The organism is Catellatospora coxensis, assembly GCF_016862635.1.
Classification (GTDB): Bacteria; Actinomycetota; Actinomycetes; order Mycobacteriales; family Micromonosporaceae; genus Catellatospora; species Catellatospora coxensis.
Genome location: NZ_BONI01000025.1, coordinates 1 through 107,797, shown reverse-complemented (window position 1 = coordinate 107,797; position 107,797 = coordinate 1). Strand labels below are relative to the sequence as shown.

81 protein-coding genes and 5 tRNA genes are annotated in these 107,797 nt (G+C 71.1%); 36 read left to right on the top strand and 50 right to left on the bottom strand.

What is annotated here, in order from left to right:
* On the bottom strand, positions 1–1,405 hold a 1,405-nt coding region (locus Cco03nite_RS16710; RefSeq protein WP_203693021.1), incomplete at its 3' end, for a galactose-binding domain-containing protein.
* A 462-nt stretch (positions 1,406–1,867) separates the two neighbouring features.
* The gene (locus Cco03nite_RS16705) at positions 1,868–2,695 is read right to left on the bottom strand and encodes an alpha/beta fold hydrolase (RefSeq protein ID WP_239167428.1); all 828 of its coding nucleotides are present in this window, start codon (positions 2,693–2,695) and stop codon (positions 1,868–1,870) included.
* Positions 2,696–2,767: 72 nt separating this feature from the next.
* Between Cco03nite_RS16705 and Cco03nite_RS16700 the strand changes: the two genes are divergently transcribed.
* Positions 2,768–3,802 (top strand): sigma-70 family RNA polymerase sigma factor, encoded by a 1,035-nt coding sequence (locus tag Cco03nite_RS16700; protein ID WP_239167427.1) that lies wholly within the window; start codon positions 2,768–2,770, stop codon positions 3,800–3,802.
* Between the two features lie 15 nt (positions 3,803–3,817).
* Here Cco03nite_RS16700 and Cco03nite_RS16695 read toward each other — a convergent pair whose 3' ends face one another.
* Positions 3,818–5,065 (bottom strand): MFS transporter, encoded by a 1,248-nt coding sequence (locus Cco03nite_RS16695; RefSeq protein WP_203693020.1) that lies wholly within the window; start codon positions 5,063–5,065, stop codon positions 3,818–3,820.
* A 46-nt stretch (positions 5,066–5,111) separates the two neighbouring features.
* Positions 5,112–5,504, bottom strand: coding sequence for a hypothetical protein (locus Cco03nite_RS16690; protein ID WP_203693019.1), 393 nt, complete (start codon positions 5,502–5,504; stop codon positions 5,112–5,114).
* A gap of 314 nt (positions 5,505–5,818) precedes the next feature.
* Between Cco03nite_RS16690 and Cco03nite_RS16685 the strand changes: the two genes are divergently transcribed.
* Positions 5,819–8,635 carry an AfsR/SARP family transcriptional regulator gene (locus tag Cco03nite_RS16685; RefSeq protein ID WP_203693018.1) on the top strand — a complete coding sequence of 939 codons (2,817 nt, stop codon included), beginning with the start codon at positions 5,819–5,821 and terminating at the stop codon, positions 8,633–8,635.
* Between the two features lie 55 nt (positions 8,636–8,690).
* Here the strand turns inward: Cco03nite_RS16685 and Cco03nite_RS16680 are convergent, their stop codons facing one another.
* Together Cco03nite_RS16680 and Cco03nite_RS16675 are read right to left on the bottom strand one after the other, a co-directional pair.
* Positions 8,691–9,140, bottom strand: a complete 450-nt coding sequence (locus Cco03nite_RS16680; protein ID WP_203693017.1) for a hypothetical protein — start codon at positions 9,138–9,140, stop codon at positions 8,691–8,693.
* A 220-nt stretch (positions 9,141–9,360) separates the two neighbouring features.
* Entirely contained in the window at positions 9,361–9,909 is a 549-nt protein-coding gene (locus Cco03nite_RS16675; RefSeq protein ID WP_203693016.1) for a TetR/AcrR family transcriptional regulator, read from the bottom strand.
* Between the two features lie 101 nt (positions 9,910–10,010).
* Between Cco03nite_RS16675 and Cco03nite_RS16670 the strand changes: the two genes are divergently transcribed.
* Positions 10,011–11,261 carry an MFS transporter gene (locus Cco03nite_RS16670; protein ID WP_203693015.1) on the top strand — a complete coding sequence of 417 codons (1,251 nt, stop codon included), beginning with the start codon at positions 10,011–10,013 and terminating at the stop codon, positions 11,259–11,261.
* 174 nt (positions 11,262–11,435) lie between these two features.
* Positions 11,436–12,293, top strand: coding sequence for an SAM-dependent methyltransferase (locus Cco03nite_RS16665; protein ID WP_203693014.1), 858 nt, complete (start codon positions 11,436–11,438; stop codon positions 12,291–12,293).
* A gap of 44 nt (positions 12,294–12,337) precedes the next feature.
* Here Cco03nite_RS16665 and Cco03nite_RS16660 read toward each other — a convergent pair whose 3' ends face one another.
* From Cco03nite_RS16660 to Cco03nite_RS16640, 5 genes are all read right to left on the bottom strand, one after another.
* Complete coding sequence (locus Cco03nite_RS16660; RefSeq protein WP_203693013.1) at positions 12,338–12,952, bottom strand: dihydrofolate reductase family protein; 615 nt, start codon at positions 12,950–12,952, stop codon at positions 12,338–12,340.
* 51 nt (positions 12,953–13,003) lie between these two features.
* The gene (locus Cco03nite_RS16655) at positions 13,004–13,291 is read right to left on the bottom strand and encodes a DUF1905 domain-containing protein (RefSeq protein ID WP_203693012.1); all 288 of its coding nucleotides are present in this window, start codon (positions 13,289–13,291) and stop codon (positions 13,004–13,006) included.
* A 34-nt stretch (positions 13,292–13,325) separates the two neighbouring features.
* A complete protein-coding gene (locus tag Cco03nite_RS16650; RefSeq protein ID WP_203693011.1) occupies positions 13,326–14,933 on the bottom strand; it encodes an alpha/beta hydrolase family protein in 1,608 nt (535 codons plus the stop codon).
* A 115-nt stretch (positions 14,934–15,048) separates the two neighbouring features.
* Positions 15,049–15,501 (bottom strand): DUF3291 domain-containing protein, encoded by a 453-nt coding sequence (locus Cco03nite_RS16645; protein ID WP_203693010.1) that lies wholly within the window; start codon positions 15,499–15,501, stop codon positions 15,049–15,051.
* Between the two features lie 31 nt (positions 15,502–15,532).
* Positions 15,533–16,159 carry a helix-turn-helix transcriptional regulator gene (locus Cco03nite_RS16640; protein ID WP_203693009.1) on the bottom strand — a complete coding sequence of 209 codons (627 nt, stop codon included), beginning with the start codon at positions 16,157–16,159 and terminating at the stop codon, positions 15,533–15,535.
* Between the two features lie 145 nt (positions 16,160–16,304).
* On the opposite strand from Cco03nite_RS16640, the gene Cco03nite_RS16635 reads away from it, so the two are divergent.
* The gene (locus tag Cco03nite_RS16635) at positions 16,305–16,988 is read left to right on the top strand and encodes a hypothetical protein (protein WP_203693008.1); all 684 of its coding nucleotides are present in this window, start codon (positions 16,305–16,307) and stop codon (positions 16,986–16,988) included.
* Positions 16,989–17,049: 61 nt separating this feature from the next.
* Here the strand turns inward: Cco03nite_RS16635 and katG are convergent, their stop codons facing one another.
* From katG to Cco03nite_RS42875, 3 genes are all read right to left on the bottom strand, one after another.
* Positions 17,050–19,281: a catalase/peroxidase HPI gene (gene katG, locus Cco03nite_RS16630; protein ID WP_203693007.1), complete on the bottom strand. Its 2,232-nt coding sequence runs from the start codon at positions 19,279–19,281 to the stop codon at positions 17,050–17,052.
* Positions 19,282–19,317: 36 nt separating this feature from the next.
* Positions 19,318–19,734 (bottom strand): Fur family transcriptional regulator, encoded by a 417-nt coding sequence (locus tag Cco03nite_RS16625; protein WP_425546905.1) that lies wholly within the window; start codon positions 19,732–19,734, stop codon positions 19,318–19,320.
* A gap of 271 nt (positions 19,735–20,005) precedes the next feature.
* On the bottom strand, positions 20,006–20,137 hold the full coding sequence (locus tag Cco03nite_RS42875) for a hypothetical protein (RefSeq protein ID WP_275412046.1): 132 nt from the start codon (positions 20,135–20,137) through the stop codon (positions 20,006–20,008).
* Between the two features lie 200 nt (positions 20,138–20,337).
* Here Cco03nite_RS42875 and Cco03nite_RS16620 point away from each other — a divergent pair, with 200 nt between their 5' ends.
* A complete protein-coding gene (locus Cco03nite_RS16620) occupies positions 20,338–21,021 on the top strand; it encodes a hypothetical protein (protein WP_203693005.1) in 684 nt (227 codons plus the stop codon).
* A gap of 87 nt (positions 21,022–21,108) precedes the next feature.
* Positions 21,109–21,591 carry a hypothetical protein gene (locus Cco03nite_RS16615; RefSeq protein WP_203693004.1) on the top strand — a complete coding sequence of 161 codons (483 nt, stop codon included), beginning with the start codon at positions 21,109–21,111 and terminating at the stop codon, positions 21,589–21,591.
* Between the two features lie 40 nt (positions 21,592–21,631).
* Here Cco03nite_RS16615 and Cco03nite_RS16610 read toward each other — a convergent pair whose 3' ends face one another.
* Positions 21,632–22,498, bottom strand: a complete 867-nt coding sequence (locus Cco03nite_RS16610) for an alpha/beta fold hydrolase (protein WP_203693003.1) — start codon at positions 22,496–22,498, stop codon at positions 21,632–21,634.
* Between the two features lie 184 nt (positions 22,499–22,682).
* On the opposite strand from Cco03nite_RS16610, the gene Cco03nite_RS16605 reads away from it, so the two are divergent.
* Entirely contained in the window at positions 22,683–24,185 is a 1,503-nt protein-coding gene (locus tag Cco03nite_RS16605; protein WP_203693002.1) for a class I SAM-dependent methyltransferase, read from the top strand.
* Between the two features lie 22 nt (positions 24,186–24,207).
* Here the strand turns inward: Cco03nite_RS16605 and Cco03nite_RS16600 are convergent, their stop codons facing one another.
* Positions 24,208–24,993, bottom strand: coding sequence for a hypothetical protein (locus Cco03nite_RS16600; RefSeq protein ID WP_203693001.1), 786 nt, complete (start codon positions 24,991–24,993; stop codon positions 24,208–24,210).
* Between the two features lie 90 nt (positions 24,994–25,083).
* Between Cco03nite_RS16600 and Cco03nite_RS16595 the strand changes: the two genes are divergently transcribed.
* From Cco03nite_RS16595 to Cco03nite_RS16585, 3 genes are all read left to right on the top strand, one after another.
* On the top strand, positions 25,084–25,740 hold the full coding sequence (locus tag Cco03nite_RS16595) for a DUF998 domain-containing protein (RefSeq protein ID WP_203693000.1): 657 nt from the start codon (positions 25,084–25,086) through the stop codon (positions 25,738–25,740).
* Between the two features lie 67 nt (positions 25,741–25,807).
* The gene (locus Cco03nite_RS16590; RefSeq protein WP_203692999.1) at positions 25,808–26,512 is read left to right on the top strand and encodes a GNAT family N-acetyltransferase; all 705 of its coding nucleotides are present in this window, start codon (positions 25,808–25,810) and stop codon (positions 26,510–26,512) included.
* Between the two features lie 79 nt (positions 26,513–26,591).
* A complete protein-coding gene (locus tag Cco03nite_RS16585) occupies positions 26,592–27,191 on the top strand; it encodes a hypothetical protein (RefSeq protein ID WP_203692998.1) in 600 nt (199 codons plus the stop codon).
* 194 nt (positions 27,192–27,385) lie between these two features.
* Here the strand turns inward: Cco03nite_RS16585 and Cco03nite_RS16580 are convergent, their stop codons facing one another.
* On the bottom strand, positions 27,386–27,889 hold the full coding sequence (locus Cco03nite_RS16580) for a helix-turn-helix domain-containing protein (protein WP_203692997.1): 504 nt from the start codon (positions 27,887–27,889) through the stop codon (positions 27,386–27,388).
* Positions 27,890–28,104: 215 nt separating this feature from the next.
* On the opposite strand from Cco03nite_RS16580, the gene Cco03nite_RS16575 reads away from it, so the two are divergent.
* From Cco03nite_RS16575 to Cco03nite_RS16545, 7 genes are all read left to right on the top strand, one after another.
* A complete protein-coding gene (locus tag Cco03nite_RS16575) occupies positions 28,105–29,511 on the top strand; it encodes an MFS transporter (protein ID WP_203692996.1) in 1,407 nt (468 codons plus the stop codon).
* A gap of 83 nt (positions 29,512–29,594) precedes the next feature.
* On the top strand, positions 29,595–30,128 hold the full coding sequence (locus Cco03nite_RS16570) for a hypothetical protein (RefSeq protein ID WP_203692995.1): 534 nt from the start codon (positions 29,595–29,597) through the stop codon (positions 30,126–30,128).
* 8 nt (positions 30,129–30,136) lie between these two features.
* The gene (locus tag Cco03nite_RS16565; protein ID WP_203692994.1) at positions 30,137–31,150 is read left to right on the top strand and encodes a hypothetical protein; all 1,014 of its coding nucleotides are present in this window, start codon (positions 30,137–30,139) and stop codon (positions 31,148–31,150) included.
* A gap of 18 nt (positions 31,151–31,168) precedes the next feature.
* On the top strand, positions 31,169–32,479 hold the full coding sequence (locus tag Cco03nite_RS16560; protein WP_203692993.1) for a Dyp-type peroxidase: 1,311 nt from the start codon (positions 31,169–31,171) through the stop codon (positions 32,477–32,479).
* 20 nt (positions 32,480–32,499) lie between these two features.
* The gene (locus Cco03nite_RS16555) at positions 32,500–33,369 is read left to right on the top strand and encodes a bile acid:sodium symporter family protein (protein WP_203692992.1); all 870 of its coding nucleotides are present in this window, start codon (positions 32,500–32,502) and stop codon (positions 33,367–33,369) included.
* 8 nt (positions 33,370–33,377) lie between these two features.
* Positions 33,378–34,136 (top strand): MBL fold metallo-hydrolase, encoded by a 759-nt coding sequence (locus Cco03nite_RS16550; RefSeq protein WP_203692991.1) that lies wholly within the window; start codon positions 33,378–33,380, stop codon positions 34,134–34,136.
* Complete coding sequence (locus Cco03nite_RS16545) at positions 34,124–36,148, top strand: phage holin family protein (RefSeq protein ID WP_203692990.1); 2,025 nt, start codon at positions 34,124–34,126, stop codon at positions 36,146–36,148. The genes Cco03nite_RS16550 and Cco03nite_RS16545 overlap by 13 nt, the downstream gene beginning before the upstream one ends.
* Here Cco03nite_RS16545 and Cco03nite_RS16540 read toward each other — a convergent pair.
* The 4 genes from Cco03nite_RS16540 to Cco03nite_RS16525 form a co-directional block, all read right to left on the bottom strand.
* Positions 36,145–37,191, bottom strand: coding sequence for a questin oxidase family protein (locus tag Cco03nite_RS16540; RefSeq protein ID WP_203692989.1), 1,047 nt, complete (start codon positions 37,189–37,191; stop codon positions 36,145–36,147). The genes Cco03nite_RS16545 and Cco03nite_RS16540 overlap by 4 nt on opposite strands.
* A 229-nt stretch (positions 37,192–37,420) precedes the next feature.
* The gene (locus Cco03nite_RS16535) at positions 37,421–38,056 is read right to left on the bottom strand and encodes a hypothetical protein (RefSeq protein WP_203692988.1); all 636 of its coding nucleotides are present in this window, start codon (positions 38,054–38,056) and stop codon (positions 37,421–37,423) included.
* 40 nt (positions 38,057–38,096) lie between these two features.
* The gene (locus Cco03nite_RS16530; protein WP_203692987.1) at positions 38,097–38,492 is read right to left on the bottom strand and encodes a TetR family transcriptional regulator C-terminal domain-containing protein; all 396 of its coding nucleotides are present in this window, start codon (positions 38,490–38,492) and stop codon (positions 38,097–38,099) included.
* A 100-nt stretch (positions 38,493–38,592) separates the two neighbouring features.
* The gene (locus tag Cco03nite_RS16525) at positions 38,593–39,654 is read right to left on the bottom strand and encodes a saccharopine dehydrogenase NADP-binding domain-containing protein (RefSeq protein WP_203692986.1); all 1,062 of its coding nucleotides are present in this window, start codon (positions 39,652–39,654) and stop codon (positions 38,593–38,595) included.
* Between the two features lie 103 nt (positions 39,655–39,757).
* On the opposite strand from Cco03nite_RS16525, the gene Cco03nite_RS16520 reads away from it, so the two are divergent.
* On the top strand, positions 39,758–40,720 hold the full coding sequence (locus tag Cco03nite_RS16520; protein WP_203692985.1) for a helix-turn-helix domain-containing protein: 963 nt from the start codon (positions 39,758–39,760) through the stop codon (positions 40,718–40,720).
* A 30-nt stretch (positions 40,721–40,750) separates the two neighbouring features.
* Positions 40,751–41,329, top strand: coding sequence for a hypothetical protein (locus Cco03nite_RS16515; protein WP_203692984.1), 579 nt, complete (start codon positions 40,751–40,753; stop codon positions 41,327–41,329).
* A gap of 129 nt (positions 41,330–41,458) precedes the next feature.
* On the opposite strand, the gene Cco03nite_RS16510 is transcribed toward Cco03nite_RS16515, so the two are convergent.
* The gene (locus tag Cco03nite_RS16510) at positions 41,459–42,850 is read right to left on the bottom strand and encodes an MDR family MFS transporter (RefSeq protein ID WP_203692983.1); all 1,392 of its coding nucleotides are present in this window, start codon (positions 42,848–42,850) and stop codon (positions 41,459–41,461) included.
* Positions 42,851–43,247: 397 nt separating this feature from the next.
* On the opposite strand from Cco03nite_RS16510, the gene Cco03nite_RS16505 reads away from it, so the two are divergent.
* Positions 43,248–44,147 (top strand): hypothetical protein, encoded by a 900-nt coding sequence (locus Cco03nite_RS16505; RefSeq protein ID WP_203692982.1) that lies wholly within the window; start codon positions 43,248–43,250, stop codon positions 44,145–44,147.
* A gap of 100 nt (positions 44,148–44,247) precedes the next feature.
* Here the strand turns inward: Cco03nite_RS16505 and Cco03nite_RS16500 are convergent, their stop codons facing one another.
* From Cco03nite_RS16500 to Cco03nite_RS16480, 5 genes are all read right to left on the bottom strand, one after another.
* A complete protein-coding gene (locus Cco03nite_RS16500) occupies positions 44,248–45,231 on the bottom strand; it encodes a hypothetical protein (protein ID WP_203692981.1) in 984 nt (327 codons plus the stop codon).
* Between the two features lie 98 nt (positions 45,232–45,329).
* The gene (locus tag Cco03nite_RS16495) at positions 45,330–45,617 is read right to left on the bottom strand and encodes a hypothetical protein (RefSeq protein ID WP_203692980.1); all 288 of its coding nucleotides are present in this window, start codon (positions 45,615–45,617) and stop codon (positions 45,330–45,332) included.
* 184 nt (positions 45,618–45,801) lie between these two features.
* Positions 45,802–51,996, bottom strand: coding sequence for a S8 family serine peptidase (locus Cco03nite_RS16490; RefSeq protein WP_239167426.1), 6,195 nt, complete (start codon positions 51,994–51,996; stop codon positions 45,802–45,804).
* Positions 51,997–52,237: 241 nt separating this feature from the next.
* Complete coding sequence (locus tag Cco03nite_RS16485) at positions 52,238–55,192, bottom strand: ATP-binding protein (RefSeq protein ID WP_203692978.1); 2,955 nt, start codon at positions 55,190–55,192, stop codon at positions 52,238–52,240.
* A gap of 117 nt (positions 55,193–55,309) precedes the next feature.
* Positions 55,310–55,978 (bottom strand): zinc metalloprotease, encoded by a 669-nt coding sequence (locus Cco03nite_RS16480; protein ID WP_203692977.1) that lies wholly within the window; start codon positions 55,976–55,978, stop codon positions 55,310–55,312.
* 207 nt (positions 55,979–56,185) lie between these two features.
* On the opposite strand from Cco03nite_RS16480, the gene Cco03nite_RS16475 reads away from it, so the two are divergent.
* Positions 56,186–58,915 carry an AfsR/SARP family transcriptional regulator gene (locus Cco03nite_RS16475; RefSeq protein ID WP_203692976.1) on the top strand — a complete coding sequence of 910 codons (2,730 nt, stop codon included), beginning with the start codon at positions 56,186–56,188 and terminating at the stop codon, positions 58,913–58,915.
* A 79-nt stretch (positions 58,916–58,994) separates the two neighbouring features.
* Here the strand turns inward: Cco03nite_RS16475 and Cco03nite_RS16470 are convergent.
* Positions 58,995–59,067 (bottom strand) — tRNA-OTHER (locus Cco03nite_RS16470).
* An 18-nt stretch (positions 59,068–59,085) separates the two neighbouring features.
* On the opposite strand from Cco03nite_RS16470, the gene Cco03nite_RS16465 reads away from it, so the two are divergent.
* Positions 59,086–59,613 (top strand): DUF4259 domain-containing protein, encoded by a 528-nt coding sequence (locus Cco03nite_RS16465; RefSeq protein WP_203692975.1) that lies wholly within the window; start codon positions 59,086–59,088, stop codon positions 59,611–59,613.
* A 298-nt stretch (positions 59,614–59,911) separates the two neighbouring features.
* Here Cco03nite_RS16465 and Cco03nite_RS16460 read toward each other — a convergent pair whose 3' ends face one another.
* From Cco03nite_RS16460 to Cco03nite_RS16405, 12 genes are all read right to left on the bottom strand, one after another.
* Positions 59,912–60,391, bottom strand: coding sequence for a hypothetical protein (locus Cco03nite_RS16460; protein WP_203692974.1), 480 nt, complete (start codon positions 60,389–60,391; stop codon positions 59,912–59,914).
* Positions 60,385–66,648 carry an RHS repeat-associated core domain-containing protein gene (locus Cco03nite_RS16455; RefSeq protein WP_203692973.1) on the bottom strand — a complete coding sequence of 2,088 codons (6,264 nt, stop codon included), beginning with the start codon at positions 66,646–66,648 and terminating at the stop codon, positions 60,385–60,387. Before Cco03nite_RS16455 ends, Cco03nite_RS16460 begins: the two co-directional genes overlap by 7 nt.
* 386 nt (positions 66,649–67,034) lie before the next feature.
* A complete protein-coding gene (locus tag Cco03nite_RS16450) occupies positions 67,035–67,604 on the bottom strand; it encodes a hypothetical protein (RefSeq protein ID WP_203692972.1) in 570 nt (189 codons plus the stop codon).
* 8 nt (positions 67,605–67,612) lie between these two features.
* The gene (locus Cco03nite_RS16445) at positions 67,613–74,269 is read right to left on the bottom strand and encodes a polymorphic toxin-type HINT domain-containing protein (RefSeq protein WP_203692971.1); all 6,657 of its coding nucleotides are present in this window, start codon (positions 74,267–74,269) and stop codon (positions 67,613–67,615) included.
* A 332-nt stretch (positions 74,270–74,601) separates the two neighbouring features.
* Positions 74,602–78,153 (bottom strand): LamG domain-containing protein, encoded by a 3,552-nt coding sequence (locus Cco03nite_RS16440; RefSeq protein ID WP_203692970.1) that lies wholly within the window; start codon positions 78,151–78,153, stop codon positions 74,602–74,604.
* Positions 78,154–78,272: 119 nt separating this feature from the next.
* Positions 78,273–81,446 (bottom strand): DNRLRE domain-containing protein, encoded by a 3,174-nt coding sequence (locus Cco03nite_RS16435; protein ID WP_203692969.1) that lies wholly within the window; start codon positions 81,444–81,446, stop codon positions 78,273–78,275.
* A 598-nt stretch (positions 81,447–82,044) separates the two neighbouring features.
* Positions 82,045–82,953: a ribonuclease HI gene (locus tag Cco03nite_RS16430; RefSeq protein ID WP_203692968.1), complete on the bottom strand. Its 909-nt coding sequence runs from the start codon at positions 82,951–82,953 to the stop codon at positions 82,045–82,047.
* 18 nt (positions 82,954–82,971) lie between these two features.
* Positions 82,972–84,108 carry a DUF697 domain-containing protein gene (locus Cco03nite_RS16425; RefSeq protein ID WP_203692967.1) on the bottom strand — a complete coding sequence of 379 codons (1,137 nt, stop codon included), beginning with the start codon at positions 84,106–84,108 and terminating at the stop codon, positions 82,972–82,974.
* Positions 84,109–85,005: 897 nt separating this feature from the next.
* Positions 85,006–86,352, bottom strand: a complete 1,347-nt coding sequence (locus Cco03nite_RS16420) for a WD40 repeat domain-containing protein (protein WP_203692966.1) — start codon at positions 86,350–86,352, stop codon at positions 85,006–85,008.
* Positions 86,349–86,861, bottom strand: a complete 513-nt coding sequence (locus Cco03nite_RS16415) for a SigE family RNA polymerase sigma factor (RefSeq protein ID WP_203692965.1) — start codon at positions 86,859–86,861, stop codon at positions 86,349–86,351. The genes Cco03nite_RS16420 and Cco03nite_RS16415 overlap by 4 nt, the downstream gene beginning before the upstream one ends.
* 303 nt (positions 86,862–87,164) lie before the next feature.
* Positions 87,165–87,236: transfer RNA gene (locus Cco03nite_RS16410), tRNA-Val, on the bottom strand.
* Between the two features lie 207 nt (positions 87,237–87,443).
* The gene (locus Cco03nite_RS16405) at positions 87,444–87,875 is read right to left on the bottom strand and encodes an SsgA family sporulation/cell division regulator (RefSeq protein WP_120318938.1); all 432 of its coding nucleotides are present in this window, start codon (positions 87,873–87,875) and stop codon (positions 87,444–87,446) included.
* 292 nt (positions 87,876–88,167) lie between these two features.
* On the opposite strand from Cco03nite_RS16405, the gene Cco03nite_RS16400 reads away from it, so the two are divergent.
* Complete coding sequence (locus Cco03nite_RS16400) at positions 88,168–88,596, top strand: TIGR02611 family protein (RefSeq protein ID WP_239167424.1); 429 nt, start codon at positions 88,168–88,170, stop codon at positions 88,594–88,596.
* 188 nt (positions 88,597–88,784) lie between these two features.
* On the opposite strand, the gene Cco03nite_RS16395 is transcribed toward Cco03nite_RS16400, so the two are convergent.
* The 5 genes from Cco03nite_RS16395 to Cco03nite_RS16375 all read right to left on the bottom strand — a co-directional run bounded on the left by Cco03nite_RS16395 (position 88,785) and on the right by Cco03nite_RS16375 (position 96,228).
* Positions 88,785–89,936: a VWA domain-containing protein gene (locus Cco03nite_RS16395; protein ID WP_203692963.1), complete on the bottom strand. Its 1,152-nt coding sequence runs from the start codon at positions 89,934–89,936 to the stop codon at positions 88,785–88,787.
* Positions 89,933–92,227, bottom strand: a complete 2,295-nt coding sequence (locus Cco03nite_RS16390; RefSeq protein ID WP_239167423.1) for a DUF5682 family protein — start codon at positions 92,225–92,227, stop codon at positions 89,933–89,935. The genes Cco03nite_RS16395 and Cco03nite_RS16390 overlap by 4 nt, the downstream gene beginning before the upstream one ends.
* Positions 92,224–93,312, bottom strand: a complete 1,089-nt coding sequence (locus Cco03nite_RS16385) for an ATP-binding protein (protein WP_203692962.1) — start codon at positions 93,310–93,312, stop codon at positions 92,224–92,226. Before Cco03nite_RS16385 ends, Cco03nite_RS16390 begins: the two co-directional genes overlap by 4 nt.
* The gene (locus Cco03nite_RS16380; RefSeq protein WP_203692961.1) at positions 93,309–94,796 is read right to left on the bottom strand and encodes a DUF5691 domain-containing protein; all 1,488 of its coding nucleotides are present in this window, start codon (positions 94,794–94,796) and stop codon (positions 93,309–93,311) included. The genes Cco03nite_RS16385 and Cco03nite_RS16380 overlap by 4 nt, the downstream gene beginning before the upstream one ends.
* A 106-nt stretch (positions 94,797–94,902) precedes the next feature.
* Positions 94,903–96,228, bottom strand: coding sequence for an SWIM zinc finger family protein (locus Cco03nite_RS16375; RefSeq protein WP_203692960.1), 1,326 nt, complete (start codon positions 96,226–96,228; stop codon positions 94,903–94,905).
* Between the two features lie 132 nt (positions 96,229–96,360).
* On the opposite strand from Cco03nite_RS16375, the gene Cco03nite_RS16370 reads away from it, so the two are divergent.
* Positions 96,361–96,855, top strand: a complete 495-nt coding sequence (locus Cco03nite_RS16370) for a SigE family RNA polymerase sigma factor (protein WP_203692959.1) — start codon at positions 96,361–96,363, stop codon at positions 96,853–96,855.
* Entirely contained in the window at positions 96,852–97,433 is a 582-nt protein-coding gene (locus tag Cco03nite_RS16365; RefSeq protein WP_203692958.1) for a hypothetical protein, read from the top strand. The genes Cco03nite_RS16370 and Cco03nite_RS16365 overlap by 4 nt, the downstream gene beginning before the upstream one ends.
* 201 nt (positions 97,434–97,634) lie before the next feature.
* On the opposite strand, the gene Cco03nite_RS16360 is transcribed toward Cco03nite_RS16365, so the two are convergent.
* Positions 97,635–98,459, bottom strand: coding sequence for a hypothetical protein (locus Cco03nite_RS16360; protein ID WP_203692957.1), 825 nt, complete (start codon positions 98,457–98,459; stop codon positions 97,635–97,637).
* 322 nt (positions 98,460–98,781) lie between these two features.
* Between Cco03nite_RS16360 and Cco03nite_RS16355 the strand changes: the two genes are divergently transcribed.
* Genes Cco03nite_RS16355 through Cco03nite_RS16340 form a run of 4 tightly spaced genes read left to right on the top strand, consistent with a single transcriptional unit; the run spans position 98,782 to position 102,387 of the window.
* Positions 98,782–101,028 (top strand): sensor histidine kinase, encoded by a 2,247-nt coding sequence (locus tag Cco03nite_RS16355; RefSeq protein ID WP_203692956.1) that lies wholly within the window; start codon positions 98,782–98,784, stop codon positions 101,026–101,028.
* Between the two features lies 1 nt (position 101,029).
* Positions 101,030–101,440 (top strand): roadblock/LC7 domain-containing protein, encoded by a 411-nt coding sequence (locus Cco03nite_RS16350; RefSeq protein WP_239167429.1) that lies wholly within the window; start codon positions 101,030–101,032, stop codon positions 101,438–101,440.
* Positions 101,430–101,819, top strand: coding sequence for a DUF742 domain-containing protein (locus Cco03nite_RS16345; protein ID WP_203692954.1), 390 nt, complete (start codon positions 101,430–101,432; stop codon positions 101,817–101,819). Before Cco03nite_RS16350 ends, Cco03nite_RS16345 begins: the two co-directional genes overlap by 11 nt.
* The gene (locus Cco03nite_RS16340; RefSeq protein ID WP_203692953.1) at positions 101,800–102,387 is read left to right on the top strand and encodes a GTP-binding protein; all 588 of its coding nucleotides are present in this window, start codon (positions 101,800–101,802) and stop codon (positions 102,385–102,387) included. The genes Cco03nite_RS16345 and Cco03nite_RS16340 overlap by 20 nt, the downstream gene beginning before the upstream one ends.
* A gap of 57 nt (positions 102,388–102,444) precedes the next feature.
* Here Cco03nite_RS16340 and Cco03nite_RS16335 read toward each other — a convergent pair whose 3' ends face one another.
* Positions 102,445–102,669, bottom strand: a complete 225-nt coding sequence (locus Cco03nite_RS16335; protein WP_203692952.1) for a hypothetical protein — start codon at positions 102,667–102,669, stop codon at positions 102,445–102,447.
* Between the two features lie 70 nt (positions 102,670–102,739).
* On the opposite strand from Cco03nite_RS16335, the gene Cco03nite_RS16330 reads away from it, so the two are divergent.
* Positions 102,740–103,192 (top strand): GNAT family N-acetyltransferase, encoded by a 453-nt coding sequence (locus Cco03nite_RS16330; RefSeq protein ID WP_203692951.1) that lies wholly within the window; start codon positions 102,740–102,742, stop codon positions 103,190–103,192.
* On the top strand, positions 103,189–103,581 hold the full coding sequence (locus Cco03nite_RS16325; RefSeq protein WP_203692950.1) for a hypothetical protein: 393 nt from the start codon (positions 103,189–103,191) through the stop codon (positions 103,579–103,581). The genes Cco03nite_RS16330 and Cco03nite_RS16325 overlap by 4 nt, the downstream gene beginning before the upstream one ends.
* Here Cco03nite_RS16325 and Cco03nite_RS16320 read toward each other — a convergent pair.
* The gene (locus tag Cco03nite_RS16320) at positions 103,516–104,874 is read right to left on the bottom strand and encodes a TolB-like translocation protein (RefSeq protein ID WP_203692949.1); all 1,359 of its coding nucleotides are present in this window, start codon (positions 104,872–104,874) and stop codon (positions 103,516–103,518) included. The genes Cco03nite_RS16325 and Cco03nite_RS16320 overlap by 66 nt on opposite strands.
* Entirely contained in the window at positions 104,871–105,380 is a 510-nt protein-coding gene (locus Cco03nite_RS16315; protein ID WP_203692948.1) for a SigE family RNA polymerase sigma factor, read from the bottom strand. The genes Cco03nite_RS16320 and Cco03nite_RS16315 overlap by 4 nt, the downstream gene beginning before the upstream one ends.
* A 106-nt stretch (positions 105,381–105,486) precedes the next feature.
* Between Cco03nite_RS16315 and Cco03nite_RS16310 the strand changes: the two genes are divergently transcribed.
* On the top strand, positions 105,487–106,032 hold the full coding sequence (locus Cco03nite_RS16310) for an RNA 2'-phosphotransferase (RefSeq protein WP_203693022.1): 546 nt from the start codon (positions 105,487–105,489) through the stop codon (positions 106,030–106,032).
* Positions 106,033–106,183: 151 nt separating this feature from the next.
* On the opposite strand, the gene Cco03nite_RS16305 is transcribed toward Cco03nite_RS16310, so the two are convergent.
* Positions 106,184–106,256: transfer RNA gene (locus Cco03nite_RS16305), tRNA-Gly, on the bottom strand.
* A gap of 152 nt (positions 106,257–106,408) precedes the next feature.
* Here Cco03nite_RS16305 and Cco03nite_RS16300 point away from each other — a divergent pair.
* From Cco03nite_RS16300 to Cco03nite_RS16290, 3 genes are all read left to right on the top strand, one after another.
* Positions 106,409–107,488 carry a CapA family protein gene (locus tag Cco03nite_RS16300; protein WP_239167422.1) on the top strand — a complete coding sequence of 360 codons (1,080 nt, stop codon included), beginning with the start codon at positions 106,409–106,411 and terminating at the stop codon, positions 107,486–107,488.
* 95 nt (positions 107,489–107,583) lie between these two features.
* Positions 107,584–107,656, top strand: a tRNA-Gly gene (locus Cco03nite_RS16295).
* 27 nt (positions 107,657–107,683) lie between these two features.
* Positions 107,684–107,754 (top strand) — tRNA-Cys (locus Cco03nite_RS16290).
* Positions 107,755–107,797 lie beyond the last annotated feature (43 nt).

Genomic DNA, 107,797 nt, shown 5'->3' with positions numbered 1-107,797 from the left:
CGTTCCACGTGGTCACGGTGCCGACCTGCGCGGCCAGCGCGCCGTTGCGGAACACGTCGTAGCCGGCCAGGCCGCTGCCGCCCGCGTTGTCGGTCGACGCGCCCCAGTTCAGGGTGATCGTCGTGCCGGACGTGGTGTGGCTGAGCGTGCCGGGCACGCTCGGCGGGGTGGTGTCGGGCGTGGTGCCGTTACGGGTCACGGTGTTGCTGTTCGCGGAGACGTTGCCCGCGTTGTCCCGCGCCCGCACGTAGTAGGACACGGTGGCCGTGGTCGGCTGGGTGTCCTGCCAGGTGGTGACCGCGCCGACCTGGGCGGCCAGCGTGCCGTTGCGGTAGACGTCGTAGCCCGCGAGGCCGCTGCCGCCGGCGTTGTCCGTCGACGCGCCCCAGTTCAGGGTGATCGTGGTGCCGGACGCGCCGAGGGTCAGGTTCGACGGCACGCTCGGGGCGGTGGTGTCGGGGGTGCCGGTGCCGGGCCCGTACACCTCGATCTCGGAGAGCTGGCCCGCCGGCCACGCGGTGTTGGCGGTGATGTTGATCCGCACGTACCGGGTGGTGGTCTGGGTGAAGTTGATCGTCACCGAGTTGCCGGCCACGGCCGGGTTGAAGGTGTACGACGCCGAGCCGACGATGTCGGTGAACGTCGAGCCGTTGGTGCTGCCCTGGACCGACAGCGTCTGCGAGCGGGTGCCCCAGCCGGAGGTCGGCAGCTTCAGCACGACGCGGTTGACCGCGACGGACGAGCCGAGGTCGACGGTCGCCCACTCCGGGAAGGAGTTGTTGACGCTCTCCCAGTAGGTGCCCTGGTTGCCGTCGACGGTGCGGGACACGTCGTAGACGTCGGCGTGGCCGCTCTCGGTGGTCGGGCGGCCCTGGGCGAGGTTGGTCGACGCGCCGGCGATGCCGTAGATCTCCAGCTCGGACAGCTGCGCGGCGGCCCAGCCGGTGTTGGCGCTGATGTTGACGCGCACGTACCGGGTCGAGGTCGCCGGGAAGTTGACGGTCACCGAGTTGTTGGCGACCGACGGGTTGAAGCTGTAGCCCTGCGACGCGACGATGTCGCTGAACGTGGAGCCGTTGGTGCTGCCCTGCACGGACAGGGTCTGGGTGCGGGTGCCCCAGCCGGCGGGCAGCTTCAGCACGACCTGGTCGATGGCGGTGGCGGCGCCGAGGTCGATCTGGGCCCACTGCGGCAGGGAGCCGGAGCTCTCCCAGTAGCTGCCCTGGTTGCCGTCGTTGAGGTTGCCGGTCCCGTAGGGGCCGTTGACCGAGCTGGCGGAGGCCGTTTTGCCTGACGACAGGTTGGGGCCGCCGGCCGCTTGCGCGACCGCCGCCCACGCGGCGGTGGCGATCATGGCGGTGGCGACCGCGGTCGCCACCGCTCTGATCGGAGTCCTGGTTCTCATCACTGTCCTTTGTCACGGAGGGACGGTTCCGCGGATGGACGGGAGTCCACGCGCGTTGCGGTGAAACGGGTGACCGATCAGCCGCGACGGTGAGCGGGGCCGCGCGGTTGATGTTTTGCAGGCGTGGTGTAACCGGTGACGTGGCGGGGCGTGAACTCAGCCCGGGCCGCGTGGAGGTGATCGACCAGTGCGTACGAATGCCGACGTCATACCGGGCCTCTCCCGAACGGATGGAGAACACCGGCAGGTGAGCGGCCTGCAGGGAACTTGCACAAGCTAACGACAAAACTAAACATTCGTTTGTCGAAATCTTGCACTGCGTCGGGGGCAACGTTACCGACACGTCACCAACACGTCAACACTTCGACGGTCGTGAGCCGACGAACGGATGAGAAGCGCGCGCAAAGACATGGCCATCCGGACGAAATCCGGATGGCCGTGTGTCCACTCTCGACGGTGCGGTCAGCGCGCGGCCAGCACCTCCCGCAGGCGGGCGGCGAACGCCACCGGGTCGCCGGTGAATCCGATGTGGTCGCCGGGGAACATCGTCGGCTCGATGTCCAGCTGTGCCGCCAGCGCCCGCGAGGTGCGGTCGCAGAGCTGCCCGGTCGACTCCTCGCCGATGCCGACCACGAGCCGCGTGCCGCCCTTGCGCAGCGCCGCCGCGTCGGGCACGAAGCTGACCGTCGGCAGCAGCATGTGCGCGTACTGGAAGTGCTCGTCGGCGACCGCCTGCTCGTCACGCTCGCCGCCGACGATGGCCTCGAACACGAACGGGGGCAGCTCGATGTTCGCGATCTTCAGGAACTTCGCGAACGCGCCCCGGTGGTCGCCGCCGAGGTACGTCGCGATCATGTCGTCGGTCGCCACCCGCAGTTCCGCACGGTCCTCGACCAGCTCGTCCAGCGGCGGCTCGTGCGCGATGAGCGTGCTTACCAGGTCGGGGCGGGCCTCGGTGAGCGCCAGCGCGCTGACCGCCCCGCCGCTGGAGCCGAGCACCACGGCCGGGCCCGCGTCGAGGTGGGTGATCAGCCGGGCCAGGTCGTCGCCGCGCTGCTCCGGCGTCGAGTCCTGGTCGCGGTCGTCGACCGAGCTGCGGAAGATGCCCCGCGGGTCGGTGGTGAGCACCGTGTGGTCGCTCGCCAGCAGCTCGGCCAGCGGCGTGAACGCCCGCGCGTCCATCGGCGCGCCGACCAGCACGACCAGCGGCCCGGTGCCCCGGACCTCGTAGTGCAGGCGCGCGCCGGGCACCTCCAGGATGGCGGCCGGCACGGTCGAAACGTCGTTCATCAGGTCTCCCTAGCAGGTGAGATGGCACTCGTACCTGAATGAGACCGCCCCCGTGCGGCAGAATCGTCGCTTGTGAGCGAACTTTCCTCCGCGCCGCCCGGGGACGACCCCGATCTGGCCGCCGCGCGGGCCGGGGACGACGCCGCGTTCACCCGGCTCGTCGAGCCCCTGCGCGCCGAGCTGCACGCGCACTGCTACCGGATGCTGGGCTCGGCCCACGACGCCGACGACGCGCTGCAGGACGCGCTGCTGCGGGCCTGGCGCGGGCTGGCGGGCTTCGCCGGGCGCGGCTCGCTGCGGGCCTGGCTCTACACCGTGGCCACCCGCACCTGCCTGGACCTCGTCGAGGCGCGCGGGCGGCGGGCCATGCCGATGGACCTGGGCCCGTCCAGCGCCCACGCGGTGCTCGGCGAGACCCCGCTGACCGACGTCGCCTGGCTCGGGCCGTACGCCGGCGCGGGTCTGGGGTCCGGTCCGGCCGGGCCGGGCGCGCGCTACGAGCAGCGCGAGGCGGTCGAGCTGGCGTTCGTGGCCGCGCTGCAGCACCTGCCGGGCAACCAGCGGGCGGCGCTGCTGCTGTTCGAGGTGCTGGGCTTCTCCGTCGCCGAGATCGCCGCGATCATGGACACGTCGACCACCTCGGTGAACTCCGCGCTGGCCCGCGCCCGCCGGATCGTGGCGGAGAAGTCGCCCTCCCCCAGCCAGCAGCAGACCCTACGCAAGATCGGCGACGCGCGGGTGCGGGAGGTGGTGAGCCGGTTCGCCCAGGCACTGGAGCGCGGCGACGCCGACGCCCTGATCACGCTGCTGGTCGAGGACGTCACCTGGTCCATGCCGCCGCTGCCGCACTGGTATCACGGCCGGGCCGCGGTCATGGACTTCGTGGTACGGGTGCCGCTGACCTCGTGCGGCTCGTGGCGGCACCTGCCGGTCGACGCCAACGGCCAGCCCGCGGTGGCCGCCTACCTGCGCCCCGAGCCCACCGGCGAGCACCTGCCCTGGTCGGTCAACGTGCTGACGCTGCGCGACGACCGCATCGCCGAGGTCACCGCGTTCGTCGGCGCGGCGCACTTCCCCCTGTTCGGCCTGCCCGCGTCACTGCCCTGAGCCCGCCGTGGCGGGTCAGGCGGGTGCCGGGACGGGCTGCTCGTCCGCGTGGGCGATGCGGGTCAGCTCGCGCCACAGCAGCACGACGAAGGCCGCCGAGCCGGCGAAGGCGAACCAGAACGGCGCGGTGACGCCGTAGTGGGTGGCCAGCACGCCGCCGATCACCGAGCCGACGACCAGCCCGCCGAACACGCAGATGGTGTTGAGGCTGTTCACCCGGCCTTGCAACTGCTCGGGCACCGCCCGCTGGCGCACCGTGACCGAGGTGGTGCCCCAGACGAACGCGTGCGCGCCGAACACGAAGAAGATCGCCGAGGCGACCACCGGTGAGTTCGTGACCGCCAGGCCCAGATGGGTGAGCGTCTCGATGATCAGCCCGATGCGCATCACGTTGCCCAGGCTCACCCGGCGGGTGATCGCGCCGTACAGCGCGGTGCCGAGCAGGCCGCCGACCGCCGAGACCGTGGTGAGCAGACCGAAGCCGATCGCGCCGAGGCCGAGTCGCTCCTGGGCGTAGAGGACGAGCACCGACCAGGCGGCCCCGAACGTCACGTTGAAGATCAGAATCGTGAGCACGAGGGTACGCACGGCCGCGTGGTTCACCGTCCAGCGGAACCCCTCGGCGACGTCACGCCGCAGGCTGCGCTTGTCCTGCGCGGGCCGCTCCCGGACCGGCAGGCGCACCCGCGACACCAGCACCACGGCGGCGGCGACCAGCACGACCTCGGTCGCGAACGGCCAGGCCGTGCCGACGGCGAACAGCGCCGCCCCGATCGGCGGCCCGATCAGCTGGTTGAGCGTGATGAAGCCGGTCTGCAATCGCGCGTTGGCCACGGTCAGGTCGTCGCGGTGCACCAGCATCGGCGTCAGCGTGCCCGCCGTGTTGTCGGCGAACACCTCGGCGACGGTCAGCAGGCCCAGCGCCGCCAGCGCGCCGATCGCCGTCAGCCTCCCGGTGAGCATCGTCGCCACGAGCCCGGCCAGCACCAGCACCCGGGCCAGGTTCGCCACGATCATGATGCGGCGCCGGTCCAGCCGATCCGACAGCACACCCGCGTACAGGCCGAACACCAGTGGTGGGGCCCAGCGCAGCAGCGCGGCCAGCGAGATCAGGAACGGGTCCTCGGTCAGCGACATGACCAGCAGCGGCCCGGCGGCCATCGCCACCCCGTCGCCGAGGTTGCTCGACCAGGACGAGGCCAGCAGCCAGCGGTAGCTCGCGCCGAGCCGGGCGGGCACGACGGAGTCGACTAGCTTGCGCACAAGGTCGAGACCTTACGTGGGCGCGCAGCCGGGCCGCAACGCGTATTCATCGGCCGGCGAAGCCGATCACGGCGAGCACCGCCGAGGCGAGCGCCAGGACGCCCGAGACGACCTCGCCGCGGGCGGAGAAGCGGCCGGCGCCCCAGCGTTGCGGGAAGAGGACGTCGTCGGCTCGGCGGGCTTTGACGATGACATACGCGGCGTAGATGTTGAGCAGGGTCGCGCCGACCGCCACCGCGGGCAGCGTCCAGGAGTCCCCGATCGCGAGCGCGATGCTCAGCACCAGGCCGAACGCGCCGGACAGGGCGGCGGGCAGGCCGGCCTGCTGCCAGCTGCGCGCCTCGGTGAGCGCCGAACGGGTCCGCGCCCGGCCACCGGGCTGCATCCGTGCGGCAGCGGCGGCTCGGCGGGCCCGGACTTCTCGGCGTGACTTCGGCATGGGAGGCAGTGTGCCCGACGCCGTCCAGCGCGGGTGTCCCCGGCGGTCCCGGTGTGACGGTCACGGAATCGACTGGAGGCGTGGTCTCAGGGCGGCCGAGGTCCCCCGAATCTCGGCCCGCCCCGAGAACATCGGCACGTCGGCGTGCCAGCCGACGAACACGCACGGTTTGCCACAGGGCGTTTCGACCCGTGCCGTACGCTCGCCGATACCGCGCATCGTGTCCGATCGCGGTACAGGCGATGTACAACGCGGAACGTGATCGCCTGAGCACGTTTCGTTGTCGGGATCGTGGTCGGAAAGGCGAGACGGCAGTGGAGTTCCAGACGCTGGGACCCCTCCAGGCGGTACACGACGGACAGCCGGCCTACCTGCCGACGGGCCACAAGCCGCGGTTGGCGCTGGCCGTCCTGCTGGCCCGCCTGGGCCGGCCCGTGCCCATGGACGTCCTCGTCGAGGCGCTGTGGGCCGACCAGCCCCCGGCCTCGGCCCGGCGCAACGTCCACCAGTACATCAGCCAGCTGCGCGGAGCGTTGGGCACCGAGCGGATCCAGAACGCTCCCGACGGCTACACGGTGCCCGCGGGCGAGTCGCTCGACGCGGCCCGGTTCGGCGAGCTGAGCGCCGCGGCGGCAGCGGCCCTGGACGGTGGTGACGTCGAGGCCGCCGCCCGGGACTGGCGGACCGCCCTGGACCTGTGGCGCGGCCCGGCGTACGCGGAGTTCACCGCGTGCCCGCCGCTGGCCGACGAGGCGCTGCGCCTGGACCAGCAACGGCTCGCCGCGTACGAGGGCTGGGCCGAGGCCGAGCTGGCCCTGGGCCGGCACCGGCAGGTGGCCGGGACGCTGGAGACGCTGGTGGCCGAGCAGCCGTTCCGCGAGTTCTTCCGCGGCTGCCTGATGCTGGCCCGCTACCGCAGCGGGCGGCGGGCCGAGGCGCTGGACCTGTTCCGCGACACCCGCACGCTGCTGCGCGACGAGCTCGGCCTGGAACCCGGCCCGCAGCTGCGGGCGCTGCACGAGGCGATCCTGCGCGACGACGCGCGGCTCACCCGCCCCGGCCGGTACGACTTCACGCCTGAGGCGCCCGCGGCCGCCGCCGCGCCGGTGACCGCGCCCCGGCAGCTGCCCGCCGACGTGGCCGGCTTCACCGGGCGCGACGAGGCGCTGCGGGAGCTGGACCGGATGCGCGACCGGGAGGCCGGCCCGGCCCGGGTCGCCGTCATCACCGGCAGCGCCGGGATCGGCAAGACCTCGCTCGTGGTGCACTGGGCGCACCGCTCCGCGGACCGGTTCCCCGACGGGCAGCTGCACGTCAACCTGCGCGGTTTCGACGCGGGCGGCCCGCCGGCCAACCCGTCGCAGGCGGTCCGCGGCTTCCTGGACGCGCTGGGCGTGCCGTCCGCGCGGGTGCCCGCCGACCTCGCCGAGCAGGCCGCCCTCTACCGCACCCTGCTGGCCGGGCGGCGCATGCTGCTGGTGCTGGACAACGCCCGCGACGCCGACCAGGTGCGCCCGCTGCTGCCCGGCACGGCCGGGTGCATGGTGCTGGTCACCAGCCGCAACCAGCTGTCCGGCCTGGTCGCGGCCGAGGGCGCCCGGCCGCTGTCGCTGGCCGTGTTCACCGCCGCCGAGGCGCGGCAGCTGATCACCCACCGGCTCGGCGGCAGCGCGGTCGAGCGGGAGCCCCGCGCCGTCCGCGACGTCATCGCCCGCTGCGGCGGGCTGCCGCTGGCCCTGGCGATCGTCGCGGCCCGCGCCGCGTCCGGCCCGGCGCTGCCGCTGGCCGCGCTGGCGGCGGAACTGGCCGACGGGCGCGACAACCTGGACGCGTTCAGCGGTGACGACGCGGCCACCGACCTGCGCGCGGTGTTCTCCTGGTCGTACCGCCAGCTCAGCGACGGCGGCGCGCGGATGTTCCGGCTGCTGGGGCTGCACCCCGGGCCGGACGTCTCGCTCGCGGCGGCGGCGAGCACGGCCGGGCTGACCGTGCGGCAGGCGCGCCCGCTGCTGGCCGAGCTGACCCGCGCGCACCTGGCCGTCGAGCACGCCCCGGGGCGCTTCCTGCTGCACGACCTGATGCGGGCGTACGCCGCGGAACTGGTCGCCGAGGCCGACCCCGAGCCGGACCGGTTCACCGCGCTGCGCCGGGCGTACGACCACTACCTGCACACCGCCAACAGCGCGACCCTGATGGTGTACCCGCACCGGCACCGCATCACGATCCTGCCCTGCGACGAGCAGGTGACGCCGGAGGTGCACGCCGACCGGGACCAGGCGTACGCCTGGTTCGCCGCCGAGCACGCGGTGCTGCTGGCCGTCATCCGGCAGGCGTACGAGCTCGGCTGCGACGGGCACACCTGGCAGCTGGCCTGGACGCTGATCACCTACTTCGACCGGCAGGGCCACTGGCTCGACCAGGCCCACACCCAGCGCGTCGCGCTCGACGCGGCGCTGCGCTCGGGTGACGTGACCGGGCAGGCCCACGTCTACCACGGGCTGGGCGTCTCCAGCACCTGGCTGGAACGCTACGACGAGGCCCAGCAGCACTACGACAGCGCGATGGCCCTGTTCGCCCAGTCCGGCGACGCGGCCAGCCAGGCCAACACCCTGCTCGCGCTCACCTGGCTCGGCGAGCGCACCACCCGCTACGCCGACGCCTACACCTACGCCGAGCGGGCATACCAGCTGCACCGGGCCACCGGGGACCGGTCGGGGCAGGCCAAGGCGCTGAACACGATGGGCTGGTTCCAGACGCTGCGCGGCGACCACGCGGCGGCGATCACGGCATGCGCGGAGGCGCTCACCCTGCACCAGGAGGTCGGCGACCTGGCCGGGCAGTGGGAGACCTGGGACAGCCTCGGCCACGCCCACCTCCACCTCGGCAACCACGAGCAGGCCGTGCTCGGCTTCGGCAACGCGCTGGACCTGGTCCGCCAGACCCGCGACCGGTACTGGGAGGCGTTCATCGTCGACCACCTCGCCGACGCGCAGCTGGCGCTCGGCGAGGCGGGCACCGCCGACGGGCTGTGGCGGGACGCGCTGCGCATCATGGAGGAGCTGGCCCACCCCGACGCCGAACGCATCCGGGCCAAGCTCCGGCCGCTCGACACCGACGCGGCCCAGTCCTGAACGCCGCCGGGGCCGCCACCCGGATCGGTGTCGCGGCCCCGGCGGTTCGGCGCGGTTACCGGGTGGACAGCCGCTCGTCCGCCTCGGCTTCGGCGCCGTCGCGGGCGAGCTTGGCGTCGCGGGCCGCCCGAGCGGCCTCGACCTCCCGCTCGGCGTCGGCCGCGCCCGCCTCGGCGGCCCGCTGCGCGGCCAGTTCCGTGGCGATGGTGTCGTGCTTGCGCTTCAGGGCGAGGTTCTCGGCCCGCTGCGCGGCCAGTTCCCGGCGGGCCGCCATCCTTCGGCGGGCGCGCCGGCCGGCCCCGCTGAAGAGCATGAACAGCCCGACGAGGAACAGCGCACCGGCGGCCGTGCCGATGAGGAAGACCTCGCCGACCGTGGGAGAGAAGGTGTAGCCGAACAGCTCGACCGCGCCCGCCGACGTGGTGAACAGGCCGTCATTGTCCATGAAGGCCACGAGCGCCAGTCCGGCCAGGCCGAGGACCAGCAGCAATCCGAGCAGCATCATCGTTGTCCTCCTGCGTGCCGACAGCGGTGTCAATTCGTGGTGACGGGCCGCAGATACCCGCGGGGCACGGCCGTAAACCGCTGCGGAGACGAAGGATCCCCGCCGACCACGGGGGAAGTCGGCGGGGACGTCTATGACGATACTCCTCCGGACCTCAGCCGGATAGACCGCGGTACGAAGCAATTCGTTCCGATCTCCACTGTCGTGATCGGATGGCCGGTCAGCGACCGGCGAACAGGCGCCCCACCAGGGCCGGAGCGAGTTCGTCGTCGAGGGTCCAGGGCCGGAACAGCACCCGGTAGACGATCGGCGCGATGACATGGTCGATGACCTCCTCGACGGGCACCTCGCCGCCGTCCCGCTCGATCAGCAGGGTGGCCTCGGCCCGCCGGTTGCGCAGGCAGTCCGAGTCGCCTGCCCCGGCCGCGGCCGCCCCGCCGCGCAGCAGCGCCGCGGCGGCCGGCTGCCGGAAGTGCTCGATGATCTCCTGCGCCCAGCGGGTCAGGTCCTCGCGCAGGTCACCGGTGTCGGGCAGGGGCCGATCCGGCGAGATCCGGTACGTCGCGAGATCGTTGATCATCGACGGGGCGTCGCCCCAGCGGCGGTAGATGCTGGTCGGGTTGACCCCGGCGCGCTCGGCGACCATCGGGATGGTCACCTGGCCGCTGCCGCGCTCCTGCACCAGTTCCTCGACGGCGGAGCGCACCGCGGCCAGCACGGCGGCGCTGCGGCCGCCGGTGCGCCGGGCGGGGCTGGGTGTGGCAGACATGACTCCCACTCTAACGCAGAAATATTTGCTTTAACTTCCGCGCTGAGACTACGGTCGCCTGGACGTAAACGCAATGATCTTTGCTTTAGGGAGCGCACGTCATGACCATCGCCGAGCGGGCCACGCCCTACCTGCCCCGCCACTCCGCCCGGACCGCCCGGCGGCCGCTGTCGCCGACCGTCGCCTTCACCGGCGCCGCGCTCGCGTTCGGGTCGCTCTACCTGGCCGCGGGCGCACCCACCCCGCTGCTCGTCCTGTTTCAGCGGCAATGGGGCTTTGCGCCGTCCATGCTCACGGTCGCCTTCGCCGCGTACGCGTTCGCGCTGCTCGCCGCCCTGCTGGTGGCCGGCTCGCTGTCCGACCACGTCGGCCGGCGACCGGTGCTGATCGGCGCGCTGCTGGTCGAGCTGGTCTCCATGGTCATGTTCGTGTTCGCGCCGAACCTCGGCTGGGTCATCGCCGCCCGCGTCGTGCAGGGCCTGGCCACCGGCGCGGCCAGCAGCGCGTTCACCGCCTCGCTGCTGGAGCTGGCCCCGCCGCGGCACCGCCGCTGGGGCTCGCTGATCGGCAGCGTCGCCCCGGCCGGCGGCCTCGGCCTGGGCGCGCTGCTCACCGGCGTCGCGGTCCAGTTCACCCACTCCGCCAACGTGATCGTGTTCAGCACGCTGACCGTGATCATGGCGATCGGCGCGGTCGTGCTCTACCTGTCCGCCGAGACGTCCGCACGCCGGCCCGGCGCGCTGGGCTCGCTCGTGCCGCGGGTCACCGTGCCGCACCCGGCCCGGCGCGAGTTCGCCGCCGCGGTGCCCGTACACCTGTCGGCCTGGATGATGGCCGGCCTGTTCATGGGCCTCGGGCCGACCATCGTGCGCGGCGTCTTCCACCTCGACAGCGGCCTGCTCAACGGCGCGACCGCGTTCCTGGCCCCGGGCGCGGCCGCGGTCGCGGGCATCGTGACCGGCCGCTTCCACGGCCGCCGCGCCACGGTGCTCGGCAGCGCCGGGGTGCTCACCGGCACGCTGGTCGTCGCGGCCGGCATCGCCGCGGGCCTGCTGCCCGTGGTCTGGCTCGGCGCGATCGTCAGCGGCCTCGGCTTCGGCGCGTCGTTCGGCGGCGCGCTGCGCCTGGTCGGCCCGCACGCCCAGCCGCACCAGCGCGGCGGCCTGTTCGCCGCGGTGTTCCTGGTCGCCTACCTGTCCTTCGGCCTGCCCCTGATCATCGCCGGGCAGAGCGTAGTCTCCGTCGGCCTGCTGCCCACCGTCCTCGCCTACAGCGCCATCGCCGTCCTCATCGCCGCCACCGGCCTGCTCACCCAACTCCGCCTGCGCCGCACCGACGCCGTGCTCGCCTGACGGTTTCCGGGGAACTGCACGTATCGACCCGCTCATTCGTGCAGTTCCCCGGAGAACGCAGCGCAACCGCCGGCAGACGAACGGCGCGGCATCGACGGAATCGCCTGCGGTGCAAGCGAAGCGGAGCCTTCGCCGTCGCGCGGGAACAGGCGCGAGCGTTTACAGTAAGCGGCCATGACCTCCCAGGCGGATACGGCGGCGGGCACTGAGCGGGTGCGCCGTTACTACGACAACAACGCCGCCGCTTTCGAGCGGCTCGGGCAGGGCGGCGCGTCCATCCACCGCGCCGTCTGGGGTCCCGGTGTGGCGACCCGGGCGCAGGCCTTCCACCACGTCGACGAGCTGCTGCTCGACACGCTGCCGCCGGACCTGGCCCGACCGTCCGTAGTGGACCTGGGCTGCGGGCTCGGCGCGAGCCTGCTGTACCTGGCGGGGCAGACCGACCTGACCGGCGAGGGCATCACCATCAGCCCGGCGCAGGCGGCGCGGGCCACCGAGCTGATCGCCGAGGCCGGCCTGGCCGAGCGGGTGCGCTGCCGGGAGGGCGACTTCCTGGCCGTGCCCGAGGACCTGGCCGGGACCGCCGACCTGGCCTTCTCCATCGAGGCGTTCATCCACAGCCCCGACGCCGACGGCTACTTCCGCGAGGCGGCCCGCACCCTGCGCCCCGGCGGCAGGCTGGTGGTATGCGACGACTTCCTCACCTCCGCGGCCACGCCCGACTCGCCGAAGGCGGCCCGGCGGATGGCGGAGTTCCGCACCGGCTGGCACGTGGGCTCGCTGCTGACGGTCGGCCAGGTGCGCACCGCGGCCGCCGCGCACGGCCTGGAACTGGTCCGCGACCTCGACCTCACCCCGTACCTCGAACTGCGCCGCCCGCGCGACCGCTGGATCAGCGCGCTGCTGGCGGCGGGCCGCGTGTTCCGCCCGACCGGCCTGTACTGGCAGTCACTGGTCGGCGGCGACGCGCTGCAGTGGGCGCTCATCCACGACCTGCTCAGCTACCGCTTCCTCGAACTGCGCCGCCGCTGACCGGGGCGGCCCGCCCGCACAGCGGGCCTGCCCCGGCCTGCGCGTCACTCGACCGTCATCGAGCCGTACGCCGGCACCCCGGCAAGTTCCAGGGTCTGCACCGTCACGCCGGTCGGCGTCGACCTGAGATCGGCCAGCCGGAAGCTCGACGGCGTACGCCCCTCGGCGAACAGCCGTAGCCCCGAGCCGAGCACGACCGGGAACACGATGAGCCGGATCATGTCGATCAGGCCCGCGTCGAACAGGGTCTGCGCGAGCGCGCCGCTGCCATGGATCTGCAGCTCGCGGCCGGGCTGCTCCTTGAGCTTGGCGACCTCGGCCACCACGTCCCCACCGAGGACCGTGCTGTTGTGCCAGTCCGGGCTGGTCAGCGTGCGTGACGCGACGTACTTCGGCAGCGTGTTGAGGGCCTTCGCGATCGGGTCGGCCGGGTCGGTGGACTTCGGCCAGGCCTCGGCGAAGATGTCGTAGGTGCGCCGGCCGAGCAGGAACGCGTCGACCTCGCCGAAGACACCGGTGATGAACTCGCCCAGGGTGTCCTCGAAGAACGGCACCACCCAGCCGCCGTGCCGGAAGCCGTCGGCGGTGTCCTCCTCCGGGCCGCCCGGACCCTGGTAGACGCCGTCGAGGGTCACGAACTCCGTGAGTGTCAATCTCATACCCGTGATGACGAGCCGGAGGCCCGGAAGTCATCGGTCCGGGCCGGAATCTCAAGCGTCGACGTTGAGCCGGACCGTCACCGTGTCACCGGCGTCGAGCTGCTCGGCCCGGCGCACCACCGCCTTGACGGGCACGATGTAGCGCCCGTCCTTGGGGAACAGCGAGGTGGTCCAGCCGGTCGTGCCGATCCGGGCGGTCACCGGGATCATGCCCCAGCCGTAGCTGACCTGCGACGACGCGTCTTCGAGCGCCGGGCAGTGCTCGTCGGGCACGGTCACGAAGTACCAGGGGGCGGGGCCTCGCCAGAACCAGATCTCACCGCTGAACTCCAGGTCCATCGCGCCAGGATAGCCAGCCCCGCCGACATCACGGTCAGGACGAGGGTCCACGGGGGACCTTGCCTCGGTTCCGCGACCCGGCGGCGGCGGGTTCACGGTGGATCGACGGCTGTGCGTGGTCGCCCCCGGCAGGAACCTGGCCGCCCTTCTTGCGGGACCCCCGACCGCGGCCGTTCGCCTTCGCGGGCGGAGCGACCGGGGCCGGCGGCGCAGCGGACAGCGCGGGCGGAGCGGCCGGGGCGGGCGGAGCGGCCGACGGTACCGGCGGTGGCTCCGCGGACCGCGTCGCCGGCGGCGTTTCGACGGGCCGCTCCGATGCCGGCGGTTCCACCGGCTCGGCTGCCGGCAGCGGCCCCCGGTTGATCCGGCCGTCGCCGTCGATCAGCCACTGCTCGGACGGGAAGGCGTCGCCGCGCACCCGGGCCGCGAGCCAGTCCGCGACCAGGCCGGACGGGGACGGTCCCAGCCGGGCCGACGGCACGCCGCCGATGTGGTGCGGCGAGTCCTGATAGACCACCAGCTGCCGGGGGCCCTGCACCGCGTCGAGCAGGGCGCGGGTCCACTCGACCGGGCTGAGCTCGTCGTCCTCCCCGACGACCGCGAGGTACGGCATGCGGATCTGCTCCGCGCGCCCCTGCCAGGTCAGCGTGCGGGTGAACCGGTCGAACTCCGCCTCGTCGGTGTGCCCGGTCATGTACATGAAGCGCATCTTGTAGGCCGGGGACGCCTGCTCGAACACGGTCGTCCAGCCCGGTTCGTGGTGGACCTCCATGACCGCGCAGGCGCGGAGCCGGGGCTCGTGGGCGGCCACGACGGTCGCCGCGAACGAGCCGAAGCCGCTGCCGGCGATCACGACCCGTGCCGGGTCGAGTTCGGCGCGCCCGGCCAGCCAGTCCAGGCAGGCCGGGCCGACCTGCGCCCAGGCGGGCATGCTGAAGTGGGTGCCGAGCATCGCGCACTCGTACTGGCCGGGTCCCTCGATCGCGAGCACGGCGAAGCCGCGGCTGAGGAAGCGGTCGCCGTGCAGGGCGACCGTCGCCTCCTTGGCGCTGTCGAGGTCCGGCACCACGACGGCCACGGGCAGGCGGCCGCCGGTATGGCCGGGCGGCAGGTGCAACCAGGCCGGCAGCGAACCGCGGTGGGTGCCGGGGAACGGGATCGACACCGCTTCGACGTGGTGGTCGGCCAGCGCTGCGTAGCGGGCGTAGCAGGCGCGTTTGCGCTCGTGGTGGCCCCGGCCGGCGTCGTCGTCGGCGTGGCCCGGCCACTGGGCCGCGCTCCAGTGCACGGCCGCCATGAAGTAGTTCTCGCGCGCGGTGACCAGGTCGCCCATGGCCTCGGCGGTGCGGGCCCGGTCCTCGCGGTGGCGGGCGGTCGCGGCGAACGCGGGCGCGATGGCGTCGTAGGTCCGCGCGCTGCGGCGTACGGCGGCGAAGTCGGCGGCGGCGTCGATGCCGCAGGCAGCGTTCCAGTGCACCGATCGGGGGTGGTCCCAGTCGACGCCGTGCTCGGCGATCGCGGCCGCCCAGCGCTCACGTTCGGTGACCCAGCGCCGGACCGGCGGCGTCGTGCCTCCGGCGGGTGCGAGCTGATCCACGGTACTGCCGGCCGCCCTGGTCTGGTCGGCGAGAATCCTGTCCATCCCGGCTCCTCTCCCTGCCGACCACCCTGCCCTGACTCGGCCGTCGAAGTGACCGATTCAGGCACATCTGGCGTAAATCGGCACACGGAGCCGGCGCTCGCCGGTCCGGCCCCGATCAGGCGGGCGCGTCGACCGGGTCGCGGAAGTCCTTGAAGGTGAACGCGTCCGGCCCGGGACCGCGCTCACCGAGCAGCGCCAGGCGTGCCATGCCCTCCGCGGCGGTCGGCAGGCACCCGTCGGGGACCCACCACATCACGCTGTGGACCTCCACCGACCGCTGGAACCACTCCCGGCGCCGCTGCAGCACGGCCAGGTGACGGGTTCGGTACACGTAGTCCCACAGGTCCTGCCGGGTACGCCAGACCGACATGTTGATCAGCAGGTCGTCGCCGAAGTCGTGCCGGTAGGTCACCGCCGAGTCGGTCTCGGACTCCTTGAGCCGCCACACGAACCCGGGCGCGGCGTCGGCCAGCGCGTTGATCGGTTCCAGGAGCGCGACGAACTCGGCCACTTCCGGGGCGTCGATCGGCGCGACCAGGCGCCCGACGTTGAGCTGCGCGAGATGCATGGATCGAGCAGACCATCCCGCCGCTTCTATGTCAACGAGTATTGTTTTTAGAGAAGGACACGCAGCACTCCCCCGGCCGCGGGTCCAGCTCCGCGCTCGCGTCGCCACCCGCGATCCCCCTGCACAGCGCCAGGTTCATCGCACACACGAGCAGCGGCTCCGCCTCGGCGACCTGCCGGAAAGGACAGTTGCGCAGGCGCACCCGGTCGCCGTCGGCATAGGGCTCGTAGCCGCGTTCGCGCAGCGTCGCCAGCCACCCGCCGGGCTCGTGCAACCGCTCGCCCGCGGCGGCCGCCACCGCCACCGCCCGGTCGTCCGCGTCCAGGCCGTGCACCACCTCGGCGAGCAGCGCCGCCAGCTGCTCGTAGTCACGATGCGGCAGCGTGACCTTGCGCACGGCCCGCGCCCGGCGGTAGACCTTGGCCGGACGCCCGCCGCCCGGACCGGGCCTGGCCTCGGTCAACCGCATGAAGTCGACCTCCAGCAGGCCGGCCTCGGCGAGCCTGTCCAGGTGGAAGGCCGCGAGGGTACGCGAAACCCCGGCCTCCTGCGCCGCCTCGTTGCGCCCGACGGCCCGGCCCTGGGCGACGACATAGTCGTAGAGCGCCCGGCGCACCGGGTCGTGCAGCGCGGCCACCGCGTCGAGATCGTCGGTCACACCTCGAAGTGTGCCTCACCAGGCAGCGCGCCGATCGCTGGTGCTCCCGGGCTCAGCGAACCGCCGGGAGGGGCCGGCTGTGACCCTGATCTGATGTGGACCCGCTGCGTGGTGTGCCGTTGCGCGCCCGTGTGAGACTCCTGGGGTGACGCTGCCTCCACCGCAGAATCCCCCCGGTTACCCCGGCGCCGCCCCCTGGCAACCAGGCGTGGGCCCGCCGCCACCACCGAAGAAGAGCAACACTCCCCTGATCATCGGCCTGATCGTCGGCGTGGTGCTGCTGTGCGTGATCGGGCTCTGCGGGGGCGGCGTGGTGTACAACCTCGTCAACGACGACAGCCCGGCGGCCTCGCCGTCGCCGTCGCAGGCCGGCCGCCCGTCCCCGTCCGACCGGTACTCGCCGCCCGCGGAGGTCCCGACCACGGAAGCCGTGCTGCCCGCGCCCGCCTCCGTCGGCGACTGCATCACCGTCGACAAGACCGGCGACTTCCTGGGGCTCGGCAACTGCAACGGCACGCGCGGCACCTACCGGGTGCTGTCCGTCGACCGCGCTCAGGGCACCTGCTCCGACCCCGACGGGCCGTGGATCACCACCGACGGCTACCGGCTCTGCCTGGAGCTGTACCTGGTGCGCAACTACTGCTACATCCTGCCGACGGACACCGAGTTCGCGGTCGCCGCGCCCAAGTGCAAGGCCAAGGGCACCGTGCACATCATCGACATCGTGCGCGGCGGGTCCAACGGCGACAAGTGCACCAACGACTACAAGTGGAACCACTGGTACCGGTTCCTGCACCCGACGGTCGTCTACTGCGTCATGCGGTACTGACCCCCGACAGCGGCGAAGCCCGCCGGTGTCCGTACACCGGCGGGCTTCGTCGTCCTCAGGATCAGGCGAGGTCGAACCGGTCCAGGTTCATGACCTTGACCCACGCCGCGACGAAGTCGCGCACGAACTTCTCCTTCGCGTCGTCGCTGGCGTAGACCTCGGCCAGCGCCCGCAGCTCGGAGTTCGAGCCGAAGACGAGGTCGGCGCGGCTGCCGGTCCACCTGACCGCACCGGTGGCGAGGTCGCGGCCCTCGAAGGTCTCGGCGTCGGCCGACGTCGCCGTCCACGCGGTGCCCAGGTCGAGCAGGTTGGCGAAGAAGTCGTTGGTCAGCGACCCGGGGGTGTCGGTGAACACGCCGACCGTGGACTGCTTGGTGTTCGCGCCGAGCACCCGCAGGCCGCCGACCAGCACGGTCATCTCGGGCGCGCTCAGGGTGAGCAGGTTGGCCCGGTCGAGCAGCAGGTACTCGGCCGGCAGGCGGTTGCCCTTGCCGAGGTGGTTGCGGAACCCGTCGGTGGTCGGCTCCAGCGCCGCGAACGACTCCGCGTCGGTCTGCTCGGCCGACGCGTCGGTGCGGCCCGGCGTGAACGGCACCTCGACCGGGTGGCCCGCGGTCGCGGCGGCCTGCTCGACGGCGGCGGACCCGGCCAGCACGATCAGGTCGGCCAGCGAGACCTTCTTACCGCCGGTCTGGGCGGCGTTGAACGCGGCCTGCACGCCCTCCAGGGTGTGCAGCACCCGGGCCAGCCGGTCGGGGTCGTTGACCTCCCAGCCGCTCTGCGGCTGCAGGCGGATGCGGGCGCCGTTCGCGCCGCCACGCTTGTCGCTGCCGCGGAACGTCGACGCCGACGCCCACGCGACCGAGACCAGCTCCGACACCGACAGCCCCGACGCGAGCACCTGCGCCTTGAGGGCGGCGACGTCGGCGGCGTCGACCAGCTCGTGGTCCACGGCCGGCACCCGGTCCTGCCAGATCAGCGCCTCGGCCGGGACCTCCGGGCCGAGGTAGCGGGCGATCGGGCCCATGTCGCGGTGGGTCAGCTTGAACCAGGCGCGGGCGAACGCGTCGGCGAACGCGGCCGGGTCGTCCTTGAAGCGGCGCGCGATCGGCTCGTACACCGGGTCGAAGCGCAGCGACAGGTCGGTGGTCAGCATGATCGGGGTGTGGCTCCTGGCCGGGTCGTGCGCGTCGGGCACGGTGCCCGCGCCCGCGCCGTCCTTCGGCTTCCACTGCTGCGCGCCGGCCGGGCTCTTGAACAGCTCCCACTCGTACCCGAACAGGATCTCGAAGAAGCTGTTGTCCCACGCGATCGGCGTGTTCGTCCAGGCGCCTTCCAGGCCGCTGGTGATGGTGTCGCCGCCCTTGCCGCTGCCGAAGCTGTTCTTCCAGCCCAGGCCCTGCTCCTCCAGCGTCGCGCCCTCCGGCTCCGGGCCGACGTGGTCGGTGGTGCCCGCGCCGTGGGCCTTGCCGAAGGTGTGGCCGCCGGCGATCAGCGCGACGGTCTCCTCGTCGTTCATGGCCATGCGGCCGAACGTCTCGCGGATGTCGCGGGCCGCGGCGATCGGGTCCGGGTTGCCGTTCGGGCCCTCCGGGTTGACGTAGATCAGGCCCATCTGCACGGCGGCGAGCGGGTTCTCCAGCTCGCGGTCACCGGTGTAGCGCTGGTCGCCGAGCCAGGTGGTCTCCGGACCCCAGTAGACGTCGGCGTCGGGCTCCCAGACGTCGGGGCGGCCGCCGGCGAAGCCGAAGGTCTGGAAGCCCATCGTCTCCAGCGCGACGTTGCCGGTCAGGATCATCAGGTCGGCCCAGGAGATCTGCTGGCCGTACTTCTTCTTGACCGGCCACAGCAGGCGGCGGGCCTTGTCCAGGTTGCCGTTGTCCGGCCAGCTGTTCAGCGGCGCGAAGCGCTGCATGCCCGCGCCGGCGCCACCGCGGCCGTCGCTGATGCGGTACGTGCCCGCGCTGTGCCACGCCATACGGATCATGAACGGGCCGTAGTGCCCGTAGTCGGCCGGCCACCAGTCCTGCGAGGTCGTCAGCACCTCGGCGATGTCCCGCTTCACGGCGGCGAGGTCGAGGCCGGCGAACGCCTCGGCGTAGTCGAAGTCCTCGCCCAGCGGGTTGGCCACGGCCGGGTTCTTGGCCAGGATCTTCAGGTTGAGCTGGTTGGGCCACCAGCCGCGGTTGCCGTCACCCTGGGTCGGGTGGGGCGCGCGTCCGTGCGCCACCGGGCAGCGCGACTCGGCGCCCGCCTCGGCGTCGTGGACGACGGCTTCGTGGTTCTCAGACATCGGATTCCTTCCGTGACTTGCGGGGGATCGGGTGGATCAGGAACTGCCTGCGGTGGAACAGCCGGGGCAGCGGCCCCAGTAGACGACCTCGGCCTCGTCGATCGCGAAGTCGCCGCCGGGCGCGGTCAGGCAGGGCGCGTCGCCGACCGCGCATTCGACGTCGGCGATGAGCCCGCAGGACCGGCAGACCATGTGGTGGTGGTTGTCCCCGACCCGGGCCTCGTAGCGGGGCACCGAGCCCGCGGGCTGGAAACACCGCACCAGGCCCGCGGCGGTCAGGGCGCGCAGCGAGTCGTACACCGCCTGGTGCGAGACCTCACCGCGCACGGCACCGATGATCGAGTCGGTGTCGGCGTGCGGAGCCGCGAACACCGCGCGCAGCACCGCCGTGCGGGGACGGGTCACCCGCAACGCGGCTCCGCGCAGCAGCTGCTCGAAGTCCGGGGTCGTCACCACGCCCCGTAGTCTGCTGCCTTTTCTGGAATGAGTCAAGAAAAAGAGTTGATCTTAGGTTGCCGTCGTCGCAGCACGCCGCCGTCGAGGGCGGCCAGTTCCCCGGAGCCGCGGTGCCTGCGGCTGGGCGTGAAGCCCGGCAGGACTCCCGTACGCTCACCGGTCGCCGGATCTCAGACCTCCAGACCCTCGGGCGCTGCGGCGTAAAGGCGCGTGTCGTCGGCGAACAGGTTCCCGGCCGGCCCCGGGAACACCGCCTCCTGCCGACCCGTCACCGCGTCGAAGATCCGGACGCGCCGGTCAGCAGCCGGACATGGCTCGCACTCGCGTCGCCGCCGAGCAGATGCCGGCACATCCGGCCGGTTCCGGCGTAGGCGGCATGGCCGCACGGCAGCAGATCCACGGCGGCATCGTGCCAGAACGGGCGACATCGCCACCACGGCATTCCGCGCGAGCCATGGCGGCGCTCCAGCCGGTCACCAAGGGGAAATCAGGCGCTATTGGACGGGATGCCCTCTCGGAACCCGCCGGACGGCTGATACTGCGCCGCATGCGTGGTACGGCAGCCTGGGAGGCTGCCGCCCCCGCGACTCGAGGAGGACCGTGCTCGACTTCGAAACGCTGCTGACGTCGTTCCTCTTCTGCCTTGTCCTCGGGCTGGTGCTGATCGCCGTCGCCGGCTCCGGCCAGGGCCGCGGCCTGGACCGGCGAGAGCGGGGCAGGAAGCGGCGCGAGGCGGACCTCGCCGCCGCGGAGCTGTTCTACGCCGTGCAGGGCGAATTTCACGGCGCCTGGCAGGAGTGGACGGCCGTACGCCGGCAGACCTTCCGCGCCGCCGACCGCGAGCAGCACCGCTGGACGCTGTTCGGACGCGCCGCCGCAGCCGAGGCCCGGGTGGAAGCGCTGGTCACCAGGCTGGCCACGGAGCGCCACCTCACCGACCGGGAACGCGTCCTGCTCGGCTGCTACCGCCAGGCGTACCGGACGCTCGGCAGCTGCCTGGAGGCCGACCTTCCGCTCGGCGTCGTCCTGCGCCGCCAGCCGGACGGCGGGATCCTGCCCGCCGACCACGAGGTCTGGGCCGGCTCGCAGACCGACTCGATGCTGACCTTCACCGAGCTGGCCACGGCGGTCGGCGCGCTGATCGCCGCGTCGGGCGTCGTGCCGCCGGAAAGCCACGCCCGAGCCTCCATGCGCGTGATCACCAGTGACGAGTTCGAGAGCCCCGCCTGGGTGCCCCGCGCCCGCACCGCCCTGGACGAGTCGCCCAGCGGGCGGCGGGGCTGACGGAGCGGCCCGGCGGCACCCTCGGCCTGTCGGTGGGGAGCGGCATGATCCGGGGCGAACTCATCCGCTCGCCGCAGGGAGACCACCGTGAACGACGGCCGTGCCGACTTCGACTTCATCTTCGGGCGGTGGCGGGTGCGCAACCGCAAGCTGCGCGACGTCGCCGATCCGGCCTGCGCCGAGTGGGTCGAGTTCGACGCCACCGCCCAGGCCGAGCCGATCCTCGGCGGGCTCGGCCACGTCGACCGCATCTGGACCGAGGCTCCGCCCGGCGGGCAGCCGTTCGAGGGGTTCACGCTGCGGCAGTTCGACCCGCAGGCCCGGGTCTGGCGGATCTGGTGGGCGTCCAGCCGCAACCCCGGCCACCTGGACCCGCCCGTCGAGGGCGCCTGGCGGGACGGGCGGGGCGTCTTCGAGTGCGAGGACGTGCTCGGCGGCCATCCGGTCAAGGTCCGCTTCGAGTGGACCCGGGACGGCATGGACGCCGCCCGGTGGCAGCAGTCGTTCTCGTACGACGAGGGCCTGACGTGGCGGTTGAACTGGGTCATGGACCTGTCCCGCACGGCCTGACCGGGCGGGACGGCGATGTGGCCGCCCCGCCCGCGGAACCTCAGACGTTCTCGGCGAGCACCTCGCGCAGCTTCGCGGCGAACTCCGCCGGCTTTCCGGGCATGCCGAACTCGCCGCCCATGAAGCCGCCGTGGTTGCTGGGGAACACGACCGCGGTGGCGCCGAGCCGCTCGGCCAGCGCGACCCCGCCGCGGTGGGCCATCGTGCCCGCTGACTCCTCGCCGACGGCCGGCACGATCGTGGTCGACGCCGCACGCAGGGCGTCGAGGTCGGGCTCGTAGTGCGTGCAGCTGATCAGGTTCTGGCCCAGCAGCACGTCGTCGCGGGAGCCGTCGTCCTCGGCCGGCATGCCGAACTGCGCCGGGTCGGGCGCGACGGCGTAGTCGGCCGGGAACTCGCCCTGGTGGCCGACCGCGGCGATGAAGGCCGCCATGCCCGCGCCGGAGCCTTTCGCCTGGTACGTGTCGCGGATGAACCGGATCGCGGCGAGCGCCTGCTCCCGGTCGGGCAGCAGCGTCCCGACCGGCGGCTCGTGGGCGACCAGGACGCGCACGTCGGCCGGGTGCCGGGCGACCAGCGCCAGCGTGTTGACCGCGCCGCCGCTGCTGGCGAAGACGTCGACCGGTCCCCCGCCGAGTTCGGCGATCAGCCGGTGCAGGTCGTCGGCGTGCACGTCGGGAGTCGACTCGCCGGCGTCGGCGGTGCGGACGCTGCGCTCCGCGCCCCGCGGGTCGTAGGTGACCACGGTGCGGTCGGGGAAGAACCCGGCGAGCGTGGTGAACCCGCGCGCGTCCATGGGCGAGCCGATCAGCAGCAGGGCCGGCTCGGTGGTGTCGGCGTTCTCGCGTACGTCGTAGTGCAGGACCGCGCCGGGAACGTCAAGGGTGTGGGTCTTCGCGTCAGCCATCGGTGTCACTCCTTCTCGGGTCATGTCCGGGTAGACCGCCGCCGCCCGGGAAACTCATCGGTGCGGGGCCGAGAACTTCCGCGGCGTCGCCGAAACGGGCAAATGCCCCGGCCAGCATAATCCCGCGGCGGGATCGCGAACCCGCGGTGCGCGGACCGGCAGCCGCGTGCGGTATCAAGTCCGGATGGAATTCGTGCTGTTCCCCGGACGCCACCACCTGCTGACCCGGTTCCAGGCCGAGCGGCTCGTCGAGCTGGCCGCCCGGCACGGCGCGACCGTCGTCTGGGCGGTGACCTCGGCCAACCACGACAACACCCGCCGCAACCCGGTCCCGTACCACCGGCGCGAGGCGGCCATCGAGCGGTTCAGCGCGACCACCGGCCTGCGCTCGGTGGTGGTGCCGGTCTTCGACATGCCGCCGACACCCCGGTTCGCCGAGGTCACGATCAAGAACATCACCGCCGCCACCGGTATCGAGCTGAGCCCGCACAACACCGTGGTGGCCTGCTCCACCCCCGACGTCGCCGCGCTGTACGAGCGGCTCGGCTTCCCGATCGACCCCGTCGAGGCCGGACAGTCCCCCGCCGCCGAACGCCCCTGGGACGTCCTGCTGCGCCTGGCCGCGGGCGACGAGAGCTGGCGTGAGCTGGCACATCCCGCGACCGCCGACGTGTTCGACCGCTACCGCCTCGCCGAGACGGTGCGCACCGTCGTCAACGACCCGGTCGTCGGCGACGAGGGCGGCCTGACCGCGACCCGCGACTACCGCGCCTACGTGGAGGCCTTCGCCGACAGCGCCGCCCGCAAGTGGGCCGCGGCCCGCGAGCACGTGCAGCCCGGCCGGGTCGTCGACATCGGCTGCGGCGCGGGCGCGGTGCTCGAACTCGCCGACCGCGAACCGGCCCTGCGCGAGAGCGACCTGATCGGGGTCGAGGTCGCCCGCCACCTGTTCGACGAGTGTGTGCACCGCAAGGCCCAGGGCGTATTCCGCAACCCCAACGTGTTCTTCTACCGCCGCAACGTGCTCGGCGGGGCGGTGTTCCCGGCCCGTTCGATCAACACGACGCTGACCTTCGCGCTGACCCACGAGATCTGGTCGTACGGCGACCAGGAGAAGTCGCTGCGCGCCTTCGCCCAGGCCATCTACGAGCACACCGTGCCCGGCGGAGTCTGGATCAACAGCGACGTCTGCGGCCCCGACGAGCGCGACCGGCAGGTGCTGCTGCGCCTGGAACGCGGCGACGGCGCGAACCCCGACCGGCCACGCACCGACCTGGCCGGCCTGCCGTCCGCGCAGGTCGCGGCGTACGTCGCCGGGCTGTCCACGCGGGCCCGCTTCGACCAGTTCACGGTCGACTTCGCCTTCGGCGTGCCGCACACCTCCGCCGGTGACACCGTCCGGCTGTCGCTGAGCGACGCCATGGACTACCTGACCCGCAAGGACTACACGGCGAGCTGGCTGGCCGAGACCCGCGAGCAGTTCTGCGGCCTGGCGTACGCGGACTGGCGGCGCCTGCTCACCGACGTCGGCTTCGAGCTGGACCCGGCCTCGGCGACCAGCCGCAACGACTGGATCGTCGACAACCGGATCGCCCCGGTCGCCGGGCTCACCGACCTCGACGGCGCCCCGCTGGACTGGCCGGTGACCCACCTGCTGCTGGTCGCCCGCCGCCCGCTGAACTCCTGACCCCGGGACGCGCCCGGCGGGGTCAGCGGATCCGGCCGCCTTCGGTGACCAGCCACTCGCCGGTCTCCCAGTCGTTCGGGCCGCCCTCGCCCCGGTAGCAGAGGTCGAACCGGATGCCGAGATCCGGCCACGGGTGGCGCACCGGGACGACGCGGAAGATGTCGTCCAGACCCGGGAACGTCAGCCCTTCCGGCTCGGGGAACAGCAGCTCCAGCTCGGCGCGGGCCAGGTCGGTCCACAGCGCGATCTGCCACGACGTCTGGGTGAGCCGCTGCTCGCGTACCAGCTCGAAGCGGGGTTCGCGGCCGACCACGAAGTCGGCGATGTCGTCGGCGAGCTCCTGCGGCGTCGCGGGCAGCACGAACGGCCACTGCTCGCCGGTGGGGTAGCGGTACATCGCCGACGCGGCGGCGACCGCGCCCACCAGGTCGTCCCACTGCTCGGCGGAGGTGCCGACGGGCAGGTTCACCCCCGTGTGATCCACCCGGCGGACGTGGCCGGCCAGGCGTTCGACCAGGTCCGGCAGCTCGACCCGGGCGGGCAGGACGACCACTTCGGTCCCCGGCCCGGTCACGAGGCCGATGACCTGTTCGTCGTCCAGGGCGACCTCGGGCGCGGGCACGTCGGCCAGCGCGAACGTCGTCACCGGACGGGCGTCACCGGACCACGGCGGGGTGAGCGTCAGGCGGTCGGCCGCATCTGTCGCGGCGTACGGCACGTCGGCGAGCAGCAGCCGCAGCCCGTCGAGGAAGCCACGCGACTCGGCCGTGTCGGGCAGCCGGAAAGTGATCTCGGAAAGCCGGTCCATGCGCTCGACCGTAACCGCGCCCACGCCGATCGCGGTACGACAATTTGCCGCCCGACGCGCCTGTCGGCTGGTGGGTCTAATCTCGACACCGTGAGACAACGGCTGGGTGCGGCCTGCTGGATGCTGACGGTCGCCTACTTCCTGGTGCAGCCGGTCGTCGCGGCCGCCTGGGATCCGGCGTACAGCTTCACCGACAACACGATCAGCGATCTCGGCAATGCGATATGCACGACCTCGGACGAATCGTGGCGGCCCGGGGTCTTCCTCTGCTCGCCCAGGCACGTGCTGATGAACATGACCTTCGTGCTGGTCGGCCTGTGCACGACGGTCGGGGCGCTGACGACCCGGGCCTGGTGGCCGCGGCACCGCCTGGCGGGGTCGGGACTCGCGCTGATCGCCGTAAGCGGCGTCGGCGCCGTGCTGGTCGGCCTCGCGCCCGGTGACGTGAACATGCCGCTGCACCTGGTCGGGGCCGGGTTGCAGTTCCCCGCCGCGCTCAGCCCGCTGCTGCTCGGCCTCGCCACACCCCCTGAGCGGCCTCGCGAGCGGGCGTTCTCGCTCACGATGGGCGTCGTCGGGATCGTCGGTTGCGTGCTGTTCGCCAGCGGGCTGCATCTCGGGCTGGGCGTCGGCGGCGCCGAACGGCTCGGCTTCGACCCGCTCACCGTCTGGACCGTCGTACTCGGCGCGGTGATCTGGCGGGCCGGCTCAGTCCGGCGGCCATCCCGGTGGCGTCTGTCGCATTAGAATCCATTCACGACCGTGAGTGTCGGGCTGGAGTCCGCCCCGGCCCTCGCAGCGACTGGGGACCGCCATGGCCGATCCGCTCGACGACCCCGTGCGATCCGCGCTGACCGGCCCGCACGCCCACCTGGCGCAGCGGCGGGGCCGCATCCTGCGTTACCCGCCGGAGCTGTCGAGGTTCATCGCGATCCCGCATCCGACGACCGCCGAGGACTGGGCCGACGCCGCCGCGCTGGTCGGCCCCGAGCGGGCCCCGATCGCCGGGATCGTCGTCGCCCCGCACGACGGCTGGAAGGTCACCGGCGTCGGGCCGGGGCTGCAGCTCGTCGAGCACGACGTCGAGCCCCGGCACGACGACGAGGCGGTGCGGCTCGGCCCGGCGGACCTGCCCGAGATCGTGGCGTTCGTCGCGCGGCACCGCAACGGTCGCCTGTTCACGCCGCGCACCCTCGAACTGGGCACCTACCTGGGCATCCGCCGTGGCGGAGTGCTGGTGGCGATGGCCGGGGAGCGTCTGCGGCCGGTCGGCTGGAACGAGCTCAGCGCCGTCTGCACCGACCCCGCCCACCGCCGCCAGGGCCTGGCGATGCGGCTGGTCCGCGCGCTGATCGCCGGGATGCGCGACCGCGGCGAGCAGGCTTTCCTGCACGTCAGCGACGGCAACCCCGGCGCGCTGGCCATGTACGAGCGGCTCGGTTTCCGGTTGCGGCGGCCGATCACCATGGGCTCGGTGCACATCCCCGAACAGTACGTTCCGCAGCGCGGCCCGGCCTGAACGGCCGCGGGCGCTAGGCGCCGTCTCGCGAATCATGCCTGTTCACCCCGGCTGGATCGGCACGCCTACGCTGCACGCCATGACCGAGCAGAACGCCGCGATTCACAGCCCTCGCACCCGCCGTCCGGGCATCGCGGCGGCCGTGTTGGCCGCCGGGGTGGCGGTGGCGCTGCTTGCTGCCTGGCAGTGGACGGCTCGGGCGTACGAACTGACGCGGGGCTCCTCGAGCGACGGAACCGGCGGTGTGGAGCACGTCACCAACGGGGTCTGGGAGACATGGCTCCCGCTGCACCCGGCGAAGACCAACCCGCTCACCTTCTCCGTGCGGAATTCGGGACCTGTTCCCATCACCGTCACGGCCGTGGGCGGGGACAGCTCCATATACGGCGTCGAAGAGGCCGTCATGCTGGTCGAGCCGACAATGCCGTGCTGCCTGCCCGAGCACGGTGTGCCCTTCAGCCCGGTGGACCTGCCCGTCGGCAAGGAGCTGACCCTGTTCCTGACCATCCGGCCGGTCGCGCAGCAGCCGTGCACCCTTGCCCGAGTCGGCTCCATACAGGTGCGGTTCAGTGTCCTAGGCGTCGACCGCGAGCAACGGATGCCCTTGGGCCCGGTGGTCGTGTTCGACAACACGGGTCCAGACTGCGGCGGAGTGACTTACACCGTCTCCGAGCCCTGACCAGCAGGTAACCGGCCGGCGTGGCGATCCGGGCCAACCTGCCCGTCGCCGCACGCAGCCTGGCACCGAGCGCCGTCGGCGTGCTGAGCCGCCCACGGGCCGCCGGCGCTCAGCCGGCTTCGCCGAGTCGTGCGTGGTAGTCGATCCACTGATCCGCGACGCGGCTCGCAGCACGTGCTCCAGTTGGTCGCGCCTCACGCCATCCGCTCCAGGCGCCAGCGCTCGGCGAACGCGGCCAGCACAGCCTGGCGGGTGCTTTCGGGCAGCACGCCGGCAAACGGCGAGTTCTGACGCAGTTCGGCGGCGTCACGGCTGCGCGACGTCAAGACCTCGAGGACAGCCTCGACGCCGGTGTCGAGAACCTGCCGCCAGCGTTCGAGCCACATCGCCGCCATACCGTCCGGGTGTACACGCTTGAGCCGGCGCAGGTTCTCGGCGGCGTCCGCGAGCACCTTGTCAGGATCGGCGACGAGGCGGCCGGCCACGGCACGGTGCAGCCACAACGACTTGAGCTGGTCGCGGGTCAGTTCGGGGCGCAGCAGCGCGAGCACATCCGCCCGGTCGAGCCGCCGGTGTGTGCCCACCCTGACGAAGGGCAGGATCCCTCGCTCGCACAGGTCGACGACATGCTGGCGTGACGAGCGCAGCAGCGCGGCCGCCTCGGTCGTCGTCAGCAGGTCGTGGTGGCCGCTTTCCATACGTCGACCATGCCGCAACAAACACCAAAAACGCAACAGCAAGTGTGGTGACCACGAAAGCATCACACGATTTCCCTCATCCTCAATTCTTTGCGATATAGCGGCATGAATCAGGCGGCCTTAATACGCTGTAGGGCACCCGCGGCCCGAGATCGGGCGCATGGGAACCGGCTGCTCGATGCCGCCCACGCGGACGGGCGATCGAGGAGGTACCCATGACCGCGGCCCGATCCGCCGCCGCCGGGCCGCCGGCGGGGGCGTTGCGGCAGATGCTCGTGCCGCTCGCGCTGGCGCAGTTCATCTGCAGCTTCGCCGGCTCGAACATGAACGTGATGATCAACGACATCAGCCAGGACCTGAACACGACCGTGCAGGGCGTCCAGATCGCGATCACGATCTTCCTGCTGGTGATGGCGGCCCTGATGATCCCGGGCGGCAAGCTGACCGACCGGTACGGCCGGAAACGCTGCTTCCTCGCCGGCCTGATCCTCTACGGCATAGGCGCGCTGCTCAGCGCCGTGTCTCCCGGGCTGGGGGTGCTCATCCTCGGCAACTCGATCCTGGAGGGCGTCGGCACCGCGCTGCTCATCCCGCCCGTCTACATCCTCACCACGCTGCTGTTCAGCGGGGTGGCCGCGCGGGCCAAGGCGTTCGGGGTGATCAGCGCGATGGGCGGCGTCGGCGCGGCGGCGGGGCCGCTCATCGGCGGCCTGATCACCTCGGCGCTGAGCTGGCGCTGGGCGTTCGTGTTCCAGGCCCTGGTCATCCTGGTGATCATCATGCTGGGCCGCAAGGTGCTCGACCCGCTGCCGCCGGACCCGACCCGGCCGTTCGACACCCGCGGCGCGGTGCTGTCGGCGGCCGGGCTCATCCTCGTCGTGGCCGGCATCCTCGCCGCCGACGACAACGTGTGGCTGATGCTCGGCCTGATCGCCGCGGGCGTGCTGCTGCTGTTCCTGTTCTTCCGCTGGGTGCGCACCCAGGAGCGGGCCGGGCGCGAGCCGCTTCTGTCCACCGCGCTGTTCCGCAACCGCACCTCCAACCTGGGCCTGATCACCCAGAACGCCCAGTGGCTGATCCTGATGGGCACCTCGTTCACGGTGGCGGCATACCTGCAGGTGGTCCGGGGTTACGACGCGATCCAGACCGGCATCATCTTCACCGCCGCCACGGTCGGCCTGCTGGCCTCGTCGCTGGCGGCCGAGCGGCTGGCCAAGCGCCGCCCGCAGCGCACGCTGATCCAGGCGGGTTTCGTGCTCACCGCGGTCGGCGTGCTGGTGCTGCTCGCCCTGGTCGCCGGGACACCGGGGGTCTGGGCGTTCGCGCCCGGTCTGCTGCTCATCGGGCTCGGGCTGGGGCTGATGCTGACCCCGTCGGTCAACGTGGTGCAGTCCAGCTTCGGCGACGACCTGCAGGGCGAGATCTCCGGGCTGTCGCGCAGCGTGTCCAATCTCGGCTCGTCGCTGGGCACGGCGGTGGCGGGCACCATCCTCGTCGCGGGCATCACCGCCACCCCCGGCCGGGCGTACGGGCTGGCCATGGCCGTGCTCGCCGTCGTGGCGCTGGCCGGGCTGTTCGCGGCCGCGAAGCTGCCGAGGACGGCCGCGCCCTCAGCGCCCTGATTCGCCCGTGTTCCACCCGTTATCTGGAGATAATCGGCTGGTCGCCTCCGTGATCACGGGGTGCGCCCGCGACGGGAGACGCTATGGAGATCAAACCTGCGGCAATGGTGATCCCCAAGGACACCAGTCACCTCGAGCAGGGCAAGTACGGCCCGGTCTTCCCCCGTACGCCCGCCTGCTACGGATTCACGATCATCGCGAAGGTGAAACCCGGTCACGCCGACGCGATCCGCGGGTACGGCGGCACCCTGGCCAAGGCGCTGGAGACCGACCCGTACCTGCTGGGGCCGCTGAAGCTGCACTACCTGCGCTGGGTGCTGTTCGACGACGACACCCGGTTCATGTACCAGGGCATCTTCGACACCGACTTCGACAAGTACACCGAAGACGCGGTGATGCTGTTCCGCAAGGCCGGGGTCGACACCGTCTTCGAGCACCTGGAGGGCTTCCCCGAGGACTGGAAGACCAACACCGAGGCGTTCGTACGGTTCGTGCGCGAGCACCAGTGCAACAGCTTCATGGAGTACGGCGAGTACCCGTACGTCACCGCCGACGAGATCAAGAAGGCGCTGAACGTCAAGAACGCGCTGTCGCAGATGCTCGACCAGCTGCAGTGAGGAACTCGATGACCGACCAGCGCCCCGCCCGCGTCTACAACACCCGCCACCAGCCCCGCCCGTACACGCCGGGACGGCGGCGGGTCAGCATCTACGTGGCGTGGAGCTATCCGGCCGAGGCCGGGCGCAACCCGGCCGAGCTGGACAACCGCTTCTCCACGATGACCGAGGTGCGCCGGGTCACCTGGCCCGCTTACGAGGACCCGAAGTGGTCCGACCCGATGCGCTTCCAGCAGGGCATCGCCGGTGCGCTGGAGCTCTTCTTCTGGGCCTGGGTGCCGTTCCAGGACTTCGTCGCGGAGACCACCGGCCACCCGGTGGCGATGTACCAGCGCGTCGACCAGGCGGGCGTGGTGACGCCGCTCGACGAGCGGGTGCTGGCCGACACCGACACGCTGTTCGTCTTCGGGCTCGACCACATGATCACCGGCCAGGACGCCACCGCCGAGGAGGTGGCCGCGCTGCGCGAGTGGACGGCCCGGGAGGGCACCCGCCTGGTGCTCGGCCCGCACCACGACGTCGGCGCGGGCGACGACCTGGGCGTACGCGACGTGGAGTACCACCACCACGGCGACGCGCTCGTGCCGCGGCAGCAGCGCTTCGGCCGGTACACCCGATCGCTCATGGAAGGGCTCGGCGTGCCGGTGGAGAACCGCTACGGCCTGCGCCCCGCCGTGTCCGAGCCCCGGCGCATCGCCCCGCTGTCGATCGACCGCGACCTCGACACCAAGGGCTGGCTGGCCGACGTGACCAGCTTCAACTTCCACATGCACCTGCCGCACTACGCCGTGACGACCGACGACCAGCAGGCCGTACGGGTGCTGGGCCGCCAGCCCATCGACCTGTCCCGGCCGCATCCGTTCACCGAGGCGGGCAACACCGAGTTCAACATGTTCCTGTGGCTGCCGCCCACCGGCGAGCGGGCCGGCGACATCCTGATGGCCGACTCGACCATCTTCAGCACCCTGTTCGGCGCCGACGACAGCCTGCGCAACTTCTGGCGCAACATCGTCACGCTCTAGCGGCACGGGAGGCGGGGCGTGGAGCTGCACGACATCCAGCGCGGGGTGCTCAGCCCCCGCCCGTCACCGTACGCGGCGACGTACATCCTGTTCCGCGTCGACGACCGGGCCGACGGCCGGGAGCTGATGCGCCGGGTCGCCGCCGTGGTCACCAGCGCCGCCGACACGATCAGCCCGCTGGGCGAGACCTGGGTCAGCGTCGCCGTCACCTACCGCGGCCTGCGGGCGCTGGGCGTGCCGCAGCCGGCGCTGGACACCATGGCCTGGGAGTTCCGCCAGGGCATGGCCGCTCGCGCCACCGCGCTGGGCGATACCGGCGACAACGCTTCCGAACACTGGGAGACACCGCTGGGCAGCCCGGACGTGCACGTCGTGCTGGTCGCGCTGGCTCCGGACACCCCGACCCTCGAAGCGGCGATCGACCGGGCCCGGCCCGCGTACGAGCAGCTCGCCGGGGTGACCGCGATCTGGCGGCAGAACTGCCACGCCCTGCCCACCGAGACCGAACCGTTCGGCTACCGCGACGGCATCAGCCACCCCGCCGTCGACGGCAGCGGCATCGCCGGGTCCAACCCGCTGGAGCAGCCGCTCGCGGCCGGCGAGTTCGTGCTCGGCTACCCCGACGAGCTCGGCGGCGTGCAGACCACCACCCCCGACGTGCTCGGCCGCAACGGCAGCTACGTCGCGTTCCGCAAGCTGCGCCAGGACGTGGCCGCGTTCCGGCGCTTCCTGCGCGACAACTCGGCCGACGTCGACGAGCAGGAGCGGCTGGCCGCCAAGCTGATGGGCCGCTGGCGCAGCGGGGCCCCGCTGGCCCTGTGCCCGCAGCACGACGACCCCGAACTCGGCGCGGACCGCGAGCGCAACAACGCCTTCCTGTTCCGCGACGACGACCCGGACGGCTTCGCCACCCCCTGCGGCAGCCACGTGCGCCGGGCCAACCCGCGTGACTCGGCCGTGGCCGGCGAGCCCCGGCTGCACCGCATGATCAGGCGCGGCACCGCGTACGGGCCGCTGCTGCCCGAGGGAGTGCTCGACGACGACGGCGCCGACCGCGGCCTGATCTTCGCGTTCGTCGGCGCGCACCTGGGCAGGCAGTTCGAGTTCGCGCAGACGCAGTGGATGAACGACGGGGTGTTCTTCGGCGGCGGCAGCGCCCGCGACCCGATCGTCGGGCTCGGCGAGGGGCTGTCCGACTACACGATCCCCCGCCGCCCGGTGCGGCGGCGGCTGGCGGAGGTGCCGCGCTTCGTCACCACCCGCGGCGGCGAGTACGCGTTCATACCGGGCATCAGCGCCCTGCGCTGGCTCGGCGAGCTCACCGACTGACCCACCAGGCAGGAGACCACGTGGACACGCTGCAGCTGCTGCTCAACGCGATAACCGTGATCTTCATTTCGTCCACCATGTTCGCCGCGGGCCTCGGCGCGACCGTGCCCGCTTTGCGCCGGGCGTTCACCGACGTTCCGCTGCTCGTGCTGGTGCTGCTGGCCAACCTGGTCGTGATCCCGCTGCTGGGCTGGGGGCTGGCCGCCCTGTTCCAGCTCGCGACCGCGCCCTTCATCGCGCTGCTGCTTATCGCGTCGTCGCCCGGCGGGCCGTTCGGGGCCAAGCTCGGCATGATCCAGCGCGGCGACGTCACCACCGGTGCCGCCATGCAGGTGCTGCTCGCGGCCATCGGCAGCGTCACCTTCGCGTTGACCGCCAACGTCCTGCTCACGGCAGCCGACGTGGGCGGCGGTATCTCGCTCGACGTCGGGGCGCTCGTGCGTACCGTCGCGATCCTGCAGCTGGTGCCGTTCGCGATCGGGCTGCTGCTGCGCCACTACGCCGCCGACACGGCGCTGTCCTGGCATCCGGGCGCGGTCCAGGTGTCCAACGTGACGTTCCTGATCGTGCTCGCCGGGATGCTGCTGGGCAGCTGGAGCGACGTCGTCGACCTGCTCGGCTCGCGGGCGCTGCTGGCCGGGTTCCTGTTCTCCGCGCTCGCGTTCGGTGTGGGCACGCTGCTGTCCACCGGGTCGCCGGCCCGGCGCACCACCATGGGCGCCGTCACCGCCGTACGCAACCTCGGCCCGGCCCTGGCCGCGATCGGGATCGCCTTCAGCGACCAGCCCGCCGTGCTCGGCGCGCTCGCCGCCATCCTGCTCGCCGGGCTCTGCGCGGCCATTCCCATCACCGCGGCCCTCGCCCGCCGGCGCAGCGAGCCCCGGACCTGAGGCGTGCCGTGGCGTGCTCGCTGGTGTTCCTCGGCCACTCGACGGTCCTGCTCGATCTCGACGGCGTCCGGGTGCTCACCGACCCGGTGCTGCGCACCCGGCTGACGTTCCTGCGCCGGGTCGCCGCGCCGGTCGCCGCCCACCACCACGCCGACGTCGACGTCGTCGTGCTGTCGCACCTGCACCACGACCACTGCGACCTGCGCTCGCTCGCTTTGCTCGGCCGCGACGTGCGCCTCGTCGCGCCCGACGGGGCCGGGGACTTCCTGCGGCGGCGGGGCTTCCGGCAGGTGGTCACGCTGCGGGCCGGCGAGTCCCACCAGGTCGGCCCGGTGACCGTGACCGCGACCCCGGCCGTGCACGACGGCAAGCGCGAGCCGTTCGGACCCCGGGCCGCCGCGGTGGGATACCTGATCGGGTCCGGACGAACCACCGCCTACTTCGCCGGGGACACCGACCTGTTCGCCGGGATGCGTGACCTGTCCTCCGGCCTCGACCTCGCCCTGATCCCGGTCTGGGGCTGGGGACCCAACCTCGGCCCGGGGCACCTGAACCCGCAGCGTGCGGCCGACGCCGTCGCCCTGCTGCGCCCGCGCCGGGCCGTGCCCATCCACTGGGGCACGCTGTTCCCGTACGGCCTGCGGGCCTTCTACCGCGACCGGCTGCGCGAACCCGCCCGCGCGTTCGCCGCCGCCGTCGCGGCCCGCGAGCTGCCCACCGAGGTGCGGGTGCTGGCCCCCGGTGGCGGGCTGACATGGCAGCTGTGAACCTGCGCCGCCTCGGCGGCCGGCTGCGCCCGGCGATCGTGGTGCTGCTGCTCGACTGGGCGGCGCTGAGCATCGCGATCGCCGTCACGCCGGGCCTGTCCGCGAGCACCGGCTGGGACGTCCTGCTGGCCGCGGTGCTGCTCGCGATCGCCGCCGCGGTGCTGCGGCCGCTGCTCGCCACGTTCGCCGCCAGGCTCGGCTGGGCCGGTGTCGTGGCGGGCTGGCTGCTGACCCAGGCGCTGCTGGTGTACCTGGCCCTGATCCTCGCCCCGCACATCCGGGTGGACGGCTTCTGGCCCGCGTTCTGGGCGTCGTGGATCTACTCCATCCTGGTCAGCGCCGGTATGTGGCTCGTCACCGCGGGCGACAACTCGGCGATGCTGGCGCACCTGCTGCGGTCCACGAAGCAGACCCGCCGCGAGGCCGCCACGACCACGGTCCCCGGCGTACTGATGATCCAGATCGACGGGCTGTCCGCGCCGCTGGCCCGCTGGGCGATCCAGGCGGGCAACCTGCCGACGCTGACCCGCTGGATCCGCTCGGGCAGCCACACGCTGGCCGAATGGCACGCCCAGCTGCCCGCGACGACCCCCGCCAGCCAGGCCGGGCTGCTGCACGGGGCCAGCGCGCACGTGCCCGCGTTCCGCTGGCTGGAGAAGGAGACCGGCCGGCTCGTCGTCACCAACCACCCCCGCGACGCCGAGTACGTCGAGCGCGGCTTCTCCGACGGGCGCGGCCTGCTCGCCGACGGCGGGGTGAGCCTGTCCAACGTGTTCTCCGGCGACGCGCCGGTGAGCCTGCTGACCATGAGCACCGCCCGCCGGGGCGGCCGGCGCGGGCCGACCCGCGAGGTCAGCAGCTACCTCGTCGACCCGTTCGGGCTGACCCGCTCGCTGGTGCTGACCGTCGGCGAAATGGTCAAGGAGGTGTTCCAGGCCAAGCGGCAGCGGGCCCGCAACATCGAACCCCGGGTGCACCGCGCCGCGTCGTACGTGGCGCTGCGCGGCGTGACCAACGTGCTGCTGCGCGACCTCAACCTGAACCTGGCGGCCGAGCACATGATGCGCGGTGCACCGGCCCTGTACTGCGACTTCGTCGACTACGACGAGATCGCCCACCACGCGGGGCCGACCCGGGCCGAGTCGCTCGCCTCCCTGGACGGCATCGACTGGGTGCTGGGCACGCTGGAGCAGCTCGCGCGCAGCGCGCCGCGGCCGTACCAGATCGTGGTCCTGTCCGACCACGGGCAGAGCCAGGGCGCGACGTTCCTGCAGCGGTACGGCACCACGTTGGAGGCCCTGGTCCGACGGCTGATGGTGGGCGACGGCGCGGACGTGGCGACCGCGCCCGACAACGAGCAGTGGGGCCGGGTCCGGGCCCTGCTCACCGAGGTCGGCGGCGAGCAGAAGGTGGTCGGCAGACTGACCCACAGCGTGCTGGAGGCGCACGAGGAGCCGGCCGCCCCGGGGCCCGCCACGGGTGCGGAGCTGGTCGTCGTCGCGTCCGGCAACCTGGGCATGGTCTACCTCGCCCGGAAGCGCCGCCGCCTGACGCTGGAGGAGATCGAGTCCCGGCACCCGAACCTGCTGACCGGTCTCATCGCCCACCCGGGCGTCGGTTTCGTGATGGTGCGCTCCGGCTCGCGCGGACCGGTCGCCCTCGGCCGCGACGGCGTGCACCACCTCGCCGACGGGCGGATCGACGGCACGGACCCCCTCGCCCCGTTCGGCCCGCACGCGGCCGACGACCTGCGGCGGCACGACACGCTGCCGCACGTCGGCGACATCGTGCTCAACAGCCTGCTCGATCCCGTGACCGGTGAGGTGGCCGCGTTCGAGGAACTCGTCGGCTGCCACGGCGGGCTGGGCGGATGGCAGACCCGGCCGGTGCTGATCCACCCGGCCGAGTGGCCCGCGCCCGGCCCTCTCACCGGGGCGGACGCGGTCCACCGTCAACTCGTGTCCTGGCTCGACGCCCTGGGCCTGCGGACCCCGCCCGAACCGCCCGGTTAGCCCCGGACGATCAGGTCGTTGGCGTACGTGGCCACGTCGAGCACTGCCTGGTCGCCGGTGCGGCGGTGCACGTCGAGGGCGGCGTCGATGAACTTGATGCCGTGCGAGTCCTGGTCGTGCAGGCCGCGCGCCATCAGGTCGGCCGGGTCCGTGACTCCGCGAGCCGGCATCGGCCGCGCCTCGGCGGGCGAGTACGCACTGGTCACCGCCGCTGTCGCGGCCCACGCGGCCGCGATGCTCGGCTCCCACAGCGCGGCGGGCAGCACCGGCAGCACCCGCGCGATCGCGTTCGGCGCGGTCGCCGCGTGCACCAGCATCACCGGGTTGCCGTGCCCGTGCGTGCCGAACCGCAGCACCGCCGCCTCGACGATGGCGGCGACCCGGTCCGGCGCTGCGGCCTCGGCGTCGCCGGGCACGGCCCCGGCCGACTCCGCCCATCCCGGCAGGTCGGCGAGCTGCGCGAGCCGGTTGCGGATCCCGGACCGCTGGTGCGGCACCCGGGGCACCGCGTCGAGCGCCGAGCGCGGATCGCCGGCCCGGTACGGGCCCTTGCCCGCCGGTGCGAGCGGCTGCCAGCGGGCGGCCCAGTAGCCCAGGCCCGCGCCCAGCTCGGCCACCCGGGCCGGGCTCGCCTCGCCGTCCTGCTCGGCGTCGAGCAGGGCGCGCACCGCGTGCCCGACCCTGATCACGCCGTGCGTCGCCCCGGCCGCCACTCCCGGCAGCAGCCGGGGCCACCACTGGACCAGCACCTCGCGCCAGGGCCGCTCGGTGAGCTGCCGCTCGAAGAAGGTGAGCCAGTCACCGGTGCGGACCGGGTCGCCCAGCGGGTCGCGCCACTCCCCTGCCGAGATGCGCTGGATGCCGCGCGGACGTTCGGACAGCCGGTCGCGGTAGCCGTCGATCCAGGCGTGGACCTGGTCTTCGTGCCCGTGCCGGACCAGGGCCTCCGCCGCCATGGGCGCGTGGTTGGACAGCCAGCCGTCGCGCTCCGGCCCGGTGTGCTGCAGTCGCTGGTATACCTCGTCGAGTACCCCGTTTGTCATGCTCAACAGCCTCCGACTTCAAGCTGACTTGATGTCAATAGCCTCTGAGCACGCGAAAGTATCCCGAACAGCCCTGGCCGTCGCGTCATCGGACATATGCTGACCGGACAGTCCAAGATCGAGGCAGGGGTCAGCATGCCGGTCGTGCTCGTTCACCGAGCAGCCGAAGCTCTACCCGCCGTACGCCTTCGTGTCGGCCTGCGCCGCAGCCCGCCGGGCGTCGGCGAGGTCACCATCCGCTGGCGGCCTCGCCGAGGATCCCGCCTCGGACCGCGCGGGCCAGTCCTTGCGCCAGTTCCTCCTCATCCGGGCCGACGTGCACGTACAGGCTGTGGCCCGGCACCGGATCGCGGTGCCACATCTCCACCCCGTTGAGGCCCAGCTCGAACCCGGCCCCGTTGTGCCGGCCATGCCAGCACACGCGCCAGGACAGCGACGCCGGATCGGTGCCGACCGCCGCGACCACGAGATCGGCCGGGTCCTCGTGCAGCTCGTGCTCGCGGGTGAAGACCGTGGCTTCGAGCTGCGGCAGCTCGGACAGCGCCGCGATGACATCGTTGCTCAGGCCGGCCATCAGGTACGCGCTGCCGTCCCGTCCCCGGGCCATCCGGCGGGTGGCCGGCAGGTGCGGGTCGAGCACCGCCGCCACCTGATCGAACAGCTCCGCGGGGACGTCCGCCGAGATGTGGGCGCGGTCCAGCGGCAGGTAGCGGGCGAGGTCCCGGTGGGTGTCGAGCTCGATGTACGCCGAGACGTAGGAGCGGCAGCAGGTCGGCGAGCGCAGGTCGAGCAGCCGACGAGTTTTCGCGTACACGGTGCCGAGGTCGTCGCTGGTGTAGATCCGGTACACGGTCGAGTTGCCCACGGCCGTGCATTGTGCCATCGACCTCGGCGGGCCGACGAGGTCAGGCGTGCGCGGCGGCGGTGGGGAGCTGGGCGAGGTGGCGGTCCACGACGGCCAGCGCGTCCCGGTACGTCAGCGCGCCGGCGAGCACCGGCAGCCGCAGCCCGTCCAGCAGCGCGGCGAGCCGCTGGGCCTCGGCGGGCGCGTCGATCGGCCACCCGGCACCCTGAAACACCGTGCTCAGCATCCCCACGAACCCGGCGAAGGCGGGGGCGAGCGCGGCGGCCAGCGCCGGCGCGACGGCCGCGCGGGACAGGAACGCGACGGCGACCAGCGCGTCGGCCCGCCCGGCCGCGTCGTGGGGCAGGTACTCCCGCTCATCCGCCCGTCGGCCGGGGCCGCGCTGGCCCGCCGGATCCCCGGCGCGCGGGCTGTCGTGTACCCCCGCATGGGCCATGTCCTGCCCGAACACGTGTGGGCCGCCATGGCCGACGCCATGGCGGCCCAGGCCGGGCTCGCCGCCGGACCGGTCACCTCCGGCACCGCCTGAGACCTGATCAGGCGAGCTGCGGTACGCGGGACTCGCGGTGCGCCTCGACCGACAGGTGAGCCGACAGGGCGCGCAGGAAGTCAGACACGTCGAAAATCTCGCCCGCCGAGGCGACCCCGGTCGTCCTGACCTGCCCGGCGAGGATGCGGCGGACGGCTTCGACTGCCAGCGGTGCGCTGATCGCATAGATGTCCCGGCCGGTCGCGACGACGCGGCGTCGCGTGTCACCGGAGCGCACCACGACGTCGACCACGAACGTCTGCGCCGACCGGCCGCTGCCGTCGACCGCGGCCGGGGCGGGCGAGTCCGGGGAGGCCAGGTCCCTGGCCGCGGCGGCGGTCATGTACGTGCGCACCTCGGGGATGTCCAGGTGGCTGGGGACGGTGACCACGTCGGCCATCGTGAACTCGCCGAGGACCGGCCGGGTGCCCAGCGGAGCGGGGAAGTCCCAGTCCAGGGTCGGCAGGTCGCGCTCGGCGGCGTAGTACTCGATCCGGCCACCGGTGTAGCGGACCCGGCGGCCGTCGCGCCGGTCCCGCGAGACGGTGCCGGACACGACGGTCCCGGCCGTGGGGTGCCAGCTGCTCAGCCCGTACGCGACATGCGCCTCGTCGGCCGCGGTCCAGTCCCCCATCGCCGTGGTGACCAGCAGGTCGCCGAGCCCGCCGAAGAACGCCATCGCCGGGACCACCGCGACGCCCGCGGCCTTGGCACGGCCGGCGAAGTGCGTGAACGTGTCGAGGTTGGCCTCGATCTCGGCGGCCACGTCCACATACGGAATCCCGCTGCGGAGGGCGGCCTCGATCACGGGACCCGCCGTCGAGGCGAACGGGCCGGCGGCGTTGACGACGGCCGCCGCGCCCCGCAGCGCCCGGTCGAGCGAAGCCGGATCGTCGACCGATGCCACCCGGTGCGCCAGCCCAGGATGGGACGCCGCCAGCTCCTGGAGCTTGCCCGCGTCGCGGCCGACGAGCAGCGGGACGAACCCGCGCGCGGCCAGCTCCGCCACGACGAACCGGCCGGTGTGCCCGTACGCCCCGAACACCGCGACCGTCTTGTCCGTACCCATTTCAGCTCCTCAGTGCTCTTCAAAAGATCGACTGAAGAGATCCTCCCAACGGCGGCCGCCCCGGACGAGTGTCTGGAACGCCACGCCCCATACACTTTCGGACATGGCCACGATCGCGCTCGCCGCCACCGACGGGATGCTCCACTTCGAACTCGCCATGGCCTGCGAGATCTTCGTCCGCGACCCCTCCGGCCTCGCCGACCCCTGGTACGACCTGGTGGTCTGCGGCCCCGGCCCGGTCGGCGTCGGCCGGTTCCGGATGGAGCCCGACGCCGGTCTGGACCGGCTCGCCACCGCCGACACCGTGATCATCCCCGCCATCGACGACATCGACGCCGAGCCGCCCGCCGACCTCGTCGACGCCGTCCGCGCAGCTCACGAGGCAGGCGCGCGGCTGGTGTCGCTGTGCACCGGCGTGTTCGTGCTCGCCGCCGCCGGGGTCCTCGACGGGCTGCGCGCCACCACGCACTGGGCCCACACCGAGGCGCTGGCCGCCCGCTACCCCCGGATCGACGTCGACCCGGACGTGCTCTACGTCGACAACGGCAACGTGCTCGCCTCCGCCGGCAAGGCCGCCGCGATCGACCTGTGCCTGCACCTCATCCGGCGCGACCACGGCTCGACCGTCGCCAACGCCGTCGCCCGCCGCCTGGTCGTGCCCCCGCACCGGGCAGGCGGCCAGGCCCAGTTCGTCACCACCCCGGTGCCCGCCCGCGACGACCACCCGCTCGCCGACCTGTTCCCCTGGGCGATGGAGCGGCTGAACCGCCCGCTGACCGTGGAAGACCTGGCCCGGCAGGCGAACATGAGCTCGCGCAACCTGGCCCGCCACTTCAAGTCGACGACCGGGACCACCCCGCTGCAGTGGCTGTCCACGCAGCGCATCCGCCGGGCGCAGGAGCTGCTGGAGAACACCGACAGCGGCATCGACGTGATCGCCGAGGCGGCCGGCATGGGCACCGCCACCACGCTGCGCCGGCACTTCCACCGCACCGTCGGCGTGGCCCCGGACACCTACCGCCGTACGTTCCGCAGCGCACCGGAAAGATCTGACATCGACCGATAGCATGGCGGCGCGCTCGGGAGAAGAGGTGGCATGACAGAGATGTCGGGTCCGCATCAGCGCAGGCTGGCCCTGGCGCTCATGGCGCTGTTGCCGCTCATCGCCTTCCTCGCCGCGTACGTGACGCTGCTGTTCACGTACTGGCTCCTCGCGCGGATGGCCCCCGCCGCGCTAGGCGGGGTGGCTGCCGGGATCGGGAAGTGGGCGCTGCTGGTGGCGCTGCTCAAGCTCCTCTTCACGGTCGACTGGCCGCAGGCGAAGCGTCAGCTGGGGAGGCTTCGGGTCGGCGGCGGGCTGTCCGCTCCTGAGCAGGCGAATACCCGCGCGCGCGGCCCCGTGCTCCGGGCCGGGCTGGACATCGTCGCCACCGCAGTCGCGTCGACGATCGCCTTCGGCTTCATCGCCCGGCTGCCGTTCACCGCCGACCTCCTGTTGCTCATCGTGGCCTCCGCAGGTGCGTCGTACCTGCTGCCGGCTTCGGTCGGATGGCTGTTCAGCCTGCTGCGCCGGCTGGCTCGGGCCTTCGACGAGATCGACCGGCAGACCCGACCGGACGCGGCTCCAGGTGCACCGATGGAGTACCCACCCACGTCCGAGCCGTGGCGGCCGTGATCAAGCGCGATGTCCCGCGTGTTCGGTGATCGTGCATCATCGGCAAGTGCTCGTCGAGGTGGAGAAGATCGTGCAGACAGGGCACCTCCCGCAATGGGATGTGCCCTGTCTGTCGATTCTGCGCTGCCCTCAGTGCGCGTGTGCCACGCCCTCGCTGTTGCTGTCGGCCCTGGCGGGGAGCAACAGAGCAGTGATGACCACGGCGATGGACAGGACCACGCCGATGACGAACGCCAGCCGCATGCCGTCGAGGCTGGCGGCCGCCACGGCGACGCCCTCCGCCTTGAGCGACTCGGCTCGCGCGCTCATCACGGTGACCACGAGTGCGGTGCCGAAGGCCGCCGCCACCTGCTGCAACGTGCCCAGGATCGAGCTGCCGTGGGCGTACAGCGGCGGCGGAACCGCGCCGAGCCCCAGCGTGAAGACCGGCGTGAAGGTCGCGGCCAGCCCCACCATCAGCATCGCGTGCAGTCCGAGCAGCTGCCAGTACGGCATCGTCATCGAGACCTGGGTGAAGCCCGCGAGCGCGAGGCTGATCGCGATCGCGCCGGGGATGACCAGGACGCGGCCGCCGAACTTGTCGAACAGGCGGCCCACGGTCGGCCCGAGCAGGCCCATGGCGAGGCTGCCGGGCATCACGAGCAGCCCGGCCTGCAGAGCGCTCAGCCCGCGGAGGTTCTGCAGGTAGAGCGGCAGCAGGATCATCGAACCGAGCATCGCCATGAACGCGACCGACATCAGGATCAGCGCGATCGTGTACGTGCGGTGTTTGAGTGTCCGCAGGTCCATCAGCGGCGACCCCGACTTCTGCAGCGACAGCTGCCGGAAGACGAAGACGGCGATGGCGGCCAGCCCGGCCACGACGATGCCGCCGGCCAGGCTGACGTCGGCGTCCTGGAAGCGGCTGAGCCCGTACACCAGGCCGCCGAAACCGAGTGCCGCCAGCGTCACGCTGAACCAGTCGATGGTGCTGACCTCGGGCTCGCCGACGTTCTGGAGCTGCTTCATGCCGCCCCAGGTGATCAGGGCGGCGATCGGCAGCACCACGGCGAACAGCAGCCGCCAGGACCCGAAGTTGAGGATCACTCCTGACAGCGCCGGGCCCATCGCGGGCGCGACCGAGATGGCCAGGCTGACGTTGCCCATCACCTTGCCCCGGTCGTGCTCGGGCACCACGTGCATCAGGGTGGTCATCAGCAGCGGCATCATCACGGCCGTGCCGGACGCCTGGATGATGCGGGCGCCGAGCAGCATCTCGAAGCTGGGCGCGGCGATGGCCGACGCGGTGCCGAGCAGGAACAGGCCCATCGCCGTGGCGTACGCGCCGCGGGTGGAGACACGCTGCAGGAACCATCCGGTGATCGGGATGACCGCGGCCATGGTCAGCATGAAGGCGGTCGAGAGCCATTGCGCGGTCTGTTCTGTGATCTTCAACGCGTCCATCAGGTTCGGGATCGCGTTGATCATGATCGTCTCGTTGAGGATGACGATGAACGTGGCCAGCACTAGCAGCCGGATCACGGGCGGGGTGCGACCTGATGGCGGTGTCGCGGATTTGGCTGGTGAGTCGAGCAGCTGGCTGGACACGGTACCTCGATCGGGTCGGGGGGAATCAGGCGGTGACGGCCGGTGGACCTACCGGCAGTCGCTGTCTTGCCTAGACTGACCGATGCCACCGACAAAACGCATCGCAGCTACTCACACTGCTACAAGTTCTGGCAAACATCACCCGGTTTTCACCAGCGGACGACTCCCGCCGGGTGACGACGACACCTACAACAAAGTTCCCGGCCGGAAAGGTGTCGTCGAGAAGGTCTCGATTACCGGAACGGCAGTGGCGTTCGTCACGATGTCCCGCACCCGGCCACCGAACCGGGCCGGCGCCACCTCGTTCACCGGTCACCTTACGATCACCGGCGTGTACACCACCCCACCCGGCCCCATCGACCTTCCGGCCGCGATACCGCAGCTGGCACCGCTGGCCCGCACGGCGATTCGGCTTCATCCGCGCCGCGGCACACCGACCGCCGAGCAGAGTTCGATGGGCGGCCCGCTGCTGTGGCCGGCCGACGAGCCGTGGCCGATGTGCGACGGGCCGCGGGGCTACGACCACCTCGACGGCTGGCCCGGCGAGGCCGAGGCGCCGCTGGTGCCGGTCCTGCAGCTCTACGCCACCGACGTCCCGCAGCTGCCGTTCCCGGCGGGCGCCGACCTGCTGCAGGTGCTGTGGTGCCCGTTCGACCACGAGCCGTGGAGCTCACCGCGTCCGCAGCTGAGGTGGCGTCGCAGTGCCGACATCACCGACCCGCGTCGGCTCATGCCACCGCCCGACACCGAGGCGGAGCCTGACCACGTCCCCGATCCGTGCGTGCTGGCCCCGGAGCCGGTGACCGAATACCCGACCTTCGACCTGCCGCAAGCCGTGTGGGCGCAGGTCAGGGACCAGGTTGCCCAGATCAGGCAGGACACCGGCTGGCAGTACGAGAGCGACCTCGCGGTCGCGCCCGGCACCAAGGTGGGCGGTTATCCCGGCTGGACCCAGTCACCCGACTGGCCGGACTGCGCATGCGGCGCGCCGATGGAGCACCTGCTGACTGTCGCGAGCTGGGAGTTCGACCGCGGTGACGACAAGCGGTGGATCACCCGGGAAGACCGTCCGGCGATGGCCGGATGGGCGCCGGACGGCCCCGCGGAACACCCGTGGCTGGCCATCCGCAATGCCGCCGGCCTGATGCTCGGTGATGTCGGTGGGATCTACCTGTTCGTCTGCACCGCCTGCCCGGCCCGGCCGTTCGACTACCGGTTCGATTGCTGCTGACCTGACCCCTCGCCAGCGGGACAGGCCATGCGCTCGGCGGCAGTGCCGCAGGTCGGGCCGGGCGGTCGACATCACCGATCGTGAAGTCGCGACGGTGCTGCTAGTTGGCCCACTTCCAGACGGCCTGGAAGCCCTGGGCCTGCCGCATCCAGAAGTAGCCGTAAGCCGCGGTGCTTCCGAGGTACGGTCCGATCTGCGCCAGCAGGGCCTTCGTGCCCTTCCGGTCGTGCCCTCCCAGGAAGTTGGCCAGCGCCAGCCAGTGCCGGAGCGTGATGCCCCGGCCGACCAGGCGGGGCTCACCCGCTGCGCGCCACTTGGCAGCGCACCAGTCGATCTCCTGGATCACGTCGCGCCGGTGGAAATACTCCGCCTTCGCGGCCAGCGACTCCGCCCGCGAGTCGAAACCGTACTCGCGCAGCGCGTACTCGAAGTGGGCGAGCAGCGGCAGCATCGTGACCGATGAGCCGGCCGGCGCGGCGGCGGCGGGCCCGCGGGCGGCGGCGAACATCTGCTCGTGCGAGCCGTACCACTTCTGGCAGAGGAAGCTCACCGCCGACAGGTGGGTCTCGAAGTTGAAGGGGTCGCGCTTGACCGACTCCTCCATCGCAGCGGCGAACTCCTCACGCTGCCGCCGCCCGTTGGCGAACATGGTGTCCATGCGGGTCGCCCACGGGTACGGGTCGTCCGGGTTGAGCTCCAGCGCGCGCCGGCTGGCCTGGGCCGCGAGGTGGGACAGCCGCTCGAACTCCTGGAACTGCTCCCGGCTGGTGTTGCGCGCGGACTTGCTGCCGCGGGCTTCACCGGCCTGGTCCAGCAGCGCGTCGGCTCGCAGGATGGCGACCGTCGGGTCGTCCGGCACGGCGGCTTCCCACGCGTCCAGCCAACGCGGGGATCGCCCGGCGGCGGAGCCCAGCACCGACAGCCGCCGGCTGCGCAGCTCCCAGTCCCGGCCGGTGGCGTCCATCAGGTGCCGGACCGCCGCCCAGTCACCTGCGATGGCGCGGTCACGTGCGGCACGCAGCTCCAGGTCGGCCTGGGCGTAGTCGGTATCTGGCGTGGGCGGCTTGCGGAAGAGTCCGAACATCGGGCGATCATAGGGTTCGACCCGGCTGCTCCGCTCGCCCGTCCGGCCGCGGACCAGGGCATCCGCGAAGACTCGTCACGCCTGGTTCTGGAGGCGCGTCACCGTGGGCAGTCCGGCGCCATGCAGTCGCGACGCCGGCCGTGTATGCGCAGGTCGTTCGCGCTGATCTGCACCACGCTCAACCGCGGGCGCAGCGGGCCGGGCCGCCAGTACCGAAAGTCGCCGGCGGCGGCTCGCACCGCCTCGGCTTCGGTCAACCGGGGCAGGACGAACTCGTGGGTCGCCGGGTAGGGCCAGTCCCGGCGCACCACGTACAGCACCTGGTTGTCGCGAACACGGCGCGACAGCACGCCATGCCGGAGACTGCCTGCCCATCGACGTTCCACGCCCCGCCCACCCTCAGCCGAGAACCGCACCGTCCGAATACCGAACGGCTGTTCGAACATATGTTCGAACACCGATGCTAGCACCGGGCAGCGGCACCGCCGAGGGGGTAGAGCGGGTGGTGCCCGAGTCGTGGTCAGAGCCTCCTCGGGGTGCCTTCCGAGGAGGCTCTGACCACTGGCTATCTCACAGGCGCGGGTCCAGCTGGACCTTCAGCGCGTTGAGGATCGGGTCGCCCTCGCCCTTCTCCCGGCGAAGCTCGATCCTCAGATCGCCACCGGCGTGCTCGACGATGACCATGTTCACGTCCGCGGTCAGCGCACCCGCCTTCGCCTGCACGTCGTGGTCGTAGAGTGCGATCTTGCCGTCGACCAGGACGTCGAAGGCACGATCACCGGCCTTGACCTTCTCCAGCTCCGCGAAGTCGAGGCTGATCCGGTACGTCCCGGCGGGAGCGTTCTTGAACACGTAGCTGAACGTCTCGCCGGTCCGCTGGGTGCGGAACAGCGCGTCGTCCTCGGTGCCGGCGATGTCGGCCCTGGTGGAACGCACCTTGCCGCCGACGAAACCCCACGGCCGCGAGCCGAGCTGCTGGTCGGGCGACCAGACGAAGCCGTCGGCGCCGACGTACCCGGATCCGCCGACGTCGACGCCCTTCCAGTAGGCCGAGGTCGCCAGGCGCACCGGCTTGAACTGGACCTCGCCCTTGCCCGCGTCGGACGCCACGAGCACGTCCCCGACGAGCACACCCGGTTCGATGCCGGCGTTGTCGGCCGTCGCCGTGACCGTGGTGGACTCGCCGACGGCGAGCGTGACCGTGCCGGTCGCGGCCGCGCCCGTGAGGGTCAGCCACGGCAGGTCGGCGGCCTCGTGCCCGCCGTCGCCGGTGCGTTTCTGCTCGCTGATCCGCACCTCGAGCGGAGCGGTGCCGGTGTTGGTGACGATCACCCCGGCCGTCGCCTTCCGGCCCTTGTCGAGGAACCAGTCGAAGTCACCCCCGGTGACGGTGGCGATGCCCGTGGCCAACGGCGTGTCGACCACCTCGGCCTGATCCTTCTTGGCGATCGTCACCGGGCGGCCCGCGGTGACGTAGTTCGGCGCCTCGACCTGCACGGTGTTGTCGCCGAGCAGCGCCTGCGCCTTCCACCGGCCCTTCACGTCGGTCGTGATGACGCGCTCACCGCTCGGTCCCCTGAGCGTGACGATCGCTCCCGCGATCGGCTTGCCGTCGTTCTTGTCGGTGACCGTGCCCTCGATCGTGCCTGCGGCCGGGAGCGTGTACTCCAGCCCCAGGCCGGCCTTCAGGATCGGCTGCTCGAAGGAGTACTGGTGCGCGGGGTTGCGGTTCAGGCTCTCCACGCCGACCGTCGCCGACGACCCCTGGGTGAGCGGGTTGTCGCCGCCGACGCCGTCGCCGTACCCGATCTGGATCCGTCCGTCCGCGATCAGGGTGACCGAGAAGCTCACGCGAGCGGTCTGGTCACTGTAGAAGGTGACGTCGCGCCACTCGATGACCTGCGCCGCCTGCCCGTCCACCTCGGTCGTGCCGAAGTAGATCCCCGCCTCGTCGTCGACGACGAGGTCGTCCCAGAACGGATAGACCGCGTCGATCGGGTACGGCGACGGCAGTTCCGTGTTGTACCCCAGCGTGCTGGCGCGGTCGAAGGTCAGCGTGCCGTTCGTCGTCACGCACACGCCGTCCCAGGCCGTGTCGTAGAACGGGGCCAGGAAACCGGAGCCGAACCACAGCACGCCGCAGAGGTCGTCGCCGTGCCACCCGGACTCCTCCGTGCCCTGGCGGTAGAGCCCGTCGGTCACCTTCATCGAGTACGAGCGGCCGGCGGGGGCCACCGGCACGGGACCCGGGTCCGGCTGCTCGGGCTCCGGCTCCGGTGCCGCCGTGTCCGCGCGCGGGTCGAGCGTGACCCGCAGCGCGGCGATGGTCGGGGCCTTCAGGCCCTTCGAACCGCGCAGCTCCACGGTCAGCGGACCGCCCTCGTGCTTCACGACGGCGGTGCGCCAGTCGGCGGTGTTCTGCCCCACGGCCGCGGCCGGGTCGTACGCGTACTCCACCAGCGTGCCGTCCACGAGGACGTCGAACACCCGCTTGCCCCTGGCCGCCTTCTCGATCTCGGCGAACCCGAGATCGATCACGTAGGTGCCCTTGGGCGCGCCGGGGAAGCGGTAGAACAACTCCTTCTCCGACGTGGTGCGCTGCGACTGGAACAGGGCGTCGTCGGCCGTGCCGGCGATCGGAGACTTCGTGGAGGTGACCTTCGTCCTGCCCTCGTAGCCCCACGCCGTCTTGCCGGCGGCCTGGTCGCCGGACCAGGTGTAGCCGGAGCCGTCGGTGGACTTCGGGCCGCCCGCGTTGACGCCGACCTGATACTTCGTGGTCGTCAGCGTCACCGGGACGTAGGTCTTGGACTGGCGTCCGGAGTCGGACCGCACCACGATGTTCGCGCCGAGGACTCCGGGCTTGGCGCCCTTCGCGGAGATCGAGACCTGGACGGTCGCCGACCTGCCCGGGGCGAGGGTGCCCCCAGTCGAGGAGAGCGACAGCCACGGCAGGTCGGTGATCAGGTCGTCCTCGACGTCGACCAGCACGACGTCATCGGCGACCTGGTCCGCCGCCCACAGCGCGCCGGTCGAGTCGGTCTCGAGGCCGCCGCCCTGGTTGGGCTGCTTGCCGGGGAACCACCACGCGTTCACCAGCGAGCAGTCGACGGGGTCGACCTGGAGCAGGCGGGTGGGCCGGTTCGCGGTGAGGTCGGTGTACCAGATGGTGTCGGACGCCTGGTTGTAGGCCAGGCCTGCCACCTCGGGCAGCGGCGGGGCGCAGAAGGACAGCAGCGCGCCCGGGTTGTCGTGCGACGTCCCGGCGACCGTGCCGATCATGCCGTTGACCCGGCCGCCGACGTAGAACACGTCCTCCGCCGGGTTGTAGGCGAGTCCGGTCAGCTGCAGCGTGGACCAGTTGCCCTTGATCTGCCGGGTCTCCTTGCCGGTCGTGCGGTCGAAGCAGTGGATGTAGCTGGCCGGGCTGTCCTCCATCTGGCACATGTCACCGGTCCTGGTGTCGAGTGCCATGTCGAACGCCCGGTACTCGGGGCTCCACGCCGCGTCGAAGACCTTCCCGGTCGGCTTGCCCGCCACCGTGTAGGCGGTGTTGGTCCGCGCGTTGTAGTCGTGGACCCAGACGTCGCCGTCGTACCCGATGCCGGTGGGCTCCTTGTCTTCGGTCCTGCCGGGGATGGGGATCCGGGTGATGACGTCGCCGCCGGCGGTCGCGCCGACCTTGCCGGCCGCCTGCGCCTCCGCGGCGCTCACTGTCGCCGTCCTGCCGTCGACGTTCGACGGCTTCATGCCGCTCGCACCGGCCTTCCACGCGGTGAGGTCGATCGTGCTGGCCGCACCCTTGCCGGTGCGCGTGGTGGCGCCGGCGGCGTCGAGCTCGGGGTGTCGCGCGGCCTCGCCCAGGCTGTACGTGAGCGGCGCGGAACCGTTGTTGGTCAGCGTCAGCTCGCCCACACCGTTCTGGTCGACGCCCAGCAGCGCGTCGAGGCCGCCGGCCTTCAGGCCGGCGACGCCCGTGGTCAGCCGCGCGTCGATCTTGGAGTTCGCGTAGAGCTTGTCGAGGGAGAAGGGGTACGCCGCAGTCGTGTAGTTCGGCGCGTCGATCGTCATGGTGTAGTCGCCGAGCGGAAGCTGGCGGTGCACGATGCCGGTCCCGTTGGTCGTGACCGTCTCGACGAGCCCGTTCTTGTCCGTGAACGAGACCTTGGCCCCGGCCACCGGCAGCCCGTCGTTCTTGTCGACGACGGTCGCGTCGAGGTACCCGAAGTCAGGCATGTCGTAGGTGACGATCATCCCGTCGCGCAGCACCGGGGCGCTGTCGGAGAACCGGATGCCGTCGACGCCGGCCCAGCCCTGGATGCCGGTGACACCGTTCGCGCCGGCGGTCACCGGGTCGTCGGTCCCGATGCCGTCGCCGTAGCCGAGGATCACCGTGCCGGAGCGGGTGAACGTGGCCGAGAAGTTGACCGGCTCCGTGTACTCCGACCGGATGGGGTACGCCCAGAGCCTGGTGTTGCGGTACTCGACGACGAACGCGTCCTCGCCGTCGACCTTGGTGGCCGCCGTGAAGACTCCCCCACCGGGGGCGAACTCGACCGGGGACTCGACGTAGAACGGGAAGACACCCGCACCGCCCGTGCCGGGTCCGGGTCCGCTGTCGGGGTCCGGGGAGATCACACCGCGCAGGCCGACACCGAGGGTGTCGTGGCTGCCGTTGTAGAGCGCGATCGGGAACGGCAGCTGCACCGCCGCCCACACGCTGCCGTCGAACGCGACCGGGTCGGTGCCGCGCAGGTACTCGCCGTCGGAGACGGCGCAGCTGTAGCCGCCCTTGTCGACGACGAGCCCGACCGGGATCTCGCGCGACTCGTTCTGCGCGCCGACGGTCAGCGGGACGGTCGTGGGCGAGAGGCAGGCGTTGGGCTTGACGCTCAGCGCGTACTCGCCCTCGGGGACGGCGCTGATCGTGAACGCGCCGTCGGCGTTCGTGCGTACCGGCTTCAGCGGCGTGTCCTTGACGGAGACGTCGGCGTTCGGGACGGGTCGCTTCTTGTCGTCGACGACCCTGCCGCTGATGTCGTGCCGCGCGGCTGCCGTGAGCGGCAGCGTGACGGAGACGTCCTGGCCGAGGGTGATCGTGACGTCGGCGGTCGCGGTCAGGTAGCCGAAGACCTCGGCGCTGAGCCGGTAGTCGCCGACCGGGAGGTTCGTGGTGAACCGGCCGTCCTTGTCGGTGCCGATCGACCGGCTGAACGGCCCGCTGATCGTCACCTCGGCGGCGGGGACCGGAGCGCCGTTCGCGGTCACGACACCGGTGAGGGTGCCGCCCTGCCGGGGTGCGAGCTCGAGCAGGCGGACGAGGTCGAGCCGGCCTTCGCCGTACTTGTTGTTGACCTCGGCGGTGCCGCCGCACTCGGTGTCGTCGACGTCGACGGCCGACTCGCCGAGCAGTCGGCGGGTCGCCTCGACCTGCCCGATGAGGGTCGGGTCGTAGCTCCACAGCGCCGCGACGGCCCCGGCGACGTGCGGCGCCGCCATCGAGGTGCCGGACATCTCGACGTAGCTGTTGTTCGGGTAGGAGGAGTAGACGGCCTCGCCGGGAGCGGAGATCTCGGGCTTGATCCGGCCGCCTTCACCCTCGCCCTTGCGGGAGAACAGCGCGAGCGTGCCATCCGACTTGGTGGCGCCGACGGAGTAGGCGCTCTCGGCGGAGCCGGGCGAGGAGACGGTGTCGCAGGCCGCGTACGGCGAGGTGTTGCCCGACGACCAGACGCTGAAGATGCCCGCGGCGGTCCAGGCCTCGTCGACGGCCCGGAAGAAGTCGTCGAAGTTGTGCTCGACGTTCTGACCCCACGAGTTGTTGATGACGTGCGGGCGCTTGGACGGGTCGGGGCTGTTCCCGTGGACGTCGGTCGGGGCGAGCAGCCACCAGCCGGACCGGAGCAGCGACTCGACACCGGAGCTGTCGCAGCAGCCGTTCGTCGCGATCCACCGCGCGTCCGGCGCGACACCGACGTGGTTGGCGCCGTCGGCGCCGACGATGGTGCCCATGGTGTGCGTGCCGTGTCCGTTGTCGTCGCACGGTGCGCCCGTGCACGTGCCCCGGGTGGCCATCCAGTTGTAGTCGTGGTCGACGGTGCCGTCGGGCTTCGTGCCGCGGTACTGGCGCATCAGGGCGGGGTGGTCGAATTGCACGCCCGAGTCGATGTTGGACACGGTGATGCCCGCACCGGTGCCGCCCATGGCCCACGCCTCGGGGGCGCGGATGGCGTCCAGACCCCAGGTGGCGGCGCCTGCCGCAGCGGCCTTCGCGCTGGCGGGGCGGGCAGCCTGGTCAGCCGGGCTCTTCTTGTCCACGGGCTCGACCAGGGCGACCTGCGGCGTCGCGTGGATCTCGGCGACCTGCACCTTCGCGGCCATGTTGAGGGCGAGTTGCTGGGTGCCCCCCTTGACGAGCACGGTGTTGGCGATCGGGTACGAGGTGTACTTGACGCCTGCCCGGTCGAGTTCGGTGGAGACGGACGCCAGGGAGTTCTTCGCCGCCGCGGTCAGCGCGTCGTAGACGAACCGGCCACGAGCGGTCCAGTCGGTGATCTTCTTCGCCGGCCCGAGGTCGGCCTTGGTGTCGAAGGTGATCCAGAAGTCGGAGGCCGGCTCCGTGCGGAAGCGGTCCGTCAGGCTCGAATCGATCTTGTTGGCGGTGCCTGGATCCGGCTCGGCGGCGGACGCCGGCGCTGCCTGGATCATGCTCAGGCCGATCGCCGCGGCCAGCGAAGCCGCGAGGGCTTTGAATTTCACATGCATCCTTCGGCCTACAGGGGTTGGTAGGGGTCGTGGTTCCGGTGGTCGCCGGAACCGTCGGCGTCGCGGGCGCAGGGGTCACTGACGCGCGGCTCGCGGGGCAGCTCGGATGGTGGCGGAGGCTCGACGGCGGCGTCGTCACGCGCGACAGGTCGCTCAGCCATGAATCGCCCCAGGGCTATGGATCATGGAGCCATGCTCGGGGAACCGGAAGACCGTAGCTATCCGGCGGACACGTCAATTTTCATGACGGGTCTTCGAGGGAGTCCTCTTCTGCGAACACCCCGGCCTCCACCGCCTTGACCGCGAGCGCGGTCCGGGAGGTCACCTTCAACTTGCGCATCGCCGCACGCAGCTGCTGATCCACCGTGGCCGGCGACTTGGCCAGGACCCGGCTGATCTCCCGATTGGTCTTGCCTGCGACGACCAGTTGGACCACGTCGAGCTCCCTGGGCGAGAGCTGGTCGCCGTACCCCCGCCGGCCGCCGCGCCACAACCGCGGAACCTCCGCGCCGTGTTCGCGAAGCCGCTGCGCGACCCGGTCCGCGTCGCCGCGGGCGCCGAGCCTGAACAGCTGCTCGTACTGCGCGGCCAGCAGCTCTCGACCCTGTTCGAGCCGGCCTTGCGCGATGAACGCCTCGGCTTGGCGCTCGCGGGCGAGCATGGCGTCATAGGGGCGCGGCAACGCGCTCCAGGCGCGTGCCGCCCGCTCGTATGCCGTCGCCGCGCGGGCATGGTCTCCGGCGGCGGCGGCCAGCAGGGCACGGCATACGGCGAGGGCCGCGCGAGGCGCAGGAGCCGAACAGCCGCGCAGCCCTCTGGCGAACTGGTCGCCCAGGCGGGTCGCGGCCGTCAGGTCGCCCGCCGCGAGGTGCGCCTCGATCCGGGCGGGAACGAGGTCCGTCGCCCAGACCCAGATGCCCTTTCTCCGTACGGTGTCCATCGGCTCGTTCGTGATCTGCAACGCCCGGCCGCTGTTCCCGTCCGCCAGCCACAGCCTGGCCAGCGCGGCGGCGGCCTCCATCGTGTCGTCGGCCGCGCCGAGACGGGCAGACTCCTCCAGGACCAGCCGGAACTGCTCCTCCGCGGCGCGCCGCCGCCCGGCCGCGGCCGCCAGCCGGGCCGCGAGGCGGACGCTGCCGAGGTAGTGCGCCGGCCGGTCCCGGTCGACGTCGACGAGTGCCGCGCTCAGCTCCGCGAGACCCTCCCACCGGCCGGTGAGCCACGCCAGGTTGGCCTGTTCGAGTCCGACGTTGTGCTGCAACCGCGACGCCTGCTCGGCCTCGGCGAGGCGCATGGCCACGGCGAGGTGTTCCTCCGCGTCGGCGTACCGTCCCCAGATCAGTGCGCCGGTCCCGACATTCGTGTGGATGCGGGCCACGTCGAGACGCTCCGCCGAGGTCGCGCCGTCGACGGGCAGGCCGGCGACGACGTCCCAGGCCTCCTCCTCACCGAGCATGAGCAACGCCGCCGCCCGGTTGCCGGCCAGGTTCAGCCGCTCCGCGGGAGAGTCGAACGCGGCGGTGAGCTCGGCGGCGCGATCCAGCCAACGCCGATGGGTCGACGCCGGCCACGGCCCCGCATAGGCCCATCCCAGATAGGTCATCGCCCGAGCCGCCTCGACCGGGTCGTGGTCGAGGTTGGCCACCGCCTGCTCCAGCTCGCTGAGGGCGGCCTGCGCCTCACCCCCGGTGATCAGCAGCCGGCCCAGGGGGTTGCGGATCTCGGCCTGCTCACGGGCGGAGAGACCCGGGGTCTCCAGCACCGACCGCAAGGTACGGATCACGCGGTGGTAGACCTCGTCGACCGGTTCACGACGACCCAGTGCGGCGACTCCGGCGATGCGCGCGACCCGTGCCCGATCCGCCGGCGGCAACACCGCCCACGACAGCAGATCGACCAGCAAGCCGACCGCCTTGGTGTGGTCACCCGAGGCCATCGCCAGCTCGGCACCCCGCTCGGCGTACCGCGCCCAGGACTGCGTCTCCCGCGCCTCACGGAAGTGGTGGGCAAGGCGTGCGACAGGCGGCGGATGGATCTCCTCCAAGGCCCGGCCGGCCAGCAGGTGGAACTGTCTGCGGTCGGTCAGCGGGATCGCCTCGTAGACAGCCGTGGCGGCCAGCACGTGCCGGAATCGCCACTGGCCGCGGTCGTCGCCGTCCAGGACGCCCGCGGTGGCCGCCTCCCCGATCGCGTCTCGACACGCAGCCGGCGACAGACCGGCGGTCGCCGCGATCGTGGCCACCGACGACCGCTCAGCCAACGTGGCCGCGGCTCGCAGCACCTGCTGCGCCGGAGGCGACAGCCGGCCCACCCGCTCCCGGGTGGAGTCGCGCACCGTCGGCGGCACCCGAAGCTCGCGCAGCTTCAGCCGGACCCACTGCCCGGCGCGGAAGACGAGGTCGGCGCGGTCGCACATGAGGCGAACCGACTCCTCCAGCGCCAGCGGAACGCCACCGGTCCGCTCGTGCAGGAACGTCGCGAACTCCTGTGACAGCGGGTTGCCGTCCAGCATCGAGGACACCAGCGCCGCCGTGTCGTCGGGCCGCATCGGCGCCAGGGCGATCCGCAGCTGGGTCACGCCGGCGGGCAACCGGGACGTCAGCCGCAGCAGCAGCGACCCGACGTCCACCTCCTCCGGCCGGTAGGAGATCACGAGGCTCGGCCCGCCCGACTGCTGCCGGGAGGTGACGAACAGCAGGAACTCCAAGGTCACCTCGTCGGCCCAGTGGGCGTCCTCCAGCACGAGGACATCGACACGCAGCGCCCGCAGCAGCTCGTCCAAGGCGCGGAACAGGCGATGCCGGGCCGCCTTCGCGTCGTCCAACGGCGGCAGTGCGGGCGGCAGGTCCGACGACCACTCAGGGAACAGGGGCCGCAACGCGCCCGCGAGCTCGGTGAGCCGCAATCGCGACACCGGGCCGTCGATCCCACGGAACGCGTCGACGATCGGCCCCAACGTCAGCGACTCGCGAAGCGGTGGGCACACCGAGACCAGAGCGGTGCGCTGGTCCGGCGCGGCCGACCACTCTCGCAGCAGCCGGCTCTTCCCGATCCCCGCCTCGCCCTCCACCAGCACGATCGCCGGTGGCCGGGCCAAGGCGCCCCGAAGCGTCGCCATCTCACGATCACGACCCACGAAACGTGGTGTGGAAACCGTCGGTGAAGTCCCGTCGTTCTCGGGCGAGGGGTCGAGCATGGGTGATGATCTCGCTTTTCGAGGCACGCGCACAAGTGCCGTCGCGGCGGCTCGGGTTCTTGCCGACAGGCCAGGTCGGCCGGTGACGTCATCGACGTCACCGGCCGACCGGAGATCTTAGTAGTAACGCTCGAGCAGGTTGTAGTCGTCGGCGTCCGGGTACTTGGTGCTGGTCCGGGACGAGTAGAGGCAGCTCTCGGTGCCGGTGTTGTGGCCGAGGCCGAGGACATGGCCCAGCTCGTGGCAGGCCGTGTTCCACTTCTGCGCCTCGGTGCCCCCGTAGTAGTCGTTGAGCTTCACCGAGGCGCTGGCGTAGTAGGTGTTCGCGGCGTTGAAGGTGCGTGAGGTGCTTCCCGTCCAGCCGGTGGCGCCGTAGTTGGAACTGTAGACGTGGACGCAGTGCGCCGGCGCGCCGTCGCAGCCCGAACTGGCCGGGCGGTAGATGGAGTCGATGCCGGAGGTTTCGTTCCACTCCGTCACGGCGCGTCCGACAGGCCAGCTCGCGCCGGAGTGGTCGACGAAGTCGATCACCGGGCGGACCGCGCCGTTGTACGACCACCGGACGAAACAGGTCGCCGAGCTGGGCCAGGTGCGGGCCGAGCCGGACGAACAGGCCGCGACCGCGGCCACGACGTCACCACTGGCCTGCTCGCCGGAGAGCACCGCGACGTGGGAAGCGCCCTTGGCCCGCAGGTTGTTCGCGAGGAGGGCACCGGTGAAGCCGGGAGCGACCTGGTAGATCGTCTCGGTGAGCGTGCCGTCGGCGGCACGCTCGACAGTGACCACACGCTCGTTGGAAGGCGCCGGCGCCGCGTGCGCCGGGACCGCGGCGATCGCCGTCACGGTCGCGGCGGCTGCCGTCAACGCCAGGGAAATACGCCGTTTGCTGCCCGTTAGCACATGCACTCCCATTTCCTCGGGGGTTGTCTGTTGCGTGGTTATAGTGGTCGCTTGCACTGCACCAAAGCTGTACGAAACATGGAAGGCGGTCGTGTGCTGCTGATTCGCTCGCTCGGTCCACTGGAGATCGTCGAATGTGGACGGGCGCGCGCTGTCGGCACGCCGCGAATCCGGCAGGTGCTGGCCATTCTGCTGGCCCGGCGAGGTGGGCTCGCCAGCGTCGATCAGCTGATCGACGAGCTGTGGCCGGACCACCCGCCGTCGAATCCACGGACGCTCGTGCACGGCTGTGTGTCGCGTCTGCGCCGCGAGCTCGGGGACGCGGCGCCAAAACTGATGACACGCAAGCCGGGGTACGTGCTGCAGCTGGGCAGAGACGAGTGGGACGTCACGCTCTTCGAACAGTCGGTCCGCGATGCCCGCGCGGCACGCGCACAGGGCGACCTGCACGAGGCGACGAAGCTCTACGCCGAGGCGCAACGGCAGTGGCCGGGCGAGCCCTTCGCCGACGTTCCACCCGCGCCCACGGTTTCCGCTCTCGCCACCAGCCTGATCGAGCTGCGTCTCGCGGCGCTGGAGGAATGGTTCGAGGCACGGCTGTCGGCCGGATCCGATCCGGAGCTCACCGCCGACCTCAGCCACTACGCGATCCAGCATCCGCTGCGAGAGGGTCTGGTCGCGCAGCTGATGCGGGCCCTACACCACGCAGGCCGCCAAGCCGAGGCGTTGTCCGCCTTCCAGGCCACACGCGAGCTGCTGCTCAGCGAACTGGGCGTGGACCCGGGAGAACGCCTGCAGGCCGCGCATCAAGAGGTGCTGCGCCTGCCTGGCGCCCAGCAGGCGGTCTTCCGGGTGCCCGCGCAGTTGCCGATGACCGTGCCGGGATTCGTCGGCCGACAGCGTGAACTGGCCGTGCTGGACCAGGCCGCCGGTGCCGCGGTGGTGACCGGACCAGCGGGGGTCGGCAAGTCCGCCCTCGCGATCCACTGGGCGAGACTCGCAGCGGACCGATTCCCCGATGGGCAGCTCTTCGTCAACCTACGCGGCTTCGATCCCCACCCGTCGACCGTGGACCCGGGTGAGGTGCTGTCGGCCTTCCTCGAGGCGCTCGGCCATCCGGCAGACCGGGTGCCGCCGGGCATGCAGGCCCGCGCGGCGCTTTACCGCAGCGTGCTCGCGGGCCGCAAGGTACTCGTGGTGCTCGACAACGCACGTGACGCCGAGCAGGTACGGCCGCTGCTTCCGGGAACTCCCGGCAGTTTCGCGCTGATCAGCAGCCGCGATCCGCTCGCCGGGCTCGTCGCCGTGGAAGGGGCTACGGCGGTGCCGCTGGACGTGCTGGCCGAACCGGAAGCGCTGGATCTGCTCGCGGGAAGGCTGGGCACGCTCACCGATGCGGAGGCAGCCGCGCGGATAGCCCGCCGCTGCGCCGGGTTGCCGCTAGCACTGGCCGTGGTGGCGGCACGGCTTTCCATCGCGCCGGGGCTGACACTGGCTGCGCTGGCATCGACGCTGGAAGACGACGTCCTCGGAACCCTGAACGCGCATGATCCGAAAGCCGACGTGCGATCGGTGTTCTCGTGGTCGCTCCGAGCGGTCAGCGAGCAGGCCGTGCACCTGTTCCGGCTGTTGGGCCTGCACCCTGGCCCGGAAGTCGGGCCGGCCGCGGTCGCCAGCCTGGCCGGTCTGGGCGAGGCGGAGGTGCAGCCGTTGCTGCATGAGCTGGCCCGCGCACAGCTCTTGACCGAGCAGGAGCCGCGGCGGTTCGGCACGCACGACCTGCTGCGGGCCTACGCCAAGGAGCTCTCACCGCCGGTGGGCACCGCGGAGGCCCGCGTCGCGCTGCGACGGCTCCTCGATCATTACGTCCATACCGCGCACACGGCCGCGGGACTGCTCGATCCCAACCGGGATCCGCTCCGCCTGGCGCCGATGTCGCCCGGAGTGACCGTCGAACGGCTGACCACCAGGGATGCGGCGATGGGGTGGTTCGAACGTGAGCGGGCCGCCCTCGCCGCCGTCACCGAGGTCAGCGGCTTCGACGAGCACGTCTGGCGGGTCGCCTGGTGCATGAGCACGTTCCTGCGCCGCCGTGGTTACGGACGCGACTGGCTGACCACCCAGACCCGGGCACTCGAGGCGGCGCGGAGATCCGCCAGTGCCGACGGGCAGGCGAACTCGGCCTTCCACCTCGCCATGGCGCACTTCCGGCACGGCGAGCCGGAAGAAGCAGACGCGGCGCTCGAGGTGGCGGTCGCGCAGTTCACGCTGCTGGACGATCACAACGGGCTGGCAAGCACCTACCACCTGCGGTGTCTGCGAAGCGAGAGCGCCGGTGACTTCGAGGCCGCGTTGGCGTACGCGCAAAAGGGGTTGCATCACTATGAACTGGCCGGTCACCTCGCCGGGCAGGGCCGGGCGCTGGGCGCGATGGGTTGGTACGAGGCCAGACTCGGCCGGCTCGAATCCGGCCGCGAACACTGTGCGGCGGCGCTGAAGCTGGCGGAGACGTCGGGCGATCTCATGGGACAGGCCAACTGCCACGACAGCCTCGGGCTCATCAGCCACCTCGGCGGCGCCCTGGTCTCAGCGACGGAGAGCTATCTGCGATCAGTCGAGCTCTACCGCGCCATCGGCGACCGCTACAACCTGATCGAACCGCTGACGGGCCTCGGCGACACCTGGCGCGCCCTCGGACGTGCCGACGATGCCGTGCGGGCATGGCACGAAGCGTTCGAGATGGCGTGTGAACTCGGCCACCCGGCCGCGGCGGGCCTCTCCGAACGACTTGTCGGCACCGGCGGCGCTCGACCCTCGCCATGACTCACCGTACCGAGCTGGGGTGTGGCGGGCCTGGCCGACGAGCAGTGGTCCTGACACGCTCGGTGTCAGGGTTCTGCAATGGTGACCGGCGGGGATCGAACCCGCGGCCTCGCACGAGCAGTGCGCGCTCTACCACCTGAGCTACAGCCACCGAGGGCAGTCAACCTACCATGTCGCTGCTCGTGGCGTTACGGTGCTCGATCAACCATCGGGTCAGGGCCGGAAGGGGCTGTGTGGGGACTTGGGGAACGGGCGTCTTCGCCAGCGACTACGCACAGGATTACCTCGATGAGCTGGCCGAGCTGCCGGAACAGCAGAGGCTCGCCGAGCTGACGCGCACGCTTGGAATCGCGGCCGAGGAACCGGCGTCGATGCGGGACCAAGGTCTGTTCGGGGCCATCGTCCTGGCCGCGGTCGGTGTGGTCGCCGCCAGCCTGCCCTTGGGCAGCGACCTGTTGCCTGATGAAGAGAACGAGTTCGAACCGCAGGGCTGGCCGCTGTCGCAGTCTGCCCCTGTCCCGCTCGTTGCGCTTGCCCGTCGGGCACTGGCCGTAGTGGGAGCACCGGGCAGTGAATGGCGGAACGGTTGGGTCAGCGAGTCGGACGGCATCGAGGCTGGGCGCACGGTCCAGTGGCTCGACCGGGTCCTGACCGGGGAGCACAAGCACGACGGCGTCACGGGAGGGACGGACCAGTGACCTCCTTCGCGTGAATGCGGTCCTGGTGTCTTCTCCGGTATCGCCCACTGTCGACGACACCGGATCCGCGCGCTTTGCCGCCGGCTGGAAGCGCTCGCAGCGAGTCAGACTCAGCGGGTTCGCCGGCTTTTCGCTGATTGCCGGACTGACAGCGATGGCACAGAGGCCGCCATGTGAGGAACTCACATGGCGGCCTCTGTGCTCGTCCGCCGCACACCAGGACCGCTGGTCACTGCCGCCGCCGAACCTTACCGACGGATTCTCGTGACGGCGCGGCGCGAGGATCCCGGCAGCCGGCTCAGCCCTCGCAGCCCACCGAGATCAGGATGATCTCCAGCTCGCCGCTGCGGAAGCGGGCGAGGTCCCGCTCCGACAGGTCCGCCTGGAGGGGATTCAGTTGCTGCAGCAGCGTCAGCCCGCAGTGCGGCCAGTCAGCGGGCAGCGCGGAGTCCGCCAGGATCTGGTCGAAGTCGGTCTTCGTCTGCTGATCGGGCGGCCTCGGCGTCAGGGTGATGCCCGGAGCACGCACAAGCGTGAACGGATCACCCGCCGGTCCGACGTAGTACCGGGCCACCGCGAAGTCACTGTCCGTCAGCTCCTTCGTCATGGTGTAGCCGTCCACCTCGATCTCGTCAAGGTAGGAGGCCGCCGTCCGCTGGGCACTCGACGAGTACTGCACGAACGGCCACAGCACCGTGTAGCCGACCCACAGCATCAGCGCGGCCGCGACCGAAACGGCGGCGATCAGCCACGGTGGCTTGCGCGTCCGACTCAACAATTGATCACTCCGTCCCCGCAGAGCCACTGGTCGGCCGTGGGCCACCAGGTCTTGACGCCGTTCATATAGGCCTGGGCGCTGTCACCCATCGACTTTCCCTGTGCACCGTACTTCTCCGCGTAGGTGCCGCTGCCGATCGGGTCGACGAATTCCATGCCGACGTTGTAGCCGACCGCCGCGATCTCCTCCCGGGTGAACGCAGCCCCGGTGCCCGTCGGCTTCGCCGGCACCTTTGCCAGCAGGTCCTTCAGCCGGTACGCGGCGGCGCGGATGGACAGCTTCTCGTCGTTGATGGAAGTCTTCCACATTCCGTACGGCCCCATGCCGCCGCTGACGGAGTTGTTGAGCGGCTTGCCCGTCTTCGGGTTCTGCCCGAACTCTGTCGGATGGTTGTTGACGGTCTCCTCGAACGTGCCCATCTGCATGTTGGCCATACCGACCGAGACACTGCCGATGGCCGCCGGGATGAACCGGTCCCACCAGGCCATGGTCTCATCGTTGGAGCGGTCGTCGGCGCTCTCGATGATCAGCACGGTGAGCAGCAGCCGCGGATCGATCTCGGCCTCCCACGCGGCCCGAACGATCTCCCGCAGCCACTCCTGGACGCCCTCCTTGTTGTGGCCCGCCGGCTTGCAGGAATGCTGACCCGCCGCCACCCACGAACCAGTGGCGCACTCCTTCGTGTTGTTCCAGTTGGGGCCCATACTGAATTTTCGCGGTTGTCTGGTCGGCTGGTAGCCGGCGGCGGTGCCGCAGTCACCCTCGTCGAGACACGGTTTCGTGCCCGAGGGGTCGGGCATCACCAGGGGGTTGCCGTTGCCGTAGCCGTAGGCGCTCCACTGCTGCGGATCCTTGAGATCCATGATCGGGTCGACGCTGGTGAACCGGCCGATGGCCGGGTCGTATTCGCGGGCGCCCAGGTGAGTCAGTCCGGTGCCGTCCTTCGTGCCGCCTACGAAGCCCTTCTGGTCGGGCCACGAGGCCGGCGGCGTGCTGCCACGGTCGGCGCCGTACGGCGTGGTGCGCCGCCAGCTGATCGACCCCGTGACCGCGTTGATCACACAGGATGCGGTTCCGTTGCCGTCGGCGGCCTGGAAGTTGACGGCACCCGTGCCGTTACGCACCGCCACCGTCTTGCCACCGAAGGCGTAGAAACGCGTACCGGTGACCGCCCCGGCACCGGCCTGCGCGAGCTCCATGCCCGGCAGGTAGAGCGTGGTGGTGCCACCGGCCTCCTTGCGGGCGATCCGGTTGCCGTCGGCGTCGTAGATGTACGTCGTGGTCTGGCCGCCGGCCGGGGTGCTGGTGGCCAGGTGGCCCTCGGCGTCCCAGGTCAGTGTCTGGTGCCCCGACTCGCCACCGACGGCGCAGACGCTGTCGGTGGTGGAGTTGGGCCGGCACACGGTGTTGCCGGTGGCGTCGTACCGGTAGCGGAAGGTCTTCGACCCGGCAGGGCCGGTCTCCTCGATCGCGTTGACGGTGTGCGGCTGGTTGTAGCCCTCGCCAGGTGCGGGGTACTGGTACGTGCGCTCGGTCGGCGCACCGCCGGTGATCGAGTGGATCGTCTCGGTCTTGCGGTTGCCCACCTCGTCGAAGGTCCAGCTGTGGTGGTACGGCGCCGGACCGCCGACTCCCGTCTCGGTGACACCGTCCGCACACGTCTTGGTCGCGCTGTCGGTGGCCCACGCCTCGGTCAAGCGGCGCAGGTGGTCGTAGGCGAAGCACTGGATGTCCCGGGTGCCGCCGACGGGCGTGTCGGCGATGGACAGGATGTTGCCCGTGTCGTCGTACGAGTACTGGACGTTCATGTCGTCGACGGAGACGCCCTGGCGCTTGACCGTCGACTTCACCATCCGGTTCGTGCCTCGCTCGTACTCCCAGCCGAGCCAGGCCTTCTTGCCCGTGCCGCCGGTGAACAGCTCGGCCTGCAGCAGGTTGCCGACGTTGCCGTAGACGCTGGCGGTGACGTAGCTGCTCGCTCCGTCGAGCCGGCTCGGCCGACGAAGGCTGTCGTAGGTGGTGGTCACCGCCTCCGCCGGCAGGCCGCCCGCCTCGGGCGTGCCGTTGGACTGCACCGTGCCGTCGATGTTGTACGCCGTGGTGAAGTCGTAGCTCTTGCCGAGCTGCGAGCCGACGCCGCCGGAGGGGAAGGAGTAGCGGGTCTTGGTGGGCCGGTTGAGCGCGTCGCGGGTCAGATGGATCATGTAGTAGTTCTGGCCGTCCACGATGCGCTGGCTGTAGTAGAGCTGCCCCTTGGCCACGGTGTCGTAGACCCACGCCGCGATCTTGGTGCCGCTGTCGAGGTCGCCCTGCCAGGTCTCGATCTTACGGCCGATCTTGTCGTATCGCATCGACAGCTTGTTGCCGCGCTCGTCGATCGAGTAACTGAGCTGGCCGAGCGCATCGTATTCGTACCTGCTGTCACCGGAGTCCGGGTCCTCGACCCAGGTCTTCAGCCCGCGCTGGTTGTAGTGGTAGCGCCAGACGTTGCCCAGCGGATCGGTCACCGTCTCCAGCGACCCGCCGTGGTTGTACGTGTAACGGGTCACGTCGGCCGGCCCGCTCGGACCGGACCCGTGGTACTGATGCAGCTCGGTCATCTGGCCGAGCGCGTTCGTGACGGTCGTGGTGGGCACCCCGCCCGACGGCGGGTCCACGTTCGTGCGGTCGCCCTGGTAGGTCATCGTGGTGGTCCACCGGGCGTCACCTGCCACGGAGAACGTCTCGGCGACCGGACGGCCCGCGCCGTCGTAGGTGATGGTGGTCTGCCCGTTGACCGCGCCCTCCGGCGTCACCAGCGGCAGATCGCCGGCGGTGCCGACGGCCAGGTACGCCGCATTGGTCTTGTACGCCTGGCCGAGGCCGTTGTGGAACGTGTCGGTGAGCAGCCAGCCGCCCGGTCCCGGCCGCTGGCTCTGCCGGGGTCGGAGCATGCCGTCCATCAGCTCGTAGCTCATCGAGTAGGTGCCGTCGCTGTTCAGCTCACCGGTGCCGACCACGGAAGGGCGGTCGTTGCGCACCAGGTACGTGTACTTGCGGCTGGGCGTGGCCCCCTGGCTCCGGTTACGGTCGGGCATCCAGACGTCGGTCAGCCGGCCGAACGAGTCGTACGCCATCTCGGTGCGCCGGTTGTTGTTGTCGATCGCCACCGTCGGCACCGCGAAGGCGGCATCGTAGGTGGTGGTCGTCGTGAAGGTCTTCGGGTCGGTGACCTTCACCTGGGTCGTGAGGCCGCGGGTCTCGGTGTACTCGGTGAGGGTCTCGTAGTCCAGCGCGTTGCGCACCGCCAGGGCGCGACCGTACGCGTCGACCGAAGTCGTCTCCGACACCCGCAGGTATCGGATCTGCGCGCCGTCGTAGCGGTCCAGGCTCTCGCTGCGCGTCGCCGTGCCGTACTGCGGCCCGGCGTTCCACGCCTGCAGGTCGTAGCTGGTGCGCTCGTCGGCCAGCAGATCGGTGTCGAGGTCGAAGGGGTCGGCACACTTCGCCGACACGGTCTGGGTGTGGGAGACGAAGGTACGCATGTTCAGGTCCGGGTTGTCGACGTACCAGGTGCGCACGCACTTGTCGTCGTCAGGCTCGGCCACGTCCCCGAGGTCGTCGACGGACACCACGCGGCCCCACGTCGGGTCCAGTTCCGTCACCGTCTTGTGTTCGCGCCACACCGGGTCGCCCTGGGCGCCGTCCGGCATGGCCGTCAGCTCGCGCACCACGTCGGTGCGGACCATCGTCGCGGTCCGCGTACCCCATGTCTCGGTCTGGGTGTGGGTCACCTTGCGCCACGGCTGGTTGATCGTCTTCGACACGACGTCGGCGCCGTTGTAGACCACGGTCTCGAACTCATGGCCCGCGAACTCGTCATGGTCGGTGTAGCCGGTGCCGGTCGAGTCCGTCCGCGTCACCACCGGGGAGGAGCCGTCCGCCTTCTTCCCGCCGGAGAGTCCGCGCAGGAAGAAATGGTCGGTCCGGCCCGGCATCGACTGGCCGTCACCTGCCCGGACGATCACCTGGGCGTAACCACGCCAGTCCGACCAGGTCAGGTCCTCAGCCTTGGTGATCCCGTCGGGCATCGACTTGCGCCACGCCGCGTCGCCGACGTACTCGTACGAGGTGACCATGTCGTCATTGCCGCCGACCAGGTCATCCTGCACCACGTTGTCCACGACGTACTTGTGGAACCAGTCGGTGATCTCGTCGTCGTCGCCACCGCCGAGCGGGTTCCACATCACCGGATAGCACCGCCGGGTGGAGTTCCCCGGCGTGGGCAGATCGTTCTTCGAGCAGTCCGGGGTCTTGTAGTTGATGCTCAGCTGCATGCCGGTGTCGGTCTTGACGGTCGACAGCCGGTAGCGGATCAGGGGTCCGATGAAGTCGTCGTCGCGATCGATGCGGTTGGGCAGCTGGATGCCGTCCAGCTCCACCGCGGGGGCCGTCTGCGTGACACCACCGCCGTGCGACGAATGGACGATCCGCTTGAGCCACAGCGTACGGGAGTTGTCGTCGTTGGCCTTGAACTCGTGTTCCAGCGCCCATGAGCTGACGGGAAGCCAGTCGGTCGCCCCCCGAATCTCGCTCTGGATCTTGATAAGCCGACGGCGGGTGAAGAACGTAGCCGAGAGCTGCGACGCCTCGCAGTGGGTGGACGCAGGGCAGATGCGGTCTTCGGGCACGTCCGGCCACGAGGCCGCGGTGGCGTCGGTCAGATCCTGCGGATCGCAGTCGACCGAGCCGCCAGGAATGCACCGCTCCACGGTCGTGAACACCACACGGGCCGGCGCGAACGTACTGTAGACCTGCCCGTCACGCTGCCCGTAGTCGACATGCGCCAGGTAGCCCCCGCGGTGGTACGCGGCGCCGTTCACGTCGGTCCGGCCGCCACGGGCGTAGTGATTCGTCTCCCGGTCGTAGAAATACGAGATCACATTGCCGCGCGGGTCGACGACGTAGTCGAGGTTCCAGCGCCACCCCTGGTCGCAGTACGAGTCGGCGAACCCCGAGGTCTTGTGGCAAGGCTCGTTCGCGTCGTCGCCGTAGACCGGCACCGTCCAGACCGACTCGGTCTCCTCCATGTTCGCCGACCAGCCCGGCAGCCGGTTCTTGCCGAAGTAGTACTGCATGCCGTCGGTCGTGGTGACCCGCCAGTGCTCCCCGTCGCCGTCGCCGTTGACGGCGCCGGTCAGCCGCTGCACCTTGGAGCCGTCGTCGGGCGAGAGCCGGTAGTTGTCGTCATCGACCTTCACCAGGGTGCCGGAGTGGCCGGACAGCATGAGCGTGCCGTTGTGGAACGCCCAGCACTGGTCACTCACCTCGTCGTGGCCGTCGTCGGCACACGACTTATACCGGCGCTCGATGTATCCCGGCTCGTAGGTGAAGCCCTCACCGATCCAGGAACCCTGGTTGTTCGTCGCCGCCGTCCGGCCGTCAACCGCCTGCGACGAGTAGGACAACGCCACCTGCGGACCGAGGCCGCTCGGCGTGACCGGCGTCTTTACGGGATAGTTCCAGCTGAAGCCGCCCGTCGCCAGCGCCGTGTTCCAGGACGAGGACGGCGCCAGCTTCGTCGCCTTGTAGTCGCCCTGCGACGAGGAGTCGCCGGCGGACAGCGCGAACACCTGCGCGGCCGCCGCCGCGCCGTCCAGCTGCACATCGACCGAGACTGCGGCCGAGCGGGCGTCGTTCAGCGAAGGCAGCGGCGTCACCGTCCGGCACTCCGGCCGTTGCGGCGTCGTGAGCGCGCATGCGGGCAGGCGCACAAGCCGCAGCCGGGCAGCCCAGTCGCCGCCGATCGCATGCGCGAAGTCCGCATAACCGATCGAGACGCCGAGCCGGGCGGAAGCAGCCGCACCGTCCGACCGGCGCATCGAGAACACGGGGCCGTCGAGGCCGAGCCCGCGCGACACCGCACGGTCATACACCCGCATGGCCGCCGACCGCGCCGGCACCTCCTGCGCGCGCTGCGCCGCGGTCCCGGTCGCCGCGACCCGCGCCTCCGCCAGCCCGACCGCAAGGCCGCCGACCGTCGTCCGGCTGCCACGAGACGTCGACACGACGACCGTTGCCTCGCCGCCACTTGGCCAAGCGACGGCATCTGGACGTTTCAGCACACGATCCGCGGTGGGGTCCGCCCTGGGCTTCTCGGGTTTCAGCGGCACGCTGCGTGCTGCCGCTCGCTGCGACTGTGCCGCCGGCCGGTCCGCCGCCGTGGCGGCCTGTGGCGTGCCCGCCACGACCGAACCCGTCAGCAGCAACATCACCATGAGGGCCGACTGTCGCCGTCTGGCCGATGATCGGAATGCTGATGACGTTTGATCCGATAAGGACGGTCTTTTTTGGGCATGGCGAAGCACGGCTGATCCCCCGTCGTTCAAGGTCTGAGCGCAGGATGCTATATCACCCACGACAGTTGGAGGGGGACGGAAGTACAATATGGACATATACCGTTGTCGTCGCGACGTGGACCGCGTCAGCGGAACGCGCAATCTGGCTTTGCGCACATCAAACCTGATCGTTCGGTGCGCCTGATCACGAAGAAGCCCCATCTGACCTGGTCAGATGGGGCTTCTTCTGTGCGCCACCAAGTACTCGAACCGCGGACCCGCGGATTAAGACCGTCAAGCCGGCGGCACCAACCCTGCGAGCGGGCTCACGATCGGCTCAGCCACGCCCGCGCGTCGTCAGCCGCCTTCGGTGACCGGTGACCGAGGGCCAAGACGCCCTCGACATACCGCCGCAGCACGGCCACCCGGTGCGGGTGGGGCACCATGACCAGGCCGGCGCAGTCCTGCCAGGCCGTCGCCGCGATGACGACCTCGCCGTCGAGGGAGTGCATCACGAACCGCGGGTAGCGGTTGGTCACCCCCAGGGCGCCGGTCTCGACACCCGCGCCCGCGATGTCCCACTCCGGCTCGAGCCGGACCCGGGCCCAGTGCGGCAGCGGCATCGGGCGGTCGTCGCCCGGCCCCACTGCCAGCAGGAACTCCCGGTCCGGGCCGAACAGCGAGTGCCGCGTCGCCATCGCGTACCAGGCCGCGTTCATTTTCGCGACCAGGTCGGGATCGTCGAAGTCGACGGTCTCGTCGACCCGGCCGTCCTCCGCGCGACATCCGGTGACCATCACCGCGGCCTCCGCGGGGATGGTCACGGTCGGGTCCTCGAAGTCGAGCATGGTGAGACCTGCCGCGGCGAGCGCCGCGGACAGGTTCTCACGGTTCATGTACGTGCTCAGGGGGTTCCTCCTGGCGTATTGACGCCTGCCGTGTTGCATCCGGCGCCGCCGGCGCCGCCGCCGACCGGCGGCTTGAACGCACCGTACGAGTAGATTCGCTGGTAGTTGTGGCCGGCCCCCTTGCTGCCCGCCTTGGGCCAGCCCGTGGGGGCGACCCACCCGTAGGTCCACTGTCCGTTCTTCTTCGTACGGATCACGCGCCAGTCGTTCTCCGTACCCGGCGGCAGGCCCGGCACCTCGTAGATCTCTGCGTTGTACCAGTATGCCTTGACTCCCTTGGGTGCGTCCTTGCCCTTGTAGAAGTCGAGATTTCCGTGCTGGTCCACCCGCTGAGGCTGGCTCCCGTTCTCGATGAGCTGGATGGCGTCTTGGATGAAGTCGGGAACGGGTGCCGGGCCGGGATTGTTGTGGACCAGCACCGCTTCATCGCCGACGAGCACGTAGTACGTGTGCAGGTCGTCGACCGTCAGGTTGTACATGACCTCCGGGCCGATGTGGTTGTGCACCTCGGCCACGGTCACGATGTCGCCGTCCCGGGAGCGCAGCTGCTCACCGGGTGCCAGCTCGGCCGCGTCGACCCAGCTCTCGCGGGTCTGCGACCAGAAGGGGTGATCCCACGTGGTGTTGATGACGTGGCGGTCGGCCCCGTCCTGCACCGTCAGGTCGGTGAGCATGTCGTCGGTGTTGATGTGGTGCACGGTGACCGTCTCGGCCCTGGTCTCACCGGTCTCCGGATCGGTGGCCAGCACCCGGTCGCCCGCAACGAGATCCTTGATCGGCTTGGAGCTTCCGTCGGCGAGCAGCACCTCGGTGTCGGCCGAGAAACTGTAGCCACGGCCGGCGGTGCGGACCACCGGGTTGCGCCCGAAGCCCCGGCAGCCTGTGCTGCCCCAGCCGCCGGTGGGCAACATGCTGATCACGATGGCCGCCCATTGCAGCCATCCCGACTCGTTGCCCATCTCCATTTGGGCCAATGCGGCGGATTGAGAGCCGACCTCCATGATCATGGCCTGGGAGCAGCCCTGCGCCCCGCCCATGTTGGCGTTGTTGCAGGCGGTCTCCAGGACGATGAGGATCTCCAGATCGGACAGCTCGCGGTTGCCGCCGCCGTCCTTGCGGCTCTTGAGCCATCTGGCCTTGGCCTTGTCGTACTCCTTGGCCAGCCGGAAAGGATCGTGCACGTCCTGGTTGAGCAGGCAGTAACCGTCGATGCAGTAGGTGAAGTCCGTGTTCTCCCGAATGATCGTCAGCTCGGTCCCGTTGTCGAGGACGATGGTGTTGATCGAGGTGCCGGTCGTGTCGGGGTAGTTCATGTCATCGGCTTGCTTCTCGACCAGGCCGGTCGCGTCGCTCTTGATGATGGGGCTGTTGCTGGCGTAGGCGTAGCCGTGCCACTGCTGCGGCTCGGCCGGGTTCAGCAGCGGGTCGACGCTGATGAACCGCCCGAGTCGGGGATCGTACTCACGGGCTCCGAGGTGGGTCAGGCCGGTCGGGTCCTCCTCCGCGCCGAGGAAGCCCTTGCGGTCGGGCCAGAAGGCGGGCGCAGTCGGCTGGCGGGAGGTGCCGTAGGGCGTCGTGCGGCGCCAGGAGATCGCACCGTCGCCGGCCTTGATCGAGGCGCTGGCGGTGCCGTGGTGATCGGCGCCCTGGAAGTAGATCCCGGTGGAGTTGCGCACCGCGACCGTATGGCCGCCGAACCCGTAGGAGCGGGTGCCGGTGACGACCGTGCCGGTCTGGGTCAGTTCCATGCCCGGCAGGAACAGCGTGGTGTTGCCACCCGGGTCCTTGCGGGCGATCCGGGTGCCCTCGGCGTTGTAGATGTAGGTGGTCGGCTGGCCGCCCGTCGGGGTGCTCGAGGCGAGGTGCCCCTCGGCGTCCCAGGTGAGGGACTGCTGCGCGACCTGGCTGCCGATGGTGCAGTCGTTGGTGGTCGTCGTCGTGTTCGGGCGGCAGATGGTGTTGCCGCCGGCGTCGTAGTCGTAGCGGAAGGTGCGGTCGCCGTCGGGCCCGGTCTCGTCGACCCGGGTCAGGCTGTGCGGCCGATTCTGTCCTTCGCCCTGCGCCGGGTAGACGTAGGTGCGCTCGGTGTCGGTGCCGCCGGTGAGCGAGTGGATGGTCTCGGTCTCGCGGTTGCCGACCTTGTCGAAGGTCCAGCTGTGGTGGTAGGGGGCCGGACCTCCCACGCCCGTCTGCGTGACGCCGTCGGCGCAGGTCTTGGTGCTGCTCGCGGTCGACCACGCCGCCGTGATGCGGTTCAGGTAGTCGTACTCGAAACACTGGATGTCACGGGTGCCGCCGACCGGAAGGTCGGCGATGGACAGGACGTTGCCCGACTCGTCGTAGGTGTACTGCGCGTCCATGTCGTACACGGGAACGTTCTGACGGTTGATCTTCGTGCGGGAGAGGCGGCCGGTGCCGCGCTCGTAATGCCAGGTCAGCCAGGCCTTCTTGCCGCTGCCGGTGTAGAGCTCGGTCTGCAGCAGCTCACCGACGTTGCTGTAGAGGGTCGAGGTCACATAGGTGGTGGCCCCGGTCAGCGCGGTCGGCCGGAGCAGGTTGTCGTAGGTCGCCGCCAGCGCCTCGGCAGGAAGACCGCCCGCGGCGGGCACGCCGAAGGACTGCAGCGTGCCGTCGGTGTTGTACGCGGCGGAGTAGTCGTAGTTCTTGCCCAACAGCGAGCCGACCCCGGCCGCGGCGCTGGGGAAGGAGTAGCGGGTCTTCGTCGGCCGGTACAGCTCGTCACGGGTCAGGTAGATGGTGTAGTAGCTCTGACCCTGGTGGATGCGCCTGCTGTAGTAGAGCTCGCCGAGGTTGCCGGGCGCGTCGTAGACCCAGGCCGACAGCTGCAGCCCGGAATCGAGTTCGCCCTGCCAGGTCTCGGTCTTGCGGCCGAGCGCGTCGTAGCGGTAGGACACCTTGACGTCGCGACCGTCGGTCACCGAGGTCACCTGGCCCGCGTCGTCGTACACGTAGCGGGTGTCGCCGGAGTCGGGGTTCTCGATGGTCTCCTGGAGCTGGCGCTGGTTGTAGTGGTAGCGCCAGACGTTGTCCTGCGGGTCGGTCAGCGTCGCGAGCTGACCCGCCGGGGTGTAGGTGTATTCGGTGACGTCGGCGGGACCGGTCGGGCTCTCGCCGTGGTATTGGTGCAGCTCCGTCATCTGGCCCCGGGCGTCCCAGACCGTGGTGGTCGGCACGCCGCCGACCGGCGGGTCGACGTGCGTGCGGTCGCCCGCGTACGTCGTGGACGCCGACCACTTCTCGTCCCCGGCGATGGAGAACGTGTCGAGGATCGCCCGGCCCACGCCGTCGAAGGTGAACGTGTGCTGGCCGTTGACCGCGCCTTCCGCCGTCACCAGCGGTATGTCCCCGGCCACGCCGGTCGCCAGGTAGACGTCGTTGGACTTGTACGCCTGGCCGTTGCCATCGTGGAAGGTGTCGGTAAGCAGCCAGCCGCCCGGCCCTGGCATCTGCTTCTGCCTGGGTCGCAGCAGGCCGTCGTAGAGCTCGTAGCCGACCTGGTAGGTGCCGTCGTTCCTGATCGTGTAAGTGCTCACGACCGAGGTCTTGTCGTTGCGCACCTGGTAGCCGAACTTGCGGTTGGGGGTGGCACCGGCGGCCTTGCTGCGGTTGGGCAGCCAGACGTCGGTCAGCCGGCCGAGCGCGTCATAGGCCAGGTCGGTGCGCTTGCCGTTGACGTCGATCAGGTACAGCGGCTGCCCGGTCGCCGGGTCCACGACGGTCGTGGTGCTGAAGTTGGGCAGGGCACGGGTCGTCGCGATCTGGGCTGCCAGCCCGTTGACGTCGACGTACTGCGTCGTGGTGGTGTGCCCGAGCGCGTCCTTCATCGCCTCCGGCCTGCCGAAGTCGTCGACGTCGGTCACCTCGCTCGCGGTGGTGTACACGATGTTCGTGCCGTCGAAGTGGTGAAGGTTCTCCGACCGGGTGACGACGCCCTTGGTGGGGGCCTCGTCCCAGGCCTTCAGGTCGTAGCTGGTGCGCGTGGCGGAGATCAGCTGGGTGGCCAGGTTCGGGTTGGCGACGTCGCAGTTGACCGACACCGTCTGGGTCCGGTTGGCGTAGCTGTACAGGTACGTGGTGGGATTGTCCCGGTAATAGGTACGGGTGCACCGGTCGTCGCCGCTCTTGCCGGCACCGGTCTCGCCGAGGTCGTCAACGGCCACCGGGCGGCCCCACGTGGGGTCGTACTCGGTCTCGGTCCTGGTCTCCCGCCACACCGGGTTGCCCTGGCCGTCGGCGGGCATCGCGGTGAAGTTCCGCACGACGTCGGTGCGGACGAACGCGGAGATGTTGGAGCCCCAGGTCTCGGTCTGGGTCCGGGTGACGTGCCGCCACGGCTGGTTGATCGTCTTGGTGACGATGTCGGCCCCGTTGTAGAGGACCGTCTCCAGCTCGTGCCCGGACCACTCGTCGTGGTCGGTGTAGGAGGTGCCGGCGGAGTCCGTCACCGTGACCGTCGGCTTGCTGCCGTCGGCCTTCTCACCGCCGCTCAGGCCGCGCAGGAAGTAGTGGTCGGCCCGGCCCGGCATGGACTGCCCGTCACCGGTGCGGACGATGACCTTGGCGTAGCCGCGCCAGTTGTTCCAGCTCAGGTCCTCGTTCTTGGTGATGCCGTCCGGCTCGCCCTTGCGCCAGGCCGCGTCGCCGACGTACTCGTAGGCGCTGACCATGTCCAGGTTGTTCGAGCCGCCGAGCAGGTCGTCGACGACCACGTTGTCCACGACGTACTTGTGGAACCAGTCGGTGACCTCGTCGTCCTCGCCGCCGCCGAGCGGGTTCCAGATGATCGGGTAGCAGCGCCTGGTGGAAGTCTCCGGGTCGGGCAGGTTGTCCTTGGCGCAGTCCGGCGCCTTGTACTTGATCGTGATCTGGGCACCGGTGTCGGTCTTGACCGTGGCGAGACGGTAGCGGATCAGCGGGCCGAAGTCGTCGTCGTCCAGGTCGATCCGGTTGGGCAGCTGGATGCCGTCGAGCTCGGTGGCGGGCATGGTCAGCGTGACGCCGTCGCGGTGCCCTGACTTGGTGATCTTCTTGAGCCACAGCGTACGGGACGCGTCGTCGTTGACCTTGAAGGCGTGCTCCAGAGCCCAGGAGGCGACCGGGGTCCAGGAGGTGCCGTTGCTGATCTCAGTCTGGATCTTCACCAGGCGCTTGCGGGTGAAGAACGAGGCCGACGCCTGACCGATCTCGCAGTGGGTGCCTGCGGCGCAGATCAGGTCCTCCGGGACATCGGGCCAGGAGGCGGCGGTGTCCTCGTTCAGGTCCTCGGCGTCGCAGTCCACCCCGGCAGCCGGGATGCAGCGCTCCACCGTGCCGAACACCACCCGGGCCGGCGCCTTCGTGCTGTAGACCTGCTGATCGCGCTGGCCGTAGTCGATCCGCGCGAGGTATCCGCCGCGGTGGTACTTCGCCCCGTCGATGGTGATCCGCGCGCCGCGGGCGTAGTAGTTGACCTCCCGGTCATAGTAATAGGAGATCACGCTGCCGCGCGGATTGACGACGTAGTCGAGGTTCCAGCGCCACGCCTGGTCGCAGTAGGAGTCGTCGAAGCCGGAGGACTTGTTGCACGGCTCGCCGGAGTCGTCGCCGAAGACCGGCACCGTCCAGACCGACTCGGTCTCCTCCATGTTCGCCGACCAGCCCGGCAGCCGGTTCTTGCCGAAGTAGTACTGCGTGCCGTCGGTCGTGGTGACCCGCCAGTGCTCCCCGTCGTCGTCGCCGTTGACGGCGCCGGTCAGGCGCTCGATCTTCGAGCCGTCGTCGGAGGAGAGCTTCCACAGGTTGTCGTTGACCTTGACCAGGGTCCCGGACCTGCCGCCGAGCATGATCGTCGCGTTGTGGAACGCCCAGCACTGATCCGCGGCGTTCTCGTGGCCGTCGTCGGCACACGGCTTGTACCGGCGCTCGATGTAGCCCGGCTCGTAGGTGAAGCCCTCACCGATCCACGAACCCTGGTTGTTGGTCATCGACGTGCGCCCGTCCACCGCCTGCGACGAGTAGGACAGTCCGACCTGCGGCTGAAGGCCCCCCGGGACGGCCGGCACCTCGATCGGGTAGCTCCAGGAGAAGCCGCCCGACGCCAGCGCCGTGCTCCACGACGACGACGGCGCCAGCTTGGTCGCCGCATAGTCGCCTTGCGTCGAGGAGGCGCCGGCCGACATCGCGAGGACCGTCGCGCCGGCCGCGCCGGCGGCCGCATCGACCTCAGCGGTCACCGTACGAGCCGACGTGTCGTTCACCGAGGCCAGCGGCGTGGCCCTCCGGCACTCCGCCCGCTCCGGCGAGGTCAGCGCGCAGGCCGGCAGTTTCACCAGCCGCAGCCGCGCCCCCCAGTCACCGCCGATCGCGTGCTCGAAACCGGCGTACCGCACCGAGAGGCTCACCTGCCCGACCGCGCCGACACCGTCGGCGCGCGACACCTGCAGCACCGGTCCGTCCACCCCGAGCCGCTTCGACACCGGCCGGTCGAAGACCTGCACCCGGGCCCGCTGCGGGGTGCCCTGAGCAGACCGCGAGACCGCACCGGACAGCCCTTCGGCCCGGGACACGTCCACAGCCAGACCGCCGACGTCGGCGAATTTCGCATCCACCGCTACCGCGTCGATCTCGACCGCCGCCGCCGTGGGCCATGCCACGGCATCCGCGCGCACCATGGTCTTGTCCGCCGTCGGATCCTGCGCACGCGCCTCCGCCGGAAGGGCGGCGCCCTGCGCGGCAGCTGGCTGCGCCTGAACCGCGGGACGGCCCTCGTCAGCCGCCGCAGGCGCGGGTGCCGGCACCTGCGCCAGGCCCGCCACCAGCGCCGAGGCTATGACCACGGCCAACGGACGCATAGGCCGCCCTGGTGAGAAATGTAACCGGAATCCCCGTTGTGACGACACGCGTCAGCACCACCTTGATGGTTGATACGGATGGGTGAAGCCAGTGGCCGGCGCCCCTGCGGGATGCCGGCCACTGGCTGTCGGTGTTACAGGTCGGACTGGGCCGTGGTGCTGGCCAGTCGGATGACTGTGGTCTCGGCGAGCACGCCGCTGTAGACGCGGACCTCGTCAAGGACACCGGAGAAGTAGCCTCCGTATGTCGGCGTGGCCGTGGTGCCGTCCAGCAGGGCGCGGCCGACCTGGACGCCGTTGTCGGGGCCGTCCCACACCGGGGTGTGGCTGCCCTTCGCGCTGGCGGCCAGCTCACCGTTGACGTAGAGCAGCACGTCCTTGGTGAACGCGTTGTAGGTGACGACCAGGTGCTGTCCCAGCGGGTCGCTGGGATCGGGCAGGTGCGTGTCGTCGACCACGACCGTGGTCGCGGTGGCGGTGTCGTCGCCTGCGGCCACGCTCAGCTGCCAGCGCGGCTGCCCACCGCCGATGTCGACGCACTTGACCTGGAACCGGCTGACCTCCGCGCCCGGCTGCGACAACACGACCTGGTCGGAGGCACACGCCGCGGCCAGCCGCGCCCGTGCCGCGACCGAGAAGCTGCCGGTCTGTCCGACCAGAGGCTTGCTGCTGGCGGCGTAGTCGTCACCGCCGTCGAGAACCATGTGCCCGGCGCCGACCAGGGCCGGCTCGGCGAACAGGTCGTCGGGGTCGGGCACCATCAGCGCGGCGCCGTTGTACAGCGTCAGTTCCTTCGTCTCGTCCGGCGTGGCACCGTCGACGACCGTCTCAGCGCTGACGAACACGCCAGGGCTCTCGTCGGGAACGTCGGCGCTGTCCAGCGACCAGTACACCTGCCGCTGCAGTCGCGGCGTGGCCAGCGCGCCGATCTCGGCAGGCGTGGTCAGCCGGTCGTATACGGCCACGTCGGCCAGCCCGCCATTCCAGCCCCACGCGTAACCGGTCTTCGTGACACGGCGGCCGAGCTGGAAGTTGCCGTGCGAGGCCCACTGCGAGCGTGCCGCGGCGGTGTTGGACAGCTTGCCGTTGACGTACATCGTCATGGTGTCCTTGACCGGGTCGAAGACCACGGCGAGGTGGGTCCAGCCGGTCTGGGCGGTGACGACCTCGGTGCTGGTGACCTGCCAGTCCCGGAAGGAGTTGACGTCCATGTCCGGGATGCCGAACAGCCACTTGCTGCTGACCGGGCTGAACCCGAGGTAGAAGCCCGGGACACCGGTGCCGTCCTGCGACACCGCAGCCCGGTAGGCGGTCAGATCATCGAGCTTCACCCACGCGACGACCGTGAACGGGCGGGCCGTGTCGACCAGCCCGGTCGCGGAAGGCGCCAGGTAGCTGTCGGTGCTGCTGCCCGTCAGCTGCACCGACGGGTGCGCCGCACCGCCCGGACCGGGCTGACCGAACGTGACCCCGGACCCGGCCGACGCGGGGTTGGCGCCGCGCTCGTCGACGGCCTGGGTCGAGCCGGGTGCGTCGGCGAGGTTCCACTGTGCGATCGATGGATCCCCGGCTGCGACGTTGAAGGTGCAGACGGAGGTGTCGCTCTCCTTGCCGGCCGCGTCGACCGCGATCACGGTGACGAAGTGCGGCGCCTCGGTCAGCGGCGCCCAGCTCACGCTGACCGGCCCGCCGTTGGTGGTCGGGGTCAGCACGTTGGTCGGCGACGGGTTGGTGTCGAAGCCGTACTTGTACGACACGACGTCGGTGGCCGCGGAGTCGAAGGTGAACGTGCCGTAGCGACCCACCCCGTCGATCCACTCACCTGACTCCACACACGCCGGCGTGTTGTCGGCCGCGTCCGCGGCGAGGAACTCCGCCGAGTCGATGTCAGAACCCACCGGCTTGGTCTTGTCCAGGATGAACCCACAGGTCGCACTGACCGAGCTGGTGGCTGTGCCGTCGGATGCCTGCACCTTCCAGGACACGACCACGTTCTCCGGCAGGTTCGGCGCACCGGTGGCGGCGTCGGCCAGGTTGTAGTCGAACGTCGACTTGTTGGCCTTCTCCCCCGACGTCCACGTCTTGGTCTGCAGGCTGCCGCCCGGCGGGGTCCAGGTGACGGTGAACGTCGCGGTCAGCGGCTCAGCCGCGTCGGTCTCCGGGTCCGACAGGTACGCCGACAACTTCGGCACACTCGAGACGTACCAGGTGTTGTCCGGGGTGCCGGTCTTGCAGGCGCCGCCGGGGTTGGACGTCAGGTTGCTCGGCGTGGCCGGCGGCCGGTTGTAGGTCACCGACAGCACAGCGTTGTCGCAGAACCGCTTGATGTAGTACTTGCTGGTCTCATCATCGGCCCGGATCCCGAACGTGGTCGTCGACCAGTTGTTGGCCGCCGCCTCCTGCGCGGCCACCGTCGCGGTGAACGTCACGTTCTGGTTCGTCGACGTGCACGAACCCTGGGTCACCGTCGGGTCCTGGGTGTCCTGCTTCTTGCTCCACGCCGGCTGGTTGCTCCAGTTCGTGGCCGAGGTGATACCCGAACCCATCCGATACAGCGAGGCGTTGCGCGCCGAGCCGTCGTAGGTGGCCACCATCGTCACTTTGAAGGTGGCGCTGGACACGACGATGGTGTCGTCCTGGTACGGGGTCGGGATCGCGTACAGCAGACGCTTGATGTACGAGTTGTTGCACTTGTTGCCGGAATCGGTCCGGTTGCACAGGCCGATGCGCTGGTCACGGTCGCCGTCGAACTTCCAGTACTCCTCGTTCGGGTAGCCGGAGTCCACCATCGCCCACGAGCTGTTGCTGGTCGGTGCGGTCATCGGGTCGATGTAGAGCGGGTAGTGCGCACTCGCATCCGCCAGCAGGCCCGCGTCCGAAGTCAACCGCAACGTCCCGCCGTCGACCTCCACTCCGACCTCAGCGCGACGCGCCGACTCGGGAGCAGACCTCGTCGGCTCGTGGTCGGCATCGGCGGCTGCTGCCTCGGCCGGGTCACCGGAGTCCCACATCTTCGGCGTCGGCGACGCGAACACCACACCGCCGGAACCTGTGTCCCTGGCGACCAGACGGCCCTCGACGTCGGCCGAGAACGTCAGATTGGTGCCCTGCAGCCCGTAGGTCACCGACTTGATCTGCGGCAGGGCCGCCGCTTGCGGCGTCTTGACCACCAGCACGTGGGTGTAGCTGGTCGCCGTGGCATGCACGACCAGATCGACGTCCGGGAAGACGTTCCGGTAGGTCGCCGCGTCGCCCGACAGCACCGGCTCCGGTAGCGCCGCCGGCCACGACAGCGACATCACGCGACCTGCGCGCGACATGGTGGCAAGGGGCATGGCGCCGCCGCCGGAGAACCGCATCGGCGTCTCGGCCGCCTTCGGCCCGACGCTGCCGTCCTTGTACCGGACCATGGTCGTGTCGACCGGCACCCACTTGCCGTGCTGCATGACACGGAACGGCGCGGCATGCGACTCGTGCGTGAACGAACCATCCGGATTCGCGTACGTCACCTGACGGCCGGTGCCCTTGGCCGCCACCTCCACCTGCTTACCCGATCTGCGGGCGGCGGCCACCGCCTGCGGCTCGGTCCACGGCGCGCTCGCCGCCCCCGCACCGTCCGGGCCCGACGCCTGCAGCGGGCCACCCTGGTCGCGGCCGGGTGCCGCCGCCCAGAGTGTGGCAGCCACCAACCCGACCACCACCGCGGACGCCGCACCGCGTGCCCGCCACCGCGAACTCATACCAGCCATCCCCACCGTGCTCGTCGCCTTCACCTTCGTCTGATCCTGTTGCGTCATCGCCCGTTTCACCCGACCTGCGTGCCGAACGTGACCGCACCAGCCGGAATGCCTCCGGCACCAGGTGCCCATGTCGCCGACACCGCCACGGTGCCGACGGCGAGCGACGACCAGGGCAGGGCCCAGACCGCCCGGTTCGCGTACGGCGACGAGACATAAAGCTCGGTCGCCGAAGCGCCCATGCTCAGACCGACCAGCTCCCGCACGCCGGGTGTGCCCGGCAGGTTCGCCGTCGCCGCCCGCTCCACCACCACGTCACTGGTGATCGTCCCGACGCCACCGGCGAACACGCGGATCGAACCCGCGTCCAGAACGGTCCCCAGATCCTCGCCAGGCACCCCCACCGCCACCTGCAACGTCGCCGCGGTGGGCGCAACGCCCGGGTCCGTATTCACGACCAGCACCTTCTCGCCGAACAGGTCGCCCGCTTCGCTGGCGCCCGAGATCCCGGACGTCTCTTGATTGAGCGAAGCGATCTGGGTCACGGTCGTGCCCGACATGCGAAACTCGTGGATCATGCCCGCGTCCGTGCCCGGCACGGCGTCCTCGCCGGGCACGCCGACCACCAGCAGCGAGTCGCCTGCCGGCCAGAACGGTGCCATCGCGATCGACTTACCGAACGTGTCACCGGCCTCCATCGCGTCGGACACCCCGGAACTGTCCTGGTTGACCAAACCGGCCTTGGTGGGCACGCCGCTGGTCAGGGTGTGGCTGTAGACATCGACCTGACCTGCGAACTGCGTGCTCACGTCCTTACCCTCACCCGGAGCCGAGGCCGCGATGTGGTACGGCGTCGCCGCGAGCGCGTACCCGAACCTGTCGTCCGGCTCGGCGACGTTGCCGCCCCCGCTGGCCTGGTCGAATGCGACCTTCACCGAGCCACGGAAGTAGTGCACGACTCCGGCGTCGTTGTTGCCGTTGACGTCGTCGCCGGGCGCACCCACCACGAGAAACGGCTCAGCAGTCGACGTCTGGCCCGCGGCCAGGGAGAAGCCGAAGTTGTCGTTGGCGGCCTTCGTGCCCGGCACACCGTTCGTGCCCTGCTCGTACAGGATCGCCGGGGCGCTGGCGCTCTTGTTCAACCCCGAAGGCGAACCGAACAGCAGATGCACCTGGCCGGCGTCAATGATCGACCCGATGTCCTCGAACGGGACCCCGACCGCCACGTCCGCACAGCCGTCGCGGTTCGCGTCATAGATCGCGAATGTCTGCCCGAACCTGTCCCCGGGCTCGGAGTCTCCGATCACCTCAGTGTCGTCCTCGGTGATCGCACGGGTGGCGCCGTCGGCGCCGTTGACGATCCGCACCGAGCCCGCTTCCGCGTCGCCGTTCACCGTGGCCATCGGATCGGCGATGAGCACATCGCGCACCCCGTCACCGTTGAAGTCACCGGCCACGCCGCTCGCGCAGCCGGGCACGGGCGGGGGCAGGACCATCACCTGGAACTCACAGTAGGCAGACCAGTTGCCGTTGAGGGTGCCGTCATTGCCGCGTACCCGCCACTGGTAGATGCCGCCCTCCGTGAAAGCGCCCGAGGGCACCGTCGTGGAGAACGCCGTTCCCGAGGCTGCGGCACCGGTGACCGCCGAACCGATCTTGGCTCCGCCGCCGACGGCCCACCACTCGAATTCGGCCTTCACCGACGCGCCCGCGTCGACATCGGATATCACCGCAGACAGCTGCGGCGTCACGGTGTTGATCACAGGCCGGCCGGAGCCGGTCGCACACGCGGTGGCCGGGATGGTCGACCGGCTCCCCACCGTCGGGTACGAGTTGTAGGTCACCGTCGCCTTCGGCGCGAAGCTCAGGTAATCGGCGTGGTTGGCGCGCACCTGCTTCCAATAGGACGAGTCCGTCTCATTCCCTGCCCGGATGCCCATGTCCGCGCTCGCATCGCCGGCAGTGGCAGCCGCTTGGAAGAAGTTCAAGGCGTCCACCGACACCCATCCGTCGCCGCAGGAGGTGTCATAGCCCGTCGTCGCCGTCGAACTGCTCTGATTGGTGACCCAGAGGGGCTGGTTGTCCCACAGGACCCCGTTCGGGATCGAGCCGGTGGTCCATACCTGCCACGACCGGGGCGAACACGTTCCCGAGTAGTAGTTGAACAACTGCAGCGACGCCGACGTGATCGAAGCCCCCACCAGCACGGTGCTGTCCCAGCGGATGAACGCTCGCGCGGTTCCGGTGGAGATGTGCCCGAAGTGCATGTCGCTGTTGCCACCGTTGTGGGTGGTGTCGTTCTCCATGACGTAGATGTCATAGGAGTTGGTGAGAGCATTGATCGTCGGGTCGATCACCACCGGCCACGAGGTCGCCGCATCGGTCATCCACGCCACGTCCGGGGTCATCCGCAATTCCAGACCAGGCTCGGCCTGCTGCGACCGCGCACGCTGCGCCACCGCCGACGCCCGCGAACTCACCACGCTCTTGCGTGCCGGCTGGTTGGCCGGGGTGCGAGCCGCGTCCCACATCTCCGGCGCCGGCACCTCCGCCACCGCGCGACCCGACCCGTTCACGATCTTCGCGTTGCCGTGCGGGTCACGCTCGAACGACGCCGCGTTCTTGCCGGTGACCGGGAACACGACCTCCCGCACCTGATTCACCGCAGCAGGGCTCTTCACGACCAGGAAGGTCTCCAGACCCGTGCCAGTCGCCTCCACCACCAGGTCGACCCCAGGCCGCGCGTCGACGTAGGTCGCCTTGTTGGCCTGCAGCACCGGCTCCGGCAACGCACCGTCCCAACCCACCGACAGGCGGTCATCACCCTTCCCGAACGCGGCAAGCACGTGAGAACCCGCAAGCTGCGCGCCCGCGAAGCGGGTGTCGTACGGGTCGGCCACCGTCCGGATCGAACCGTCGACAGGATCCTTGACCAGAGTCAGGTCCATCGGCACCCAGCCGCCGTCCCGCCTGACCCGCACCGGGCCTGCGCTCAAGGTCGCTTCGAAGCCACCCTCCGGCAGCGCCCAGACCTCCGTCGTCTCCGACGTCAGCTCATCGACCTGCACCCGCCGCCCCGACGCGCGGGCAGCCGCCGACGCGTCCGCATGCGCCCGCGCCAGCAAGGCGACACCATCACCATCAGTCGACTCGACCACCATCGGCGCGGACGGCGCGGACGGCTCTTCAGCCGACGCCGGCACCACCAGTAAGCCGATCGTCGTGACGATCGATGCCGACATGGCACCGAGCGACCGACTCATCCTCCGCCGCCCAACCGGGAGCAGACCCCGCATGACCAACCTCCAAGAACGCTTGGAGCGGCACGCTATGCGAAACAGCCCGCGCGCGCTGTCCCCTCGTTCTCGACCAATCCGGACTCAATTTGATCCAGATGTTCGCAGCAATCAATGGCGGGAAACACCACGACCACGATCGATCACTGTCAGTAGTCGACGCGTGGATCACCCCGGGAGCGCGAGAGTGCTATGTGAGATGTTTCACATGCGTCTCCAAGACGAGCCGCCACCACGACCAAGATCCCAGCATCGGTCGATATCGATGCCACCTGGCCGCGGGCGGCACCCGCAGTGCCGGCAGTGCGCCGGCTGCGGCATGGGCCAGCACGTACGGGGCAAGCACGCCATGACCATGGCGCAGTACCAAGCTGCGCATCCGTCGAGGTCGCCGAGCTGCATCGCTGCGCGGGGCAGCTCGTCGGCCGACCCGCGGCGAAAGCCGCTCACCCGCGCAGAGCCGGCCGCCCTCCGGCGCGGAATGCAGGCCCCGCGACCCGTCGATCACCTCGACGCCGACGCGCCTGGTGCGCGACGTTCCTGGTCATTTGACGGCGCTTTTCGAACCCGAGGGCGCCTCGTCACGGCTCGGCTTTGCGACGCCGAGCATCGGCGGACAATGTGGCCGGATCGTTCCGCCGGATGCAGTCGTGTCCCGGTCCGCGTACCTATGCCGTGCGAGGACGTCGCGGGCGATGTTTTCGGCATCCACTCGAGTCTGATTCTTGGTGACGGTCTTCGTCGCCCATAATCTCGCGATCTTCGCAAGGGCGTCTGCGCCCTCATTGAGGTGATAGCCGCTGTGGCCCCGTACCCACTGCGTACTAATCAGGTCAGCGTGCTGGGTGACCAGATGGGCCAGCTGAAGGATCGTGGCTTTGCGGTCGGACACGCGCTGCAGGGTGTAGCCGCGAGGCATGCGTTCACCTCCATGCCGCCAGTCCTCCACGAGTTCGAGGGCGTCCTGAGAGTCGCTGACAATGGTGGTCGGGTGGGTCGGCAATAGCTCGCGCAACGACCACCAGATCGCCCGCAGTTCGGTTTGAAGGACGCGATCGCCCACGATGCGACCGGGGATGCGCGCGGCACCACAGCCGTAAATTCCGTTGTCGGCGATATATCCCCAGCAGAGTGGTCGCAATATCGAGTCGCCGACTGTCACCTCTTTATAGGCTCCGTCGGTGCCGACGATGACGGCCTCGCCGGCGGCGACCGGAAAGCCCGGCAGGACACCCCGCAGCGATTGGGCGTCCTTATGCACGTCGGTGCCGAGCCCGTAGCGAACCTCCCGCGGCTTCGCGGGCCTGCCCGGGACCGGCCCGTCACACGCCCGACCGGTAAACTTGGCTACCGCTACCGCCTGGTGCACCCAGTGGTCGGCTCCTGACCGCAGGACGACGAGATTGCATCTGGCGCAAAGACGGAACGTCAGATCGTGATCTTCGTCGGTCATTCCCCCTTCCATCGCCGGCTACGCCGCCAGGCCCGGTTGCTGGTTGCCGGCATCGTCGTCCTTGACCCGCTGGAAGGCGTCGGCGAATCGTCGCTTGAGGTCGTCCATATCGACGTCCTGCGGCACCGTCCCGTCGTCGGACTGCAGGGACTCGCAGACCTCCATCCAGGCCCGCCCCATGGCGACCGTGAGCATCGCGGCGGTGCTGGAGTTGAACAGCGCCCCCGCCACGCTGCCGACGCCGGGCACCAGTTTGATGAGCCCGGTGGCGGCGTACCGGCCTATCAGCGTTGCCGCGCCCGGCCCGAGGGCGGCGGCGACCAGTGCGGCGACGCGCTTTTTGGGCAGGCTGAGGCCGTACTGCACGGCGATGGTGCCGATCATCGTGATCTGCGTCGCGGCGATGAAGGGCGCGTCGGCCAGCGGGATGGGCACCGCCCCGATCCCGGCCGCAGCGGTGGCAGCTGTTCCGATGGTGGCCCAGGCCTTCTTGCGCTTGTGCGCGAGGTCGTACTGCTGCAACGCCTCCAGGGTCCGGCGGGAGGCTTCCGGCAGCACCTCGGCGGTGAGGTTGATCAGCTCGGCCACGCCGTGCGCCGGCCACCAGGGCGTCGCGATCGCGGAGGTGAACACGACCCGATTGCTCGGCGACAGCGGCAGGCCGAGGTCCTCGATCTTCTTTCCGAACTCGAGCGCCTCCGGGGCGATGGCACCGCCGCCAGGTAGCAGCGGCACCTTGCTCATCACGAGAATCACGGGCAAGCCGGAATCGCCGAGCTCGCGGACGAAGTTCTCCTGCATCTCCTCGAAGCGGCTGTCGGCGAAGTTCACGACGTACCAGATCGCGTGGACCGGGTTGGCCTTGCCGGGCCTGGTCTCGGTGACTAGTTCGCGGATCTCCCGCAGAATGTCCTCGCTATACGGGCCCATCTCCAGGCCCCTGGTATCGAAGATACCCACGAGGCTGCCCTCCGGGCGGTGAAGGTCGATGTGCTGGGTCACCGATCGACCACCGACACCGGTGACTCCCAATTCCGCGCCGAACACGGTGTTGACCAGGGTGGTCTTGCCGGCTCCCACGCGACCCAGGATCATCAGGTTGAGCTCGCCCAGCTTGCTGAACTCGCTGTCGATCGCAGCATTGAGCTTGCCCATGACCCATTCAACGTCGTCGAACGGATTCCCCGACCGCGGCTTGCTGCTACCGGCTCCTGGAACGTGCCATGGCGTGGACAAGGGCCCTCCCCGAATTATGGTGCAGCTTCTCTACGCGCTACGCAGAAGGAAAAGAAGACCACGCATCTGCGCCACCCCGGCATCGGCGCATCAGTCGGGAACGAGCGGTCAGTCGACCATCCACAATCAGCGGACGTGGCCGTGCCCTACCCTTCGGGCCACCGACTCGAAGAAGTCCGTTGGCACGTCCCGCCCAGCTGACCGATCAACGGCTTGTTCAGGGAGCCTCCCAGGCACCGCGGCTACGGAGGACGACCAGATATGGGTGGCCTGGTACTCGGCATCGGTTCCGGCGGAGCGTGGCGGCGGATCGGTCTGCACGGTCGCGGTCTCCGGACGGGTTCACCGGCGGCTACGCGTTCGACGTCACCGGGGCCGGACTCGGCCTGTCCAGGCACACAGCGAAACGGCGTAAGGATCAAGTGGCGCTTCGCTCACTGATGTGGGGGATCGTGGAGCAGATTTGCCCACCGGCAATCGAAGAAGCTCGCTAGCTTTGATCGCTAGCGAGCTTCTGACCTGCAACTATCTGTGGACCATACCCGGCAGAATCCGAACCGCGTTCCTGCAGCTCACGGTCCGGCTGTGACCGTAACGCCAGTACGAACCCGCAGGATGTGAGTACAGACGGCGCAGGTTTGAATCCCCGGCCGGATACATCCCAAAACTGCTCCCCATTGGGTCGGCTGGCCATAGCGGCTGACCTGCCGATTGGATAATAAAAGAGTCATCGAACGCTACGCATGGTCTTGACTGCATGGCCCATGCCGTATCGGGCGACAAGTTGGTCCATGATCTGGTCCGGCGCCAGGCACACTATCGCGGAGGCTCAGGGGCGACCCTGGAACGTTGTGTCATCGACCGCCGTCTCCACCGCCGGCCCAGCTTCACAACGAGCGCCGCGCCGGTCAGTACGATGAGCCCCAGCACGACGTAGGCCCAGTTCTGCGCTTGCCAAGGCGACGGCGTCAGCTGTGGGCCATCGAGGGTCCACTGCTCCAGTGCATTGCGGGGATAGCTCGGGCACCCGTACCCCGCCGCCCGCAGTGGCAGAGTCTCGGGGCTCTGGCCGGCCGGGAGACGCACGATGGCGCATGAGTTGTCCGCGTCGTTGGTAACCGACAGGACCGGAGCGCCTTGCCGCCAGGCGATGAGGTTCGGTCGATCTTGCAGGCCACGGACGGCCTCGTCCGTGACCGTTCCGGTGTCGACATCGAGCTGTTGCAGGTGGAACCGCTGCCGGGCCGGCCGGTCAGGGGTGGGCCCGTCGCAGGACGGCGCCGTAAGGCATCCCTCGATGAATGTGAGGATCAGTCGGTTGCCGTCCGGCGACCAGGCGGCGCTGCCCGCGATCTGCTGCCGCTCGCCGAGCGACACCGCACGTTGCACGGCGCCGGTCGCAACGTCCAGGATGAGCAACTCCTTGTTCTGTGCGTCGCGGCCGACGGCGATGGCCACCCGGGTGCCGTCAGGCGAGAACGCCGCCCGGAAGACGTCTGCCTCAGCCACGTGGACGACCCGTAGACTGCCGTCCGGCACGCTGACGATGACGATGTTGTCCAAACGCGTCGAATCGTTGATCCGCTCACCGTTCGGGCCGGTGGTTGGCACCACGTCGTCCTGCCCGATAACGGCGACGGCGCTTTGGCTGTCGGGCGACCACACGGCTGGCCAATGTGACGAGACGGCAGGACTGAGCTTGCGGGACTGCCCGGTGACCAGGTCGACAAGGTTGTCGCCCAGGAGGTAGCGGCCGTCTGGCGACAAACTGCCCATCAACTCGCCGGGGTCGAGGTAGACCAGCCGGAAGGAGTCGTCCCGGCCCACGACCACCAGCGACGTATCCAGATCGAGACTGTGCCCTGTCTCGAACACAAGCTTCGCCGGCCCGTTCGGATCCTCGCTGAACGTCTGCTGCCACAGGTAGGGCTGGGCGGCCCAGGCTGGCAGCGTACGGTCGTCAGTACCGGCGAACTGCGACCCGGTCACATTCGGCGACGGCAGCCACATCGCGGTCATACTCACCAGCAGGCAGGCAAGAATCCCTGCGGCCCGGCGCCGCCAGCGGAGGCGACGTCCGCGCCGCCACAGGTCCTCCGGCATGCGCACGCTGGGCGCCTCGCCGGCGAGATCAACCAGAACTCGATGCAGCGTTGTAGTCATTTCGACACCTCTTGCAGGTCAGCCAGTTCGGGGGCGACGGCACGTAGACGGGCCAGCGCATCACGAGCCTGGCTCTTCACGGTGCCCGTCGACACACCCAGGACCTGTGCCGTCTGTGCTTCGGTCAAGTCCTCGAAGTAGCGCAGCACCAGCACGGCCCGCTGCCTGGGGGCCAGCCTGGCCAGCGCCTGGCGAACGGCGATCGCCGTCGTCGTCGGCCCGTGGGGGTCCGCCCCGGCGGCCTCCGGCACGGCGGCGACCGGCAGCGGCTCCCGTCGCCACCTTCTCCACCAGGAGACATGCTGGTGGTACAGGACGCGCCGCACGTAGGCGTCCGGGTTCCCGTCCGCGACGATCTGTTCCCAGCGGGAGGCAACCTTGGCCAGCGTCTGCTGAACCAGGTCCTCCGCCAGATACGAGTCGCCGGTCAGCAGGAACGCCGCACGCACAAGCGTCCCCAGGCGCGCGTGCACGTATTCCCGGAACGAATCCGCCGGACCGGCTGTCATCACTGGCCCATCAACATCACTGGCACATCTCATACACGCGCAGAAGGCGACCGCTGGAGGGGCGGCTTGGGTGTTTGTTGAAAAGCCGGTCAGCCAACGCCGCCGGCAGGTACGTAGCGATCACTGCCCGTTCAGCGCCGGGGCTCGGCCTCGCCGCAGACGGGGCATCGCATCGGCCCGCGGACCGACCAAAGCCCAGTTGACTGTCGCAACCAGCGACGACCACCTAGCCGAAGCACCAGACCCAATCGAAGAAGCTCGCTAGCGTTGATCGCTAGCGAGCTTCTGACGTGCAACTATCTGTGGGCGATACTGGGATCGAACCAGTGACCTCTTCCGTGTGAAGGAAGCGCGCTCCCGCTGCGCCAATCGCCCGCAACGGAATGGAACTCTACAGCACCTGCGGCACCCGGCGCATCTCGGTACCCCTCCCGCGTGTCGTACCGGACAAACTCCCCCAGACAGCACGAGACGAGGTGCTCATCGCGAGCACCTCGCCGGAGTGCTGACCGGATGCTCCGGTCGGAGTTGCCTGGCTCAGGGAGTGATCATCAGGGCTGACCGTCGCTGGTCAGCTGCTGATCATCGACCGGCGAGCAGCCGGTTGACTGCCGCGTCGACGTCGAGGTGGTCGGTCTCGCGACCGCGGGGTACCACGACGTAGGTGCGGCGCAGGAAGCGTACGAGCACGCTTCGTGGGACTTCGAAGAGCGCGTTGCCGTCGGGCGACGACAGGGCGAGCGCGACGAAGTCGCCGCGCGGGGTGGCCCAGGGCCAGACCCGCACGTCGCCGATGCCGGCCGGTTCGTCGAGTCCGGTGACCAGCAGTTCACGGGCGAACGACCAGCTCACCGCCTCGCCGCCGGCGGATTCGGCGTGGAAGAGCACATGCACCGCGTACGGGTCGACCGGGTCGTAGCGAAGACTCGCCCGCACCGGAAGCGAGGTCGCGTCGGGCGCGACCAGCCGCAACGATGTCTCGACCTCGACGGTCGTAGGACGGATAGCACTCATGGACGTACTCCCCCCGGCACTGCGGCGGAGCTTGACCGCCCCGCCCCTCCCATACTCAAGGTGACCCTCCCCTATACGCTCCGTCATCGTACGATCTCACCCGATAGCGGGAAGATCGATGATTACGTGGGCACGGACCCACCACAGGGAGTAAGATGCCGTGCTTTTGCCCGGTATTGCCGATCGTGCGATGCCGGCCAAGACCGTCGACACACTCCGGTAACGTCCAGTCATCGGGGTTGGTGACGGGTGATTCCGCGACCCCGGCGACATGGCTGACAAGGGTGGGGAGATGAGCGACAAACCGGACTTTCCGCGGGGCTCGAGCACCTGGCGGGACCGGGCACGGATAGCGCATCAGACCGTTCGGGCTAATCCGACCGGGGGAGCCGTCCTCAAAGTGATCATCGGTGCGCTGGGCGCCGTGGTGGTGGCGATCGGCATCCTGCTGATCCCGCTGCCGGGGCCGGGCTGGCTGATCGTGATCGGCGGTCTGGCGATCTGGGCGATCGAGTTCGTGTGGGCACGGCACCTGCTGCAGTTCACCAAGGACAAGGTGCGCGGCTGGACCGAGTGGGTCAAACGCCAATCGTTGCTGGTGCGCGTGCTGATCGGCTTGGCCGGCATGGTGTTCGTGGCCGCGGTGCTGCTCACCACGCTGCGGTACAGCTTCGGGGTCAACGTGGTCAGCCAGGCCTGGCACTACGTCAAAACCCGCTGACACCGCCGAACGCCAGGCCGTGGCCGCCGGTGAGCGGCCCCGGCCGAGCGCACCGGACAGCAGGGCCCGTACGTCCGGAGGACTTGACCGGACGCCCGGCAAGCGGTGTGATCAGTGTGATCCGGCCGCGCCCGTCAACCTCCCCAGGTCAGCGCGGCCGGGTCCGTGCGTTTTGGCTGATCCGTGGCTCAGCGACCCATCTTCTCGATGATCGGCTGCAGGTCCCGCCGTTCGATCGCCGCCGCCATCAACTCCGGGAACGCGTCCGGTGTGCACGCGAACGACGGGACCCCCATCGCCGCCAGAGCCGAGGCGTTGCTGTGGTCGTACGAAGGCTGGCCTTCATCGGACAGTGCGAGCAGGACGATCACCTGCACCCCGGCGGCGGTCATCGCGGCGACGCGGCGCAGCATCTCCGCGCGCACCCCGCCCTCGTAGAGGTCGCTGATGAGGATGAAGATGCTGTCCCGGGGCCGGGTGATCAGGCCCTGGCAGTACGCGATGGCCCGGTTGATGTCGGTGCCGCCGCCCAGCTGCGTGCCGAACAGCACCTCGACCGGGTCGTGCAGCTGGTCGGTGAGGTCCACAACCGCGGTGTCGAACACCACCAGGGACGTGCGCAGGCTTTTCATCGACGCGAGCACCGCGGCGAACACTCCGGAGTAGACCACCGACGCGGCCATCGAACCGGACTGGTCCACGCACAGCACCACGTCACGCTGCACGGCCTTGGTGGACCGGCCGTAGCCGATCAGCCGCTCCGGCACCACGGTGCGGTGTTCGGCCTGGTAGTGCTTGAGGTTGGCGCGGATGGTGCGGTTCCAGTCGATGTCGCGGTGGCGCGGGCGGGTGATCCGGGCGGCCCGGTTGACCGCGCCGGTGATCGCGGCCCGGGTGCGCTGCGCGACCCGGCGCTCCAGCTCCGCGACGACCTTCGCGACGACCATGCGCGCGGTGGTGCGCGCCTTGTCCGGCATCACCTTGTTCAGCGACAGCAGCGTGCCGACCAGGTGCACGTCCGGTTCGACGGCCTCCAGCATCTCCGGTTCGACCAGCAGCCGGGTCAGGTTGAGCCGCTCGATCGCGTCGGCCTGCATGACCTGCACCACCGTCGACGGGAAGTACTGCCGGATGTCGCCGAGCCAGCGCGCCACCTTCGGCGCGGAGCCGCCCAGCCCGGCGCTGCGCCCGGAACCGCCGTCGCCGCCGCCGTCGCGGTACAGCGCGGCCAGGGCCTCGTCCATGCCCTTGTCCACTCCGGCCAGCGTCACTCCGGTGCCCTCGGCGCCCTCGCCGCCGAGCACCAGCCGCCACCGGCGCAGCCGCTCCTCGTCGCTCACCGCGCTCCCCTTCCCGCTGCGAGCAGCAGTTCCAGCGTCGGCAGCACCCGCGCGACCCGCGCCGGGTCCAGCTCGACGTCATCCACATCGGACTGCGGCCGCGTGCCGCCACTGCCCAGCCGCCGGACCTGCTCGCCGACCGCGCGCCGTTCCGGTGCCGCGAACGCGGCGAAGGTACGCCGCAGCAGCGGCAGCACCGCCGTGAACACGTCCGGGGCGAGGCCGGACAGCCAGCGGTCGGTCAGGGCCAGCAGCGCCTCGTCGTGCACCAGCAGCAGTCCCCCGCCGGACAGGAAGCCCTCGACGTACCCGGCCGCGGTCACCGGCGGCACGCCGACGGTCAGCGCGCGGGCCAGCCGCAGTTCGGCGGCGTCGGCGTCGAGGGTGCCCGCGTCGCGCAGCAGCCGCAGCAGCCGCCCGGCGAGCAGGCCCGGCAGGTCCGGCCGGTCCACGAGCCGGGCCAGGGTGTCCAGCCACTCCGTACGCAGCGGCAGCCGCTCGGCGAGCAGGCTCAGCGCCTCGTGCGTGGCGTCGAGGTGGATACGCATGGCGCGGGCCGCGTCGTCGTCGAGGCCGGTGAGCGCGCCGGGCAGGCCCAGCCGGATCCGGGTGACCAGGCCGGTCAGCACCTCGGCGAGCGCGTCGGTGCTGGTGGCGCGTACGTCGCCGTAGCGCAGGGTGCGGGCCAGCGCCGGCACGGCCGCCATGAGCTGCGCGACGTCGGTGTCGACGGCAGCCCGGTCGGACAGCCGGCGCAGCACCGCGGGCTGCGCGGCGGGCAGCTGCGCGAGCAGGCACGACTCCAGCAGCCCGGTCAGCGCCGCCAGGTCGGCGTCCGCGGCGGCCTCGACGGCCTTGGCGGTCGCGGCCTGCTCGACGGTGGTGCCGTAGGCGCTGGCGGCGATGAGGTCGACCGCGTACTCGGGGTGCCATTGCAGCTGCCAGGACTCCCAGAAGGTGCCCTTGCCCGACTTGCGCTGCACGGGCGTGCCCCAGCCGACGCCGAGCAGGCGCAGCCGGTGCAGCAGCCGGCTGCGGTCCAGGTCGTTGGATTTGCGCAGGTCGAGGTCGTGGTCGGTGACCAGGGCCTGCTGGTTGAGCTTCAGCCGGCGGGCGGTCGCGTCCAGGTCGCGGGCCAGCGGCACCGCCGGGGCATCCGGGGGTACGGCGCCCAGCCGCTCCCCCACCACGACCCGCCGCTGCACCAGCTCCAGGCGGGTGTCGTCGCCCTCGCACAGCACCGCCCGGGTCGCCTCGGTGACCTCGGCCAGGCCGGGCACGGGCCGTCCCCGCAGCACGGCGAGGGTGTCGGCCAGGCGCGCCGACTCGATGACGTGCGCGCTGGAGACCGCGAGGTCCTCGTCGCGCAGCACCCCGGCGACCCCGACGAGCCACCGCTCGACCGGCTGGTCCTCGGCGGTGAACAGGTGGTGGTACCAGCCGGGCGCGGTGACGCCCGCGCCGTAGCCGCTCCACGACGCCAGCCGCCCGTGCGTCCACGGCACCCACGTCACCGTCGCCGGGATGCTCGGCAGGCCCTTGAGCAGCGCCGCGTCGTCCTTAGCGGGCGGCAGGTCGCCGGCCAGCGCGGGCACGTGCCACGCGCCGCAGACCACCGCGACGCGCTGGTGGCCTTCCTTCAGCGCGGCGCGCAGCACCTGGCGCATGTACGCCTCGCGCACCAGGTCCTCGCTGATCGCCGGGGCGACCTCGCGGACCGCCGCCATCGCCTCGGCCACGGCCTCGAACGGCGGCACGTCGCGCCGGTGCTCGATCACGTCCTCCCACCAGCGCTCCGGGTCGTCGTACCCGGCCGCGTGGGCGAGCCCGGCGATCGGATCGACCCGCAGCTCCTCCTCGGCCGCCTCACCCTCGGGCAGGTCGCCCGGCTCCGCAGCCGGGTCCGCCGGGGTGGTCCCGTCGAGTGGGCCGGCCGGTTCGGCGGCGCGGGCCGCGAAGCGGTGGCCGGCGGGCAGGTCGCAGAAGCGCAGCGGCACGTCGTGGCTGACGGCCCAGCGCAGCGCCTGCCACTCCGGCGAGAACACGGCGAACGGCCAGAACGAGGCGTTGCGGCCCTGCTCGCCCTTGGCCGCGTTCGTCGGGTACGCCAGCAGCGCCACCGGCGGTTCGAGCCGCTCGTCGGCCGCGAGCGCGACCAGCCCGTCGGCCTCGGGCGGCCCCTCCACCAGGATGATGTCGGGCTTCAGCTCGTCCAGCGCGCGCACCAGGGCCCGGGCCGAACCCGGGCCGTGGTGGCGTACGCCGAAGACGTGCACCCGGTCGGTGCTCACTCCGCCTCCCGGGCGGCGCGGTAGAAGTCCTTCCAGCCGTCGCGCTCACGCGCCACGGTCTCCAGGTACTCCCGCCAGATGACGGCGTCGGAGACGGGGTCGCGGACCACGGCCCCGCGGATGCCCGCGGCGACGTCGGCGGCCCGCACGGTGCCGTCGCCGAAGTGCGAGGCCAGGGCCATACCGCTGGTCATCACCGAGATCGCCTCGGCGGTGGACAGGGTGCCGCTGGGGCTCTTCAGCTTGGTACGCCCGTCCGCGGTCAGCCCTTCGCGCAGCTCCCGGAACACGGTCACCACCCGGCGGATCTCGCTGATCGCGTCCGGCACGGCCGGCAGCTCCAGGGCCTTGCCCAGCGACGCGACCCGCTGCGCGACGATCTCCACCTCTTCCTCCACGGTGCCCGGCACGGGCAGCACGACGGTGTTGAAGCGCCGCCGCAGCGCGCTGGACAGCTCGTTGACGCCCCGGTCGCGGTCGTTGGCGGTCGCGATGACGTTGAAGCCCTTGACCGCCTGCACCTCCTCGCCCAGCTCCGGCACTGGCAGCGTCTTCTCCGACAGGATCGTCAGCAGCGTGTCCTGCACGTCGGACGGCACCCGGGTCAGCTCCTCGATCCGGGCGATCGCACCGGTGCGCATCGCGCGCATCACCGGGCTGGCCACCACCGCTCCGGCGGTCGGGCCCTCGGCGAGCAGCCGGGCGTAGTTCCAGCCGTACCGCATCGCCTCCTCGGGGGTGCCCGCGGTGCCCTGGACCAGTAGCGTCGAGTCGCCGCTGACCGCCGCGGCCAGGTGCTCCGACACCCACGTCTTGGCGGTGCCGGGCACGCCGAGCAGCAGCAGCGCCCGGTCGGTGGCCAGCGTCGCCACGGCGACCTCCATCAGCCGCCGCGGCCCGATGTACTTCGCGCTGACGTCCTTGCCGTCGCCGAGCAGGTACGTCACGACGGCCTGCGGGGACAGCCGCCAGCCGGGCGGGCGGGGCAGGTCGTCGGCTGCGGCGAGCTGCTCCAGCTCGGCGGCGTAGAGCTGCTCGGCGTGCGGGCGCAGCACCGTGGGCGTGGCGTCGAGGGTGGCGGTCATGAGAGCTCCTGGTGGATGTCGTGGCGGATCTGCAGCATGGTGATGAAGCGGACCAGCAGCTGCTGGTCCGGGATCGGCAGGGAGTCGTGCAGGGCGCGGGCCTGCGGCGCGTACGCCGGGTCGAAGCCCCACTCGGCGTGGCGCAGCAGCTGCCACCAGCCGGAGCGGCGGCGCTGGGTGTCGGCCAGGCACTCCAGGACGGCTTCGGGGACCGGCGCGGCCCACGGCGTGGGCAGCACGTCGAGCAGCCGGGTCGCGATGTCGACCTCGCGCCGCAGCTGTGCCGCGATCAGCTCGGCCAGGTCCTGTTCGGGCATGACCGCGGCGAGTTCCCGCAGCTCGTTCATGTCCCGGCGGCCGAGCCCCTCGTGGATGAGCACGGCGGCCCACGCCCCGTCGCGTTGCGTGATCGCGGCGCGGTTGAGCCCGGCCCGCAGCACATGGCCCCAGGTGTCGTCGAACTTGCGGCTGAGCAGCCCGGCCGGGGTCTCGTCGAACGCCGTCCAGCAGTCCAGCGGCGCGTACTCGATGATCTGGCGGAACCAGTGGGTGCGCTCGCCGACGCTCTGCGGCGGTTTGACGCTGATCCCGTCGCGGCGCATCGACTCGTCGCACTCGGTCGGCGCCGTCGCGACCAGCTTGCGTGCGGCGACGTGCACGCAGGCCAGCGCCCGTTCGGCCATGCGCTGCCGCCACGCCGACCCGGGCAGCACGGCGAGCAGCCGCGCGGCGGCCTCGCGGATCTGCGCCCGGCGGTCGTCGAGGGCCTTCTCGAGCCACGGCTCGTCGTCGGGTCCGAGCCCGGCGCCGCACGCGGCGATCAGCGCGGCCAGGTCGGCGGCCTTCTCCTGCGGCCACGCCTCCAGCAGCAGGTCCCGCCCGGCGGCGGCGTCGCGGGCACGCAGCTCGCCCAGGTAGCGGACCCGGTCGGCGGCCCGGCCGGTGTCCCAGTCGGCCGGCTGCGCCGCGTCCTCCGGCTGCACGGCCCAGGCCCAGCGGCCCGGCCCCTGCAGGGCCAGCCAGCCCAACCGCGTCCCGCCGACGGCGCGCACCACGGGGCGCACCGAGGAGTCGGAGCTGCCCAGGTCCAGCAGCGCGACCAGCAGGCCGGGCTCGGCGAGCAGGCCGCGCCCGGCGGCGATGCGCAGCCACTCCCCGGCCAGGTCCCGGGTCGTGGTCCGGTCCAGTTCGGCGTCCCCACCGGACAGCAGCGCCGCGAGCCGCTGCTGCGCGGCGGCGGACGCGTACGGCGCGGTCTCGGCGGTGGCCGGGTCGGGACGCTGCGTCCGGGCGGGAACCTGCCCCGCGCGGCGGGTGACGGTCACCGCGGCCGCGGCGGACAGCAGCCCGTCAGGGTCCAGTTCGGTCCCGATCGGAGACAGCGTCCCCGCCGGCGGACCGTCCAAGCCGCTCAGCACCGGCCTGCGCCGGTCGGTGCCGACGAGCGCGCTGGACATCAGATCGGACCAGATACTCGTGCTCATGCCCGCGGCCCCTTCTGCTCGGCGGTCGGCTGCGTGTGGTTGAGGTGAGACCTCATGGGCGTTGCTCCTTCGGCGAGGACGCGAGCCACGCCGTAGATATAAGGCGTCATGCGCGGACCACCTCCGTGCCGTCGTACACCGCGAGCGGGCGCAGCCCGGCCGGGCCCCACTCGGCGGCGAGGGTGATCTCGTGTCCGCCCGCGACGGCGGCCAGCCGCCACGGCTCGCCGAGCGCCGGGTCCAGGGGCAGCGCGTCGCCGTCGGGGTCGATCAGGTGCCACGGGCTACCGGGGGCGAGCACGCCGCGCAGCAGCACCGGCCACTGGAACAACCACGGGTCGCCGGCCAGGGCCGCGCCGACCTCGTCGAGGGCCTGCGCGACGGTCTGCGCCGGGCCGGGGGCCGGGCACGGCGCCGGCGCGCCGTGGCGGGCGGCGACCAGGGCGCGCAGCGGGGCGGCACCGGGGTAATAGGTCAGCTCGGCGTCGAGTTCGGTGCCGAGCACCAGGTCGACGGGCAGCGCCTGGCCGGGCATCGCGAACGACAGCACCAGCGCGGGGCGTCCGGTGTCGCGGCCGCGCAGCCATACCCTGCGGCTGGTCAGCTTGTCCTCGGTGTCGTCGCGGGTGCCGACGACCTGCCAGCGGTCGCGCACCGGCGCCCCGGCCAGGACCTGCTCGGTGGGCACGGCCTGGCCGACCCGGCTGTGCACGGTCGCGGCCAGGTCCTCGGGCAGCGCCTCGGGGTTCGCGGCGGCGCCGGCCAGCAGGTGCAGCAGCGACAGTTCGCCCAGCAGCCGCTGCTCCCAGCCGGGGCCGGAGCTGGGCACCGGGGCCAGCCGGCGCACCGCGCCCGCCAGACCGGGGGCCTGGGCGTCGACGAGCCGGGCCGCGACCTGCTCGAACGGGCGGTAGCCGGCCTGGTCGAGCCCGGCGATGCCGTGCCGGACCTGATCGGACAGCCAGGTGCGCAGCTCGGCGATGCCCGCGGCGACGGACTCCGCGCGTTTGTCGGCGCGGCGCTGCGCGGCGCGTTCCTGCGCCTCGGTGCGCGGCGCGGCGGCCTGCTGGGCCTTCTTCTCGGCGCGGGCCTCGCGGGAGGTGGTCCACTCGGTCATCCACTGCGGCGGCTCCTCGGCCGCGACCTGGCCGGACGACCAGCGCAGCAGCAGCGCGAGGGCGTGTTTGCAGGGGAACTTGCGGCTCGGGCAGGAGCAGCGGTAGGCGGGCTCGACCAGATCCACGCAGATCTGGTACGGCGTGCTGCCGCTGCCCTTGCACAGGCCCCACAGCCCCAGCGGCGTGCCGCCGTGGCCGGTGGCGCTCCAGCCGGACGCCCCGGCGAGTTTGCGGGCCGCGGCGAACGACGACGCGTCGGGGGCCAGCCCCTGGACCTGTTCGGCGGTCCAGGGCGGCTCGGTCGGTTCGGACATGCGCGCCACCGTAGCCACCCCGTCCGACAACGACGGTCGCGGCCCGTGCAACCCCCGCGCCACCTGTTCGCATGAAGTCGGCATGAGCGACAGTCACGAGCGAGACCACCGGCCCGGTTCCGGGGTGGGCGGATGAACGACTTCCGCGAATACGCCGGCTCCCGGCGGGCCGCCCTGCGCCGCACGGCGTACCTGCTGTGCGGGGACTGGCACCTGGCCGACGACCTGGTCCAGGACGCGCTGGCCGGGCTGTTCGTGCACTGGCGGCGGGTGCGGGCCGGCGGCGACGTCGAACCGTACGTGCGCCGCATGCTCGTCAACGGCTACCTGGCCACGCACCGCCGCAAGTGGCGGCGCGAGGTGGCCACCGCCGAGCTGCCCGAGCCGGCGGCCGCCGACCCGCACGACGACGGCACCCGCGACGTCCTGCTGCGGGCACTGGCGGGGCTGCACCCGTCGCAGCGGGCGGTCGTGGTGCTGCGCTACTGGGAGGACCTGTCGGTCGAGCAGACCGCGGCGGCGCTGGGGTGCGGCACGGGCAACGTCAAGAGCCAGGCCTCCCGCGGCCTGGCCCACCTACGCGAGGCGCTGGCACGCTCCGGCGCCCTGGAAGGAGAACCCGCATGACAGAACACCAGGACGTACGGTCCGCGCTGGCCGAACTGGTCGCCGACGAGCCGGACCTGCCCGCGGGCACCGCCGACATCGAGCGGCGCGGGGCACGCCGCCGCAACCGCCGGTACGCGGCGATCGGCGCGCTCGCGCTGACGCCGCTGCTGGCCGGGGCGGTCGCCGTGGCGGTCTGGCCGAGCGCGCCGCCGGCGCAGGTCACCGCGCAGCCGTCGCCGTCGGTGGAGCCGGTGTTCGACCCGAACGCCGGTACGCAGCTGGCCGTGGGCTTCCCGCTGGGCAGCGCGGTCGACGCCGTGTCGGGCGCGCTGCCGGCCGGGGTCGCGCTGGCGGAGCTGCCGATGGACCTGGGCTGGGGCGCGGGCGGCACGCTGGTGCTGCCACTGGCCTCCGGCGGCACGCTGACGGTGACGATCACCGACGGCGCCTGCGGGGTCGTCACGTCGCAGCTGACCCCCGCGCAGGCCACGGCCGCCGCGGACGCGGTCTGCGCGGCCTGGGTGGCGGCCGGGTCTCCCCCGGTCCTGCCCGCCGACCCGTCGGCGTCCGAACGCCCGGACCTGGCCGCCCGGTGACGCGCCGGGCGGCACGGCGGCCGCACTCCGCCGCTCGCTGAACCGCCGTGCATCGTGAGCAGCCGGGCCCGGCCGCTCACGCGCTCGCACCGTGTCGTGTCAGGACACGGGCGGGGAGGTCCGTCCGGCGCCGGGCGGACGTTCCCGTTTCCACCGGTCGGCGTGGCCTGCCCCGTTTCCGGCGGCACCGGCCGGCTCGGGCTACACCGTCCCGAGGTGGGCCGGCACCGGGACCGACGCCGCCGGAGTGCCCGCCGCCGGCAGCTGCGCGGGCGGCGGTTCGAGCAGCTTGGCGCGGTCGTCGGGCAGCCGGGTGCGTGCGGGGTCCAGGAAGTCGATCAGGTCGATCAGCGCGTGCTGTGCCCTGATCAGCCGCTCGTTGCCCGCCCAGTCCTGCGCCACGACCTCGGCGACGTCGTCGACCAACCGGCGGAACCAGCGGCGGAACTCGTCGTTGTTGTCCAGCTGCGAGCAGAACGCCGGGTAGGTCATGCTGTCGGCCCGGCCGCCGGTCGTGACGATCATCAGCTCGCCGATGGCGCGCTGCTGGCCTTTGAACAGCCGGAAGTGGTTGCCCGGCAGCTTCATCGAGGAGAACGCGGTGCCGACGAGGTTGAGGTGCCGGTGGAAGGTGCGGTTGCTGTCCTCGTCGCCGAGGTCGAGGAACCGCAGGTCACGCCGGATGATCTCGACCCAGCAGAAGTAGTCGGCCAGCACGTAGACGGTGTAGTCCCGGGCGTAGCGGCGCTCGTCCTCGTCGGGGTGGTTCAGGTATTCGGTCATGTAGACGCCGCCGACGGCGTTGTGCAGGCGGGACTGCAGGTTGAACGCGGCCAGCAGGAGCGGCTCGCGGTACCGGCTGATCACCTCCTGGGCCTGCTCGGCCTTGCTGGCCTCGTGGCGTTCGGCCGCCAGCCGGTGCTCGAACATGGCGTTGCGGCGCGCCGACCAGGTGGTCATGACGCCGGCGACGATCGCGCCGAGCACGGACAGTGCCGCCGAGACCACGGTGACGATGTCGCCCATCGATGATCCTCCAGAGGTGACGGGATGCCGTGCGACAGTGTGCCGGGCGGCTCGCGAGCGCGCCAAGCCGGTACACCCAAAGCAAGCACTCCATCGCCTTAAGTGACCTTGTCCACAATGGACATCCACCGCAGTGGACAGGAACTCAAGAGCCGACTAGGTTCACTGCCCGGAGGCATTGTCAGATAGCGACCTGTGGCGTGTCATGGTTCCGCTTCGTGCACCGGTTGGCCCCCGGGACACGATGTTTGACGTCGCGGTGAGCCGTACCTTGGACGTGGTCAGTGTGAGAAACCGTGGCTGGAGCATTCGCGCCAAGATCATGACCCTGGCAGTGGTGCCGTTGGTGGCCATCACCGGCCTCTCCGTATTCGGAGTGGCGGTCAGCGCCGGGGACGCGCTGAACCTGCTGGCCGCCCGCAACTACGAGCAGGTCTTCGGCGGTTTCGGCGAACGCCTCATGGTCGAGATCCAGAGGGAGCGGCGGCTGTCGGTCGCCGAGAAGCCCGGCTCGGTCCTGCTCAGCGACCAGCGCAAGAGCACCGATGAGCGCGAGCAGCAGTTCCGCGGCAGCCTGACCGGCAGCAAGCTGCGCGACGAGCTGCCCCCGGACCAGCTGCAGAACGTCGACGCCTTCGTCGCCGCGCTGAACACGCTGCCCCAGCTGCGGCTGGACGTCGACAGCGGCAAGGCCGAGCCCTTCGCCGTGGTGCGCGACTACTCCGAGATCGTCGACAGGCTCTACCGGGCCTTCACCCCGATGACCAAGCTGGCCGACCCCGACCTGGCCGAACTCGCCCACGGCATCTTCGCCATCAGCCGCGCCCGCGAGATGATGGCCCGCGAGGACGCCGTGATCAGCAGCGTGGTCGCCGACGGGCGGGTCACCGTCGCCGAGCAGAACCAGCTGCTGCGCACCATCGGCGCCCGCCGCCAGGTCCACGACGAGGCGCTGGGCTCGCTGCCCGCGCCGCACAACGAGCAGTTCCGGCAGATCTTCGACAGCGAGACCTACCGCACCCTGTACGCCATGGAGGAGACGCTCTCCACCACGCGACCCGGCAAGGTCCTGATCGACGCCGCGATCTGGCGCGGCACCAACGACGCCATCTACAAGCAGCTCGACGCCACCGAGGGCGCGGCCGCCGGCGCCACCTCCGATCTGGCCAACGAGCTGGGCATCGCGGCCTTCGCGCAGACCATCGTCGCCGCCCTGCTGGGCCTGCTGTGCGCGGCGATCTCCCTGGTCCTGGCCCTGCGCACCGGCCGTTCCGTGGTCCGCCGCCTGGAGCGCCTGCGGGTGTCGGCCCTCGAGGTCGCCCACGAGCGCCTGCCCCGTGCCATCGCCGCGCTGCGCCAGCCCGGAGCGCTGGTCAACGACCCGTCGCTGACCGACGTGCCACTGGTCGCCGTCGGCACCGACGAGGTCGGCCAGGTGGGCCACGCCTTCGGCGCGGTGCAGCGCACCGCGGTGCGCGCCGCCGTCGACGAGGCCGTGCTGCGCCGCGGCATCAGCGAGGTCTTCCTCAACATCGCCCGCCGCTCGCAGGCGCTGCTGCACCGCCAGCTGACCCTGCTCGACCGGATGGAGCGGCGCACCACCGAGCCGCAGGAGCTGGAGGACCTGTTCCGGCTCGACCACATGGCCACCCGCATGCGCCGCCACGCCGAGGCGCTGGTCATCCTCGCCGGCGCGGCTCCCGGCCGCGGCTGGCGGCACCCGGTGCCGGTCATCGACGTGGTGCGCGGCGCGACCTCCGAGATCGAGGACTACCAGCGGGTCACCATCGACCGCCTGCCCGACGTGAAGGTCGTGGGCCGGGCCGTCGGCGACGTCATCCACCTGCTGGCCGAGCTGCTGGAGAACTCCACCTCGTTCGCCCCGCCGCACACCCGGGTGCGGGTCTTCGCCGAGCAGGTCGGCAACGGCCTGGCCCTGCACGTCGAGGACCGCGGCCTGGGCATGAGCGACGCCGAGCTGGCCGAGGCCAACGGCAAGCTCGCCGAGCCGCCCGCGTTCGACCCTGCCAGCAGCTCCCGCCTGGGCCTGCTCGTGGTCGCCCGGCTGGCCGCCCGGCAGGGCATCACCGTGCGGCTGCGCTCGTCGTCGTACGGCGGCATCACGGCCGTCGTGCTGATCCCGGCGGAGCTGGCCCTGACCGACCCGACCGACAAGGGCGAGCCGCTGGGCATCTTCGCCCCGCGCGCCCCCCGCGCGGTCGAGGCCGCCCCGGCCGTGCCCGTCGAGGAGCAGACTGTCGACCTGGGCAACGGCGGTGGCGACGAGACCACCGCGCTGCTGCCCAAGCGGGTGCGCAAGGCCTCGCCCGAAACCGCTCCCGCCGCGGAGGAGACCACGGTCTCGCTCGGCGAGCCCGCCCCGGTCCCCCGCCAGCGCAGCGCCGACCAGGTCCGGACGATGATGTCCGCGTTCCAGTCGGGTACCGTGCGCGGGCGTGCGAAGGCCAGCACCGAGAGCACCGCGAACGGGGATGAACCCGCCACAGCACCGACCCCGCAAGACAGCGCCGGTATGGAAGACAGCTCCACCCTGGAAGGACGTGCCTGACGTGGTACCGACGACGACCCGACCCGCGACCGACTGGCTGCTCGACGACCTGCTCGCCCGAGTGCCACAGGCCCGCTGCGCCGTCGTGCTCTCCGTCGACGGCCTGCTCACCGGGGTCTCCAGCGGCCTGTCCCGCGACGACGCCGAGCACCTGGCGGCGATCGCGTCCGGGTTCTCGAGTCTGGCCACCGCCACCGGCCAGCGCTTCAAGGGCGGCCAGGTGCGCCAGACCATCGTCGAGATGGAGGACGCGTTCCTGCTGGTGAGCACGGCCGGGCAGGGTTCCTGCCTCGCGGTGCTGGCCGACCCGGACAGCGACCTGGGCATCCTGGCGTACGAGATGGCCATGCTGGCGACCCGCGTGGGCACGCACCTGGCCACACCGTCCCGGCCGGGCACCGATGTCCACTGACCCGCTCGACGGTGTCGAGGAAGGCCCGGCCTGGTGGGATCACGAGGCCGGGCCGGTGGTGCGCCCCTACATGGTCACCGGCGGGCGGGTCCGGCCCGTCACCGTCGACTTCGACCTGATCACCTTCCTGGTGGCCACGGCGACGCTCGCCGCGGACACCCCCAGCCCGGAGCACCAGGCGATCCTGGCGCTGACCCAGGAGCCCCGCGCGGTGGCCGAGGTGGCCTCCCGGGTGGACCTGCCCCTGGGTGTCGTCCGCGTGCTGTTGTGTGATCTGCTTTCGGACGGGCTGATCGCCCGTTACGATCCTCCCCCCACTGACCATCTCCCCAACGTCGAAACCCTGCAGGCGGTGATCCATGGACTCCGTGCGCTCTGACACCGCACCGGTCCCCCAGGCGCTCAAGATCCTGGTCGCCGGAGGCTTCGGCGCCGGCAAGACGACGCTGGTCGGCGCGGTGAGTGAGATCGCTCCACTGCGGACCGAAGAGGTGCTGACCACCGCGGGCGTCGGCACCGACGACACCACCGGGGTCGCCACCAAGACCACCACCACGGTGGCGATGGACTTCGGCCGGATCACCATCAACCCGAGCCTGGTGCTGTACCTGTTCGGCACCCCGGGGCAGAACCGCTTCTGGTTCCTGTGGGACGAGCTGGCCACCGGCGCGCTGGGCGCGGTGGTGCTGGCCGACACCCGGCGGCTGGCCGACTCGTTCGCCGCGATCGACTACTTCGAGCAGCGCAACACGCCGTTCGTCATCGCGGTGAACTGCTTCGACAACGACCAGCGCTACACCGTGGAGCAGGTGCGCGAGGCGCTGGACGTGGACGGCCACGTGCCGGTGCTGCTCACCGACGCCCGCGACCGGATGTCGGTGAAGAACGTGCTGATCACGCTGGTCGAGCACGTGCTGACGATGGTCCGCAGCTCCGTCCCGGCCTGACCTGCGACGACAGACGCCGGTGGACGCGCCCCGCGCGCGGCCACCGGCGTCTTCGCGTCACCTCTTGCGCTTCATCACCATGACGACGGCGATGACGATGATCGCGACCACCACGAGGCAGCAGATCGCGCCGAACAGCCCGAAGCCGCCGAAGCTGACGCCCTTCTTCTTGCGCACCACGTCGGCGACGCCGGACTCCTCGGCCCACGCGACCGCGGGCACCAGGACACTGGCCAGGAAACCGGCCACCAACGCGGCCCAAACACGAGAGATACGTTCCATGCGCGCCAGCGTAGAGGGCACGCGCCACGGTCAGTCCAAGCCACGTCTGCGTTCTGCTACCGTCGCGCCCGTGAGTGATCTTGAGATTCGGCGGGCCGTGCTCGCCGACGTGCCGGTCATCGTCGCGATGCTCGCCGACGACCCGCTCGGCGCGACCCGTGAGGGCGACCCGGCCGATCCGGCGTACACCCGGGCTTTCATCGCGATCGACGCCGACCCGCACCAGCTGCTGGCCGTCGCCGAACGCGGCGGCGAGGTCGTCGGTTGTCTGCAGGTCACCGTCATCCCGGGGCTCAGCCGCCGCGGCATGAGCCGCGCCCTGATCGAGGCGGTACGGGTACGCGCCGACCAGCGCGGCCACGGCACCGGCCGGCAGCTCGTCCAGTGGGCGATCGAACACGCCCGTGCCCAGGGCTGCGGCCTGGTCCAGCTCACCACCGACCGCTCCCGCGCCGACGCGCACCGCTTCTACGAGGGTCTGGGCTTCGAGGCGACGCACCTGGGTATGAAACTGGCACTGTGACCCCGCCCGCGCCCCGCCCGCTGCTCGTCGTCGACGCCGCCAACGTCGTCGGCTCCGTGCCCGACGGCTGGTGGCGCGACCGCCTCGGGGCCGCGACCCGGCTGCGCGACGCCGTGGCCCGCGTCGCCGAGCCCGGCCTGCCGCAACTGCCCGGACCGCTGGACGTCGTGCTCGTCGTCGAGGGCGCGGCCCGCGGCGTCGCCGGCACACCCGAGGTGCGCGTGCTGGCCGCGGCCCGCAGCGGCGACGACGCCATCGTCGACCTGGTACGCCAGGAGACCGCGCTGCGTCCCACGATCGTCGTCGCCACCGCCGACCGCGGCCTACGGGACCGCGTCACCGCCCTCGGCGCGCAGATCGTCGGCCCCCGCACCCTGCCCTACCCCTGACGCCGCCGACGCCCGTACGGCCCGCCTGCGGCGGCGCAGCAGCAACACCAGCAGCACCGGCGGAGTCAGGCACGCCAGCAGGCAGCCGAACGCCCACGGCTGGGCGGCCAGCGGGTTCGCCGAGTGGCTGGCGAACGTGCCGTGCTCGACCAGGTCCCGGGGCACGTTCAGCGCACCGGAGCCCCCGGCCAGGGTCAGCAGCACCCGCGCCGAGCCGTCCGCCTCGGCCGTCATCAGCTTCTCCGGCTCGTCGGTATCGGCGCCCCAGTGCACGAAGACCGGCGCGCCGTCCCGCCAGCCCACGAGCCCGGCCGGGCGACCCGGACGCGCGGTGGCGGCCTCGTCGACGACCTTGCCGCTGACCGCGTCGGCGTACTGCATCCGCCAGCCCCACAGGCTGCCCATCCCCGTGTCGCAGTCCACCCAGGCGCACCCCTCCGAGGCCAGCAGCACGACCGAGCGGCCATCGGGCGTCCACGCCGCCTCCCCGGCCAGCCGCTGGCGGCCTGTCAGCTCGGACAGCATGTTCGGCGTGCCGGTGGCGAGGTCGACTACCGTCAGCGTCTGCGGCCCGTCGCCCTTACCGGTGGCCACCACGATCCGTCCGCTGTCGGGCGAGAACGCCCCCGCCGCGGTGTCCGCATCGGTCGTCAGCAGCCCCTTCATCGTGCCGGTCGCCAGATCGAAGTAGCCGACGTCGTCCGGATGCGAGGGATCGCTCGGGCCGTCCGGGCCGTACGTGATGGACAGGTCGTCCTGGTAGTCGATCAGCAGCAGCCTGCGGCTGTCCGGCGACCACGCCAGCGGCCTGGCACGCTCCGCGGTCGGGGTGCGGACGCCGCTGACCAGGTCCACGATCTCGCCCCAGCGCGCCAGGTGACGCCCGTCCGGTGACACCAACCCGAAACCTTCGCCCGGGTTCATCGGGAACAGCCGGTAGGAGCCGTCCCGGCCCACCAGCACCCCGGTCGCCTCCAGGTAGATCGTGCCCGGGTCGATGAACGCCGCCACCACCGGCCCGTTCAGGTCCTGCTCGTACGTCAGCTGCCACGGATACGGCCGCCCCAGCGCCGCCGGAGCCGGGCCGCCGTCGGCCGACTGCAGGCCCACACTCCCCGCGACCAGCCCCGGCAGCGTCGCCAGCCCGGCTGCCAGCAGCACCCCGGCCAGCGCCGTCACCGCCCGGCGCACCCGCCGCCGGCGCCGGCCCCGCCGCCACAACTGCTCGCCCAGCCGCGGCGCGGGCGCGGACTCCGCGGCCCGCCGCAGCGCCTCCCGCAACGTCTCGCTCACCGGTTCACCTCCGCCAGCGACCCCGACAGTTCCGGGGCGATCACCCGCAGCCGCGCCAGCGCATCCCTGGTCTGGCTCTTCACCGTGCCGACCGCGACCCCGAGCACCGCCGCCGTCTCCGTCTCGCTCAGGTCCTCGAAGTAGCGCAGCACCAGCACCGCGCGCTGCTTCGGGGCCAGCCTGGCCAGCGCCTGGCGCACCGCCAGCGCGGTCGCCGCGTCGCCCGAGAAGTCGGCGGCGGCCCGCTCGGGCAGCACCGCGACCGGCAGCGCCTCCCGGCGCACCCGCCGCCACCAGGACACATGCTGGGTGTAGAGGATCCGGCGCACGTAGGCGTCCGGCTCCCGCGCGGCGGACACGTGCTCCCAGCGCGAGGCCAGCCGCAGCAGCGTCAGCTGCACCAGGTCGTCGGCCAGGTAGGCGTCGCCGGTGAGCAGGTACGCGACCCGGCCCAGCATCGGCAGCCGGGAGCGCGCGTACTCGTCGAACGACTCGGCGTCGGTCATCAGCACCTCCGCCTCGTACACGCGCCGGACGGGCTCCGCGGAGGGGTGCCCCGGACGGCCTATTCGATCGACTGATCCGCGGGGCGCGGCTAACGTGAGCCACGACATGGACGTGAAGAAGATAAGCAAGCAACTGGCGTACGTGCTACGGCACCGCCCCGACACCATCGGCATCACCCTCGGCCCCGGCGGCTGGGTGCCGATCGACACCCTCCTGGCCGCGATGCGCGCCCACGGCAAGGGCATCAGCCGGGCCACCCTCGACGCCGTCGTCGCCGACAACGACAAGCAGCGTTTCGCGATCGACGGCGACCTCATCCGGGCCAGCCAGGGCCACTCCGTGGAGGTCGACCTCGGGCTGACCCCGATCGCCCCGCCCGCCCTGCTCTACCACGGCACCGCCCGCCGTCACCTCGACTCGATCATGGCCGAGGGGGTCCACCGCGGCTCCCGCCACCACGTGCACCTGTCCGGCGACACCGGCACCGCCCACAAGGTCGGCAGCCGCCACGGCTCCCCCGTGATCCTGATCGTCGACGCCGCCGCCATGGCCGCCGCCGGCCACACCTTCTACCGCAGCGCCAACGGCGTATGGCTCACCGACGAGGTCCCCACCACCTACCTCCGCGGCGAAGCCCCACCCACCCCCTGACCCCCCGACGGGCGCAACTCTTGAAAAGTCGCGCTCTCCAGAGCACGACGAGGCCGCAAGTCCTTCAGAGTTGCGGCAGGAAACGCGGGAGGGGCCGGAAAGGCGAATCGCCGGTGACCCGTGAAGGGTCCCGGCGATTGCGGTGGAAGAGAGCGGATGACGAGACTCGAACTCGCGACCCTCACCTTGGCAAGGTGATGCGCTACCAACTGCGCTACATCCGCATGTCCCTCAGCCGACCTCGCGGCCCGCTGCCTGACAGGACAGAACTCTAGCGGGTCCCCGGGAGCAGCCGCCACCGGGTATCCCCCTTCGCGCCGCGAACCCGGTCGAGACGGTGATGCGAATCGCCCTCACCTGCCCGTACCCTCGTGCCGTGACGACCCCCCGCGCCGCGCGCCTCGCCCTCGCCCTGACCCTCGTCGCGGCCCTGGCGGCCTGCTCGGCCGAGAAGCCGGCCGTCTGGCAGCCCGCCGGCACACCCCCGGTGCCCGCCCCCGCCGGCAGCGCCGCGCCCAGCGCCCCGCCGGCCGCGGAGATCACCCTGGCGTTCGCCGGTGACGTGCACTTCACCGGACGCACCCTGCCGCTGCTGAAGAACCCCGACACCGCCTTCGGCCCGTACGCCGAGCAGCTGCGCGCCGCCGACTTCGCCATGGTCAACCTGGAGACGGCGGTCACCGACCGGGGCGCCCCGCAGCCCAAGGAGTTCCACTTCCGCGCGCCGACGACGGCGTACGCGGCGATCCAGGCCGCCGGCATCGACCTCGTCTCCATCGCCAACAACCACACCCTCGACTACGGCCAGGTCGGCCTGCTCGACACCCTCGACTCCGCGAAGACCGCCGGAATGCCGATCGTGGGCGCGGGCCGCAACACCACCGAGGCGTACGCCCCGCACCTGGTCACCGTGAAGGGCGTCCGGCTGGCGATCATCGGCCTGTCCCAGGTCCACGAGCTCAAGGAGCAGTGGAAACCCACCGCCACCCGGCCCGGCATCGCCATGGCGTTCGACCGCAAGCTGTCCGTCGCCGCCGTCAAAGCCGCCCGCGCGCAGGCCGACGTCGTGATCGCCTTCATGCACTGGGGCACCGAAGGCCAGGGCTGCCCGAACGGCGACCAGAAGAGCATCGCCAAGGCCCTGTCCGACGCCGGCGCCGACCTGATCATCGGTACGCACGCGCACGTGCTGCTCGCCGACGGCTTCCTCGGCGGCGCCTACGTGCACTACGGCCTCGGCAACTTCCTCTGGTACTCCACCTCCAAGAGCACCGACACCGGCCTGCTGACCGTGACGATCAAGGACGGGAAGGTCGAAACCCGGCAGTTCACCCCCGGCGTCGTCTCGAACAACGGACAGCCCAAGCCGGTCACCGGAGCGGCGCTGAAGGCCGTCCAGGGCAGGCTTGACCAGGCCGCACGCTGCACCGGACTGGCCAAGAACCCGGCGGCGTGACGCGCCGGGGGACCCCGGTTTGTCAAGACCTCCGCGGACCGGCTAAAGTTCTCATCCGTTGGGCAAGCACGCCGGAAGGCGGGCAAGCATGACAAGCGGATGTAGCGCAGTTGGTAGCGCATCACCTTGCCAAGGTGAGGGTCGCGAGTTCGAGTCTCGTCATCCGCTCGGAGAACCGCCGCAAGGCGTCACCACGGTGGAGTGGCCGAGAGGCGAGGCAACGGCCTGCAAAGCCGTGTACACGGGTTCAAATCCCGTCTCCACCTCGCAGTACAGCACGGGCGATTGGCGCAGTGGGAGCGCGCTTCC

What these genes read in the sequence shown, in the direction of transcription:
- Cco03nite_RS16545 (WP_203692990.1), top strand. Translation starts at nt 34,124, where the DNA reads ATGGCAGCTGTGAACCTGCGCCGCCTCGGCGGCCGGCTGCGCCCGGCG.
- Cco03nite_RS16530 (WP_203692987.1), bottom strand. Translation starts at nt 38,492, where the DNA reads ATGGCCCATGCGGGGGTACACGACAGCCCGCGCGCCGGGGATCCGGCG.
- Cco03nite_RS16335 (WP_203692952.1), bottom strand. Translation starts at nt 102,669, where the DNA reads ATGGAACGTATCTCTCGTGTTTGGGCCGCGTTGGTGGCCGGTTTCCTG.
- Cco03nite_RS16420 (WP_203692966.1), bottom strand. Translation starts at nt 86,352, where the DNA reads ATGACTACAACGCTGCATCGAGTTCTGGTTGATCTCGCCGGCGAGGCG.
- Cco03nite_RS16310 (WP_203693022.1), top strand. Translation starts at nt 105,487, where the DNA reads ATGGACGTGAAGAAGATAAGCAAGCAACTGGCGTACGTGCTACGGCAC.
- Cco03nite_RS16705 (WP_239167428.1), bottom strand. Translation starts at nt 2,695, where the DNA reads ATGAACGACGTTTCGACCGTGCCGGCCGCCATCCTGGAGGTGCCCGGC.
- Cco03nite_RS16690 (WP_203693019.1), bottom strand. Translation starts at nt 5,504, where the DNA reads ATGCCGAAGTCACGCCGAGAAGTCCGGGCCCGCCGAGCCGCCGCTGCC.
- Cco03nite_RS16430 (WP_203692968.1), bottom strand. Translation starts at nt 82,953, where the DNA reads ATGACCGACGAAGATCACGATCTGACGTTCCGTCTTTGCGCCAGATGC.
- Cco03nite_RS16650 (WP_203693011.1), bottom strand. Translation starts at nt 14,933, where the DNA reads ATGGACAGGATTCTCGCCGACCAGACCAGGGCGGCCGGCAGTACCGTG.
- Cco03nite_RS16565 (WP_203692994.1), top strand. Translation starts at nt 30,137, where the DNA reads ATGACCGACCAGCGCCCCGCCCGCGTCTACAACACCCGCCACCAGCCC.
- Cco03nite_RS16680 (WP_203693017.1), bottom strand. Translation starts at nt 9,140, where the DNA reads ATGATGCTGCTCGGATTGCTGCTGGTCCTCGGCCTGGCCGGACTGGCG.
- katG (WP_203693007.1), bottom strand. Translation starts at nt 19,281, where the DNA reads ATGTCTGAGAACCACGAAGCCGTCGTCCACGACGCCGAGGCGGGCGCC.
- Cco03nite_RS16435 (WP_203692969.1), bottom strand. Translation starts at nt 81,446, where the DNA reads ATGTCGGCATCGATCGTCACGACGATCGGCTTACTGGTGGTGCCGGCG.
- Cco03nite_RS16315 (WP_203692948.1), bottom strand. Translation starts at nt 105,380, where the DNA reads ATGACCGACGCCGAGTCGTTCGACGAGTACGCGCGCTCCCGGCTGCCG.
- Cco03nite_RS16570 (WP_203692995.1), top strand. Translation starts at nt 29,595, where the DNA reads ATGGAGATCAAACCTGCGGCAATGGTGATCCCCAAGGACACCAGTCAC.
- Cco03nite_RS16515 (WP_203692984.1), top strand. Translation starts at nt 40,751, where the DNA reads ATGACAGAGATGTCGGGTCCGCATCAGCGCAGGCTGGCCCTGGCGCTC.
- Cco03nite_RS16355 (WP_203692956.1), top strand. Translation starts at nt 98,782, where the DNA reads ATGACCCTGGCAGTGGTGCCGTTGGTGGCCATCACCGGCCTCTCCGTA.
- Cco03nite_RS16345 (WP_203692954.1), top strand. Translation starts at nt 101,430, where the DNA reads ATGTCCACTGACCCGCTCGACGGTGTCGAGGAAGGCCCGGCCTGGTGG.
- Cco03nite_RS16380 (WP_203692961.1), bottom strand. Translation starts at nt 94,796, where the DNA reads ATGAGCACGAGTATCTGGTCCGATCTGATGTCCAGCGCGCTCGTCGGC.
- Cco03nite_RS16645 (WP_203693010.1), bottom strand. Translation starts at nt 15,501, where the DNA reads ATGCATCTCGCGCAGCTCAACGTCGGGCGCCTGGTCGCGCCGATCGAC.
- Cco03nite_RS16660 (WP_203693013.1), bottom strand. Translation starts at nt 12,952, where the DNA reads ATGAGATTGACACTCACGGAGTTCGTGACCCTCGACGGCGTCTACCAG.
- Cco03nite_RS16520 (WP_203692985.1), top strand. Translation starts at nt 39,758, where the DNA reads ATGGCCACGATCGCGCTCGCCGCCACCGACGGGATGCTCCACTTCGAA.
- Cco03nite_RS16490 (WP_239167426.1), bottom strand. Translation starts at nt 51,996, where the DNA reads ATGCATGTGAAATTCAAAGCCCTCGCGGCTTCGCTGGCCGCGGCGATC.
- Cco03nite_RS16465 (WP_203692975.1), top strand. Translation starts at nt 59,086, where the DNA reads ATGTCGCTGCTCGTGGCGTTACGGTGCTCGATCAACCATCGGGTCAGG.
- Cco03nite_RS16655 (WP_203693012.1), bottom strand. Translation starts at nt 13,291, where the DNA reads ATGGACCTGGAGTTCAGCGGTGAGATCTGGTTCTGGCGAGGCCCCGCC.
- Cco03nite_RS16425 (WP_203692967.1), bottom strand. Translation starts at nt 84,108, where the DNA reads ATGGGCAAGCTCAATGCTGCGATCGACAGCGAGTTCAGCAAGCTGGGC.
- Cco03nite_RS16665 (WP_203693014.1), top strand. Translation starts at nt 11,436, where the DNA reads ATGACCTCCCAGGCGGATACGGCGGCGGGCACTGAGCGGGTGCGCCGT.
- Cco03nite_RS16675 (WP_203693016.1), bottom strand. Translation starts at nt 9,909, where the DNA reads ATGTCTGCCACACCCAGCCCCGCCCGGCGCACCGGCGGCCGCAGCGCC.
- Cco03nite_RS16370 (WP_203692959.1), top strand. Translation starts at nt 96,361, where the DNA reads ATGAACGACTTCCGCGAATACGCCGGCTCCCGGCGGGCCGCCCTGCGC.
- Cco03nite_RS16540 (WP_203692989.1), bottom strand. Translation starts at nt 37,191, where the DNA reads ATGACAAACGGGGTACTCGACGAGGTATACCAGCGACTGCAGCACACC.
- Cco03nite_RS16415 (WP_203692965.1), bottom strand. Translation starts at nt 86,861, where the DNA reads ATGACAGCCGGTCCGGCGGATTCGTTCCGGGAATACGTGCACGCGCGC.
- Cco03nite_RS16580 (WP_203692997.1), bottom strand. Translation starts at nt 27,889, where the DNA reads ATGGAAAGCGGCCACCACGACCTGCTGACGACGACCGAGGCGGCCGCG.
- Cco03nite_RS16525 (WP_203692986.1), bottom strand. Translation starts at nt 39,654, where the DNA reads ATGGGTACGGACAAGACGGTCGCGGTGTTCGGGGCGTACGGGCACACC.
- Cco03nite_RS16585 (WP_203692998.1), top strand. Translation starts at nt 26,592, where the DNA reads ATGACCGAGCAGAACGCCGCGATTCACAGCCCTCGCACCCGCCGTCCG.
- Cco03nite_RS16575 (WP_203692996.1), top strand. Translation starts at nt 28,105, where the DNA reads ATGACCGCGGCCCGATCCGCCGCCGCCGGGCCGCCGGCGGGGGCGTTG.
- Cco03nite_RS16590 (WP_203692999.1), top strand. Translation starts at nt 25,808, where the DNA reads ATGGCCGATCCGCTCGACGACCCCGTGCGATCCGCGCTGACCGGCCCG.
- Cco03nite_RS16360 (WP_203692957.1), bottom strand. Translation starts at nt 98,459, where the DNA reads ATGGGCGACATCGTCACCGTGGTCTCGGCGGCACTGTCCGTGCTCGGC.
- Cco03nite_RS16500 (WP_203692981.1), bottom strand. Translation starts at nt 45,231, where the DNA reads ATGTTCGGACTCTTCCGCAAGCCGCCCACGCCAGATACCGACTACGCC.
- Cco03nite_RS16455 (WP_203692973.1), bottom strand. Translation starts at nt 66,648, where the DNA reads ATGGTGATGTTGCTGCTGACGGGTTCGGTCGTGGCGGGCACGCCACAG.
- Cco03nite_RS16405 (WP_120318938.1), bottom strand. Translation starts at nt 87,875, where the DNA reads ATGAGTGCTATCCGTCCTACGACCGTCGAGGTCGAGACATCGTTGCGG.
- Cco03nite_RS16365 (WP_203692958.1), top strand. Translation starts at nt 96,852, where the DNA reads ATGACAGAACACCAGGACGTACGGTCCGCGCTGGCCGAACTGGTCGCC.
- Cco03nite_RS16670 (WP_203693015.1), top strand. Translation starts at nt 10,011, where the DNA reads ATGACCATCGCCGAGCGGGCCACGCCCTACCTGCCCCGCCACTCCGCC.
- Cco03nite_RS16600 (WP_203693001.1), bottom strand. Translation starts at nt 24,993, where the DNA reads ATGGACCGGCTTTCCGAGATCACTTTCCGGCTGCCCGACACGGCCGAG.
- Cco03nite_RS16485 (WP_203692978.1), bottom strand. Translation starts at nt 55,192, where the DNA reads ATGCTCGACCCCTCGCCCGAGAACGACGGGACTTCACCGACGGTTTCC.
- Cco03nite_RS16400 (WP_239167424.1), top strand. Translation starts at nt 88,168, where the DNA reads ATGAGCGACAAACCGGACTTTCCGCGGGGCTCGAGCACCTGGCGGGAC.
- Cco03nite_RS16375 (WP_203692960.1), bottom strand. Translation starts at nt 96,228, where the DNA reads ATGTCCGAACCGACCGAGCCGCCCTGGACCGCCGAACAGGTCCAGGGG.
- Cco03nite_RS16450 (WP_203692972.1), bottom strand. Translation starts at nt 67,604, where the DNA reads ATGAACCGTGAGAACCTGTCCGCGGCGCTCGCCGCGGCAGGTCTCACC.
- Cco03nite_RS16605 (WP_203693002.1), top strand. Translation starts at nt 22,683, where the DNA reads ATGGAATTCGTGCTGTTCCCCGGACGCCACCACCTGCTGACCCGGTTC.
- Cco03nite_RS16340 (WP_203692953.1), top strand. Translation starts at nt 101,800, where the DNA reads ATGGACTCCGTGCGCTCTGACACCGCACCGGTCCCCCAGGCGCTCAAG.
- Cco03nite_RS16610 (WP_203693003.1), bottom strand. Translation starts at nt 22,498, where the DNA reads ATGGCTGACGCGAAGACCCACACCCTTGACGTTCCCGGCGCGGTCCTG.
- Cco03nite_RS16385 (WP_203692962.1), bottom strand. Translation starts at nt 93,312, where the DNA reads ATGACCGCCACCCTCGACGCCACGCCCACGGTGCTGCGCCCGCACGCC.